Below are 113,683 nucleotides of genomic sequence, written 5' to 3' on the forward strand. Positions count from 1 at the left end.
CTCAAGCCGCTTCCGACACCGATTTCGCACGCTCCTCGAGCACGCCGATCGTCGAGACCAGATTGTCGCGCCGCGCTCGGAGGTTCAGTGCAAGCAGCGGATATGTCGGCTGAAGCACGTCGAACACGCCGGCTTTGGCTTCCTCCTCGAGAATGTCGGTATTCAACAGCCGGACGCGCCACCACAAATCGGCGATCAGCGCATCGAGCCGGAGTTCTCCGGCAGTACCAGAACGGGACATTTCTTGCATCGCTTGCCTCAACCTGAAACGGGCCTCCCTGCCGAGGCCCGGCTTTGGTCAAGACTGAGCAAATGGAGTGCCAGGATCGGCGGGTGCGATTTGGCTCGGGAATTGGCTCCGCGCGGTGCGGTCCTTCGGCTCTCAGCGGGAGCTGAACGTGCCAGGGGACCACCAGGTCTTGCCCCCTTCCAAGCTATTCCTAGGGAGGCTTCACCTGCTCAGCTTTCCTGCTCTTGGGCGGCGGGCGATGATGACAAACGCCGGAGGCATTCAGCTCACGCCGCCCGCCGTTTCCGTCGCGCCGGGGGAGCCTGCCACGAGAGGCCGGCGAGCGGCACGGGCTTGCTGAAGTGAAATCCCTGGCCGAGCGGGATGCCGAGTGACTGGAGCCGTTTAACCTGCTCGAAGGACTCGACCCCCTCGGCGACGATCGAGAGCTTCAACGTCTTCGCGAGTTGCACGATGGACTTCAGCACGGCGACGGTCTCGCAGCGATCGATCCTGTCGATGAACGATTTGTCGATCTTGACCTTGTCGAAAGGAAAGGCCGTCAAATAGGACAAAGACGAGTATCCGACACCGAAATCGTCAAGGGCAATGGAGACGCCGAGCGCCTTGAGGCGCTGCAGCGTCTTGAGGTTCTCCTCGGTGTCGGCGAGAAATACGCTCTCGGTGATCTCGAGTTCGAGCCGGGTTTGCGGAAGGCCGCTCTGCGCCAACGCAAACGTCACGGTGTCGACGAGATTGGTGCCGGCAAATTGCAGGGCAGAGAGATTGACGGCGACCTTAACGTCGGCCGGCATGCTCATCGCATCGCGACAGGCCCGGGCAAGCACCTGATTGCCGAGCTCGACGATCAAGCCCCCCGCCTCCGCAACCGCAATGAACTCAGCCGGAGGAATGTAGCCCCTGGTGCCGTGATGCCAGCGCGCCAGCGCTTCGACCGATTTTACCCGGCCGGTGCCGAGCTCGATCACGGGCTGATAGAATACCTCCATCTCCTCGCGCCAGATCGCTTCGCGCAGCTCGATCTCGAGCACGTTGCGCTGATCCGCTTCCGCCTTGAGCTCCGCTGAATAGAGGTGGAAGCAGCTTCGGCCGGCATTCTTCGACCTGTAGAGCGCAAGATCGGCGTTGCGGAGGATCTCATCGACCCGCGTGCCGTGCTCGGGCACGAGCGCAAGGCCAATGCTACAGCCGATCACGACGGGATGGCCATCGATGTGATAGGGCTCGGCAATGGCCTGGACCAGCCGCTCGGCCAGGCTTGCAGCGCCGTCGCGCATCGCGGCCACGATCACGGCAAACTCGTCGCCGCCAATTCGCGCCGCCGTATCGGCATCACGAATCTGCGCCTTGATCCGGTCGGCAACCTGCTTCAGCAACGCGTCGCCGCATTGATGGCCGAGCGCATCATTGACGGACTTGAACTTGTCGAGATCGAGCAGGAGGACGGCGAACGCAGGCTCCAGCCGGCGTGAGCTGGCTAGCGCCTCGTCGATGCGCTCCTTGAACAGGTTGCGGTTGGCAAGGCCGGTCAGGCTGTCGTAATGCGCCAGCCGCTCGATGCGGTCCGCCGACGCCTTTCGCTCGGTGATGTCCTCATGAGTAGCGACCCAGCCGCCACCCTCGCGCCGGCCGTAGGAGATGTAGACGACCCGTCCATCGGGAAACTGCACGGTGTTCGAGATCTGCTCCGACCGGGCGAGCCGGTTCTTCAAATCGACGAGATAGGCCTCGACGTCGAGCACGGCGGTCTGTTTTGCGAATATATCCCGGAAATGCATGCCGATCCGAATGTCTTCCGGCAGGAGGCCATAGAGTTCGAGCCATTGCGGGTTGAATGCGATCAGGCGGTCACGGCCATCGAACATGCTCAAGCCCTGGGGAAGGTTCCGGAGCGCATCCTCGAACTTGCTGGCAAAATCGCGCCGCTCGCGGTGAGCGCGATCCAGCGCCTGCTGCCGTCGCCAATGGAATGTCGTCGCGGCGAGGATAATGAACGTCAGCAGCAGCGCGCCGCCGAGATAGACCTTCTGCCTGAAGGCGGAGCGGGAATAAATCTCCTGCTCCGAAATGCCGACGGTGAAGATGAGCGGAAACGCGCGCGACCTGCGCGCCGTGATCAGCCGGTCGCTGCGGTTCGGCCGGTTCTCGTTCCAATATTGCACATAGAAGCCGTCACCGAGCTCGCCCTCGACGCGGCTGGGTGTGCGTTGTCCCAGCACGGAGCTCTGGTCCACGCCCCGGGCGGCGAGCACGACGTAATTCGCATTTCTGAGCACCAGCGTTCCTCCGACGCCGAGCTTTGCCGTGTCGTAGAACCTGCCGACCACGTCGACGCTGATCGAGCCGACGATCACCCCGGCCGGATTCCGCGCGAGGTCGAACAACTTTCTTGCCAGCTGGATCGTCCATTTGTTCGAGGCCCTTCCCAGCACCGGCTTGGCAACGTAGAGGCGATCGTCGGCTTGCGCCATGACATTGATGAAGTGTTCGCGATCGCCAAGATAAAGCGGCGGACCGGAATAGCCCGCGGTCGTGTCGATCATGTATCCGTCTGATCCGATCAGTGCGAACTGAACCACGTCGCCGGTCGCAATGCGGGCCGTGTCCGACCATGACTTCAAGCTGAAGGTGAGCGGATCCTGGGCGTAGAGCGCTCGCACCACCAGTAATGACTGATCGACGCGCTCGAAGATGCGTTCGGTGTTTTCCTCGAACAGTTCGGCGACGCTGTCGCCGTGCGACCGCGCCTGCTCGACCGCATCCATCCGCTCCGACGCGGTGATTGCGAAATAGCCGATCCAGACCAGGGGCAGAAAGAACAATGCGATCTGCAGCGGACCATTCCGCAGGATCGTTCTTCCGGCTTTGCGGACTGCCCCTGCGGGAATCACGACGCGCACCCCCGCTTCGGCCGCCAGGGCAGAACTGCGCTCGCCCGCAGTATTGGCATCGCCTTGTCTCCGCCTCGACTGCACAGGGACACCCGCGGCCGAAAGCGGCGCGCGGGTGCTGCTCTTAGCGCAAAGGTAGCTGAAACAGCCTTAAGTTTGTGTTTGGGCAAAGCTCAATTCTTCAGCTTAAAGCATCCGTATCATCACGGAGGTCGGCTGGCCTTGAGCAATCAGGTACACGGGCATGTCGAAAGCCGCACATTTTCAGCCGCCTTTGGACCTGCTTTTCAGATTGCCCGCGCAAGAACGATCGTGCCGGACAGGATGAGGACCCCGCCTGCCGCATAGCTCAATCTTCGGCCGAACGGCAGCAGCTTCTCGCCGGCGACATAGAGCGCGATGCCGATGATCCAGGCCAGGTTCATCACGCCGCCGACGAACAGCAATACCATCAGAAACCAGCAGCAGCCGACGCAGTAGCTGCCGTGGCGAAGTCCCATTCGCAATGCGCCGCGCGTGCCGGGCCGCCAATGTCGGCTGAGAAACAATAGCGGGCTCTCGCAGTACCGCAGGCACGCCTGTTTGAGAGGCGTGAACTGATAAAGCCCTGCTGCAATCAGAACGCCGCCGCCCAAAATCGCGCTGGTGCTTGCCATCGCCATCGACAGCAATCCGAAACGTTCGAACGCTCCTTGCACCAGGACCGCAGCGAGACTGAACCCCGCCCACGTCACGAGATAGCCGGCGAGAAAGATCCAGGTATCGATTGCGGCGCGGGAGGCGGTCTCCTGCTTGCGCTTGACGGTCGCATACAAGAGGACGGTGGGCACCGCGCTCGGCGCCATCATCGCGACCATCATCACCCACCACATCACGAACAGCAGCACGCCATAGAATGGCGTCCACGGCATCGGCGCCATGTCCGGCATGTCGGTCATCATCTCGGTGTCCATGCCGGCGCCCGCGGCGAGATAGGCCCAGGCGAGCGCCACCACTGCGGCAGTCCCGATCGCGACGACCAGCCGGTCGCGGTGGAGCAGGTGTTCCAGTATCGAGCGCCCCTGCATCGACTTGTCCATAGCGATGAGGAGCTGACACCGAGGTTTTGTGTCGGTGTCAGCGCCGCATCATGCGGCAACCCCCTCGGGCGTCTGCACGACATTGGCGAGCGAGCTATGCGTACCCCGGGTCTCGAACGGGATCGCCCCGGTCGAGCGGATGTTGGCGGATGCGACCTCGGCCGCCCGATGTTCGAACCCCTCGGGCATGACCACCTGGATGCGGTGCGGATCACCGGTGACCGGGTTCTTGATCGGCTCGACATCGGTCTCGAGCACGCCCCTGGCGACGAGTTTTGCGACGCGTCCTTCCTTGTCGAAGGAAAACTCGAACGGTGCAAACACCGGATCGTGAATCCTGGTAACGATCATGCTGACGATCTGGAAAAGCGTGCCTTCGGCCGAATGCTTGCCGGAAAAGATATCGAACAACGCCTGACGCTGCTCCGCCGTGGCGCGTTCGTCGATGATGGGCTGGATTGTCCCGTTGCCCTCATGAAGCGGCCCAGGGAAGTCGACCGTGATCGCAAAGCAGAGACCATCGAGCCTGGTCCCTTCGAAATGTCCCCTGGCGATCCGCATGGCGACCATTCCCTTGCAATAGCCTTGGGTCGGCCGTGCGTTGAAATCGCAGGGACAGCCAAACGCGCAGGTGCAGTTCTTCATCCATTCGCCTTCGAGACGCCAGTCCGATGCAGCCATGGCACATCTCCCAATGTGAGCGGGGACGCGGCAGCCATTGACGATTTGTTCAGCGTTCTTGTCGAGGCAACGCGAAAAGGCGCGAGCGGGATCGAGGTACGATCAGAAGGCCGGCATCGCAGAAAAAGTGTGGTGGCGAGCTGCCGTTTACCGTCCAACGATCATATCAGCGGCCGCCGGCCACGTATAGCGAACGAGGGTAGTGCCTCGGGAGCAGCCACATCTCGGGGATGTCCGACGTCAGGGGAATGGTGCCCAGGGGCGGATTGCGCTTTCCGACGTCATTGTCATTGAAATATCTAGCGAATTTCTAGCAGGCGGCGAGAATGTTTACCATGCCTGTAACACACCAAATGACTCTATTGCGGTTGCACCAGCGCCCCTGGAACCTAGCTGAGCGCACCGTGAAGGCTTTCGAGCGCAGCTACGTAAGCCTTGAGGTAAAGAGTTCTATGGAGGTCGCAGCTCGCATCTTCCACATGGAGCACGCGCTGGAAGGTTACTGACTAATAGTTCCTCAACGAAGGCTCTTCTCCGCTTCTGCAAGGAAAAGCACACTCGCTGACGCCATGTGCAGCAAGCTCATCCGGCGGCTCGGCAGTGGGGCCAGAGCCGGCACCGTGGCTGGCTGATCGACTACCTTCTCCTTTACCCAGCGGATTGATCTTGGTCGTTCTCGAGCAGCCGACCATTCTGAAGGAGGTCTCTCATAAACGGTGCCACGCCGTCTTGTTCATATTGCTTCATCGAAGCCTGACGTCGTTCTTCGGACAATTGGATGAGTTTCTGGCCAGCTTCAATTTTCTGGTCGTCCATGGGGCCAAAGAACACTTCACCCCATTTTTCCATTAACTTCTTTTCAACACCGGCGAATGAAAAGTCGTCGTGCCAGCCTCTTTGTAGAACTAGATACAACAACTTTGCGCAAGATTCAGGGAGGTCCTTACCTTTGAGAGCTTGCCCATAAAGCCACAGCGCCAAATCCGCAATCTGGATACCAGGGCTGTGTTTGTCCGAGCTGATTACGAAGTCACTCCCTGGGGCCATCTGCAGGCTATAGCTTTCACCTGCCCACTCGATCACGTCAGGCGATGCGTTCGAGAACATCTTATGCCAAGTTTGCAGCATTGAGCCAAATTCGCTCTGCTCATCATGGGTAATACGTTTGATTTTCTTTTTCCAAAGCTCCGAAAAATTCTGCAGACCTCTGAGCAAATTTGCAAAAGCGACAAGATTGGGAAAGTGCCCCTGCTTTGCAATCTTCTGCTCCGTTGCGAAATGAATGCTTTCCGGGTGCTGAATAATCCAATCAAGCCCAGCACCCAAGACTTCCCTAGATCGTTCGTCGGGCAAGACATGCAGTTGCGCCTTCAGCGCAGAACATATGGCCGGAAGCGCCTCTCGGGATTTGTCTTCGTTCGGCAGCAGGAGGCACTTCCAGAAATTCTTAGCTATCTCGTCATTGATTGTTGCCGCGAGCTTGAACGCAAGCATAATTTTCAGTGGCCGAATATTGTACACGTGCCAGGGAACGGCCGCATTCTCTCCGGAGTCAAATAGAACGTCGAACATCTTGGTCGCAAGCAAGTATCGCTTTTCCACGCGCGAGACAAAGAAGTGGACGTCGGCCGTATTCAGTAGGGAATGGAGATCGTCGGCGATCGATTCTAGTCGGCTCAATCCGAGTTCGTTGGCATGCAGGGCATCAACACCTAGCTTTTTGGCAATAGCGCTTACCTGGCCTCCCCATCGAAGGTCAAAATCTCCTTTGCTAACCAACGCGGCGGTGAAGAAATCAGGCTGGGCTTCGTCAAAAATATTCTTCCCCGTGTTTCCTGATTCATCAACATAAACATAAACGGGTATCTTTGAAGCGCCCATTTCATAAGCCTTTATTTGTCCAGCTAGAGCGCGGTGCACGTGAAAAAATAAACGCCCATACCGCATCCACCTTCTCTTTCCAAATCGCATCTGGATAAGGCTCTTCTGGCAAATCGTTGAGCGTGAACCGGATGGTGCTTTGAACAGCGGCTCGGGTCTGCTGCTTGACCTGCCAATCATCGATGGCGAGCTGATCCTGTAATTTCTCGAAGAGGTTCCGCGCCACCTTCTTCACCGCAGTTTCCTGTGCCTTAGTCAGCTTTGGTTCTGGCTTGGTCAGCAGATCGAAGATCGCAAGCTCATCTTCGGTAAGGTTCTCCCGCGCGGCCCGACGCTGTTCCTCATCCATCGCGGCAATAAGCGCCTTGAGCGCTTCAAAGAACGCCTCTACGTCCAGCGTACCAAGATTGTATTGCTCGACCAGCTTCTCTAGCTTCTCGACAAACTGCACGCGCAAAGGATTCTGCGCGGCCATCTTCCGGGCTGTTTCCTCGGCTTCCTCCCTTAGCGCCTCAGTTGCTGTGCGGGGCTGCTTGGCGAACAGTTTGGCGAGCTTTTCGAAGTCTATGGCCGAGAGATCAACCCGCCCGCCCGCGGCGTCGCCCTCGATGATTGGGGCTGTGATCGCCACGCCCTCAATCTTTTCATCCAGCAGCGCTTCGATCTTCGCTGCGACCGCCGAGATGTCCACCGGACCGATCTTGCCACGTACTGCCTCGGCGAGGACATGCAGCGCCGCCACCGGCTTCTGGTAAGGTGTCGCCCGTTCGTCCGGCAGCAGCGCCTTGTAAGCCCGCTCCGCCGCGCTCACCACGCGAAAGAAGCCACGCCTGCGGTCGTCCGGCGCGATGAGTATTTCCACAGCCTGCCCGATGAGCGCCAGCCGCTGAAGCTTTTCTGCCCTGTAGATGGCGTCTATGTCGACGACCACACCGGAACAGAACTCGCGGGCCGTCTTCAATGCTGCCTCCAACGCATCCACCAGGGCCTGCTTGTCCTTGATCGGCGAGTCGCCGCCGCTTCCCTCGGTGGCGTAAACAGCTAGCGCCTTTTGCAGGCTCTGGAACACGCCCACGTAGTCCACAATGACGCCTGCATTCTTACCCGGAGCACGGCGATTGGCCCGCGCGATAGTCTGCATAAGCGTGTGGTTCTTCATCGGCTTGTCGAGGTAAACCGTGCTGCACGTCGGCACATCAAAGCCGGTGATCCACATGGCACAGACGAATACTAACCGCAGCGGGTCGCTCGCGTCCTTAAACTTCGCCTCCAGGTCTTCTCTCTGCATCCGTTCGCGGTGTGGCAGGATGTCGAGATCTTTTCGTTTCAGATCATCGATCTCGTTCTGGCTTTGGCTAACGACAACCGCCATGTCCAGGGATCGCATCCAGTCTAGCCGCTCGGTGAGCGCCGGCTTCTCTAGATTGGATACCTTCATGAGCTGTGTCTCGCGGGCCTTAAGTTCGTCTGCCCATGCAAGCTTTACCTTATCGTACATCCGGACGGCCGTAGCCTTGTCAATAGCGACGAACATGCCCTTACCGAGATAGCCCCGCGCCGTGAAATGACGCACGAGGTCCTTAGCGATCTCGTCCAGACGGTCATTACGAGTAATAAGGTGATATTGCGTCGCAAAAGTTCGCTGGAGTTTTTTCTCCTGCTCTTCATCCAGCACCGCTTGCTCTAAAAGATCGTCGAGCTCATCCTTCAGCTCATCCGCCGCGAGCTGCAACTCCGGCTTTCGCGCCTCGTAATAGAGCGGAACGGTCGCGCCATCGGCAATGGACTGCGCGAAGTTGTAGACGGAGATGTAGTCGCCAAAGACTTCCTTTGTGCGCTGTTCCTGTCCGGCAATCAGCGGCGTGCCGGTGAAACCGATGAAGGCCGCATTGGGTAGCGCCCGGCGCATGTTTGCTGCAAGCTGATCGTACTGGCTGCGGTGCGCCTCGTCCGTGATGACGACAATGTCGTTACGGTCCGAAAGCACCGGCATCGGTTCCCGATCGGCCGTCGAGAACTTATGTATGAGGGTAAAGATATAGCGCTCCTGCCCGGAGAGAAGATCGCGCAGGTGCGTGCGGCTCTGCGCCTGACAGTCCTGCACATTCTTGGTTAGCGCCCCCGTGGTCGCGAAGTTCTCTGCGATTTGGTCGTCCAGCTCTTGACGGTCGGTGACAATTACGAAGGTCCAGTTGCCGCCGAACCGTCGCAGAACCTTCTCGGCAAACATCACCATGGAGAGGCTCTTGCCGCTTCCCTGCGTATGCCAGAACACGCCAAGCCGTCCTTGGTTTTCGCCAATTTCCTTCACGGCCTCGATGGCGCGATTGACGCCCAGCACCTGATGGTACTTGCCGACGACCTTGCGCAGCCCTCCTTTGGCGTCGTCGAACAGCAGAAAATTCTCGATCAAATCAAGGAAACGTGTCGGCTCGCAGGCGGCGCGGAGCATCGTCTCCAGCGCAACGCTTTCCGGGCCGCCTTCCTCCAAGCGCTTCCAAGGGGCGAAGGTGTCGAACGCCGCGTGGCTCGCCCCCATCAAGGCTTCAAGTCCATTCGAAAGAACAACGAAGCCGTTGAAATCGAACAGGCCGGGAATTGTGTCACGATAATCTCGCAGGTTGGCCTCGAAAGCTTCCTGCACCGGCTTAGTGATGTCCTTCCATTCGATCAGCAGCAGAGGAATGCCGTTAACGAAGCCGATGGCATCCGGTCTGCGCGAATAAAGTGGGCTCTCGATCCAGGCTTGCGAGGCCATGAGGAAATCGTTCGCGACGGGGTTCACCCAGTCGATGAAGAAGGCACGCTCATCCTTCACCGAACCATCTGCCTGCTTCACCTGCACCACGACGCCATCGCGTAGGAGCCGGTAGACCTCGCGGTTGGCGGCAATCGGCAGCATCGCCGAGCGATTCGTTGTGAACTCAGTTTCGGCCTGCCGCAATGCTTCATCGGGAAGCGCCGGATTCAGCTTGCGGAGTGCGGCGCGAAGCCTTGCCGGCAGCACCAGTTCGCGAAAGGACAAGCGGCCTGTAGGATTGTCAGGCCCCGGCTCCTCGTCCATTAGGTCGGCGCGACGCCAGCCCAGCTCCTCCAGGAGATCAAGTCCCGGCGTTTCGACCAGTTCATCCTCACTAGTGATGACGCTGGAAAGAGATTTGCTGGGGCCCGCTGGCGTCATCAAGCGACCGCTTCCAGTTCACGCTCAGCGCCGGGAATGGAAAGTCCACCGGAGATGAGGCGGGGAATGAGAAGGTCTCGTGAGGCCGTCAGGATAGCTTGCTGCTGTTCGATGACGAAAGCTGCTCTGAGCTGCGACATCGCCACTTCCTCGTATCGAACGACCAGATTAGATGGAGGACAAACGATAGGAATGTTGTGGAGATGGTTACGGTTCAGTGTGGGGACTGCGGCCCCACCACGACGAATGTGGAGATCTAGACGACGCAAAAGATGCAACGCATAAGCAGGCGAGGCTTTGCGAAATTCTTTGACGTACAAGGTTGTGTTTAAGGGCCAGAGGTCTTCGTGGACAATCATCACATTGCCAATTGTGCCAGACCTACCGGTCACGATTGCCGGTCCCCTGACTTTTGCTGCGGCATGTGTTCCATGTACGCCTGAAGCGGAAATAACTGGAAAGGGCCCGGGCGTTCTTTTTGACGTGGGCAAATCAAAACCACGCTGTAAAACGAGCATATCTTCTAGCGGACGATGCTGCCATCCCTCCGGCCGCCGCCCATCCGGCGTGTCTATCGTCGCGTGGCATTCGTGCCCGGGATACCGGAATTGGACGAACCATTCATCGAACAGCCGCCGGGCCATTTCCTCCAGCACGGCAATCCGCCGCCGATTCACCTCGATCAGATCGTCATAGGCTTCGAGAATTGATGCAATGCGTCTTTGAAGCGGAAGAACAGGGACCGCAATCTTTCGCTCGCGGATGATTGATCCGCTGAGGTTCCTCTGTGCGCCTCCATGGGCGATCTTGATCCACGCGTTGCGATAGTACCGTATTGCGTAGAACAGAAATTGTGCATCACAGATGTCTGGATTGACGATCATAGCGCAGCAAGCTTGGTTACAGCTCATTGGGGAACGGACCAACCCAAGACTTCCAATAGTCCTTCCGTCCCCGTACATGGCCATCAGAACCGTGTTCTTGGGCAGGACTTTTGCCGAAGAATTTTCGACGGCTTCCTCGGTAATCCATTCGCTAATGGCGGACGGATCAATCACACGGTCTTTGAGTTCGCCAGTTTTGACCCAAGGGATCGTTCCATCTCTATAGTAATCAGGATTGTCCCGACGCGGCGTCCCGCCACTTGTTACCCGGGTGCAGCATTGCGCGATTGTTAGTTCTGGCCAAGCGGGCACTTACACCTCCAGCAAATCAGCGATATTCTGCTCGACCCTCGCTTGCAGCTGAGCCGCTTCCGCATTGAGCCTTCCCAGTTCCTCCTGCAATGCTTCGAGTTTTTCCCTGAAATCACTATCGTCGTCCGCCTGCCCCGGCACGACGCCGACATAACGGCCCGGACTCAGACTCCAGTCCTGCGCCTCGATCTCCTCGCGGGAGGCAATCTTACAGAGGCCCGGCACATCGCGGTACTTACCCTTGGGAAACACTTCGGCCATGCGCGGCCCACTGCCCGCCTCGGTCTCAATCTCCTCACCGCGCCAAAGACGGGCGATGTTGCCAAGAAACTCGATATGGTCCGCGTCAAAGGTGCGATGCGCCCTATCGACTTGGCGAAAAACGTGACGGGCATCGATAAACAGGACCCGATCGCCGCGCGGGCCTTTCGCCTTAGCCTTATCGAGAAACCACAGGACTGCGGGTACGCCGACCGTGAGGAACATTTTAGGACCCACCGCGACGATACAATCCACCGCGCCCGTCCCGATCAACCTCGATCTGATCTCGCGCTCGCCTCCACTGGCTCCCTCTGCACCGCTAGCCATAACGAAACCAGCGCGGCCCTTCTCGTTCAGGGCGGCATAAAACAGGTTGATCCAGATGTAATTGGCGTTGTTGACATTGGGCAAGCCAAGTGGAAAACGGGCATCGACCTTGCCTGCATCGTTCACAAGCTTAGCGCGGTCTACCTCTGGCTGGTTGAATGGCGGATTGGCCATGACGAAATCGAACCGGCCGAGGAGCTTGTGCGGATCATCGTAATAGCTGTTGGCCTCGCGAATTTCGCCGGAGAGACCATGCACGGCGAGATTCATCCGGCAGAGCTTCAATGTGTCGGACATCTTCTCGACGCCGTAGATGCTGATCTCCTTCGACGGCTCCCTGTGATGGCGAGCAACAAACTCTGCCGAATGGGTAAACATGCCGCCGGAGCCACAGGCCGGATCGAAGATCGCGCCATGATAAGGCTCGAGGATGTCGACCATGAGCCTGACGATGGAAGCGGGCGTGAAGAACTCCCCGCCCTTCTGCATATAGCTGGAGGCGAACTGGCCCATAAAGTATTCAAAGATGAGACCGTAGGCATCGCCTTCGATCTTCAGCGGAGCCAAGAGCCGCAAGAGCTCCTGCAACACGTCATTCGGCAGGCCCGCATAGCCCTGCGGCAGGACGCCCGCGAGATCGGGATTGTTATCCGCGATGGCCTTCATGGCCGCGTTGAGTTCGGCCCCAAGGTCGGCCGCGCCCGGCAATTTTAAAAGTCGCGAGAAGCGAGCGTTCTCCGGCAGGAACACCGCGCCTCTTGCCTGATAGTCCTCAGGAGCTGGTTTCAGGCGCCCCTTGTATTGGGGAGCCAACGCGGCATGGACCTGTTCGAACTTTGCCTCCATCTGCCGCAATGCGATGAGCGCCAGCACGGGCTGGGCATATTGGTCCGGCCGCAGCGTACTGTTGGTCCACAATTGGTCTGCCGCTGAATAGAGGCGCCATGAAAAGTCTTGTAGGTCGGTAGCCACTGATCCCCCAAAGTCGTGCGAAGCAGACGCGGGAGAGTACCTAATTCGGAGGCGGCATGCCAAGGCGGATAACTCCGGGCAGGCCCGGCACCGGACGATATCTGCAAAGGGTTACAAAGTAAGGAGTGGGCTCGGGGCGCCGGCCTTCGGGTTTCCCTGGCCCTTAGCAGAAACGGCACGCGCTATGGGGCTTCATACGACGCTCCAGATTTGCCGCGGAGGAAGGTACCATCTGCAGCCGCGCGGCGTTACGATCTCGCTACCGTTGGGCTCTTGCGCAATGTCCGCCGATGTTACGGCGCCTCCATCGTGGATGTCCTCGATTTCCGATGCAAGGTCCTTCACTGGTCGGCGCAGTGACTTAAGGACGATCGGGAAGGTTAAACCCGAGGAGCAGCGAGTTACCTGAAATCTCACTTCTAGCCAGCCAAAGGCGACCCCGTCCACGTCCCATTCGGAGCCTGCGAGTAGGACCGGCGGCCCCGGAAGCAGTTGTGCAGAACGCCTTCATCTACTTGGGCGAAATCGCGACTCGTGATAGCGGTTTAGCCTTTTGAAAGGTGAGGCCCGTCCATTGCTCTCAAAAGTCCGCTTGATTCAGATTGGGGACGTCCATCTTCCCACCGCGGGGCGATCCGGTGGGGTCCTCGACGACAAGGACTCTCGCTTCCCGTCGGATTTAAAGAAGATCATCTCCAGTACCCCCATAAAGCAGGTCTTTCGCAAGATTTATGAACTCACGGAATCCGGCCAGATTGCTGGATTGGTTTTCATGGGAGATCTGACGGACTTCGGTAAGATTGACGGGTACATCGCATGCGCAAAATATATCGCGACGGCGCTCCAGATCGGTGCCAAGGGTCAAAATTCAAAAATGCCCGTCGGCATCATTCCGGGGAATCATGATATCGACCGCACCCTCGCCAAGGAAGCAAGCTTCATAGCAAAGTTTAAGCCTCTCGTGGCAGCCCTTGCAGCGGAAGGCCTGCCAGCGATTCCCGTGACCGACCCTACATGGCTGGACCTGGACACACCGGGAGCCTCGATCGGCCTGGTTCTGTTGAACAGTTGCTGGGGCTGCGGATCGAAAGAGTTCATCCCAGCTGAATTTCGAGACGACGTGCAGGAGGCTATCGAAAAAGCGCTACAACGCGGAGAGCACGAGAAGAAAATCGCTGCGTACTACGACAGACAATTCGATACACCCGCCTTTTCAAACGATACGATCGAAAAGCTACTCAATAGCACGCCCTCAGCGAGCGAGTGCTCCGTCTTGATAGTTGCGGCCCATCACAACCTACTGCCACAACGACAAACGAGATTGGCGCCCTACACTGAGTTAGTTAACTCTGGAGCCGTCCGCAGTGCGCTGCTGGAACTCGATAGGCCCGTCCTCTATCTTCACGGTCACATCCATCAAGACCCCATTGAATTGCTACAAGTCCCCGGCGGGGCCGTGGTGGCGTCAATTGCCGCTCCTGAAATAGTTGCAGGCTTCAACATTATTGAACTCGTATTCACGCGCACAATGATGCCGCTAACTTGCCGGGTCATTAAGTGGAGATTCGATCAAGGCGGATACTTAAGGCAGCTGAAGCCGATCACCATCCCGCTTATTGGGTCCAGGCGACGATCCCATAATGAGGCCTTGGCAAGTTTATACAGCCTCCTCCTCAAGCATGGCGAAATATACTGGACAGATCTCGTTACTCAGGCGGAGGCCATCTATTCATCCAACGTTGAAGAAGAACTTGAAGAGTCGCTAGAGTTGCTTCTTTCGGATGCGAAAATCGAAATTTCTAACTACGAGCTGCGGTCGACAAATTGGATAATAGGAGCTCGCGTATGACACGACTGCCGCTCAATCCATTCAGACCTACTCGTTGGGAGCACCAACAGGACGGCAAACAGCTGATCTGGTACACGAGGATTGCGAACAATCTAGCCGACGACAAGTCGATCTACGTAAGCGGTAGCCGTGGGAGTGGTAAGACGACGCTTTTGAAAAGCGTTTGCTGGGAGGACCTGGCAACTAACAGCTCCCTACGCATGCAGAGAAAGCTCGAAGACTTCAAGAGTATTGGTATTTACATCCGCTTTCCTGACCACCTGACCGTTGCGATGTCGTTCGTTGACTGGGCGAAGATTTATCCAGACGCGCCATCACCAGCACTCGAATTCCATCGGTTCTTTTCACTGCTTGTTGAACTCACATGCTGCGAGAGAGCTCTGCACGCCTGCCACGAACTTCGATCTCAAAGCCTCGCAACATTCTCGCCAGCGAAGGAGAGGGAGATCACGAGCAGCTTTATCGCAGAATTTCCGCGGCTAGCACATTTTGCGCACACAGAAGCTGCAACTTTTTTTGAGCTGGCGCGGCTCCTGCGCGACGTAGTGAGGGAGATGAATGCCTCATCCGTACGGGGGACAGTCTCTTCGATAAACGAGCGCCTCCCGCCGCGGGAGCCCGGAGAGATGCTGTCCCTACTAGTTACAAAGCTCTCGAACGCTGTGCGACTGGCCGGGGTAACGCCTTCGCGTCCTCCCGGCTTCAAATTCTGCCTCGATGATTGCGAAGTTTTGGGAACTGCGCAGCAGGTAAGCCTCAATACACTCGTACGCAATTCCAAATTTCCGGTCTCATGGGTCGTAAGCTACGTAGGATCGTTATTCGAAAACAGCCGCACCTACCTTGAGCAGCAACCCCTCACTGATGCGGACCGTCGCGTCATCTCGCTCGACTCAAGAAATGAAAGCGATTTCCGAGAGCTCTGCCAAGCGGTCGTGAGTCTGCGTCTGATGTTTTCGGTTTCGGAGCAGGCAAGGACATTTCGCTCCGTCAAGGAGGTCTCTGAATTTTTTCCTTTAGATGCTCGATTGGGAAGCCGCTCCGTCAACGACATCATGGAGCAGATGATTAAGCGATCAACGAGTCCGACCGCAGAGCGACTCGCGAGGAACGCGGCCATTGTTCAGCGGATACAAACCGGAAGGATAAACAATGCTGCCACGCCCCCCTTGTATCAGACGTACGTTCTGCTGCATTGGCAGGGCCAGGGAGAGGCCTTCAAGACGTCATTCAACAACGCGGACGAGGACGATTTAGAGCGCCGAGCTCACTCAAGCAACAGCCCGGCTGGTGAGGCTTGGCTTAGACGAAAGCAAAACGCTGCACTGCTTCATTTGGCGTCGACTCTTGGATTTAAGCGCTTGCCTCTCGCAGGTGCAAACGTGATCGTTTCGTTGTCGGACGGTTCTATCCGCGACTTCTTAGAGATATTGGGATTTATATACGAGGCTTATACCAAAAGGCACAAATTGGACGCGTATAGTCAAGAGAGCTTGGACAAATTTGCTCTGGCTCGAACGACCATTGCTAACGAAGTCCAGACAACCGGAATTTATAGAGCGAGCAGTGCCTATCATGCAGGGGTGAGCGCTCGGGGTGAAAGGGACTTTGATGTCGTTTTGCGTCTTATTGAAGGATTGGGGCGATATGCAACGATCTTGCAATCAGATCATCGCGACCCGAGCGTAATGGGCAGGTCTGAACGTGGCATCTTCCAAGTACGGTTCGAAGCCGCCCGGAGCGAGAGGGTAGACGCCGCGGCAAGACGCGAACGGTCTGTATTGAATGTTGTGAGACAAGCGGAAATCGCTGGATATCTCAGAATGGTCGATCCTCCTAATCACGATGTGCGGGGCGACCCGAGACAAGGTCAGTTGCTGCGCTTTCGTCTTCATCGGAGGCTGGCACCCTACTATGGCTTTTCTTACAGGGGACCATACGAGACCGTTGCGGTTTCAGCTTCAGAAATTTGGCAGCTTTGCGATCGGAGCAGTCCTGTTGAGCCCATCCTTTGGGCTGAATCGATGGCGGCTAATCCGAACATGCTCGATCAGAGGGAACTGTCTCTGGGATGGGATGGCGATCAGTGAACGAGCAAGCTCTTGCCAGCGCAAACGTACTATTGAGACAATCGTCTGCCGATTTGGGCTCATTCCGAGATCGCGAATACGACTTGGTATTATCTACACTGAGCTGGGAGCAGCGCGGTACCGCGGCCTTAGAAAGGCTCGGGAGAGAAATTGATGAACTCTGCTTGTTGAGATTCAACTCTTCGAAGAACCCGGCCGCAAACCAACGCAAAGATGAACAGCTAAAGCTGCTTTCACAGTTTTCAAAATGCTGCATCCCGGTGGAGCTCGACAGCTCGACCTCTTTCTCGGCGAACGTGCAGAAGATAGACGATCTCTTGCAGGCAAAGGTCGTGAGCAAGAAGCGACCGCTTCGGGTTCTATGTGACATCACTTGCATCCCGAAGTCTTATCTACTGCTACTTATCGGCCTGGGCTTTCGGAAAAATTACTTTGCACGCCTGGACTGCCTCTATGCGGAAGGACAATATCCGCTTGGCAAACAGCATGAAGCATCAGCTTCTCTCGCGAACACGACTGGCAGCATAACGTCTGAGGGAGTTTGGGAGTCTCTTCCGGTACCATTCTTCGAATCTGAGAGCACTATTCCGAACCATCGAGACGTTTTGGTGACACTCGGGGGTGAAGTAGGCTTGACCCTGCCATTCATTGAAAAATATGAACCGCGCCGGCTGGGGTTGGTCATGATTTCGGAGAGTGAGGTACAGACGCCCAGTAGGCTCCCAAAGAGCGAGCAGTATGCCTTGAGCGAACTCCAAGGCGAGCCAAACGTCGAACGTGTCAATTTATCGCTCACCGACGTAATCGGCACGGTCAGGTACTCGATAGATTTTTGCAAGCAATCGTCCGCCGACACAATCACGGCTCTCGCTATCGGCTCGAAGACTCACGCGCTTGCGTTAGGTATTGCTGCCCTGAGCCAGCCTAGAATGGAGATCATTTGCCGTATACCGACTCGTTACACCACCCTTGATGTTGAGGCAAATGGCCGGGTGGTTGGCTTCGAAATTGAAGATCGATTTGAACCAAACGCCTATCTGTCATAATTCTACGGGCCTCTTGGTTTGGCTTGAGCAGGCCTGCATCTAACGGCGCAGGGCGAGCAGCGCGGTTTTTGCGGGGATCGTTTGATCTTAACGCCTTGATGATACGGCGCATCAGGCTTGTGCCAGTCGCGCTACTCGCGGGTCAGGTCACTCACCAGGCTTCAATATGGGCGGCGTATTCAGCTGTCTTTCGTCTTCATAGCCGTCGAGCCTAGAAGCAGGCAGCGCCCGCAAGCTGCGTCGTCTTCTTGATAAAGCTTTCTTTCGTGAGGTATTTCGCCGCGAGTTCATGGTGCAGCACTCCCGCTGACCAGTCCGCCAGTGTCGTGGAGCGTACCCGAGCGGCGCGGCAGCGTCAGCGGGAGGAATGAAAAAGTGGCGCGAAAGGGGGTCGATGGGATCATACAAAGCCAACAGCACCGTTGCGCTCGCCTCCCGAAACATTCCGGCCCGTGCACCGGGAGGATTTGCCCGAAGGGTCCCGAACGCGAGCCGTGACCTCGTCGCGGCGGCTTCCCGTTTCTCCCCCGTACCCCCTCATCGATCAAGGTCTTCCCGGGCCGTTCACTGGGTACGCTATCCTTCCCCGTAGAGTCCTGTCCCAGTCAGGCTGAGTCGATTTGACTCAGGATGATAGCGTTGAGCTAGCGAAAAGATGCCCTAACGTTTGCGTCAACGGACGTTGTTGCAAATGTTGGAGGCCCGCAGTGTCGCCGCTTATTGATCGTTTCGTCGCCTACTATCGCGTATCAACAGCCAAGCAGGGCGCATCAGGACTTGGATTGGCCGCGCAGCGATCCGCCGTAGAGGCTTACCTCAAGCAAGGGCGGGTAATCGCTGAGTTCACGGAAGTCGAGAGTGGACGTCGAACCGATAGGCGGGCTCTAGAACAGGCGCTCGCCGCTGCCCGTATTCATCGCGTTCCGCTCGTTGTCGCGAAGGTAGACCGCCTTACAAGGTCTGTCGGATTCCTTTCTCGCCTGTTGGAATCTGGTGTTGAAGTGCGCTTCGCTGACTTACCTGCGATCGAAGGTCCCACAGGCCGTTTCATGCTCCAGCAAATGGCTGCCGTGGCTGAATTGGAAGCTGGCCTCATATCAACGCGAACCAAGGCCGCACTGATCGCTGCCAAGAAGCGAGGGGTACGCTTAGGTGGTCATCGTGGTACTTCGATATCCCAGTCTGCCCAGGCTGCCAGCAGGCTGGTCAGGAGCCGCCGGGCGACCCAACGAGCCAATGACTTGCTGCCTGTCATCGAAGAGCTACGACGTCAAGGCATCACGTCGGCGGAGGGGTTGGCGAGGGCGCTAACCGCAAGGGGTATCCCGACATCGAGAGGTAGGGCCAAATGGAGCGGCGTACAGGTAGGCCGCATGCTGCACCACCATCGACAGGACACATGCAAGCCTGACCTCAATGGTAGGGGCACCTAGGAGGGCGGTGGTCCGTGCGAACATGGCAGCTACACCGGCACAGAGACTGGGACACGACAGCGTCCGACGTAGACCACACCGAGCAAATCAAGCACACCAGCAAGCATCACTCATCGACGCAACACCGCCGCGTAACTCCCATACCCATGCGGGATTGAAAATTGGCGATGGACTACCAAGTGTAAATTTTGCCTCTGCTAGGAGAAGCTTAGAGTCACATGAGCGAAAACGACAACTGGTATCCAGAACGCCCGCCGCAGTTCGCTGACGCTGGAGATTTCGAAGCCGTAATATTTGGATCAGATCGGCCGCTAACAAACGGCGCCAAAGGCTACTCCTACGCGGCTTTCGCAATCCGACGAAAGGGAGATCACGAATACCACTATGGTGTTGCTTCAAGTCGGGGAGATAGCGAGGAGTATCGAGGCTACATAGCTGCCATCGTGGCCGTCACTGAAGCATTGCCCGCTAAATCGAGCGCCATCGTGACTACTCACAACAAAACTCTCGCGACGATTTTCAAGGAATGGCTGCCCGGATGGGAAGCAAACGGCTGGAAGAAGGCGGACAAGAAGCCACCTGCCGCCGTGGAAATTCTCCAGCGTTACTGGGCCGTCAAACGTGAGCGCCAGCTTAATCTAGCGTTTGAGCACGTTGCGAGAAACGACTGGAGATTTGGTGGCGTCTTCAATCGGCTCTCCGGTACGATCCAGAGGTTTGTGGAGAAGCAGTTCCCGGAACGGCCATGAGTAGGAGCAAGAAGTTCGAGAGAAGGGCCAAACAGCTTGCAGGCCTTGGCATCTCGCGATGCGCAATTCCGGGGTGCCGCCATCCCACCATGCTATCAGCCGGCACCGGGCTCGCGGTCTTCCATTGCCGTAAGCACGTCGAGCACAAAGCCCGGCACGGATCGCACTGGCATGGGACGTACAGCGCGGCCGAACTGAAGCCGTACCTTGCTGCCGCAACCTCGTATGTTCGGCTCCGAGCCGAATCCGATCGGTTCATCAAGGCGGCCCTCAATGCCGTCGCGCTGTTGCTAGAAGAAGCCGGGCCCACGGAGATCGCTACGAGGCTCAAGGGCATGTCGGCTACCAGACGGGCTCGCATCGCATTGGCGCGGCTTCGTGCCGCAGGCATCAAGCCTGAGCGCTTCGTCGCCATCGTGCTGGCCGTCACCGCGCTAATTGAGGAAGACCCCGGCTCACACCGGACGAAAGAGTTTCGCACGGTCCAGATCGCAAAGGCCCTGCATCGGCTAGCGAGCGGCACTCATAAGCGCTGGCCATTCGTGGACCATCAGGGCAGGCAGCGCCAAACCGAACTCCACGCCTTCCCCAGGTCGTCTGGGCCCGTACTGCGCCTGATTGGTCGGGCCGTCGAGCGCGAGCTGGAATGGGTGGTGGATAAGCACCTTTCCGCCGTCCTTGCCCTGAAGGTGAAGCGATACGGACGCCATCCCACGCTGCGGACAGCAGGCCTCGGATAATTTGCGGCGGCAGGCTCTCGCGCGTCATATCTGGTGGCCGGATAACGGTACGCACATGTTGGGGCATCAAGCCGGTCACTTTGAGCACAGATTCTTGGGGCCATGACACTGAGTAGTCAGCACATGCGGTTCGATCCGCAGTTGCGGGCGAGAACCCCGGAGCTGAGGGAAGCCATCGGCCGCTTCACACAGCACCTGATCGCCCAGGAAGATAAGATCGGCCTTCGCTCTCGGGCTCGCAAGGATGAAGACCGGCGCAAATTTACCATCGCTGTTGAGGCGATGGCGTGCAATCTACTCATGCAAAGTTTCCTTCGCGAGGAGACCGCGCTCGCCATTCCGCTCGACAACAACATGATGTGGGGTTCGAACCGCTACCGGAACCCGGTCTACGGCCAACACTTCCTTGGGCTGCTTGAACTGTTGGAGCGGCTGAAGCTCCTCAAACGAGTCGCGAAAGGCTATCGGTTCTCAAAAACGGCTAAAGCTCCGTCGCTGTTCAACGCGGTTGCTGACCTTGGGAAGCGCTTTCCGAAGGTCACACCGGCCTCGTTCCGTCGCGAGCAAGAGCCGGAAATTCTCATCCTCAAGGCGGGCAGAGATGAAGACGGCAACGCGGCCTTGATGAATTACTCCGACAGCCCGAAAACGAGGACGCTTCGCAGGCGAGTTCAACGTATCAATGATTGGCTCCTCGATGCCGACATTGAATTGGCTGGCACTCACGACTCAGCCCGGCTCGGCAAGGAGGGCGAGATTATCGCGTCCTACCGGCGAACAGTCCGCAGGACTTTCAATAACAAAAGCTGGCAACAGGGCGGCAGGCTTTCCGGCGGCTTCTGGATGACGATGCCCCGCAAGGATCGATTCCGGCAGATTCGCATGAATGGCAAGCCGGTGGCCGATGTCGATTACCAGCAACTCTTCCCGCGTCTCGCCTACGTCCGCGCCAGAGCGCCGCAACCTACCGGGGACCTTTACGATGTGATGGAAGACGGCACCGGACGCGATGGCTGGAAGCTGCTCCTTAATGCTCTGCTGTTCACGCGAGGCCCCTTGAAGCGTTGGCCGCGCGATTGCAGTCCATTGCTCCCCGAATTGAACCTCAAGCAAGCGCTGGCACTACTCGAACAAAAGCACGAGCCGATTGCCCATTTATTCGGAACCGGCATCGGTTTTGAACTTATGTTCCTCGAAAGCGAACTGCTGATTGCCGTGGTCACGCATCTCTTTCAGAGCGGCATCCCAGCGCTGCCCCTTCATGATGCCGTGCTTGTGGCGGAGCCGAACGCCGAAGCCGCCAAGGCTGCTATGAAGCATGCCTTTTGCGCTGGTTCGGGCCAGTCTCGCGCGTTCATAAAAATCGAGTTTGGCCCGGTAAAATAGGCCTTTTTTGCCTTACGTCTCTGCTAAAGGACTACGAGGGCGAAGAGCTAAGGGGAAGAGAACTTCGAGGATTGTCTTAGAGGTGCGGCTTGAGCTGATCCTCTAATGCGGCGATGCCAACCACACCTTCATCGCCCGAGCCTACCCTAGTGGGGAGACCTACAGAGGGGATGAGCACAGCAGACACCCACTTCCACCGCCCCTCCCCCTTGAAGATAGACCTTCATGGCCTCCATTCACGACGCGCTCATGAGGTGAGGGGACGATGCGAACCCGGCTATAGCCATCCCAGGGTCGTCCTGAGGGAGCACCTTGAGGAGATGAGGTAAGAGTACAGCAGCTACCCACCATCGGCCCCCGCCCTCGAAGGGTAACATCTAAGGCCTCCGTCGGAGGGTCTTTGGGGCAGCATGAGATGGTCCAGTACCGAGAAGGTCATCATCGGTCCTAGCGGCCCCCTCACCGGCTACGCCAAGGGTCCTTCGAGGAAGCCCCTAGGGAGAGGGAGGACACGGCCGATCCACAATCATAGAGGCCCTACTTCAGATAATGATCAGGGCCCCCAGCCCCCTCTTTGAGTAAGTGCTCAAAGTGATCAGGCAGGCACCGGACGGGATTCAGCCAATGCTCCCCCTGCACTATCGGTCAACGTGACTTCTTGGCTTCATCGAACAGGAAACGAATCGGCGTCTCCAATGCTTGAGCAACGTGCCATAGGCTAACAATGGTCGCGTTCCGATTTCCCTGCTCCAAGCCGCTGATATAGGCCCGGTCAACACCCACTAGATCGGCAAGCTCCGCCTGCGTAATTCCAGCCGCCCTCCGCAGCCTCTTTACGTTGCCACCTACCAAGCGCCGCACGTCCTCTGACATGCGCACATAGCGACAACTTGTTGCAATCTAATGCGACGCAATATATTGCACATCTGACAAAGGAGGCCAACGAATGCGCTATGTGTTCTTGCTCGTCTTCCTGCTGCAGATGACTCCCTCCAATGCTCAATCTCTGACAGTTGAGTATAGAGCCGCTCTCGAATATTGCGCTGGCCAGCATATGGCGGACCTTGATGATGGAATTTCATCGGCGCCAATCATTGCGCGAGCACTCCTAGGGGCTTGCAGGAGAGAGAATCAAAGGCTCTTCGAGCGAGCCATGACAGGGCAATCACGCGCCTACGTGACGGGATACGAAAATGCTGCGACTGAGCAGTTTATAACCTTTGTCTTGATGCACCGGGCGAGAAAGGGCCGATCCTGACACGCCGCCTGAGCCTCCCATTTATGAGTACGCGCCCTGGCGGCCATAGAGAGAAAGGCAGGTCGTGCGGCCACCCGATGTAGTTTAGACATCGAAGTTTGATCCAGTCCGGGCTTGATTTGATCTCAGCTGGCCCTTCATCCATGCATACTGAGGTCAGCATAGGAGGGGCGAGATGGACGAAGCAGCTTACACTTTGCAGATGCGAGACCTGGATTCGAAGGAGCAAGAGGCAACGCAGCTAGCAGTCCAGGCGGTGGAAAACGCCATTCGGATGAAACGAGAGCGGATATTGGCGTACATTAATTTCGAGATGGGACGCCAAAAGCGCAGCTTCTATAAGGAAGCCCAACAATGCCAGATGTTGAGCTTTCGAAGTGCAGGCAAGTATGTGCGGCGAGCTTTAGCAACGGACTTCTGGGCGAAGTGGGGCCTCTAAGCGCCCGAAAGCAAAGCCCGGCACCTCACTTCATAGCGCAGTTGCTTGGCCAGTGCGGTCGCGTGGTCGTCAAGAGCGCCCCACGTGCGCGTTTCTAAACCGACTGTTGCTTGGTCCGCGTGCGGTAACTCGCCGGTCAATCTCGCCAAAGGTAATTGGAACAGTAATGCGCGTCTGGGGATCAACTCGATAGCCCATGACTGTGTCGCGATAGGCCTTTGAGTTCAGAGCGTCCACGAATGACCTTGGCAGGTCTCCTATCGGAAACATGGCTTCAGGCACCCCGTTGCCGCCGAACAGAGACACGGCGATCGCCCCCCTCCTTCCGTCTGACATTGGCATGACTGCGACCGTATGCTGATACTTGTCGCGCACCGTAGCAGTCTTCCCGAGAGCCAGTCGCACTGAACGGTCCAGCTCCCCTGCGATAAAGCCGCGCGGCGAAGACTTAGGCCAGTTTGCGCGAGAGTTCATCACTATTTGTCGAAATATTGCCGCATCAGGTCCAAAGGTCCAATCACTTCCAAGAAGTTTATGACCGGCCGCTAGCGCGATCTTCAAGATGCCTCGCGTCCATGCTTCCTGATTGAAATACTCGACGGTCATCCGAAGGCTATCGACGAAGGTCTGTTCCGACGCGCTCATCATGGCATCCAGAGAATCGAGAAGGTTGCCGTCCTGGCCGTACGCAATCTGATTCCGCTTCTTCATTCCCGCCAGCATTCCTTGGAGGATTGCCTCTACCTTCTCGCGCGAACCTGCAACGGAGACCGGCCCAACCTCACCATTTTCAGGACGTTGCACAGCCGTGTCCAAGACTATGTCCATGACTCCGTCTGCATTTATGGTGATCGTTCCCTTGACCCCGTCTGGACTCGTCCCTCGCCAAACGATCGGAGTAATATTTCCGCTTTGGCCCTCAAGCTGAAGCTGGTGGCGCTTGATGGCTATCGGCAGCGTGTTTGCGAACGCGGCATCGACTTCTGACCCTAGATCGTTATTTGCACCCTTTGACACATCAGGCGTAACCAGCCCATTTGAACCTCCAGCCGACCAAGGAACGATGTGCTCAATAGTAGCGGTATCGCTATCAGCCGGCTTATTCGCGTTAAGGGTTACCTCTCGATAGATGCACTTTGCCACGTTGCTTTGTCCTGCATTTCAAATGACTTCATATCGCGGATATTTGGCGAGCGCGGCCGCTTGATCTTCAAGCTCAACGCCGTGATAGCTATCCGCCACCGTGCGGCCCTCAAGCGCGTGACCTGAGATCACATCAAGCACGCGGCGTTCAATTCCGGCCCTTGTGCCGATTGGCTTGAAACGATGCCTCCAGCCGTGATTAGGTGCAACGCCCCTATCGGGGACTGCCTCACGAGCAAACTCGGCGAGCCGATTCTTGATTCCTTGCAGCGGCCCAAGCACGTCACCATCCTTTGCGGGTCGCAGGAAGAGGTGACCGTTAGGTGCGGACTTGACGAACTTCACGAAGCCCATCTCCACGAGATGAGGATGGAGAACCACGTCCCTGGCCTCGTTAGTTTTCACGGTGCCAGCTTCAGGCGTGACTGCTAGATACCAGATGTCACCATGGCGCTTGAGATCAACCTTCCTCAGTTGCGCCATTTCACCGACGCGTGCACCCGAGTAGGCCATTAGCCAGGGCACCCAGCGCTTAGCAGCGAACGTTTCCGGCATCTCTCCTCCGCGCTTCACATGCAGGCTGGAAATGAGGATCGCCTTTGCCTCTGCCTCTGTGAACGCCTTGCTGCGCAGCTTGCGAGGTTTCGAGGCTTTGAGCGTGACGCCCTCAGCGGGGTTGCTGTGCATCTTTCCATTCGACACAGCCCATCCGAACACAGCCTTGAGCCCGGAGAGGTCACTATCTTTCACGGTCTTCGCTGCAATGGGTGTTCCCGTACGAGGATTGATGGTCGCTAGACGATGATCCTTGAAGCCGATCACGTCATCCTTTGTCACGCGGCTGCAATCGTCATGACCCAGATACGCCACGAACGACGCCATCGAATTACTATAGCTCTCTTGAGTGCTGGGTTTGAGATTGCGAGCTTTCGCTTCCACCCACCATCCTTCGACCAACGAGGTCAACGAGCCGCCCTTCGCGGGTCGTCGTTCTGTAGCGCCGTTCGGCGCAACCCATGCAGGAAAGCGCTCTGCCTTCGCATCGGGTGTGTAGTCGCCTTGAGCATTCCGCAGTCGAACCTCAAACGCATCACGCAGCGCCAGCCAGAAGGCTCGCAGCAGAAGACCACGAGAGGCCGCATCAACACGGCGAATACCCTCAGACAACAGCAGGCGGTCAACGAGCCGTCCTAGGCGAATCTCCAGGGCGGCAATATCAGGCGATTGGTCAGGTGGAGGAAGGTGGTCGAGACTTAGCGCGTGGCGATCGGCTCGCGGTTTGTTCATCTCGTGCTTGCCAATGGTCTCCAGTCGAACGATACGCGCAAGGGCCGCCTCGAAGAGCGCAGCATCATCCTCAGGGTCGTGAGGCACCGGATGCATTTTGCCGTTCGGCCCCTGCTCGACGGCATGCGTGCGCTCTCTCCCCTCGCCACTGGCCCATGCCCGGTAGAGGCGTCCAGCCAGGGCGGTTGCTTGGGCGTTAGTGAGAGAGGTCGGACTATCGTCCCGGAAGGCGCGGAGAATGCGTTCCAGGTACTGGTCAGCCGCCGCGATCCTTGCTTTGACCTCGGCCGGCTCATCGGTTCGGAGGGAAAACCGGATGGCCTGAGCACGGGGCGAAATCGTCACCGCATGCGTCTCGTCACCGAGCGGAAAATACAGTGTGCGACCAACGAGCCGCTCCCGCACGTCCACCGGAATCCGTCGCACATAGAGCTGGAACCGCGAGCCATCGCGCTTCATTGGACGCACCACCCGATACAGCATGTTGCTCACCGTTGTTACACAGTCCGGCAAGCGCAAGTCACTGTAAGGGCTTAACTTATTGAAGGATAAGGAACCTTCAAGAGGATGGTGCCCAGGGGCGGAATCGAACCACCGACACTGCGATTTTCAGTCGCATGCTCTACCAACTGAGCTACCTGGGCGTGCTCCAAGAGAGGGGCCAAAGCCCATCGAGCGGGCGGTTTATAGTGGGCTAGGGGCGGCCTGTCCACCCGGCTTCGCCAAGAGGCTTCGCCGGGCGCGGCCCGGCTGTGCACAAGCTGCCGCGGCTGGCGCGCGGCGGCTCGCGTGATCCGCTAAACATTTGATATTGTTATTTATTCCATGTCATCTAAATCGTCGTCGCGGCCGGGGATGACGTAGGAGCCTTTCAGCCAGCGGTTCAGGTCGACGTCGCGACAGCGCGACGAGCAGAACGGACGGGTGGCCTCGGACTGCGGCTTGCCGCAGATCGGGCAGGTTTTGAGCGGGCTGGCAGGCTTTTTGATGGGGGCGTCCATGATGTCGGCGGCTTGCACGGAGTGAAGGGGTTCAAGAGCCTGTCGGCAAACGGGTTCCTCGTACCGGCGGCGCGTGCGCCCCGTCAGGCCATTCTACCGTGCATGGGGTTGTTTTCGCGATTTTGTTGAGCCGCGGCTTGCCGGCTCACACCGCGGTGGCGTTGAGCCAGCCGAAGCGGATCGGAAAGCCCTCGCCGCCGAGCAGCGTGGTGGTCTCGTAGAGCGGCAGGCCGACGACGTTGGTGTAGGACCCCACCATCTTCACCACGAAGGAGCCGGCGATGCCCTGCACGGCGTAGCCGCCGGCTTTGCCGCGCCATTCGCCGGACCCGATATAGGCCTGGATGTCATCTTCCGAGAGGCGCTTGAACCGGACGCGGGTCTCGACCAGCCGCTGGCGGAACGCCTCGCGCGGCGTCACCAGGGTGATCGCGGTGTAGACGCGGTGGTTGCGGCCCGACAGCAGCCGCAGGCACTGCGCCGCCTCGTCCACCAGATTCGCCTTGGGCAGGATGCGGCGGCCGACCGCGACCACGGTGTCGGCGGAGAGGATGAAGGCGCCACGCAGCTCGTCGTCGAGTTGCACCGATTTCAGCGCTGCGTCCGCCTTGGCCCTTGCGAGGCGATTGGCACAGGCGCGCGGCAGCTCGCCCCGCTTCGGCGTCTCGTCGACGTCGGCCGGCCGGAGCGCGTCCGGCTCGATGCCGGCCTGGTTGAGCAGCGACAGGCGCCGCGGCGAACCGGAGGCAAGTACGAATTTGGGGCGGCCAAGCATCAGGTGATTGGGGGGATGAGCAGGGGGTGAATTGCGCGCGGAACCTATCGGAAGGGGGCTGATTTCACAACCCGGGAACCCCAGCTTTGGTGATTCGAGGGGATGCCGAGATGCGTGTGCCCCCAGTCTGTGACGCCGGTGTTACGCCTTCTCCGCCTCTCTCCCCACGAGGGGCGAGGGGAAAGAGGCGTCCGCGGCACGAGATCAACCTGACGCCGCGCCCACCTTGGCAAAACGCCGGCGGATGCGCATCAACAGCTGGTCGCAGACGTCGCGATAGGCTGCCAGCTTCTGGTCGCGGCTGCCCTCGATGGTGGTCGGATCCTGCGTCGGCCAATATTCGACGTCGGCCGCCAGCGTCCGCGTCAGCTCCAGCGCCTTGTGGTGCGCCTCGGGCGAGAGCGTGATGATGAGGTCGAAATTCAGCCCCTCCCAATCCTCCAGCTCCTCGAAGGTCTGCGGCTTGTGGGCGGAGATGTCCTGGCCGAGCTCGGCCATCACGGACACCGCGAACGGATCGAGCTCGCCGCGCCTGGCGCCGGCCGATTTCACGTAGAGGCCCTGCGGAAACATGTGTTGCAACAGGCTCTCGGCCATCGGCGAGCGCACGCTGTTCATCGCGCAGGCGAACAGCACCGATTGCGGATCGCGTGCGCGTGAGGGCGCAGCCATCCGTGATCAGCCTTTCCAATGAAGGACGGTGATGAGCGTGAACAGCCGGCGCGAGGTCTCGAAGTCGACCCGCACCTTGCCCTTCAGCCGCTCCTGCAGCGTGCGCGATCCCTCGTCATGGATGCCGCGCCGGCCCATGTCGATGGCCTCGATCTTGTCGGGGGTCGCGGTGCGGATCGCCTGGTAGTAGCTGTCGCAGATCATGAAATAGTCCTTCACGATCCGCCGGAACGGCGTCAGCGACAACAGATGCGCGACGACGGGCGTGCCGTCCTCGCGGCGGATGTCGAACATCAGGCGGTTGCCGGTGATGCCGATATGCAGCGTGAACGGGCCCTTCCCGTCGGCGCCATCGGGCGCGAACAGGTTCTGCTCGATCAGATCGTAGATCGCGATCGCGCGCTCATGCTCGATATCAGGCCCGGAACGGCCAATCGATTCTTCGTCGAGCGTGACGCCGACGATGCGATTGGTCGAGTCGTCCTGTTCGGGCAGCTCTGTCATGACAGATTGAGGCGCAATCCAATCGAACGCGAATGGGCGTCCAGCCCCTCCGCTTGTCCGAGCGTCATCGCGGCAGGACCGAGCGCACGCAGCTGATCCGGGCCGCATTTCAGGATCGAGGTGCGCTTCATGAAGTCGTGCACCGACAGCCCTGAGGAGAATCGCGCCGAGCGCGCCGTAGGCAGCACATGATTGGAGCCGCCGACATAGTCGCCGATCGCCTCCGGCGTATGGGGCCCGAGGAACACCGCGCCGGCATTGCGGATCTTCGCAGCGAGCGCATCGGGATCAGCCGTCATGATCTCGAGATGCTCCGCGGCGATCGCGTCCGCGAGCGAAATGCTATCGCCTAAGTTCTTCACCATGATGATGGCGCCGAAATCGGCCCAGGACGCGCTGGCGATTGCGGCGCGCGGCAGCGTCTTCAACTGCGCCTCGACCGCCTTTTCGACGTCGGCGGCAAGGCGGGCCGAGTCGGTGATCAGGATCGACTGCGCGCTGGCATCGTGCTCGGCCTGCGCCAGGAGATCGGCGGCGATCCAGTCGGCATTGCCAGTGTCGTCGGCAATCACCAGCACCTCGGACGGGCCGGCGATCATGTCGATGCCGACCTTGCCGAACACCAGCCGCTTGGCGGCGGCGACATAGGCATTGCCGGGGCCGACGATCTTGGCGACCGGCGCGATCGTCGCGGTGCCGTGCGCCAGCGCCGCCACGGCCTGCGCGCCGCCGACGCGGTAGATCTCGGTGACGCCGCCGAGCGAGGCCGCCGCCAGCACCAGCGGATTGAGCTTGCCGTCCGGCGAGGGCACCACCATCACCAGGCGCGAGACGCCGGCGACCTTTGCAGGCACCGCGTTCATCAGCACCGAGGACGGATAGGCCGCAGTGCCGCCTGGCACGTAGAGGCCGGCGGATTCGATCGCAGTGTAGCGCCAGCCGAGCTCGACTCCGAGCGGGTCGGTGAAGCGCTCGTCCTGCGGCAACTGCCGGCGGTGATAGATCTCGATGCGGTCCCGCGCGAGCTTGAGCGCATCCAGCGTCGCGACATCGCAGGCCTTGTTCGCGGCCTCGATTTCGGCGGCCGAAATGCGCAAGGAGGCCGCATCCAGCGTCAACCGGTCGAACTTTGCGGTGGCCTCGAGCAGCGCGGCATCGCCCCGCTTGGCGACGTCGTCGACGATGGCGCGCGCGGCGGCTTCGACGTCGGCCGAGACCTCGCGTTTGGCGGCGAGGAAGGCCGCGAATCGCTGGTCAAAATCGGCGCTGCTGCGGTCGAGGCGAACGGGCATGTCTGGCTTGGCTTCTGGCTGGTCTTTGGGGCGGATTGGCGCACCAGGTCCCCTGCTCAATGGCGCGGCGAGGAAGCGGCGTCAACCCTCGCAAGCCGCCGTTCTGGCGCAGGCCTGAGCCGGTGCGGCTGGTATACAGGTGACCTCATCCCTCCCCTTCGATCTCCAACCCCGTTCCCAATGCGTCGGCCCCGAGGTCGGTCAGCTCACATTCCAGGCATTCGACGTCGAGCCGGATGGCCCCGCCCTCGGCGAACAAGAGCAGGGCGCTGCCGCCGGGCTCCTCGTCGCGCCCGTCCCGGGGATGAAATTCGATACCGACGAGGTCCAGGACCTTGTCGGGAGCCGCGAGCTCGATGTTGCGCGACTTGCAGGCGAGCACGCGGTCGAAGCGGAGCGCGGCGACCAGCCGGCGCGGCTCGGCCTCGCCCTCCAGCGTCTGCTCCCAGTCCAGCCGGCTCATCCCGACCACAAGCCGCTTCTCGCTTTGTCGCCAGATGATGTCGGAGGCCTGGACACGGGCGTCCTGGACATGGGTCGAGATCACGGCGAGATCGTCGGCGTCGAGTGCGATCAGTTTGAGCTGGGGCGACATCGCCGACGCTTCTCCTTCGGAATGGACAGGGCTCAACGCGCACAGGCCCAGAAATTTCCGCTCAAACTAACGGGCCGGCAGGCTAGAGGCTATTGATATCCTCCATCTCCAGCACCTTCCGCGGATACCCCTCCCGGGCGACGCGGATCATGGCGCGGCCGATCTGCTCGGTCGAAGTAACGAGCCGCGGCGAGAGCCGGCGCAGCACGGACCAAAGCGGCCCGGTTGCGGAATAGACCGCCTGCACCCAGACGGTCTTGGAACGGGCGCCGTGCAGCGGCTGGATCGCGCCGGGCCGGAACATGTAGGCGGCCCTGAACGGCAGCTTGAGCAGATCGTTCTCGGTCTTGCCCTTGATCCGCGCCCACATCCGCGAACCCTGCTCGGTGGAATCGGTGCTGGCGCCGGTGACGTAGGTGAAGACCATCTGCGGATTGAGGCGCGCCAGCGTCGTCGCAGCCGCGAGCGTGAGGTCATAGGTGAGGTGGCGGTAGCGCTGCTCGCTCATGCCGATGGAGGAGACGCCGAGGCAGAAAAAGCAGGCATCGAAGCCGGTGAGCTGGGCCTCGATCGTTGAATAGTCCAGAAAATTGTCGTGGATGATCTCGGTGAGCTTGGCGTTGCGCACCCCCGTCGGGCTGCGGCCGACCACGAGCACACGGGCGATGCCGGCGTCGACCAGGCATTCGCGCAAAACGCCCTGCCCGACCATGCCGGTGGCGCCGAAGATGATGACTTGCATCGGGATGTTCCTGGCGGGCTCGCGGCTCACGCCGCGGCCGCGATCTCGTCGAAGGATACACCGGTCAGCGTCGCCGAGACATCCCACAGCATGGCAGCGGTGGCGAAATCCTTCGCGTGTGGCATGATCTTCGCCGCCGCGGGCGCCCCCTTCATTTCGTAGAATCCGTTCGGGCCGTAATAGCTGCCTGGCTCGGCCGCGGGGGAAGTCGCGGCGAGCAGCGTTGGCAGTGCGCCCTCCGCCGCGGACTGGCTGAACAGCGGCTGGAGCAGCCGGCCGATCCGCGACTGGAACGTGTTGGCGCCCGGCCCGTTCGCAATGAGGTCGGTGCGCGCAAAGCCGGGATGCGCGGCAATGCTGCTCACACCCCAGCCGGCCGCGTCGCTGCGACGCTGCAATTCGAGCGAAAACATCAGCATCGCCAGCTTGGACTGGCAATAGGCGCGCCACGGACGATAGGAATGCTTGCCTTGCAGATCGTCGAAATTGATCGTGCCGGAGCGGTGCGCAAGGCTCGAGAGATTGACGACACGCGGCGCCTTCGCGCGGCGAAGCGGCGGCAACAGGTGGGCCGTCAGTGCGTAGTGGCCTAGATAATTGGTGCCGAATTGCATCTCGAAACCGTCCTCGGTCTGCTGGCGTTTCGGCAGCGCCATCACGCCGGCATTGTTGACGAGAAGATCGAGCTGCTCGTTGCCGGCGGCGAAGCGCCTGGCGAAATCGGCGACGGAGGACAGGCCGGCGAGATCGAGAGGCTCGTAGGCGATCAGCGCATTGGGAAACCGCTCGCAGATGCCTTCGATGGCCCGCAGGCCCTTTGCGTCATTGCGTCCGGTGAGTATGACAATGGCACCGGCGCCCGCCAGCGCCATCGCCGTCTCGTACCCGAGGCCACCCGTCGCCCCCGTCACGACGGCCGTCTTGCCGGCGAGAGAGGGGATGTCTGCCGTGGTCCAGTCGGTCATGCCATGTCTCCGTTCGGGGCTGGAATGAGGCCCGCGGCCAATCTAAATGTGCACTGAGTGCAACTTTGCAAGAGGTGAAACGATTTGAAGGCTTCGAAGGTTGCCCGGAAATTGCCCGCGGACGGAAAATCCCCTGTTGTCACCGGCTTGCGCCAGCGCAAGCAGCAGGAGACCCGCGCGCGGCTGACCCGGGCGGCGATGACGCTGTTCCTGGAGCGCGGCTTCGAGGCCACGACCATCGACGACATCGCGGCGGCGGCGGAGGTGTCGCGGCGCAGCTTCTTCCACTATTTCGCGTCCAAGGAGGACGTGGTGGCGGCCTGGCAGGAAAATGCCGCCAGCGCGCTGGTCGCCGAGGTCGTCGCGCGGCCCGCGGACGAATCCATGCTGACGGCGGCGGAGAATGCGATCGCGTCGGCGGTCAAGCGGCTCGATCCGGCGGAAGCCGCGGCCATGTCGCGGCTCAAGCGCGACAATCCCGCGCTGCAGGCGCGCGACCAGCTCAAATACGAGAAGCTCGAGCGCGCGCTGGCCGAGGGCCTCGCCCAGCGCGCACGAACCAAATCCGACCGGTTGCAGGCGCGGCTCGTCGCCATGATCGCCACCGGCGCGATGCGCGTCGGCGGCGAGAGCTGGATCGGCGAAGGCGCGCGTGAGAAGCCGGAGGCGTTCGTCAAGCGCACCTTCGATGCGATCAGGGCGATCTTGAAGTGAGGCGCCTCACTCCCTGAAGAACGCCAGCAGGTCCGCGTTGATGGTTTCGGCGTGCGTGGTCGGCATGCCGTGCGGGAAACCCTTGTAGGTTTTCAGGATGCCCTTCTTCAGAAGCTTGGCCGAGAGCGGCGCGGAATCGGCGTAGGGCACGATCTGGTCGTCGTCGCCGTGCATGACCAGAACCGGCACGTTGATCTTCTTCAGATCCTCGGTGAAGTCGGTCTGCGAGAACGCGACGATGCCGTCGTAATGGGCCTTGGCGCCGCCCATCATGCCCTGGCGCCACCAGTTCTGGATCACCGCTTCCGACGGCTTTGCGCCGGGACGGTTGTAGCCGTAGAACGGGCCGGCAGGGAGGTCGCGATAGAATTGCGTGCGGCTGGCCGCGAGCTGCTTCTGGAGATCGTCGAACACGCTCTTCGGCAGGCCGCCGGGATTGGCCGCGGTCTGCAGCATCAGCGGCGGCACCGCGGACAGGATCGCGGCCTTCGCCACCCGGCTGTCGCCGTGGCGCGCGATGTAGTGCACGACTTCGCCGCCGCCGGTGGAATGGCCGACATGGATGGCATTCTTGAGGTCGAGATGCGCGGTCACGGCCGCGAGGTCGTCGGCATAATGATCCATGTCGTGGCCGTCGGAAACCTGCGACGAGCGGCCATGGCCGCGGCGGTCATGGGCGATGACGCGATAGCCGTTGTTGACGAAGAAAATCATCTGCGCGTCCCAGTCGTCGGCCGACAACGGCCAACCATGGCTGAACACGATCGGCTGGCCACTGCCCCAATCCTTGTAGAAGATCTCGACGCCGTCCTTGGTGGTGATGGTGGGCATGGGGGGACTCCTTAAGTGGAACGTCATTCCGGGGCACGCGAAGCGTGAACCCGGAATCTCGAGATTCCGGGTTCGATGCTTCGCATCGCCCCGGAATGACGAGGGGGAGACCGATCAGGCAAACGCCATCGGCTTGAAGCGGCGCCAGGCGCCGATGGTGAGCACGACGAAGAACACCAGCACGATGCCCTGCACCGCCGCGAACACGGGACCCGACGGCGGCGCCGGCGCCACGGCCGGCGCGAGCGCGGCAAGCGCCGGGACCTTGAGGAACGACTGGATCACCAGCACGAAGACGTTGAAATACAGCGAGATCATCGCGGTCACGACGTAGACCGGACGCCAGACGCCGGTGAGCTTCATACCGTACAGCGCGAAGCAGGCGATGGCGAGCAGCACCAGCGAGATGATGCCGATGATGTGCGAGGGCAGCAGCTTCTCGAACGGAAAAAGGAAGCCGGTGGCGCTGGTCAGGATCGTGAAAGCCAAGAAGATCGCGGTAAGGCCCGGCATCGACTTCGACCCGAGCAGGCCGAACATCACGACGAGGCCGGCGGCGATGGCGATCAGGCTGATGACGACATGGACCATCGTGAAGGCGGACAGGCTCAAGCCAAGGACCATGACATCTCTCCTACGCATCGAGGTCACGAGAGTAGTATTACGGTCCTCATGGGATTGCCACCTGCGTTGTCGTCACATGCATGTGCGAAGCCATGCGTCATCGTGCGAATCGACAAACGCATGGCTTATTTTTTTGCACCGCTGTCACAAACGACGGCAGATTTTCGACGAAAGTCGAATCGAGCCTCACACTTCCTTGGTGTCGAAGATCAAGAGGTCGGCGCCGCCGCTGGCGAATTTCGGCACGTCGGCGCCGGTGGCCTTGCCTTCCGGACTGCCGAAGGCCGCCTGGATGTCGCCCACGCTGTCGAAGGTGAGAATGGCAACGAGATGGATTCCGGAAGGACCTGCAGGAGATGCGACCGGCCCCTTGCTGACGGCGTATTTTTTCAGGCCGGGAAGTTTTTTGGCGAGCGGAATGTGGGTCTCGGCGTAGTACTTGTCGAAGGCGGCAGCATCCTTGGGTGTCTTGTAGAGCACGACGACTTCAGCCATTTAGTCCTCCCTTTTAAACTGTTCTGTTAGATCCTCATGGTGAGGAGCGTGCGAAGCACGCGTCTCGAACCATGCAGGCTCGGATGCAGCCGGGCCTGCATCCTTCGAGACGCGCTGCGCGCTCCTCAGGATGAGGGAAGATAGTCACGCATGACGCGGCGCAATGGCAAGTCCCATTCGTCTTGCCATCTGCTTGTCTTCTGCTCGGCTAAAGCGCCGGTTTTGCGGCGTCGCCGAGATAGCCGTGCAGGGAGGCCACGACCTGGGCACCCTCGCCGATCGCGCCGCCGACGCGCTTGACCGAACCGGAGCGGACGTCGCCGACGGCATAGACGCCGGGCACGGAGGTCTCCAGCGGCGCCACCAGCCTGCCCTGGTTCTGCTCGGACTGCGCGCCCGTCACGACGAAGCCGCCGCGATCGAGCGTCACGCCGCAGCCGTCGAGCCAGGCGGTGGCGGGATCGGCGCCGACGAACAGAAAGAGATTGCGGATGTCGGCAGAATCCTCGTCGTCGGACAGCCGGCTCTTCCAGCGGATGCGCCGCAGCAGCGCGGCCTCGTCGCCCTCGAGCGCTGATATCTCGGTGTTGAACATCAATTCGATGTTCGGGGTCGCTTCGATGCGCTCGATGAGATAGCGCGACATGCTGGCCCCCAGGCCGCCGCCGCGGATGATCATCAGCACTTTCTTGGCGTGCCCCGACAGGAACACGGCCGCCTGACCTGCCGAATTGCCGGCACCGACGAGGGCCACCTCCTCGCCGGCGCAGAGCCGCGCCTCGACCGGCGAGGCCCAGTACCAGACGCCGCGTCCCTCGAACTTGTCGAGGTTCGCGATCTCCGGCCGGCGATAGCGCGCACCGCTCGCAACCACGACCGCGCGCGAGCGCAGGGGATCGCAGCCGTCGAGCGCCACCGCGAATGCGCCGTCCTTGCGCGTGCAGTCGAGCGACTTCACCGTCACCGGAATCATGATGTCGGCGCCGAACTTCTGCGCCTGGGTGAACGCGCGCGCGGTCAGGGCCTGGCCCGAGATACCGGTCGGAAAGCCCAGATAATTTTCGATGCGCGCGCTGGCGCCGGCCTGGCCGCCGAAGGCGCGGATGTCGAGCACCGCGACGGACAGCCCTTCGGACGCCGCATACACGGCGGTGGCGAGCCCGGCCGGTCCGCAGCCGACGACCGCAACGTCGTAGATGCGGCCGTCCTTGGCACCACCAATCATGCCGATGGCGCGAGCAAGCTCGGTCTCGCTGGGGTTGCGCAGCACCGCGCCGCTCGCGGCGACGACCAGCGGCCAGTCTTCGGGTTTCGGCGAATAACGCGCGATCAATTCGCCCGCGTCGGGATCACGATCGGGATCGAGCAGATGATGCGGCTGACCGTTGCGGGTGAGAAAACCCTGCAACCGCACCACGCCGGCGGAGTTCGACGGACCGATCAGCACCGGACCGCCGATGCCGCCCTGAATCAGATTGACCCGGCGCAGGATCAGCGCGCGCATGATGCGCTCGCCAAGCTCGGCCTCGGCGACCAGCAGCGCGCGCAGCCGCTCCGGCGGCAACAGCAGCGTCTCGACATCGCCCTCGGCGCGGCCGTCGACCAGCGCCGGCTGTCCGGAGAGCTGGCTGAGCTCGGCCAGAAATTGCCCCGGCCCCTGGTCGATCACAGGGGTGACGTGACCGAGGCCATCGCGCTGGGTGATGGCGACATGGCCCTTCAGCACCACGAACATGCCGGGCCCGGGCTTGCCGGTCTCGAACAGGAACTCGCCGTCCGCGTAGCTGCGGGCCTCGCCGAAATGCCTGACACGCTCGATCTCGGCCGGCGTCAGCGTCGGAAAGGTCTGCTCGGGGCGGGTGAAGCGCGACATCAGCGCCTCGTCACCGGTTGGTTGCTGTCCGTTCTGCCCCATCGTCATTCTCGCTCATTCCAAATTCTTAGGTGCCGGCTTTGCCGGCGGCCCCCTCATTTAGGGAACCATCGTCATTCTGCGAGGGGTCGGTGCTTGCGGCGCGTTCGCGCGCCTGCAGCTTCCGCCGCTTCAGGTTTTCGCGCAGCGCCGATTTCAAGCGGTCGTCGCGGGACGTCCTCGCCTGGTTCGCGCTCTTGTCGGTCTCGTCGGCCATCACGGATCCATCACATCGGTCGGCGGCAGGATGCCACCGAATGGCGACAGCTCAAGGGGCCGGCGCGATCCATTCGTGCGAAACGCGAAATGGATCGAATCCGAGGCCTGGGGCAACTGGCCAGTTGGCGGGGGATATCGGAGCCCGAATCGCCGGAAAGTCGGTCGTTTCGCGCAAAAACGAGCAGTTTGGCCCTGATATCGGCCCGATTTTCTCGTTTTGACGGGCCTAGCAAGCTTGCACAGGAGGGGGGCTTGTGGCAGATATCGGCCCGCTTGGTAGCGCCCCTCGGGCGCCCGATTCTTCACCAGCACATGCTGCCGTAGCTCAGTGGTAGAGCACTCCATTGGTAATGGAGAGGTCGACAGTTCAATCCTGTCTGGCAGCACCATTTTTCCCCATTGAAGCGAGCTCTCCACTTGGCAGCCCCATTTGGCAGCGAGCCCGCAACACCCACGGATGCGATCGTGATCACACGTTCCCTGCCCTATGAAGGACTGCTCCACGAAATCGTCGAGCATAATGGCGTGCTTTATCTCGGCGGCATCGTCCCTGAAAATGCGGGGCTCGATATGGCGGGCCAGGCCGACGATGTGCTGCGCCAGTTGAAGACTCTGCTCGATGGGGCCGGCTCCGATCTCTCCTGCGTTCTGCAGGTGACGATCTTTATGGCTGATCTCGCCGACAAGGCGGCGTTCAATCAGGTGTGGAAGCGCAATTTCACCGCGGACCACCTGCCGGCACGTGCGGCCGTTGGCGTTGCGGATCTCGGCCCGGGCGTCAAGCTGGAGCTGACGGCGATCGCCGCCCGCCGCTGACTGGAGCGACACGGGCGAGGCGAGAGCGCTCGGTCATTCCAGTGTTCGCACATCAAGCAACGTTCTCGCGGCGCGAAGCGTCCGAGTTTTGCTGTATTCCTTGACCCTCTTCCTTGAAGAGGGCGCAGGGAAGACCGGGTGCCGGCTGGCACCCATGACCCGCTGCGCGAAGAATTTGCACACGCAAATGCGCAGGCGGAAAACAGGTGGGCCGGAAAACACCCGGCCTTCCCTGCGCGATGGGTTGACGGCCTATGCCTGCTCTCCCCGGAGCCGAGTTCCCTCTGGCCTCCGTCACCTCGCGAAAACCGACGCACCGCGTCCGGTCGGCCGATGCATCTTCGCGAAAGCTTGGCTGTAGCAACGACAGCCAGGACCACATGGTTTAGCCGTACGCGACCGCATCGTTCGTCTGCACGGAGAAGGACCTCACGAGGTTCACCCGCCCTGGTCCCGCCTTCCTGTGCCCGACGCAGCCGCGTCCACCGCACCCCAGCCCACGTTCGTTGCGACGTACGATCGCCCCTCTCCTCGGGCCGGGATGGCGGGGAATATGCCGCAAATCCGAATTTCGGTAAAGTGGAATATTTTTGCGAGGAGGGGTTGACGGGGTCTGGGGTGTTTTGCCCGTCGGGTCGCGATTGGGCCGCGCAGGTAAGGTTAATCCTTCCTTTCGATTGTCGGTAAAGTTTTATCTATTATCGTCTTGCCGTGGATGATGAACCGGGGGCTCCGATAGTGTTTGCGTGTTGCCTGATCGTGACTGGGATTGCGTTGCTTCTCTCCGGCATCGTTGCCTTCGGCTTTCATAGAAACTCGCTGCACGCGATGGCGTTGCTGTAGCCGGCGCCGTGGCTCAATGAGCGAAGGCGGAAGCGAAACCCATCAAGTCCTTTCGGAGGCGGTGATGAAACATGACGGGTTTCGCAAGGGCTCTACCCACCCTACGCACGATCAATTGTCGTTACCCGCAGCACGCCTCGCAAACCGATCATCTGCCCGACGCAGCCGTCGACACAGTTCGCGGTTGATGTTCTGCAGCACGATCACATAGGCCTGGATGTCGGCCTTGTAGCAAGCGTAGAGATTTTGGGCGGTCAGTTCGTACAGCACCGTCGGTGCCTCCGCGACAACCGTTGCCGAGCGATTTTGCATTTCGATCAGCGTCATCTCGCCGAAGAAGTCGCCGCGCTCCAGCACGGAAATCGGGATGACGCTGCCTGCATTCGTCCGTTTGCTCACCGCGAGCCGGCCGGATTTGACGATGAACAGCGAGCGGCCCGGCTCGCCCTCCGCCACGACGGTTGCGCCCGCGTCGAAGCGGCGCTCGACCAGCATCGACATCAGCAGGTCGAGACCTGGCTCCGGAAGGCCGCCGAAGAACGGCGTCGCGAGCAGGAACGCTTCCAGATCGGGGGCCGTGACAACCATTGCGCTAAGATACGCCCCACCGCTATCTGCGGCAAGCAGAGCGGCGTGTTCCGTCATTGCGAGTCTAGCGAAGCAATCCAGAATCGGTCCGCAGCGACAGTCTGGATTGCTTGGTCGCATCGGCGCAAAATTGCTTCGCAATTTTATCGCGAGCTCCTCGCAATGCCTCGCAAATCGCCGCTCACTGCCGCGCAGCGCTCTCCCCGCGCAGTTCCCTTCGCTTTCGCCACACCTGCAGGTCGATCATGGCTTTGATCGTCGCCGCGAGGATGGCCGCGCACAGCACGGCCTTTGAGATCGTCTCCATCGTTCCCTCGATCAGGAGGCAGTGGACCACGCTGCCCGCGACGATGACGATCGCGAGGGGAATATGAATGATGCGCCAGGTGCGCGGTCGCAGCTCCAACCGCCGGCGCAGGGACGCCAGCAGCGCAACGATGAAGATGGCCCACATCGCGGTCACGCCGAAGGGCGAGAATGGCGTCGGCGATGAGAAGGTCAGCGCGTCGATCATGTCGGGCGGACTGGTGATCCAGAGGCCGGCGACGTGGATCAGCACCGCGAAGGCCAGTGCGCCGCCGATCCAGTGATGGGCACGCCGTCCGCGATAGGCCGACAGTGGAGGCAGATACCCGCCGATCAGCAGCGGCTGAACCAGCACGAGACCGAGCGCGATGATTCCGGCGAAGCCGGCGAGGATGTAGACCGGACCGCGCCATGCGAGCTGCTCGCTTGTCGCAGCGGCAGCGATCGGCACGCCGATGGCCAGGGCGAGGGCAACCCAGATCAGGATCGCCCGGGCCGATCTCCACCCCGTCATTCGCTGGCCCGATCAGGCCGGCTGCAGGACGAAGTGCGCCTCGAGGCTGGTTTCCTTGGCGCTGCGCATCACCGGCCGCAGAAAGACGGTTTTGAATTCGCCGCTGTCATAGGCGAGGTGACCATGCGGCTGGCCGAAGATCGGAATGATCTGCGGCATCTCGAGCCGGAACTTGCCGTCCTTGTCGGTGAGCGTGGCGCCGTGGCTCTGCGGCTCGTGCTCCTGGCCTTCGGTCGTGTGCGCCCAGATCTGGATACGCTGCCCCGCGAGCGGAGCGCCGTCGCCGGCGCGGCGCACGGTGCCGCTCATCCAGAAACCACCCTTGCCGATCCGATCCACGATCGCCGCACCCTTGCGGTAGTTGTTGGCGCCGCCCGACATCGTTTCGGTCGGCGCGAGGCCTGCCGCACGGGCCGGCAGCAGGAGGCCGGATGCGCCGGCCGCCAGAACGGAGCCACCGGCGACGAGGAGATTGCGGCGATTGAATACGACCGTGGTCATGTCAGTTCCTCCGGGCGGTCGGCGCGATCGCGCGCCGTGCGATGATTTCTCGTGCCCCGGACGCGGTGCAGCACGCAGTGATGAGCTGCAGAGCCGGGCCTAGCCAGATCGGTTCCGGCTCTGCGGAGCAGCGTTTCACGCTGCACCGCGTCCGGGACACGCGACTACCGGGCAATGGCTGCGCAAAACATACAACACCAGGCCTGAAACGCCCAGTTGCGGCGAAGGGCGCAACGGGTCGCAATAACAGTGTTGTGAACGAGCGCGCGGCCGCTCGAACAGCTTCGCAGAATGGGTCAAGCGGAGCGAAACCCATCTGGCTCGTTCGACGGCGAAGGATGATGGGTTTCGCAAGTGCTCTACCCTTCCTGCCCACGGACACTACATGTGGTGGCACAGCTTCTTCCCACCGGTACCCTCCCCATGATCCCCTTCTCCGTGCTCGACCTCGCGCCGATCTGCCAGGGCAGCGACGCCGCGCAGGCGTTCCGCAATTCGCTCGATCTCGCCCGGCATGCGGAGGGCTGGGGCTTCAAGCGGTTCTGGCTCGCCGAGCATCACAACATGACGGGCATCGCCAGCGCGGCGACGTCGGTGGTGATCGGGCATATCGCGGGCGGCACCAGGACGATCCGCGTCGGCTCCGGCGGGGTCATGCTGCCGAACCATTCGCCGCTGGTCATCGCCGAGCAGTTCGGCACGCTGGAATCGCTCTATCCCGGGCGGATCGATCTCGGGCTCGGGCGGGCGCCGGGCACCGACCAGTTCACCGCGCGGGCGATGCGGCGCGACCTTGCCGCCGCGTCCGAGAATTTTCCGCATGACGTGCTGGAATTGCAGGCGCTGCTTGGCGATGTGCAGCCGAACCAGGCGATCCGTGCCGTGCCCGGCATGGGGACCAAGGTGCCGCTGTGGATTTTGGGATCGAGCACCTTTGGCGCGCAGCTTGCCGCGATGCTCGGGCTGCCGTTCGCGTTCGCCTCGCATTTCGCGCCACAGATGATGATGCCGGCGCTGCGCGAATATCGCGCACGCTTCGAGCCATCGGCGCAGCTCGACAAGCCCTATGCGATGGTCGGCGTCAACGTGTTCGCCGCCGAGAGCGACGCGGAGGCGCAGCGGATGTTCTCCTCGCTGCAGCAGCAGTTCATCAATTTGCGCCGCGGCACGCCCGGCCCGCTGCCGCCGCCGGTGGACGACATGGACGCGCTGTGGTCGCCGGGGGAGAAGGCCATGGTCGGCCAGTCGCTGTCCTGCTCCGCGGTCGGCTCGCCTGATGTGGTGGAAGCAAAGCTGAAGGCGCTGCTCGCCGAGACCGGCGCGGACGAATTGATCACCACGGGGCAGATCTACGACCACGCCGCACGGCTGCGCTCATTCGAGATCGCGGCGCAGGTGCGGGATCGGCTGGCGAAGCAGCCGGCGGTGTGAGCGCGATCGAGCGCCGACGGAGGTGCACTCCCTCCCCCGCTTGCGGGGGAGGGCTGGGGAGAGGGTTGTATCCGCAAGGGGACAACCCCGAGAGGACAGAGCCCTCACCCCGACCCTCTCCCGCAAGCGGGAGAGGGAGCGCACTGCGTTCGCAGTGAGCCTCGAACCCTCTAGTCCGGAAAGCCGAACAGCTTTGCCGGATTGTGGACGAGAATCTTCTCCAGCTCCGCCTGGTCGGGCGCGTAGCGGTACATCAGCTCGAGCAGGTCGGCATCGTTCGGCGGCTGCTTCACCGAGACCGGGTGCGGCCAGTCGCTGGCCCAGACGCAGCGGTCGACGGCCGCCTCGATATAGGCGCGCGCGATCGGGATCACGTCGTCATAGGGCGCGCCGGCCTTCGAGGTCTTCTCGCCGAGCGACAGCATCACCCAGAAATTACCCCGCTTGAGCAGCTCGAGCATCTTGCGCAGATTCGGATCGTTCCTGCCGGCCTCCGGATCAGGGCGCGCCATGTGATCGATCAGCACGGGCACGTCGAGGTTCTCGTATTTGGCGACGCTCGACATGATGCCGTCCTTCTCCGGCTGGATCTTGACGTACCAGCCGAGCTCGCGGATGCGCGCAATCGCTCGGGCGAAATCGGCATCCGACAGCACCGCGCCGAGCTCCTGGCGGAAGCTGAAGCGCGCGCCGCGAACGCCGGCGTCATGCAGCCTGGCGAGATAGGCGTCGTTCGCCTCCGCGAACACCAGCGCGTTGGCGCAGCCGCGATAGTTCGGACCCATCGCTTTGAGCCCGTCGAGCACGACGGCGTGGTCGGCACCGTAGGTCGTGGTCTGCACGATGATGCCGCGCTCGATGCCGAGCGTCTTGTGCACGCGCAGCGCAGCCTCCCAGGTCGCAGTCGGCATCCGATAGGCCGCACCGGGGCGCTCCGGATATTTGTCGATGGGCCCCAGCACATGAAACTGGCTGTCGACGGTCTTTGGCGGCGGGGCCTTGACCGGGCGGCGCGGATTGGGATCGAACGGCAAATAGGTCGGCATGCGATGCTCCTTCAGTCGATCACGGCGGTGAAGTCGCACTGCACCAGCGCGCCGCCGTCCATATTGTCCATCGGCAGCGCGTGACGTGCCGGGCGGGAATGCTCGTCCGGAAACATCTTGAGCCATTCGACATTGATGGGCCCGCGGTTGCCGCGGTCCTTCAGCCACACCGTCATCTTGATGATGTCGTCGGTGCTGCCGCCGGCGGCTTCCACGATCGCCTTCATATGCGCGAACATGTTGGCGCATTGGGCATCCAGGCTCTCGGGCATCGCGTTGGTCGCGGGATCGCGGCCGAGGATGACACCGGACATCACGAGATTGCCGATGCGGCAGGCGTTCGGAATCGGATTGACGTGCTTGAAGCCGCCGATGTGGATGCTCTTGCGCCGTGTCATGGTGCGCTTCCTTTTGCTTACTGCTTCAGACGAACTGGCACGACACCGAGCCGAACGGACCGTAATCGGCATGGAAGGTGTCGCCGCGGCGGATGTCGACAGGGCGCGTGAACGAGCCCGCCAGCACGACTTCGCCGGCCTTGAGATGCTCGTCATGCGGCGCGAGGCGGTTGGCGAGCCAGGCGATGCCGTTGGCGGGGTGATTGAGCACGCCGGCAGCAAGCCCGGTTTCCTCGACCTCGCCGTTGCGGAACAAGAGCGCGCCGATCCAGCGCAGATCCGCATCGATCGGGCGGAACGGCCGGCCGCCGAGCACCAGCGCCGCATTCGCCGCGTTGTCCGAGATCGTGTCCATGACCTTTCGCGTCTTGCCGGTCTCGGGATCGACGCGGTGCATGCGCGTTTCAAGAATCTCCAGCGCCGGCGTCACGTAGTCGGTGGCGTTGAGCACGTCGAAGATGGTGCAGTCGGGCCCGCGCAGCGGCGCCTTCAGCACGAAGGCGAGCTCGACCTCGATCCGCGGCGCGTGGAAGCGATCGAACGGAATCGGCGTGGCGTCGGCATAGAACATGTCGGCGAACAGCACGCCGTAATCCGGCTCGCTGATGCCGACCGCATTCTGCATCGCCTTCGAGGTCAGGCCGATCTTGTGGCCCTTGATGATGCGGCCGCGGCCGAGCTGCAGCTTGGTCCAGGCGCGCTGGACGGCGTAGGCATCCTCGATGGCGAAATCGGGATAGTCCTTCGTGAACATCGGGATCAGCGTCTTGGTGCGCTCGGCTTCATCCAGGCGCGCGGCGAGCCGTTCGATCGTGGCGGCATCGAGCATGGTCTACTGCTCCGCCGCGACGGTGTTGCGCAGCATGCCGATGCGGCTGGACTCGACCTCGACGACGTCGCCAACCTTCAGCCAGCGCGGCGGATCGAAGCGAACACCCGCCCCCGTCGGCGTGCCGGTCACGATCATGTCGCCGGGCTTCAGCGTCGCGAAGGTCGAGAGATAGGAGATCAGATAATCGAACGGGAACATCAGCCGCTCGGTGGTGTCCTGCTGCCGCACCTCGCCATTGACGCGCGTGGTGATGTCATGCGGGCCGCGCGGGTCGAGTTCGTCCGACGTGACGATCCACGGGCCGATGCTGCCGGAGCGGTCGAAATTCTTGCCTTGCGTGACGTTGAACTTGCCGTGCCGCAGCCAGTCGCGAATCGTGCCCTCGTTGCACAGCGTCATGCCGAAGATGTGCCCCCACGCCTTCTCGCGCGGGATATGACGACCGCCCTGCCCGATCACGATGACGAGCTCGCCTTCATAGTCGAGCTGATCCGAAACCTTGGGCTTCTCGAGCGGCTGGCCGGAGCCTGATATCGACGACATGCTGCGCACGAACAGGCTCGGATATTTGGGCAGGTCCGAATTGTCTTTATATTCCGCATTGCGCTCGGCGTAGTTGACGCCGATGCACCAGAGCTTTTCCGGCGCCAGCACCGGCGGCAGCAAGACGAGATCGTCGAGCGCATAGTCCGGCGTCGCGCCCGCGATCGCTTCCTGCGCATCGGACAGCGCGTTGGCCGCGATCAGCGCCTTCACGTCGGAGAAGTCGCGGCCGATCCGCCTGGTCAGATCGATCACGCCGTCAGCGACGGCCGCGCCGTAGCGCGGCTCTCCGTCCACGAGATAGCTCAGGAGTCGCATGGTCGTTCTCCAATTTGTGTCGGGCAGCGCGGCTGGCGGCGCGCTCAGTCTTTCGATTTGGGCGTCTGGAAGACGGTGTTCAGCGTCACGATCTCGCCGAGGCGGGCGTAACGGGGACCGCCGATGCGCGCGATCGGGTCGAGCGCCTTGGTCTCGACCTTGCCGTCGTTCACGAGGCCGTCGCGCAAATGGAACATCACGACCTCACCGACGATCAGCCGGCTCTTGGCCTCGCCGAACTCGAGACACTGCCGGAAGCGGCACTCCATCGCCGCCGGCGCGGCGGCAAGCCGCGGCACCTTGATGCGCTCGCTCGGAATCGTCTCCAGGCCGAGATGCTCGACCTCACTGATTTCAGGCGGATGCTCGACCGATGAGTCGTGCACCGCCGACATCAGCGGCGTATCGGCGATGTGGATGACGTATTCCTCGGTATCGAGGATGTTGTGCGCGGTGTCCTTGTAGTCGGCACCCTTGCGGCCGACGCTGATGGCGAGCATCGGCGGCTTCTGCGAGACGAAGGTGAAGGCGCTGAACGGCGCGAGGTTGAGCACGCCCGTGGCTGACAGACTGGTCACCCAGGCGATCGGACGCGGCACCACGATGCCGGTCATCAGGCGGTAGATGCGCTCGGCGCCGAGCTCGGTGGGATCGATCCGCATCGATCAATCCGCCCTGATGTTGGCCTTGCGCACCACCGGAATCCACTTGGCGTCCTCGCGCTCTAGGTAGGCCTTGAACTCGTCCGGCGTCATCGGCGTGGCTTCGCCGCCGAGCTTTTCGAATTTGTCGACCACGGCAGGATCCTTCAGGATCGCGACCAGCGTCTCGTGCAGCTTGTCGATGACGGGCGCCGGCGTGCCCGCGGGCGCGAACAGGCCGGTGAAGGTCTGGCCGTCAAAGTCCTTGTAGCCGAGCTCGGCGAAGGTCGGCACGTCGGGCAGCGATTTCAGCCGGTGCGGGCTGGTGACGGCGAGCGCGCGGAACAGGCCGGCCTTGATGTGCTGGAGGCTGACCGTCAGCTGGTCGAACGCGAACTGCACCTGACCGCCGAGCAGATCGTTGATCGCCGGCGCATTGCCGCGATAATGCGCGGTGACCCATTGCAGCTCGAGGTTCGACTGCATCAGCTCGCTGAGCAGATGGTTGGTGGTGCCGGGGCCGGGCGAGGCCATGGTCAACTTGCCGGGCTCGCGTTTGGCGAGATCGAGGAATTCCTTCAGCGTCGTCGCCTGCACCGACGGATGCACCTCGAGCACCAGCGGGGTCATCGAGATGGTCGAGATCGGCATGAAGTCCTTTTTCCAATTATAGGCTTCGCGCTTGTTGATCTCGGTTGCGAACAGCACCGGGCCGTTGGCGCCGACGAACAGCGTGTAGCCGTCGGGCGCGGATTTCGCGAACGCCTCGCCCGCGATCATGCCGCCGGCGCCGGCCTTGTTATCGATGATGAAGGGCTGGCCGAGCTTTTCCTGAAGCTTGTCGGCGACGATGCGCGCGGCGCTGTCGACATTGCCGCCGGCCGGATAAGGCACGATCAGCTTGACGCTGCGGGCCGGCCATTGCTGGCCCGACGCGGGCCCTGCCAGCATCGCGGTGGCGGCAGCTATGGCAATCCAGATTAATCTCATGTTAACCTCCCGGCAGCGCTTCCAATTCCATGTCGCGTGCGGCGATGCGCGCGGCAGCTCGATCGGGGCGCAATCTCCAGATGCGCGCTTGTCCTGTCGAGTGAATTGTGGCGTTCTTGTCCATATTATGGACAAGACGCGAATCGCCCGCAACGCGATATCACCGCGGCAGGGCGCGCAGGCGATCCGGCGCGCCCTCGCCGTGCTACGCATTCTTGCCGCGGGTCGCGAGGACGGTGTGCCATTGGCCGAGGTGATCCGGGCGACCGGTCTCACCCGTCCGACCGTGCATCGCATCATCCATGTGCTGATCGAGGAAGGCATCGTCGAGCGACACGAGCGGACCGGCCGCTACGCGATCGGCAACCAGGTGCCGGAGCTGGCGCTGGCACGGCCGCGGCCGTCGCGGCTGCTGATCGCCGCCAATCCATCGCTGCAACGTGCTTCCACCGAAATCGGCGACACGATGTTCCTGACGGTGCGCACCGGCAACGACACGCTGTGCGTCGATCGCAGGATCGGAATCTATCCGATCCAGGTGCTGTCGATCGAGGTCGGCGCGCGCCGGCCGCTCGGCGTCTCCAGTGCCGGCGTCGCCATCCTCGCCGCGATGCCGGCGCCGGAGGCGCGAAAGATCGTCGCAGCGAACGAGAAGCGGTTCGAGGCTTACAAGACCGATGTGGCGACGGTCCTCGGCGAGGTCACCGCCGCGCGACGGCTCGGATACGGCCTGAGGGAAATCGGCCTCGTGCAGGGCACGAAATCGATCTCGACCTGGATCAAGACCCCGGATGGGCGACCGGCCGCCGCCATCACCGTTTCCGCCGTTCGAACGAGGCTCGGCCCCCGCCGCGAGCAGGAGGTCGCGGAGATCTTGTTACGGGAGGCGCGGAGTATCGAGCAGGCGATCGGTGGGTAATCACAACCAGCGCTCAGGCGGTGGTCCTTCGCCTCTCCCCGCTTGCGGGGAGAGGCCGGAATTCGAGCGAAGCTTGAATTCCGGGTGAGGGGGAGTCTCCGCGAATCCGATTGCCACCGAGATCGCGGATGGAGCCCCTCACCCCAACCCTCTCCCCGTAAGAACGGGGCGAGGGAGCGCACCGGCGATGCGGACAGAGCTCGCCTCAATCATGTCACCGCTGCGCGTCATCACACGGCGCTGTCAATGGGCTGACTTCGCGCGCATTTTTATGGCACAACGCCCCCTCCGCCGACCGACCAACGAGGCCCCCGCATGCCCGCGCCAAAACCGCCTGCCTTCGAGACCCTGAGCCTGCATGCGGGCCAGCATCCGGATCCCGTGACCGGAGCCCGCGCGGTCCCGATCTACCAGACCACGTCCTACGTGTTCCAGGATTCCGACCACGCCGCCGCACTGTTCAATCTGGAGCGTGCCGGCCACATCTATACGCGCATCTCCAATCCGACCACGGGCGTGCTGGAGGAGCGGCTGGCGGCGCTGGAGGGCGGCGTCGGCGCGATCTGCACTGCGAGCGGCATGGCCGCGCTGCATCTGGCGATCGCGACGCTGCTGAGCGCCGGCGATCACATCGTGGCGTCGAGCTCGCTCTATGGCGGCACCATCAACCTGCTGGCACACACGCTGCCGCGCTTCGGCATCACCACCACTTTCGTGAAACCGCGCGATCTCGATGCGTTCCGCGCGGCGATCAGGCCCAACACCAAGCTCGTGATCGGCGAGACCATCGGCAATCCCGGGCTGGAAGTGCTCGACCTTCCCAAGGTCGCTCAGATCGCCCATGACGCAAAAATTCCGCTGCTGATCGACAACACCTTTGCCACGCCCTATCTCAGCCGGCCCATCGAGCTCGGGGCCGACATCGTCATGCATTCGGCGACCAAATGGATCGGCGGCCACGGCATCGCGATCGGCGGCGCCATCGTCGACGGCGGCCGCTTCGACTGGCGCGCATCGGGCAAGTTCGGCGTGCTGACCGAGCCCTATGGCGGCTATCACGGCATCGTCTTCGACGAGCAGTTCGGCACCGCCGCCTTCATCATGCGTGCGCGCACCGAAGGCTTGCGCGATTTCGGAGCCTGCCTGTCGCCGACCAACGCGTTCCAGCTTCTGCAGGGCGTCGAGACGCTGGGCGTGCGCATGGACCGTCACATGCAGAACACGCACCTCGTGCTGGAGGCCCTGAAGTCCAACAAGGCCGTCGACTGGGTGCTGCATCCCTCGCTGGAGACGCACACGGACTATCAGCTAGCCAAGCAACTGCTGCCGCGCGGTGCCGGCTCGATCATCTCCTTCGGCATCAAGGGCGGGCGGCCCGCCGGGCGCAAGTTCATCGAAAGCCTGCGCATGATCAGCCATCTCGCCAATGTCGGCGACGCCAAGACGCTGGTGATCCACCCAGCCTCGACCACCCATCAGCAGATGGATGCCGAGCAACTCAAGGCCGCTGGTATCGGCGAGGAACTGGTGCGGCTCTCGGTCGGCATCGAGACCGCCGGCGACATCATCGACGATCTCGCGCAGGCGCTGCGCATCTCGCAGAAGGTCTGACACCATGAAGCTCTCCGTCAACGGCCTTGATGTGTTTGCCGCAACCGGCGGCCGCGAATTCGACAAGTCGCTGCCCGCGGTCGTCTTCATCCACGGCGCCGGCTTCGACCATTCGACCTGGGCGCTGCATACGCGCTGGTTCGCCCATCACGGTTTTTCCGTGCTGGCGTCGGACCTTCCCGGCCACGGCCGCTCTAGCGGGCCTTCGCTCGGCAGCATCGCCGAGATGGCCGACTGGACCGCGGCGCTGCTCGATGCGGCGGGAGCTGCGAAGGCGCATCTGATCGGCCATTCCATGGGATCGCTGATCTCGCTGGAGACGGCGGCCCGTCACCCCGACAAGGTTTCCGCGCTGAGCCTGATCGGCACCGCCGCGACCATGACGGTCGGCCCGGATTTGTTGAAGGCCGCCGAGGCCAACTCGCAGGACGCCAACGACATGGTCTCGATTTGGGGCCTCGGATTCAACGCCGAGCTCGGCGGCAGTCTCGCGCCGGGCCTGTGGATGCATGGCGGCGCGCAGGCGGTGCTGAAGTCTTGCGAGCCGGGCGTGCTGTTCAGGGATCTGTCGGCCTGCAATGCCTACGCGAATGCGCTGACCGCTGCCGCGAGTGTGAAGGTGCCGACGACATTGATTCTCGGCGAACGCGACATGATGACGCCGGCGAAGGCGGGCAAGACGCTTGCGGCCGCCATCCCGCATGCGAAGACCGTCGTTGTGCCGGGCGCCGGCCACATGATCATGGCCGAGCGCCCGGATGAATTGCTGGCGGCGCTGAGGGGCTGAGAGTTCGGCCGCAAGAACTTCCACGGCGTCATGGCCGGGCTTGTCCCGGCCATCCACGATCTTTCTTGCAACACAAAGAACGTGGATGCCCGGGACAAGCCCGGGCATGACGCCGTCGCGTTATCTCAGGACCCCGGCGTCCACTTCCAGACGATGTCGGAGACGTTGACCGGCTTCGGGATCAGGCCGAGCTTTGCAAAGCGGTCGGCGACGGCCTGCTGGGTCTTGATCACCTCGGCGTCGAGCGGCACCACGCTGTAAGTCGATCGATTGACGAAGCGGCGGACGGCCTCGATGTCGACACCGGTCGCCTCGGACTGCGCCTTCGCGACCTCCTCGTGATGTGAGTTCGCCCAGGCGCCTTCCGAGGCGAAGGTGGTGTTGAGCCGGGCGACCAGCGACGGATATTTCTCGACGAAATCCGTGTTGGCGATGTAGTAGGCGTTCGGCCTGTGCACGTCCTTGTCGAACGCGATCACCCGCGCGCCCTCCTTCAGTTCGGCGAGCGCCAGATACGGATCCCAGATCGACCAGGCGTCGACCGAGCCCTTGACGAAAGCCGCGGTCGCATCAGCCGGCGCGAGCGGCGCCGGCGTGATATCAGACCAGGACAGCCCGGCCTTGTCGAGCGATGCGACCAGCAGATTGTGCGCGCTCGATCCCTTGCCGAAGGCGACGCGCTTGCCCTTGAGGTCGGCGAGCGTCTTGATCGGTGAATCCTTCGGCACGATGATCGCCTGATTGTCGCCTTCGGACTTCACAGCCGCGACGTAGCGGATCCTGGCGCCGCCCGCTTGCGCGAAAATCGGCGGCGTATCGCCGACGAAGCCGAAATCGACGCTACCGACATTGATGGCCTCCAGCAGCGGCGGACCGAACTGGAAGTCGACCCATTTGACCTCGATGCCGAGCGGCCTGAAGGCGTTTTCGAGTGTCTGACGCTGGCGCACGGCCGGGAAGAAGCCACCCTTCTGCGTGCCGATCCGGATCTCCGCGGGCTTGTCCTCGGCGTGCGCGGACACATTGAATGCGGTCGCGACGAGCAGCGCTGCGGTCAGAAAATGGCGTCGTGCAATCATGTTGCGTTCCTTTGCGTTGGATTCAGTTGGCGAAGAACGGAGAATTCGCGCGCCGGCTCCGCTCGGAGAGCACCGCGCGGGCCGCGCGCTCGGCCTCTCGCGCCGAGCGGAACTGACGGCCTTCGAGACTGTCAAACAGGCGCTCGGAGGAGAAGAAGCGGAAGCCGCGGGCATCCCTCGTGACGATGCCGGCGGCACGGTCGTGGATCTCGATGATGTAGGCGTTGGACTGAGCCTGAGACATGACTGCTCGTTCGCCGGAATTCCGGCGCTCCTGACTTGCAAATTTGCGGTGTGGATGTTGCTAGGACGAGGTCAGCAACAACAACAGGCGCCCGTCGCCGCCGAGAAACAGCGCCGCGTCATGCACACATGCATGTCATTGGAATTGCGCTGGCGATCGGTTCTCATGGTGCGGCGTGGACTCGAGGAGCAGTTTCGATGCTGCAAATATCCAGCGATTGCCGCGATTGGTCAATGAAATGGCTATCCATATTTGCGGGCCGCGCGCGGGGGTGCTTCTCCCACAGGATGCGCTTGCAGCCGGATTCATCTTGCGCGGCAAGGATCGCCGCGGCGATATGCCGGGCTCTTGTAGGGTGGGCAAAGCGAAGCGTGCCCACGATCTGTCGCGATGTTGGACAGGAGGTGGGCACGGCGCAAGCGCGCCTTTGCCCACCCTACGATACTGAACTTGCGGAGAGAACCCCTCACCCCGCCCTCTCCCCGCAAGAGCGGGGCCAGGGAGACGAGAGAGCGCGGAACGTCACCACATCGTCGCGGCAGCCCGTTCCGGCCAGATGCGATCGTACTCCGCGCCGCCGACCTGGTTGTCGCTCATCTCGGCGAGGATCTGGCCCGGCGTCGGCAGCGTCTTCGGATCGATACGCTTGTCGGGATTCCAGAGCTCGGAGCGGACGATGGCGCGGGCGCACTGGAAGTAGATTTCGTCCACCTTCATCACCATGACGCTGCGCGGCGCCTTGCCTTCCACCTTGAACGAGGCCAGCAGCTCGGGATCGATGGATAGATGTGCGCGACCGTTGGCACGAACCGCATTGCCGGAGCCGGGGATCAGGAACATCAACGACACCCTGGGATCGCGCACGATGTTGCGCAAGGAGTCGACACGATTGTTGCCGCGGCGATCCGGCAGCATCAGCGTCTTGGGATCATGGATACGGACGAAGCCGGGCAAATCACCACGCGGCGAGCAGTCGATGCCCTCGGGGCCGATGGTGGCAAGCGCGGCGAACGGCGCCTTCTCGATGAAGACGCGGTAGAGCGGGGTGACGTGGTCGGCGACTTTCACGGTCGAGGCGTCGTTGGTGGCGCCGTAGATGGCCTCCAGCTGTTCGATCGTTTCAATCACCGACATTCCGTCCTCCTTGCTGTACTGGCTGATCGTGCCAGCCTTCGTTCCTGATCACGCGCACGAGCTGGCGGGCGTGATACTCGGCGCTACCGGCATTGAGGATGGTGACATCCGCCTGCGCCGACCTGTCGTCGACGCTGCGAGTGAGGCGCTCGGCGATATTGCCGTCGCTCTGTCGCGCGCGCGCGGCCAGCCGCGCGGCCAGCACATCCGGCGGCGCCGTGATCGCGACCACCACGACGTCGGCGTAGGTCTGGCGCAGCGCGCCGATCACCGTGCGCGAGACATTGGCGACGACCGTGCGGCCGGCGCGGATATCCTCGTTGATGGCGAGCGGCAGCGCATAGGAATGCCCGTGCGCGTCCCAATGCACGGCGAAATCGCCATGCTCGCACGCGCGGCGGAATTGGTCGAAGCCGAGCGCGACATTGTCTTCGTCGGCGGAGGATTCACGCGTCACGATTCGGCGCGGGAAGACAATGTCGTGATCGTCAACGCAGGCCGCCTGCGCGAGCCGCAGCAGCGTGTCCTTGCCGGCGCCGCTGGGACCGACCACGAGCACGAGCCGGCCGGGACCGATCGCGCCCGCGTCGTCCTGCGCCATGGCCGGGATCTCGCTCATGCGACGCGGCTTCCTTCGCGCCAGACGCTGCGGACGACGGGAACACTGCCGGCAACATGCACGCGAATGAGGTCGGCGCGCTTGCCGATCGCGACCTCGCCGCGGTCGGTGAGGCCCACCGCTTCCGCGGGCGCCTTCGTCACGGTGCGGATCGCCGCGGGAAGGCCGATGGCGGGCACATGCTCGGGCAATTGCAGCGCGCCCATCAGGAGGCTCGACGGAATGTAGTCCGACGACAGGATATCGAGCAGGCCCTCGCGGGCGAGATCGACCGCGGCGATGTTGCCGGAATGCGAACCGCCGCGCACGACGTTCGGCGCGCCCATCAGGATGTCGATGCCGGCCTCGTGCAAGCCGCGCGCGGCCTCGAGCGTGGTCGGGAATTCCGCCACCGACACGCGGTCGCGCACGGCATCCGCGACGTTCTCCTCGGTGGTATCGTCGTGGCTCGCGAGCGGGATCTGGTACTGATGCGCCAGCGACACGATCTCGCGCATATTGGTGGCGGCATAGAGCTTTTGATATTCGAAGCGCTTTGCGAACAGTTCGTCGAGCTCGGCATCGGTCTTGCCGCCGCCCTTGCCGCGGTAATAGTCGCGCAGCTTGACCTCGTCGCGGAACTGACGCTGACCGGGGGTGTGGTCCATCAGCGACATCAGCTTGACGTCGGGACGGTCGATCAGCTCCCTGGCCTCCTCGACCACGCTCGGCATCGGGATTTCGCAGCGCAGATGCAGGAAGTGGTCGGCGCGCAGCAGGCTGGCGTCGCGCGCGGTCGTGATCGCGGCGGCGAGCACGCCGGCGCGGCCATCGACCTCCTCGGCGCCGTCCTCGCGCCAGACCCGGAGCGAATCGAACACGGTGGTGATGCCCGACGTCGCGAGTTGGCCGTCGTAGGAGATGACGGCGGCAACCGGATTCCAGAACACCTTTGGCCGCGGCACGTAATGGGCTTCGAGATGGTCGGTGTGGAGCTCGATCAGCCCCGGCATGATCAAATCGCCGCCGGCATCCTCGGCGCCCGCAGGCGCAGTCCCATCGCCGATCTCGGCAATGCGCCCGTCGGCAAGAGCGAGCCAGCCCTGCTCGATCACCCGGTCGGCCAGCACGATCCTGGCGTTGGCGATCACAATGTCCTTCGGCTTGGCGTTCATTTCCATGTCCCTCAGGCCGCGGCGGCGAAGCTGGTGACGTCAACGATGCGGTCGGCAATCAGATGACGGATTTCGTCGTCATGGACAATGGCGACCATGGCGACGCCCTGGCGTTTCTTCTCGACGACCAGCTCGACCACGACGGCGCGGTTGGCGGCATCGAGCGAGGCGGTCGGCTCGTCCAGCAGCAGGATCGGCAGGTCCGAGATGAAGCCGCGCGCGATGTTGACGCGCTGCTGCTCGCCCCCGGAGAAGGTCGCGGGCGGAAGCTGCCAGAGGCGCTCGGGGATGTTGAGGCGGTGCAGCAGCTCGCCGGCGCGGGCCTGCGCCTCAGTGCGGGCCATGCCGTTGACGATCAGCGGCTCGGCGACGACGTCGATGGTGGCCACGCGCGGCACCGCGCGCAGGAACTGGCTGACATAGCCGATGGTGGAGCGGCGGACGTTGAGGATCTGCCGCGGCTCGGCGCTGGCCAGATCAATCACCGCGCCTCGGTGGCGGATGCCGATGCGGCCGCTATCGCAGCGGTAATTGCCGAAGATCATTTTCAGGATCGAGGACTTGCCGGCGCCTGATGGCCCGGAGAGCACGACGCAATCGCCGGGATTGACCTGGAAGGTCACGCCGCTGACGACCGGCAATTCGATGCCGCCCTGCAGGTGCATGGTGAAGGTCTTGTTGGCGTTGGCAACGTCGATCATGGCGGTCATCGGAAATCTCATGGCGGCAGAATCGAGGAGACGAGGAGTTGCGTATAGGGCTCGCGGGGATCGTCGAGCACCTGATCGGTGAGACCGGTCTCGATGACGCGGCCGCCCTTCATCACCATCACGCGGTGCGACAAGAGCCGCGCGACCGCGAGGTCATGGGTGACGATGATGACGGCGAGATGCAGCTCGGCGACGAGGCTGCGCAGGAGGTCGAGCAGGCGCGCCTGCACGGACACGTCGAGGCCGCCGGTCGGCTCGTCCATGAACACCAGCCGCGGCTCGGTGACGAGGTTGCGCGCGATCTGGAGGCGCTGGCGCATGCCGCCGGAATAGGTGCGCGGCGCATCGTCGATGCGCGCGGTGTCGATCTCGACGCGGGTGAGCCAGTCGGAGGCAGTCTCGCGGATGCGGCCATAGTGATTCCACCCCACCGCCATCAGCCGCTCGCCGACATTGGCGCCGGCCGAGACCGCTATGCGCAAGCCCTGGGCGGGATCCTGATGCACAAAACCCCAGTCGGTGCGGTACAGGAAGCGCCGCTCGGCTTCGCCGAGCGAGGCGAGATCGCGGGCGACACCGTCGCGCATCCGATAGGACACATGGCCGCCGCTGGCCGCAAGCTGGCCCGACAGCAGTTGCAGCAGCGTCGACTTGCCCGAACCTGATTCGCCGACGATCGCCAGCACCTCGCCGGGATAGAGCGAGAAGGAGACGTCGCGGCAGGCGGCGATGCGGCCGAAGGATTTGCTGAGGGAGGTCGCGACCAGCAGCGGCTGGTCGTTTTCGAGCGCGGCCTGATCAACCATTGGTGCCTCCTTGCGCCTTCTCCTTGTACGGCGCGGCACTGAGGCTGCCGTGATGGCCGGCGGCCTGGCGGCCCTCGCAATAGTCGGTGTCCGAGCACACGAACATCCGTCCGCCCTTGTCGTCGGTGACGATCTCGTCGAGATAGGAATTCTCCGCGCCGCACAGCGCGCAGGGCGCGTTGAAGCGGTAGGGCTCGAACGGGTGATCCTCGAAATCGAGCGACACCACCTGCGTATAAGGCGGGATCGCATAGATGCGCTTCTCGCGGCCGGCGCCGAACAATTGCAACGCCGGGCAGTTGTCCATCTTGGGATTGTCGAATTTCGGCGTCGGCGACGGATCCATCACGTAGCGCGCGTTGACCTTGACCGGATAGGCGTAGGCGGTGGCGATGTGGCCGAAGCGGGCGATGTCCTCATAGAGCTTCACATGCATCAGGCCGTATTCGGCCAGCGCATGCATGCGCCGCGTCTCGGTCTCGCGCGGCTCGAGGAAGCGCAACGGCTCCGGGATCGGCACCTGATAGACCAGCACCTGGTCTGCGTGCAGCGTCGCCTCGGGGATGCGGTGGCGGGTCTGGATCACGGTCGCCTCATCCGTCGCCGTGGTCGTGGCAACGCCCGCGGTCTTGGCGAAGAATTTTCGGATCGAGATCGCGTTGGTGGTGTCGTCGGAGCCTTGATCGATCACCTTCAGCACGTCGGCGGGACCGAGGATCGCAGCGGTGACCTGCACGCCGCCGGTGCCCCAGCCATAGGGCATCGGCATCTCGCGGCTGGCGAACGGCACCTGATAGCCGGGAATGGCGATCGCCTTCAGGATCGCGCGGCGGATCATCCGCTTGGTCTGCTCGTCGAGATAGGCGAAATTGTAGGCGGGCGCGTTCATTCCGCGGCTTCCTTCATGGCGTCAGGCGCCTGGGCGTCAGTGAATTCCTTGCGCAGCTTGCGGAGCAGGCCGAGCTCGGACTGGAAGTCGACATAATGCGGCAGCTTCAGATGCTCGACGAAGCCGGTGGCCTGGACGTTGTCCGAATGCGACATCACGAATTCTTCATCTTGCGCGGGGGCGAGTGCCTCCTCGCCGAGCTCGCGGGCGCGTAGCGCGCGATCGACCAGCGCCATCGACATGGTCTTGCGCTCGCTCTGGCCGAAGGCGAGGCCATAGCCGCGGGTGAAGCACGGCGCTTCGGTCGCGGAGCCCTTGAACTGGTTGACCATCTGGCACTCCGTGAGCTCGATCGAGCCGAGCGGCACGGCGAAGCCGACGTCCTCCGCCAGGAATTCCACCTCGACCTCGCCGAAGCGGATCTCGCCGGCGAAAGGATGGTTGCGGCCATAGCCGCGCTGGGTGGAATAGCCCATCGCCAACAGGAAACCTTCGTCGCCGCGCGCGAGGTTTTGCAGGCGCAGATCGCGGTCCGCCGGAAAATTCAGCGGCTCGCGGGTGAGATCGCCGACGCTGGCGCCGTCTTCGGCCTGCGGCGAGGATTCGATCAGCCCGTCGCGGCCGAGAATGTCGGTCACGCGCGGGGTCGGCGCAGTGGACGCTTCCGCCGTTGCCGGAACCTCCGGCACAAAGCCTTGCGCGAGCGCGGGATCGAGCAGGCGGTGGGTGTAGTCGAAGGTCGGCCCGAGGATCTGGCCGCCCGGAATGTCCTTGAAGGTCGAGGACACCCGCCGCTGCACCCGCATCGCGCCGGTGTCGACCGGCTCGCTGGCGCCGAAACGCGGCATCGTGGCGCGGAAGGCGCGAACCAGGAAGATCGCCTCGATCAGGTCGCCGCGCGCCTGCTTGATCGCGAGCGCCGCGAGCTCGCGATCATAGAGCGAGCCTTCGCTCATGACACGGTCGACGGCCAGCCCAAGCTGCTCCGAGATCTGGTCGAGCGTGAGCTCCGGAACGCCTCGGTCGCCGCGCCGCTTATCTGCGAGCAAGCGATGGGCGTTCTCGATGGCGCGTTCGCCGCCTTTGACTGCGACATACATGCTTCTAGCTTCCCTTGCTCACGATGCGCGTGGTGCGGGGGATCGCGGCCACGGCGTCATCGGCGACCAGCACCACATCGATGCCGCGCGGAAACAGTGCTTCGTTGACGCGCAGGCGCTCGAACAGATCGAACGGCTTGACCGACGCCTGGAGCATCGCGGCGCCGTCGATGCCGGGACCGCGCAGCTCGAAGCTGCGTCCTGCGTCGAGGCTGTCGACCTGGAGGATCAATGTGGTGGACCGATCCGGATATTCGCTGGTGCCGAGCGCGAAGCGTTCGAGCGGCGGCAGCGCACCGCCGTCACTGATCAGCGCAAAGCTCGCGATGGAGGAATCCTGCACCACCGGCGCGCCGGTGTGGAACTTCAGCCATTTCACCACGTCCGGGCTCTCCGCCATCCGCGCGTCGAGCCAGAGCGGCGTGTCGTGGTCGAACAGCGTCAGCGCGATCGCGGCGGTGCCGCGCATCATCGTTTCCGGCTTGCCAGCCATCGGCACGACGCGCTGGACCGAGCCCGGCCGCGCCATCGCGTCCATCACCGAGCGAAAGGTCGATTGCGCCGACAGCACCTTGTCGGCGAAGCCCGGGGGCAGTTCCGCAATCGTGGTCATGATCTCACCCCTCACCGCGCACCATGGTGTAGAAATCAACCTTCGTCGCGGCGGTCTCGGCCGCCGCCTGCTTCCGGCGAATCATAAGCTGCTCACGCAACGGCGCGATTACGTCCCTCTCCACCGACGCGCCAAAATCGCGCGACTGCGCCAGCGCGTCACACAGTGCGATCAGCCGCGCTTTCTCGCCGTCGCGCCCGAGCGTGTAGCCGAACCCGACCTCGCCGCTCGCCAGCCGGACCGCGGCGCGCGACACCGTGGCTTCGCCGAGATTGAAGGGCGCGCCGTCGCCGCCGACCCGGCCACGCAGCATGACGAGGCCGTTTTCGGGCGCACGCAAATCCTGATGGGCCGGGACAGCCAAGTTGCGGAGGCGGGCGGCGATCTCGCCCGCCTCCGCGTGCGCCAGCACGGCCATGGCGGCCTGACGCTGGGCTTGCTGGTTGTTGTGCTGGGTCACCTGATCCACCGAACCTCTGACAGAACTTGCCGCATCGAAGTTGTCTATGATAATAGACAACTTCATACGGGAGCGCCATGACTGTTTCGTGACAAAGCTGTGATTTCTGGAGTAGGTTGCCGCAACATGAGCATGCAGAACACCGCCTCCTCGGGCGTCGCGCTATGGCGCCTCGTTGCCGACGGCATCGAGCGCGGCATCGCCGATGGCCGCTTCGCGGCCGGCGACAAATTGCCGGGCGAGATGGAAATCGCCGAAACCTATCGGGTGAACCGCCACACCGTGCGGCGCGCGCTGGCAGCCCTTGCCGAGCGCGGCCTCGTGCGCGCCGAGCGCGGCAGCGGAACCTATGTCGAGGCACAGAAGCTCGCTTATCCCCTGCGCTCACGCACCCGCTTCTCCGAGATCGTCGGCGCCGGCGGCCGCGAGCCGCGCGGGCAGCTGATCGAGGCGACCGACGATGTCGCGACCCGTGAACTGGCGCGCGAGCTCGGCTTGAAGGCCGGCGCGCCGCTGGTGCGGATCGAGGCGATCCGCCTTGCCGATCGCACGCCGATCTGCGTCTCCACCACCTGGCTGTCGGCGGAATTATTTCCGGGTGCCGGCGCCGTGTTCGCAGCGACGCGCTCGATGACGAAGCTGCTGGAACATTACGGCGTCCGCGACTATCGCCGCGGCGCGACCCGGATCACCGCCGGCATCGTCGACGCCACCGACGCGGCGCGGCTCGATCTGGCGCTGGGACGGCCGATCCTGGTGGTCGATGCGACCGACCACGATCTCGACGGTAAGCCGCTGATGACCAAGCATTCGCGCTTCGCGGCGGAGCGGGTGGAGTTTCTGGTGGAGTCGTAGGGTGGGTTAGCCTTGGGCTGCGCGAAGCGCAGTCCGAAGGCGTAACCCACCTCTTCTGTCTCCGCGGAGATAAACAGTGGTGGGTTACGCCTTCGGCTAACCCACCCTACAGCACCTTTGATCAGGCGACAGCCCGCCGCCCGATAATCGCAAAGCGCAGCTTGCCCGAGATGAAATCGATCGCGGCGACCGCGACCAGGATCATCAGGATCAGAAACGACACCTTCTGCCATTCCAGCACGCGGATCTGCTCGGCGAGCTGGAGGCCGATGCCGCCGGCGCCGACGATGCCGATGATGGTGGCCGAGCGGGTGTTGGATTCGATGAAATAGAGCACCTGCCCGGCGATCACGGGCAGGACCTGCGGCAACAGGCCGAAGCGGATCTCGTGCAGCGGGCTGCCGCCGGAGGCGCGGATGCCCTCGACCTGCTTCTGGTCGGCGGCCTCGATCGCCTCCGAGAACAGCTTTCCGAAGGCGCCGAAATCCGACACCGCAATGGCAAGCACGCCGGCGAACGGGCCAAGCCCGACGACGTTGATCCACACCAGCGCCCAGATCAGCGTGTCGACGCCGCGGATCGAATCCAGCACGCGGCGCACGGGAAAGCGCAGGAGCTTCGACGGCACCACGTTGCGCGCGGCCAGAAGGCTGACGGGGAGTGCGAAGACGGCGGCGAGCGTGGTGCCGAGCAGTGCAATCGACAGCGTCTCGCCGAGTGCCTTCAGGTAGACCGGCAGCGACGAGCCGGGATCGGGCGGGATCATCATCAGGCTGATCCAGCCGAGCTGGCTGAGACCTGCGAAGAATCGCGACGGCGAGAAATCGAGATCGACCAGGCCGTAAATGAGGATCGCGAACGCCGCGACGATCATCGCCGGCGTGGCAAGCCGCGCCGAGGCCGGACGGTCGAACACATCGGGATAGCGCGCGCGAAGCTCTCGCGTGTCGACCGCTTGCCGCCTCGTCACGTCCGCGCCTCCTTGCCGAACAGGCGGCCGCGCAGCCAACCGGTGCTGATGTCGATGATGAACACGGTGACGATGATGGTGAGCAGGATCGCGCTGACGTCCGAATAGTAGAATTTGCGGATGGCGACGACGAGCTCCTGGCCGATGCCGCCGGCGCCGACGAAGCCCATCACCGAGGCTTCGCGGACGTTGATCTCGAAGCGCAGCAGCGCGTAGCTCGCATAGCCCGCGGTCACCTGCGGCACGACGGCGAACCGCATGCAGGACAGCCAGCTCGCGCCGGTCGAGCGGATGCCTTCGACCGGCTTCATATCGGCGTTCTCGACGATTTCCGAGAACAGCTTTCCGAGCGCGCCGGTGGAGTGGATCGCGATCGCGAGCACGCCCGCCATCGGTCCGAGCCCGAAGGCGATGACGAAGATCAGCGCGAAGACGATGCCCGGAACGGTGCGGGCGAATTCGAGCAGGCGCCGGACGACGAAGCGCAGCCAGGGTGCGGGCGAGGTGTTTTCAGCCGCGAAGAAGTTCAGACAAAATGCCAAGGTCGCGCCGATCAGCGTGCCGACATAGGAGATCAGCAGCGTCTCGCCGAGCATCTTCAGCCATTTGCGCCAGCCCCAGAGCCACTCGCCGACATCGGTCCAGACGCGCTGGCCGTTGTCGAGCGTGAGGATGCGGTCGAAATAGCTGATGAAATTGCCGAAATAGGTGAACAGCGTGCGCAGATTCACTTCCGCGCCGACCGCGGCGAGAAGCAGCGCGGCGGCGAAGACCGCGATCCCCAACAGCAGGCGGAGCCGCCTGCGCCCGACCGCCTGGCGATAAGCGGCGTTGAGCACGGCAAGCTGCTGCTCGGGGAGGATCGAAACCGCTGTTGTCATCGGCCTGAGCCAAGTTCCGTCAAAGAAAGAGCCGGGTCCAAGGACCCGGCTCCAGTTACATCGCCCTGAGATCAGGACGCCTTCTTCTTACGCAGCGCATCGACGAACTTGATCAGCTCGATCGTGCCATCCCAATCCTTGGTGGTGGCGGGATGAAAGCCCTTCTTCTGGCCGTCGGAGAGGCGGTCGAACGCGGCCTTGTCCTTGGCCGGCGCGTCGAAGAACGCCTTGGCGATAGCGGCCTTGGCGTCTTCCGGCAGGTCGGAATTGTAGGCATAGGGGCCGTTGATGATCGGCGCCGACTTATGGATGATTCGGAAGTCGTCCTTCTTCATCGCCGAGCCGTCGGCATTCTTCAGCATGCCCTTGGTCAGCATCTGCGCCAGCGTGGAATCGTCGTCGCTGGTCCACTGGTTGGCGGCAACGTCGACGGTGCCCTGCGACAGCGCCAGCATCGCGTTCTCGTGACTGCCGGTGAAGACGACCTTGCCGAAATAGCCGTCGGCATCGGGGATGCCCATCTTGTCCAGCTCGAAGCGCGGCACATTGTTGCCGGAGGTCGAGTTCGGATCGACGAGGCCGAGGTTCTTGCCCTTGAGCTGGTCGACGCTCTTGTAGGCGCTGCTCGCCTTGACGAAGAACACCGAATAATAACCGGTCGAGCCGTCGGCGTTGATGTCGTTGGCGAAGGCGTCGGACTTGACGCCGGTCAGGCGGGCGCGGGCGAACGAGGCCGAGCCATAGCTGGCGATATGGATGTTGCCAGCGCGCTGGCCCTCGATGACGGCAGCGTAGTCGTTGGCGATGCGGAGCGTGACCTTCACGCCCAGTTCCTTGGAGAGATAGCTCACGAAAGGCGCCCAGCGCTCGGTGACGCCGGAGGCGTTCTCGGCCGGGACGACCGCAAAGGTCAGCTCGGGATATTTGGCTTTCCAGTCTTCGGCGGAAGCCGACGAGGCGAAGGCGAGCGCCGCGGCGCCGGCAAGAACGAGTCTACGAGTGATCATGATACCCTCTTCATCGGTTGGGGTCGGTTGACGCAAAACTTGCAACTCAAACAGGCGCGACGCGGCTCAGGCGGCGGCCGCCGTTCCAAGTGCCGGGACGCCCGCGGGCGCCGGGTCAGGCATGGTGCCCATGACGTCGGCGGCTTCGAGATCGTAAAGCTCGCGCGCGACGTGGTCGGTCAGTGCGGCCGGCGCGCCGTCGAACACCACCCGGCCCTGCGCCATGCCGATCAGGCGGTCGCAATAGCTGCGCGCCAGATCGAGCGAATGCAGATTGCAGATCACGGTGATGCCGAAATGCTTGTTGATGCGCAGCAGCGCATCCATCACGATCTTGGTGTTGCGCGGATCGAGCGATGCGATCGGCTCGTCGGCGAGGATGATGTCGGGCTGCTGCACGAGCGCACGTGCGATCGCGACGCGCTGCTGCTGGCCGCCGGAGAGCTGGTCGGCGCGCTGGGCCGCGAGCGATGCGATGTCGAACTGTTCGAGCGCGGACATCGCCAGCGCCTTGTCCTGCTCGGGCCACACTTGCGACAGCGAGCGCCAGGCCGGCATCGTCGCAAGCCTTCCCATCAGGACGTTGGTGAGGACGTCGAGCCGGCCGACCAGGTTGAACTGCTGGAAGATCATGGCCGAGCGCGCCCGCCACTGCCGCAGTTCCTTGCCGCGCAGCGCGGTGACGTCGATGCCGTCGAACAGGATGCGGCCCTGCGTCGGCGTCGCGAGACGATTGATGGTTCGCAGCAGCGTCGACTTGCCGGCGCCGGACCGTCCGATCACACCGACGAAGCCGCCGGGGGAGACTTGAAACGAAGCGTCGTCCACCGCGGCTTTCGCGCCGAAGCGACACGTCAGACCTTCCACCACCAGCATGCAGGACTCCAGATTAGCTGGAGCCAACCGCTAACGCCCGCGCTTGACACTTGTGTGACACGGGCGTTGCAGTGCGGCGATCCTACACACCTCATCCCCTGTCATCGCCGCGTCATGACATCGTCATCAAGCCGCTCGAAGAGGAACGCCCGCCCTCGCGCTCCGGATGCAACATGGCCGCCAAAACTCTTTCGGTCCAGCCGACCATCGATCCCTCGGCCAAACTGCATGAGACCAGGCTCGGCGCCTATACCGAGGTCGGCGCGCGCACCATCCTGCATGAAGTGGCGATGGGCGATTACTCCTATGTCGTGAACGATTCCCAGATCACCTACACCACCATCGGAAAGTTCTGCTCGATCGCGGCCATGACGCGCATCAATCCCGGCAATCATCCGATGCACCGCGCGACCCAGGCGCATTTCACCTATCGCTCGAGCGCCTACTTCGAAGGCGAGAGCGACGACGCCGAATTCTTCGACTGGCGGCGCCAGCATCACGTCCATATCGGCCACGACGTCTGGATCGGCCACGGCGCGATCGTGCTGCCGGGCCGCAACATCGGCACCGGCGCGGTGATCGCGGCCGGCGCCATCGTCACCAAGGACGTGCCGGCCTACGCCATCGTCGCCGGCAATCCGGCCCGGATCGTGCGGCGGCGTTTCTCCGAGGAGATCGCCGGAAGGCTCGCGCGGCTCGCCTGGTGGGACTGGGATCACGACAAGTTGCGTGAAGCCCTGCCCGATTTCCGCAAGCTCGGGATTGAAGATTTTCTTGCGACATACGAAGCAGGGGCGGCTCCCCTGACCAGATCCCTTACCAGCAAACGAAACGCGGTCGCGTGACAGACATTTTCCTTGAAGGCGGCCGGGCCCTGATCGGCGCCGAATTCGTCGAAACGTCATTGACGGTGTCCGGACCGGACATCGCGCAGGTCGATGCCTCACGGGGCCGGGCGCGGCTGACAATCGATTCGCGCAACCTGCTGGTGCTGCCCGGCATCGTCGATCTGCATGGCGATGCCTTCGAGCGGCAGATGATGCCGCGCGCCGGTGTCGACTTCCCGATCGACGTCGCGCTCGCCGACAGCGATCGCCAGGCGATCAGCAACGGCATCACCACCGTCTTTCACGCCACCACCTGCTCGTGGGAGCCGGGCCTGCGCAGCGCCGATAACGCGCGCGGCCTGATGGAGGCCATCGAGCGGCAGCGTCCGCAATTCGCCGCGGATACCCGCTTCCATCTGCGGCACGAGACCTACAATCTCGGCGCCGAGGCCGAGATCAGCGAGTGGCTCGACGAAGGCCGGGTCGACCTGTTCGCTTTCAACGACCACATGGACGGCACGGTCGCCGACATGGCCAAGCCGCGCAAGCGCAACCGCATGGTGGAGCGCACCGGGCTGTCAGCTGAGGAATTCGACCGGCTGGTCGAACGCGTGGTCTCGCGCGCCGACGAAGTGCCGGCTTCGGTTGCGCGGCTGGCCGCTGTGGCGCGCGCAGCCGACGTGCGGATGCTCTCGCACGACGATGCGACGCCGGCGATGCGCCAGGAGTTTCGCGAGCTCGGCGCTGACATCGCGGAGTTTCCGATCAACGAGGAGACGGCACGGGCGGCAGCAAGCCACGGCGATGCCATCGTCTACGGCGCGCCCAACGTCGTGCGCGGCGGCAGCCACACCGGCTGGACGAAGGCCTCCGACATGATCGCCAAGGGGCTCTGCTCGGTGCTGGCGTCGGACTATTATTATCCCGCGCAGCTGCTCGCCGCGTTCCGCCTCGCCGCCGATGGCGTGCTGCCGCTGACGGAAGCCTGGAATCTGGTCTCCGCCGGGCCGGCGCGTGCCACCGGCCTTGCCGATCGCGGCGTGCTCGCGGAAGGTCGCCGCGCCGACATTCTGCTGGTCGACGACAGCGTGAAGCTGCGGCCGCGGCTGATCGCGGTGATCGCAGGCGGAAAGCTCGTCCATCTCACCGATGCGACGCGGCTGCTCACTGCTGTGGCGACGCCGCGCGAGGCTGTCGTCGCGGCCTAAATTGGTTATGCTGAGGCGATGACAGGTTTTCCCCGCTACGCGATCTATTTTGCCGCCGGCAGTGACAGCGCGCTGTCCCGCTTCGGCGCCGAGTTGCTCGGCTACGATGCCTACACCGGCAACGAATTGCCGTTCCCGCGTGATGCGCTGCATGTCGCGCCGGACTGGCGCGACGTCAGCGCCGATCCACGCAAATACGGCTTTCACGCCACGCTGAAGGCGCCGATGGCGCTCGTATCAGACAGGACCGAAGCGGAACTGATGGCCGCCTGCGCCGCATTCGCCGGCAAATCGCGGCCGCTTGCCGTGATCCGGCCCGTGGTCGATGCCATCAGCGGCTTCATCGCCGTCATTCCGGCCGAGCCGGTCGAGGCGCTCCAGCAGCTCGCCGCCGATTGCGTCCGCGAATTCGACTCGTTTCGCGCCGCGCTGTCGGCGGGCGATCGGGCGCGGCGCAAACCCGAGAAACTCAGCGAGCGGCAGCGCGACTATCTCGACCGTTGGGGCTACCCTTACGTGATGGAAGAATTCCGCTTCCACATGACGCTGACGGGGCGGCTGGATGCCGAGCGCCGCGGACCGATCCTGGAGATGCTGAGGCCGCGGTTTGCGACGCTCGGTCTCGATACGCTGGCGATCGACCGCATCGCGCTATTTCGGCAGGATGATGCGGCGGCAAGATTCCACATCGTCGACGAGTGGCCTCTGGCGCGATAGACCTCAGCGCCAGCTCGCAAGATTCAAGGCGAGCGCCACCGCGCCAACCAGAACGAGGCTGGCCGCCCAGACTGCATCCAGATTGAACCAGCTTCGCGAGACGAACCTCAATCCAAGATGGCGGTAGACCAGCCACGCCAGACATCCGCCGGCGCCGACCATGGCGGCAACATGCACCAGGGACACCAGCACCGCCATCCCCAGACTTGTCTTCATCAGCGCGCCCGCCGCTTCATGGCCGGCATCGAATTCGAAGGCCTGGCAGAGCCCGAGATAGATCGGCACGAGCATCAAGGCGGCGCCGTGAGCGATGGCGACGGCAAATGACCAGAGCGCCAATTGCGTCGGCGGAATTCGTGCCAGCGCGCGGGGATGACGCCGCGCGATCAGCCGATAAACGCCGAAGCCGATGACGAGAAGGCTCGCGCCAATCTGGATCGAACGCTGCCACTCGGCCAGCACGAGCAGGAACGCGAATGGCAGCAGCACGAGAAATGTTGCCAGGAGATGCCCGGCCGACAGGGCCCACAACGCACGAAAGAGCGCGCGCGGGCTCTTGTCCATGAGCCCGGCCGAAACGGCAAGCGGCCATCCCATCCCCGGATTGACTCCGTGATAGAGGCCGCTCGCGACAAGGGCGAGCCACAGCCAGCCAAGCGCCGGGCTCGCGTGCCCACCATCTAGACCGACGGGTAGCAAAAGGAGTCCGTCGAACAATCGCCGCCCTCCAGCCTGATCTGGTGCGCACGATAGCCGTCCGGGAAGCTCACGAAATAGTCCTTGTCGAGCTCGAGGCCGCCGTTGCGACCGACATTGGCCATCACCTCCACGCCCGGAACCCCATCGGGATAGAACTGGTCGTCCCAGGTGGAATAGAGCGAATTGGTCCAGTACACGCGCCTGCCGTCGCGGCTGATCTCGACCATTTGCGGGCCGGCCGCAAAGGACTTGCCATTCGGATGCGCTGTACGGCGTGCGATGCCGCCGATGTGGACGGAGCCCGCAAGCTTCGGCTTTCTGGGATCGGTGACGTCGTACTGGCGCATTTCACCGGTGCCCCAGCACGACACATAGAGAAACCGGTCATCCATCGACAGGTCGATGTCGGTCACGAGCGGCGGCACGGCGCCAAATCCCTGCAGCAGCGGCGGGAGATTCTCCTTTGGCGCGGGTTCGGGCGGGATCGTTGCCGTCTTCTCGGCGTGGAATTTCCCGCCTTCGCGCCACCAGGTCCAGATCGATGCTTCGAGATTGGTGGTGTCGACCACGACGCCCACGAAGCCGTATTCGCGAACCGGATCGTGCGCAGGCCGCACCTCGAGCGCCATCTGATGATTGGCGCCAAGGTCGATGGTCTGCACGTTGCGCCGGGCGCGAAGATCCCAGAAGTGGAGACGATGGCCATATTTATTCGCCAGCAGATCCTCCGGGACGATCCCGTTCTCGAACTGCGGCGGCAAGGCCCATTCGCTCGTCACCATGTAATCGCGCGGCAGATTCCACCAGAAGTCATAATGCAGCGCCTGCGGACCGCGGTCGATCTCCCATCGTCCGAGGACCTCGAACGTCTCGCAATCCATGATGAAGACGCCTGGTGGCCCGTTGGTGCCGTCCTTACCGCCACCACCCAGCGTGCTCACGTAAATGCCGTCCGGCCCGCAATGGATGGTGTGCGGCCGCGAATAGCCGGTCTTCTTGAAGATTTCCTCGGGCTCGATGATCTTGTGGATCTTGGCTTTGGTCGGATCTGGCTTGGTATCGATGATGTAGATCCGCGACGAACGGATTCCGGGGATGATGAGATAGCGCCGCTCGATGAAGGCATGTCCGGCGAGCGGCGACAGAGCGGAGGAGCAGGCATTCCAGCCGAAGTGGTGAAACTCATCACCCTTGTTGGGCATCGTCACGGTGTGGACGATCTGGCTGTAGGTCGGCGATCCCGGCTTGACGTCGATGACCGCGAGAGCATCCGGCTTCGAGAAATCCGGACTGAGCAGCAACGTGTAGGCGAAGTTCTCCGCAGGTGCTTCCATCGCAAGCCTGGGCGATGCGTGAAATGTGGGATCCGGCCTCATCGTCATGGCACTGCCTCCCTGTTCTGTCGGTTCGCGCCAACCTGGCTCGGGATAACGGCATTATGAAGAGGTGTTACACGATGTCTCGAGATGCTCCGCGGGGCCTGGTTGGCGAACGTACCCTACTTCATCGCCGGGCTGCGGGAAACGGCCGAACCGCGCTAATTCGACGCCTTCAGCCAACTGGGGAAGCTGGCGAGTGAGGCTGGAGAGCGGGCCTCACACTCGATGTCGTCCCCGCGAACGCGGGGACCCATAATCCCAGGGAGTGGTTATCAAGCGAGCTGCCCGCTCCGAGTCTTCGCCAAACTTCTCTCTGTGGCTATGGGTCCCGGATCTACGCGCGCTTGAGGCGCGCTTGTCCGGGACGACACTGAGTGTTTGGTACCGCTACTTCCCCCACCGCAGCGCCAGCGCGTCGCGCTCCTTGGCGAGTTCCAGCAGGCCCGCGCGCGTGGCCGGATGCAGCGGCTGCAAGGGATGGCGCACCGCGTCCGACTTGATCACGCCGCCGGCCTGCATCATCGCCTTGCAGGCGATCAGGCCGCATTGGCGGTTCTCGTAATTGATCAGCGGCAGCCAGCGCTCGTAGGCGGCCTTCGCTTCCTCGCGCTTCCCGGCGAAATAGGGATCGACGATCTGGCGAATGCCGTCGGGATAGCCGCCGCCGGTCATCGCGCCGGTGGCGCCGGCGTCGAGATCGGCGAGCAGCGTGATCGCCTCCTCGCCGTCCCAGGGGCCCTCGATGTCCTTGCCGCCCGCCTCGATCAGGCTGCGGAGCTTTGAGGCCGCGCCCGGCACCTCGATCTTGAAATAGCGGATGTTGGCGAAGTCGCGCGCCAGCCGCGCCAGCAGCTCGACCGACAGCGGCGTGCCCGCGACCGGCGCATCCTGGATCATGATCGGAATGGTGATGGCGCCGGAGAGCACCTTGAAGAATTCGACGATGCCCTTCTCAGGGACGCGGAAGGTCGCGCCATGATAGGGCGGCATCACCATCACCATCGCGGCGCCGGCGGCTTCGGCCTGCTGGCTGCGCGCGGCGCAGACGGCCGAGCTGAAATGCGTGGTGGTGACGATCACGGGAACCCGGCCCGCGACATGCTCCAGCACGGCATGCATCACGGTTTCCCGCTCGGCATCGGTGAGCACGAACTGCTCGGAGAAATTGGCGAGGATGCAGAGGCCGTTCGAGCCGGCATCGATCATGAAATCGATGCAGCGGCGCTGGCCCTCGAGGTCGAGCTCGCCGCGCTCATCGAAGATGGTGGGCGCGACCGGGAACACGCCGCGATAGGGGCGCTGGGCCTTGTGTGGGGTGACCGGCATCGAACTCTCCATCCCTGATCTGTCTTACGTCTGGCGCCGCATAGGTGACGCGGCGGCACAGATGTAGCCGCCGGAGGGACCTGCGGCAATGCCGAACGCGCGACGTCAGATGGAGAAACTGAAGCGAAACTACGCGGTCTTGACCGCGCCCAAAAAGCCCTCGACCGCGACGCGGAGGCGGTCGGCGTCGGCCGACATCTTCTTGACGGATTCCGACAAGACCGTGCCGGCGTTGCCGGTCTCCTGATTGAGCCTGGCGACGCTGCCGATGGTGTCGGTGACTTCCCGCGTGCCCTGCGCGGCCTGCTGGAAGTTGCGCGAGATCTCTGTGGTGGCCGCGCGCTGCTGCTCGACGGCGGCGGCAATCGCCGTCATCTTCTCGTCGATGCCGCTGATGGCGCCGCCGATGGCGCGGATCGCGGTCACGGCCTGGCCGGTGGCGCCCTGGATCTCCTCGACCTGACGCGAGATCTCTTCCGTCGCCGTCGCCGTCTGTGCGGCGAGGTTCTTGACCTCGCCCGCGACCACGGCGAAGCCCCGGCCCGCTTCGCCGGCGCGCGCGGCTTCGATGGTGGCGTTCAAGGCCAGAAGGTTGGTCTGGCCGGCGATGGCGTTGATCATCTTCACGACCTCGCCGATACGGCTCGCGGTCTGGTCGAGGATCTCGACCGTCGCGTTGGTCTGCTCGGCCTGCGACACGGCTTCGCGAGCCTCTCGCGCACTCGACTGCACCTGCGCGGAGATCTCGCCGACGGATGCGGAGAGCTCCTCGGTCGCCGCCGCGATGGTCTCCAGATTGTTGGTGGCCTGCTCGGCGGCGGAGGAGACCGCGGCGGTCTGGCTGCTCGATTCCGACACCAGCGAGCGCACGCCGGTTGCGGTGGCATCGAGCTCCCGCGTCGAGGCCACAACGCTGTGGATCACCGCCTGCACGGTGTCGTCGAAACTGCGGCAGGCCTCGTCGACGGTACCGGAGCGGGCCAGTTGCAAGGCCTGCTGCGATTCGCGCTCCCGGCCCAGGCGCTCTGCGGTCGCCGCGCTCTCGCGCAGGCTTTCGAGCGCCGCGGCCATGGTGCCGAATTCGTCGGGATGCCGGGATTGCGGCACCGGCGTCGCGTAGTCGCGCGCGCTGATGCGGGCGATGGCGTCGAGAATGGCGCGCACCGGGCGCATCAGGCGATTGCGTACCACGAACACACCGGTCAGGGTCACGGCAAGCGCGAGCAGAAACGCGAGCGATTGGACGATGAGGTTGGTGAGGGCTTTCGCCTGAACCATCTCGGCACGTGCGATCGACTGGTCGAGGGCCTTGTTGGCGACTGCGACGATGGGCGCGAAGGGCGACTGGCACAGCGCGTTCCATTCCGCGGGGGGCATCGCCGGCTTGCCGCTGCCGTCGAAATTCCGGGTGAGATCGCCGATCTGCTTGAGCACTCCGTCGGTCTTGGCCCGCGCCTCCTTCGCCGCATTGACGAGGTCGGCCGTCACGTCGGGCGCAGCCAGCAGCTCCTCCATCCCGGTCCAGCCGGCGGTAACGATGCCGTTCCAGCTCGCCACGGTCTGCTTCTGGGTCTCGTCGAGCGGCTTGCTGGCATTGACGTTCGGGCGCAGCGTCGAGCACTGGATGCCGTAACGGTCGCGCACCTGCCAGGCAAGGCGGCGGGCCTGGATCATGCGTGCGATGAAGGGGTCGTTCATCCAGGCGCGGTTCGACACCGCGGTGGACGCCAGGTTGGCGGTATCGATCACCTTGGTGACGGCATCGTACCAGGGTGCGGTGCGTTCCATCTTGCGTTCGGCACGCGGCAGCTTGGCCTCGTCGTAGAACAGCTGGAATTTCGGGGCGGCCTCGCTCCAGCGCTGCTTCAGCGTGCTTGCGAGCTCGTCGCGGCGGGCAAAGTCGACGGTCGAGAGCGCCGCGACGATGGAATCATGGCCGGCCTGCTCGGCCTTCTCGGCAGCAACGAGCTTGGCGCGCGGATCGTCCTCGCCAAGCAGCGCGCTCTGAGCATCGCCGCGATTGTTACGCAGCGCGAGCACGCCGTGGAAGATCGCCTTGTCGGCATTCGCGAGACGTTCCGTTTCGAGACTCTCGCTGTAGCGGCCAAAGGCCCCCGCCATCTGGAACGCCGTCGAAGCCAGCGCGCCGACGGCCAGCAGGGCCATCAGCGTCAGGAGAAGCGAGCTTACCGATTTCTTAAACATTGCCATGGGTCGGGGGCCTACTCTTCACGAGCGGCCACCTTGCATCGCGACATGCCAAGGTTTGGTTAAGACTTTAATCAAACACCCGCGGTTGTGCGCGGCCGCGCCTCCTGGCGGGCCGCATCCCCTCACGCGACCTTGGTGAAATCCGGCGGACGGCGCTCGGCAAAGGCCGTAAACGCCTCGCGCGCCTCGGCGGTGCGCAGGCGCTGCGCGAACTGCTCGCCTTCGGCCTGCATCTGCGCGACCAGCGCCTCGCCGTTGCGCATCAGCTTCTTTGTGGCGGTGAGCGCGCCGACCGGCTGGCGGGCAAGACGCTGCGCCAGCGCGAGCGCCTCGGCATCGAGCTTGTCGAGCGGCACCACCCGGTTGGCGAGGCCCCATTCCAGCGCGGCCTTCGCCGGCACGGTCTCGCCCAGCGCGAACATCTCGTAGGCACGGGCATGGCCGATACGCGCCGGCATCAGCAGGCTCGATGCGGCCTCCGGCACCAATGCGAGGCTGACGAAGGGCGTCGACAACTGCGCGTTGTCGGCGAGCACGACGAGATCGCAATGCAACAGCATCGTGGTGCCGACGCCGACGGCGCGGCCCTGCACGGCGGCGACCAGCGGCCGGGTGCAGCGGGCCAGCGACTGGATGAAGCGCACGACGTTACGGCTGCCTTCGGACTTGCCGGCTGCGACCGCGGCGAATTCGCCGACGTCGTTGCCGGCGGTGAACATGTCGCCCTCGCCGCGGATCAGGATCACGCGGGCCGACGGATCGAACTCGGCGGATTCGATGGCATCGGCGAGCGTGCCGTACATCGCATCGGTCAGCGCGTTCTTCTTGTCGGGGCGCGCCAGCGTGAGGGTGAGAATTCCGCCATTGTTCTCGATCCGGACGTGCTCGGTCATTGCTCTACTCCCTGGATTCGTCTGAAGGTCTTGTTTCTGAAGGTCTTGGAAACTTGTCCTGAATGCTGGTCAGCCAGCGCGCGACGATGTCGATCTCCGCAGCCGTGAATCCGTCCGTCAGCGCGGCGTTGACCTCTGCCGCGCCGTCTTTCGCCTGCGCCAACGCGGTCCGCCCCTTCGGCGTCAGCCAGATGCGCCAGGCACGCCCGTCCTCGCGATCGGCCCGCCGCTCGATCAATCTCGCCGCCTCCGTGCGGTCGACGAGGCCGGAAATGCCGGCCGGCCCCATGTCGAGCGCGGCGCCCGCCTCGCCCATCAGGACGCCGTCCTGCTTGCCGAGGATGAACAACAGCCCCGCCTGCGCCGGCGTCACCTCATTCTCCGGCCGCGCCGCCATCCAGCGCTGCAAGCGGCGTTGCGCGACGCTCAGCAGGTAGATCAGTCGATGATGCCGCCCGTCGGCCGATTTATTTCGCATGCGAAATAGATAGCCGGACGCAAGCTTGTTGTCAAACGGGCCACCTCGTTACGGCGCGCAGGTGAAGCTCGCCGCCTCCGTCACCGCACCCGACTTGTAGTGCGGCCAGGCCGGCCAGCGGCACAGGGGCAGCGCGCGCAATGTTGCGAATGAGGGCGCCTCGACCTTCTGCTCGGCAACTTCGAGGTCGCCGGGCGCCTTGCCCTTCTCGACCCAGTCGACCAGCACGCTCAACATGTCGACGTTCGCCGGTGCGCCGGAGCCGACATGGTCGACGCCGGGTGCGGTGTAGAGCCGCGCGAACTCCGCGGTCTCGCCCTTGCCGAGCTTGCGCTCGACGCTCTCGAAATAGCGGATGCCGGCATAGGGGCTCTGCGCGTAGTCGGCCATGTGCTCGAGCACGATCAGACGGCCGCCGCGGGCGCGGAAGCGGCTGAGATCGGGATCGGTCGAGTCCATCAGGCTCGAGACCTCGAGCAGCCGCGCCTTGTGCTCCTCCACCTTATAGGTGGTGACGTCGAGCTTGGGATCGCGCGCAAAGACATATTGAATGCCGCCGGCGCCGTAGATCCAGGCGATGCCGTTGTTGGGCGCAGGCGGCTGCGCCGGCGGCGCGGTGCCGAGCCACCATGCCACCCAACCGCCGGTCGGACCTATCGCCGGCGTGTCCTCGCCCGACACGCCCCAGCCGGGATAGTCGTCGAGACCGTTGGCGAGCGCGAACGGGAATTTGTAGGTCCCGTGCAAGGTATCGATCGCCTTGATCTGCGCATCGGTCAGGCACTGATCGCCGCTCTTTCCGGCCTCACAGCGCAGCGTCTCGACCTTGAATGCCGCCTTGCAGGCGACGGGGTCCTGCACCAACGCATCGTCGGAGCCGTCGGCCTTGTCACAGGCCGCCCGCACGGCCTCGCCGACGAGCTTGACCTGCGCCGGATTGATCCAGCCCGCCCCCATCGTGACGAGACCCGAGCGCGTGCCGGCGTGCTGCAGGCCGACCCAGTTGATCACGGGCACGCGTGCGAAGATGCCGTCGAAATCGTCGGGGTAGCGCTGCGCCATGGTCAGGCCTTCGCGGCCGCCCTCGGACGAACCCATGAAATACATCTTGTCCGGCTTCTTGCCGTAGGCGCGCTCCATCAGCCCAACGGCCGCATCGCGCACCTTCTTGTAGGCGCGGTGAGCAAAATTCACGAAGGCTTCGTCATTCAGTGCAAAGACCTGCGGCGGCTCGCCTTGCCTGGTCTCGTGGCCCGAATCGGTGCCATAGGTGACGAAGCCGCGCGCCAGCGGCGACGGCTTGTCGAAGGGATAGGCCGGCGGCAGCGCAAGGCCGGTGATCAGCACACCGTTGAAACCACCGCCGCCATATTGCAGCGAGCGGCCGTTCCATTCGACGGGAAGGTTGACCTGGAATCTGATCGGCGGCGCTTTGGGATCGACAGGGTCGATATGGCCGAGCACCTTGCAGAACGCTGGATTGGCCGGCGTGATGCGCCCGGAGGGCGTGGGTCCGCGTTCGGCAACGGCGATCGGCGAGGGCGCCTGGAAGGTTGCGGAATCGATCTTCACGGCATCGGCCCCGTCGGCGAGACCCTTGCAGACCACATCGGCGTCTTCTGCCAGCGTTGCCGCCGACGCCGTGCCCGTCCCCAGTGTCGCCATCGAACCTACAAGCAACGCACACAGCTTCGCTTTCTTTCGCGTCATCGTTTCCACCCGGCTTTCTCGATTTGTTGCGTCGACGGCTGGCCGCATTCAATGCAACCTTCGTCCTCCCGTCAATCGCTCACGCCGAGCCGCTCATCAGAATGATCCGAGCGCGCTCCCCAAGGCGATCACGGCCACCAGCGCCAATAGCGACGTCACGATGCCCACCATCACAATGTCGAGATAGCTGTCGCGATGGGTCAGGCCGCAGATCGCGAGCAGGCTGACCACCGCACCGTTGTGCGGCAGGATGTCCAGCGTCCCCGAACCGATCACCGCGACGCGATGCATCAGCGCAAGGTCGATGCCGCTGCGCGCGGCGATCTCGACATAGGTCTGGCCGAGCGCGTCGAGCGCGATCGTCAAGCCGCCGGATGCCGAGCCGGTCAGCGCGGCCAGAATATTGGTCGCAACCGCGAGCGAAACCAACGGGCCACCTTCGATCGCAAGCACCCAGTCTCGCACCGTTTCGAAAGCCGGCAGCGCCGCGATGACCGCGCCGAATCCGACGAGGCTGGCGACGCTGAGCGCCGGCAGAACCGATGCATTGGCACCGGCGTCCATGGTCTGCCGCAGAGAGGGAAGCCGGGCCCAATTGAGAAGGATGGTCGTGACGATGGCAGCGCCCAGGGCGGTGCTGACCGACCACACACCAGCGACCGCCGCCAACGATGTACCGCCGAAGCGCTGCTCGCTCAGATACGAAACATCGAGCCGCGGCAACACCAGCAGCGACATCACGAGATTGACAGCCACGACGACGGCCAGCGGCAGGATGGCACTCACCACCGGAGCCGACAGTTCACCGCGCCGTCCATGCCGGATCTCGGCCGGATCGAACTCTCGCGCGGTGGTCGCGTATTCGCGGACCAGTTCGTCGTCGACGGCACGTTCGGCCGCACCCTCCATGTCCTCGCCATAGCCTTCCCCCGCACGGCGGGCCGCGGCTTCAGCGCGGCGCAGCCACCACAATCCCGCGCCAGCCATGATCAGGGAGGCGATGATGCCGAGTCCGGGTGCGGCAAACGGCGTCGTTCCGAAGAACGGCATCGGGATAGCGTTCTGGATCGATGGCGTGCCCGGCAAGGCCGACATCGTGAAGGTCGATGTGCCCAGCACGATCGCGGCCGGAATCAATCGCCGCGGAATCGCGGCGGCACGAAACAGCGAGCGGGCCATGGGGACGATCACGAAGAACGCGACGAACAGGCTGACGCCGCCATAGGTGACCATCGCACCGGCGAGCACGACCGCCAGGATCACGCGGCGCTCGCCAAGACGTCTCGCCATGAAGGTGGCAACCGACGCGACCGCCCCGCTGTCGTCCATCAGTTTCCCGAATACGGCGCCGAGCAGGAAGATCGGGAAGAACTGCGCCAGGAATGCTGCGGCATTCACCATGAAGATCTGCGTCAGGTTCGCAAGCAGCGGCTCGCCGCCGAACAGCGCCGCGACGAGCGCGGCGAACGGCGCCAGCAGAAGAACGCTCCAGCCGCGAAAGGCGAATAGGACGAGAAGGCCAAGCCCGACGAGAATGCCGAGAAGCCCCACCTCTCAGCACTCCGACAGCAGGATGTCGAGATCGGCGGTCGAGCGCCGACCGATATCCGGGCCGTGCTCGTCGAGGAACGTTTCGGCCGCCTGACGTCCTTCGCCGTGCAGCATCGAGACGAACTCCCATTCGGCGTTGAGCTTGGACGAGGCGCCGAACTTCGCCAGCATGTCGCTCTTGACGCGGTGGGTCCGCATCTTCGCCCAGCGCGCGCCCTCGCCGCTTCCCGGGTCGGCCGCCTGACGCAGCAACGCGATCATACGCAACTCCTTCATCAGCGGCGAGTTGAACGAAATCTCGTTCAGCCGATTGAGTATCTCCGCAGCCGTCCGCGGCTCTTCCGGCTTTTCAGTCGGATTGATCTGCACCAGGATGGTGTCGTGCGCGTCGCTTTCGCGAATGAGCGGTGTGATGGTCGGGTTGCCGGCATAGCCGCCATCCCAATACGGTTCGCCGTCGATCTCGATCGCGCGGAACATGGTTGGCAGGCAGGCCGACGCGAGCAACACGTCAACCGTGATCTCCGCGTTGCGGAAGATGCGTCCTCGCCCAGTGCGCACCCGCGTCGCAGTGATGAACAGCTTGATCGGCGAGCGCGCGAGGCGCTCGAAATCGATGCTCTCAGCAGCACCGCATGCAGCGGATTGTAGCCGGTCGGATTGAGGTCGTAGGGGGAGAGCACCCGCGACATCAGGTCGGTCAGGATGTAGGCCGGCGACGTATCGAGCGTCCAGCGCCCCATCAGCCGGTCGAGCGGCGAGCGCTGGAGCGGGCTGAAGGCCGCCGCCTTCGAAACGCGGCGCCAGTATCGTTCGAGCGCGTCACGCGCACCCTCGGCCCCACCGGCCGTCCACCCATCCGCCAGCACCGCTGCGTTCATCGCGCCTGCGGACGTCCCGGAGATCGCGGCGATCGTAAGCCGCTTCTCTTCCAGCAGGCGATCGAGCACGCCCCAGGTGAAGGCGCCATGCGAACCGCCGCCTTGAAGCGCGAGATCAATCAGTACGCTGTCCGGTTCCATCGCGGCACTCACGCAACTGAAGCTCAATTCGACGCGACTTGTCACGTGGGCGTCGAAGTCGATGGCGTAGTTTAGAGAGCCTTGGCGGAGAAATGCAACCGGAACGTGGGCCCCGCGCCGTCTAAAGCGCGATGCGATGAGGATGAATCGTCATCGCGCTTTAGGTCGTTGTTTAAGCATGATCTTTTCGGAAAACCGCTGCGCACTTTTCCGGATCATGCTTTAGTGCTCGAACACCAGCCGCGCGCCGACCGTGCCGTCGAGGGCGCGGATCTGCTGGAGCAGCGCCGCGGAATCCTGCCCCGCCAGATCGGCATCGAGCACGACGTAACCGAGATCGCCGGCGGTCTCCAAATATTGCGCGGCGATGTTGATGTCGCGCTGGAGGAAGACCTCGTTGAGCCGGCGCAGCATGCCGGGCACGTTGCGATGGACATGACTGAAGCGCGCGCCGGAGGGACGCAGATGCAGCTGCACTTCCGGAAAGTTCACCGCGCCCATGGTCGAGCCCGTGATGAAATAGTCGACCAGCTTGCGCGCGACTTCGCCGCCGATGCGCTCCTGCGCCTCTTCGGTCGAACCGCCGATATGCGGGGTGAGGATGACGTTCTCGAGGCCCTGTATGGGGCTTTTGAAGCGATCAGAATTCGACGACGGCTCGACCGGAAACACGTCGACGGCCGCGCCGGCGAGATGACCGTCGCGCAAAGAGCGAGCGAGCGCGTCGAGATCGACCACGGTGCCGCGGCTGTTGTTGATGAGGAACGAGCCGGGTTTCATCGCCCGTAGCTCCTTCTCGCCGATCATGCCCGCGGTTTCCGGCGTCTCCGGCACGTGCAGGCTGACGACGTCGCTCTGCGCCAGCAGCTCCTCCAGCCTCTCGACCGGCTCGGTGTTGCCGTGGCGGAGCTTGTCGGTGCGGTCGAAATAGATCACGCGCATGCCGATGGCTTCGGCCAGCGTCGAGAGCTGCGAGCCGATATTGCCGTAGCCGACGATGCCGAGCGTGCGGCCGCGCACCTCGCGGCTGCCGGTCGCCGATTTATCCCAGCCGCCGTCATGCGCCGACACCGAGCGCGGAAAGATCCGCCGCAGCAGCATCACGATCTCGCCGATCACGAGCTCGGCGACGCTGCGCGTGTTGGAGAACGGCGCGTTGAAGACGGGAATGCCGCGCTTGCGCGCCGCCGCAAGATCGACCTGGTTGGTGCCGACGCTGAAGCAGCCGACGGCGAGAAGCTGGTCGGCGGCCGCGAGCACGTCATCGGTGATCTGGGTGCGCGAGCGGATGCCGAGCAGCGACACGCCCTTGAGCGCACGCCGCAGATCGTCACCGTCCAGCGCCTTGGTCAGCCGCTCGACATTGGTGAAGCCCGCGCCCTTGAAAAGGTCGACAGCGCTGTCGTTGACGCCTTCGAGCAGCAGGGCCTTGGCACTCCGCTCAGGGCTTTGGCCTGGGGCTGGCATGGTGTCTCCATAGATGATGAGCTTGGTCGCAGCTCATAGACCGCGGACGATGCGCGGCACAATAGGGGTCGGATACGGGGAGAAAATGGCGGGGAGGTAGATGTTTACAGCGCCGGGCCGCGGCGGCCGTCCTGTCATCCTGAGGTGCGAGACGGGCGGTGCCAAGCACCGCACGGGGAGCTTCGAAGGATGAACGGCCCCCGATGCAGTTGGGCGGAGAGCGCCGGGCCGTCGCCCTTCGAGGCTCGCCGAAGAGGCGAGCGCCTCAGGGTGACGGATAACACCGTCAAATCACATAAAACCCGTGCGTGCCGTCGCGGCGGAGTTGCTCGACCAGCCCATATTCCCAATCGAGATAGGCCTGCATCGCGGCTTGCGCGACGTCGGTGCCTTCATAGGGCCGGCGGTAACGGTGGGCCGGATCGGGCTTGGGCAGCACGCGCGGCGGACCGATCTCGAGCGCGCCATCATAGCCTCCTTCCAGCACATAAACCTCCCAACCCATCTGGGCGAGCCATGATGCGGTCATATCGGCGCGGACACCCTTGTCGTCGGTCAGGAGAATGCGCGCGCCACGCACGGGCGCGGCCATGTCGGTCTCCTGGACCAGCTGGCCGCCGGGATAATGGCGGAAGCCCGCGAGGTGACCCGCCGCATATTCCTCGGCATCGCGCACGTCGAAACGATAGAGGGTGCGGTCCGTTTGCGCGACGAGTGCAGCCATCTCGCTTGCGCCGATATGGCGAACACCGGCGCGATAGGCGACGTCGCGCGCATTGGCCGGGCCGCTCTCGAACGAGCCGAGCGCGCCGCGCCTGTCGGCGCCGTGATCGAGCGTGTGCCGCGCCAGCGTCCAGCCGATGGTGCCGTTGCGCAGCGCCCGCACCTTATTGGGCACGCCGGCATTGATCAGCGACTGGGTGCCGATGATCGAGCGGGTACGGCCGGCGCAATTGACGATGATGGTGGTTTCAGGATCGGGCGCGGCCTGCCCCGCCCGCAGCACCAGCTCCGCGCCGGGCACGCTGACCGAGCCCGGAATGTTCATCGTCGCATATTCGTCGAAGCGGCGGACGTCGAGGATGGCGATGTTGGCCTTGTCCGCGATGAGTTTTGCCACCTCGTCGGCGCTGAACGACGGCGTGTGCCGTCGCGCCTCGACCAGTTCGCCGAACGCTTTCGAATAGGAATTGACGTCCTCGAAAACCTCATAGCCCGCTGCACGCCAGGCGTTCAGCCCGCCGTCGAGCGCGCTGATATGGGTATATCCGAGCGCGAGGAGGCGTTCGGCGCCGGCCGCGACCAGCCCCTCGCCGTCATCGTAAAGCACGATCGCCACGTCCTTGCGCGGCAGCCGCACCTCGGCCTCGATCGCGATCCGATCCACGGCCATGTTGGCCGCGAACAGGGGATGCCCCGTCGCAAAGCCTGCCTCGTATCTGAGATCGAGCAGCGCGATTTCTTCGCGCAGCAGCAGTGCGCGGCGGATATCGGCGGGGGTGACGGTCGGAAGCTTCATGGCGCGGACCTTGAGAAGAGGGCCATGAGCTTTTGACCGATTAGAAGCGCGTTGGCTAGCCTCGTCGGCTCACTCGCCGGGAACGAGTCGCCCGAGCGGCTGCTGTGCCGGACGGCGCAGCTTGCGGCGCGACAGATAGAGCAGGATGCCGGTGACCGCGAATAACGGCATCGACATCGCGGCAATCATGAATGCGAGCTTGCCCGGCCAGCCCAGGATCTCGCCGCGATGGATGTCGTAGATGGCCGCGATGCTCTTTTCGCCGAACGTCTTGTCAGCAAAGCGCTCCGCTGAGACCAACTGCCCGGTGACGGCGTCGATGCGGAATTCGTCGCGCGTGGTTTCCAGCAACGAGGCTTTCCCCCACGACCGGATGCGCAACGTCGTACCCTGCGCAGGCAGCGTCAGCAAGGCCCTGGAGAATCGGTCGCCCTCCTCACGCTGGAACGTCATCCAGGCCTGATCGAATCCGATTGGCGGCGCCGGTTCGGAGTTGGCCGCACGCGGCAGCTTTGCGGGCATTTTCGCTGCCGTGACGTGCGGACGTGCGAGCAGCCAGGTCACGCCGTCCTTGTACCATTCGAATGAGAAATACAGGCCGGTGAGCGTCATCGTCAGATAGACCGGAAGGACCCAGGTGCCGATCACGGTATGCAACGACCGGTGCAGAGCGCGGCCACCGAGCCCAAGATTCGGTTTCAGCCACATTTTCGGACTGCCTGCACGACGCGGCCAGCGCAGCACGAGGCCCGACACCAGCATGAGGATCAGGCCGAGCGCGACCGTGCCGGTGATCGGACGTCCCCAGCCCTTGCCGTCGCCGGGAATGAGCAGCCAACGATGCAGCCGGCGCACGGTCGCGAAAAATGCTTCGCCGCGCGGCGAGCCCAGCACGCGGGCGTCATAGGGATCGACATAGAGCGAGGTCGGCCGGTCGCCCCGATCGTCACGGGCAAAGCGGACATGAACCGCCGCAGATGGATCGCTCGACAGTGTGACGGCGGCGACCTTGCCGAGGTCCTGCGAGGCCTTCAGCCGGGCAACCAGCGCATCAGGCATCAGCGCCGGCGCCTGACGCGGCGCGACCTGCATGATGCCGGCATTGAGATGATCGACGATCTCGTCCTCGAAACTCATGGTCGCGCCGGTCAGCGCGATCAGGGACACCAGCAGCGCAAGGACCAGGCCCGCGATGGAATGGACCTGAAACAGGACCGCCTTGATGGTGTGTCCGAGCCGCGCGGCCATGGCTAGAACTTCACCGTGGCCGACAGCGATACGCGCCGCGCATCGCCGATGGCGACGTTCAGGGCGTTACCGGTGGTGGATGTGTAGTAGACCTTGTCGAACAGGTTCTTGACGTTGAACTGATAGGTCACCGGCAGATTATCGACCTTCGTGTCGTAAGTCGCAAAGATGTCTGCGACGGTATAGGCCGGCATGAAGAACGTGTTGGCGGCGTCGCCCGGCCGGTCACCGACATAGCGCGCGCCGCCGCCCAGCCGCAGACGTCCGGCGAGCGCGTCCCCGAAATCATAGACGAGATAGAGTGAGGCCGTGTTCATCGCGACATTCAGCAACTTTGCGTTGCCGACGACGGGATCATTGATCAGGCGCGCATCGGTATAGCCGTAACTTCCAATCATGCTCCAATGGTCGGTCAGCTTGCCGGTCACGTCCAATTCGACGCCGCGCGACCGGGCCGCTCCGGAGGTGCGCGCCGCCGACTTGCCGTTGCCGATGTCATCGAGCACCAGCACGTTCTTCTTTTCGATGTCGTAGACCGCCAGGGTGCCCGACAGCCGCTTGTTGACATCGAACTTCAGCCCGGTCTCCCACTGCGTTCCCTCTTCGGGCGCAATGGTGGAGTCGACGACGAAGCCGGTGGTGAAAGCCGCGATGGTCGAGGTCGGCTTCAGCGACTGCGTATAGCTCACGTAATAGGAGAGCTGGTCGTTCAGCTTGACGATGACGCCGCCGAGCGGCAGCACCTTGTCGCCTGCGAGATTGGTGTTCGTGACGAAGACTGGCCGGCCCTTTCCTGCGAGCTGCTCGTATTCCATCCAGCGCACGCCGCCAACCACGGACAGCCAGTTGGTCAGATGGAAGGTGTCCTGAGCAAAGAAGCCGCGGGTGCCGAGCTTGTCGGTCTGCTCGCTGTCGGTTGCCGAAACGGTCGTGCCCGGCACGACCAGTCCGTAGACCGGGTTGTAGAAATTGAAGCTTGGCGTCGCCTGGCGGATCAGATCGTGGCGATCGATCGTGCGATAGAGCGCCTCGCCTCCGAACAGGATCTCGTTGCGGAAGCCGCCGACCCAGACGTCGCCCTGCAGATACGAGGTGCCGTAACTGGCATTGCTCAGCGAGTTACGGGTGCCATCGTTGCTGCGGGTCTCGACGCCGGTCGCGGCGTTGACGCCTGTGATGCGGAGCTGATTGGCGCTGAAGGTCTCGGTGTTGTAGCTGTAGGCCGCGGTGACCTTCCAATTGTCGTCGAGCTTCTGCTCGACCGAAGCCTGCACCAGGTCGGAGGTGCCCCACATATTGTTGAAGGGCTCGTCGAGACGGCGCGTCGCCGGGATTGCCAGCGGCGCCCCCTTGACGAAGGACGTGCCGCGGTCGAACGGAGTGATGAACTCACGGTGCTCATAGGTGAGCTGAACCGTCGTGGTGTCGCCGTACCAGGCCAGCGACGGGTTCACCAGCATTTCCCTGTGGCGGCCGAAATTACGCCAATAGTCCTCGCTGACGCCGTAACCGACGAAGCGATAGGCGAGACCGCCGTCGCCGATCGGGCCGGTGATGTCGAGCGTGCCGTCGGCGCCGCTGCGGTTGTTCGCGTAGGTCGACCCGAGCAGCGTGACCGAGCCGTGCTGGTACAGCTCCGGACGCTTGCTGATGGTGTTGACGATGCCGCCGGGGTCCATGATGCCGTAGAGCAGCGAGGCCGGTCCCTTCAGCACCTCGACGCTTTCGACGGCGGCATTGAGGCTGCGGCCCTGCACCAGCGGCATGCCGTTGCGCATGATCGAGCCGTCGCGATTGTCGCCGAAGCCACGGCGGATCACGGCATCCTGGGTTCCGGCAAGCGTGTTGGTCTGGGTGATGCCGCTGATATTGATCAGCGCGTCGTCGATGTTGCGCGGCAGTTGGTCCTTCAACACCTGCTCGGGCACGACGTTGACGGACTGAGAGGTGTCGAGTGGCGAGGCGCCGCTGCGCAGCGTCGTCGCGCTCGGCATCGCGCGGTAGCCGAGCTTTGCGGCCTGCTGCGCGGCGGCTTCCGCAGCCGCGCGCTCCGAGAGCGTCGGTGCGGCGGCCGCAGGGTTACGATTGCGCTGGCGCGCGGCGGTCTGCGCGCGGCGCGACGGCTGGTCCGATGCGCGCACCAGCTTCGGCCGCTGCGCCGGCGCCTCCACCGTCACCGGCGGCAGGGCCGATTGCGCCTGCGCGGTCGTCGTGTTGGAGGGGCATTCGGCGAGCAGCACGGCCGCTCCGATGAGAAGACCCGCACGGCTCTTGCCGGCATGAGTTCGATGGCTGCAGATGCGCTGGCCATCCAGATAAGCACGCACGTTCGATTCACTTCCCGGTCAGACGCAGCCTTGAAGCTGGCGCGTCTAACAGCCGCAGCGATTGAAGAGAACCGCAGGCAGAGTTGAATCGCTCTAGTGTTGAATCGTTCTAAGGACGGAGCGGCATCGAACGGCAATCTTCGATTGCCGCCGTGCCGGCCGCGACACGCAGCGCGCGAACTGGCGGCGGCGTATCACGATTTTGTGCGGTCTCAGGCGATAGCAGGAGCCGTCAACTCGTCGAGCTTCCGCTTGAATGCGGAGCCGTCGGACGAGGCGCGGAGCGGCGGGCGCACGCGCTGCCAGGCCGCATCGCCGGTCTGTGCCGCCAGGATCGCTTTCAGCGTCGCGGTGAACGAGGGCGTCTTCAGCACGATTTCGATCGCAGCCTGCATGCGCGCTTCGACATCCTTGCCCTCGACCATGCCCTTGACCAGCTCGGGCACGACGTTGGCCATGCCGCAGATGGTGCCGGCGCCGCCAGCGGCGATCGCGCGGGTGATATCGGCTTCATTGCCGACGGTGATGGCGAGCTCGGGAGCCGCCGCACGGAATGCCTGGAACTGCTTGAAGTCACCGCTGGAGTCCTTCAGGCCGGCAATCACCTTGCCGTAACGCTTGCGCAGGCTCGCGGCGACGGCGGTGGGGATAGCAACGCCCGACATCTGCGGGATGTGATAGAGATAAGCACGCAGCCGATCGTCGGCGACGCCGTCGATGATCGCGGCAAAGGCATCCTCGATGCCTTCAGGCGCGACGCTGCGGTCGAAGTAAGGCGGCAGCACCAGCACGTGGCGCAGGCCGAGGCCGAGCGCCGCGCGCGAGAGTGCGATACTGTCGGTGATGGCGGGAAAGCCACCACCGATGCCGATGCGTTCCGGCGCAACACCGGCCTTGAGCACGGCTTCGATGGTCGCAACGCGCTCGGTGACATTGAACGAGGTGCCTTCGCCGGTGGTGCCGAACAGCACGACGCCGTCGACACCCTTGCCGAACAGCTGCTTGGCGTGAGCCGCAAGCTTGGCGGCGTCCACGCTGCCGTCGGCCGCCAGCGGCGTCGCCGATGCCACCCAGAACCCGCGAATTGCCTCTGTCATCACACCGCCCTCTCAGCTGCGATCTCGGATCAAGCCTCTGATCTCCCAATGGTCTCCAAGGGGCTTCCGAGCTTGTTTTTGCTTTACTTTCTGTCTTGTACCTTACATACAAGAAAGACGCAAATATTTTCCCCCGTCACGGCGCGCATGGGCGCAGCCAGATTTAGGGAGGTCTCGCATGAACATGGTGACCCCGGTGAAGCGGCCCGACCAATTGCTCGGCGCACTTCGCGACAAGCTTGGCGCAGCCGGCGTCCTGATCGGCACCGACGTGCCGGCGCGCAACTGCAACGACTGGAGCGCGAGCCTGCCGCAGACGCCGCTTGCGGTGATCCGTCCCGTCGATGCGCAAGGCGTGGCCGATGCGATTGCGACCTGCCGGCAGGCGCAGCTGCCGTTCGTGCCGCAGGGCGGGCTGACCGGGCTGTGCCGCGGCGCCTCGCCCGAAGCCGGCTGGGTCGCGATCTCGCTCGAGCGCATGAGCGGCATCGAGGAGATCGACCGCGCTTCCGCCACGATGACGGTGAAGGCGGGCACGCCGCTGGAGACGATCCAGAAGGCGGCGGACGAAGCCGGCTTCTTCTTTCCGCTCGACCTCGGCTCGCGCGGCTCCTGCGCCATCGGCGGCAATCTCTCGACCAATGCCGGCGGCAACCGCGTGATCCGCTACGGCATGACGCGCGAGCTTGTGCTCGGTCTCGAAGTCGTGCTGCCCGACGGCACCATCATCACTGGCCTCAACAAGCTGATGAAGAACAATGCCGGCTACGATCTGAAGCATCTGTTCATCGGCTCGGAAGGCACGCTCGGCATCATCACCCGCGTTGTGCTGCGGCTGTTCCCGAAGCCGCGCTCGACCATGGCCGCGCTCTGCGCGCTGACGGACTATGCGGCGGTGATCGCGCTGCTCGATGCGGCGCGCAGCGGGCTCGGGCCGCTGCTGTCGGCGTTCGAGGTGATGTGGCCGGACTATTGGGACGTGATCACGACTCGCGCCGGCGTGAAGCCGCCGATCGCCGCAGGTCACGGCCTCTACGTGCTGGTCGAGGCGCAAGGCACCGACGAGAGCCTGGACGCGCCGCGCTTCCAGGCCTGGCTCGAAGAGCTGATGGAGCGCGGGCTGCTGGCCGATGCCGCGGTGGCGCAATCGCTGGCGCAGACGCAGAGCTTCTGGCGCGTGCGCGACATCTGCGCCGAATTCGGCCAGGTGCTGGGCCCGCACATCTCCTACGACATCGGCCTTGCGGTGGCGCGAATGGACGAGTTCGTCACGCGCTGCAAGGCGGCGCTCGCTTCCGGCATCGAGGGATGTGAGAGCGTCTATTACGGCCATATCGGCGACGGCAATCTGCACCTGGTCTCCTGGGTCACCGGCCTCTCCGTCGAGCAGCAGCCGAAGGAAGAGATGGACACGATCATCTACGGTCTCGTTCGCGAGATGGGCGGCAGCATCTCGGCCGAGCACGGCATCGGCACGCTGAAGAAGAAATGGCTGGGCCATGCCAGGAGCGAGGCCGAGATCGCGCTGATGCGGACGCTGAAAGCGGCGCTCGATCCCGATCATCTGCTCAATCCCGGCAAGGTGGTCTGAGAAACGCAAATGCGCTCGCTCAAGCTCGATACGCCGAAATCGCTGTCGCAGCGGGTGATGCAGCGGCTGCGGCAGGCAATTATCGACGGCGAGTTCGCGCTCGGCGCTGCCATCTCCGAGGAGATGGTGGCCAATTCCTTCGGCGTCAGCCGCACGCCGGTGCGCGAGGCGATGGGCCAGCTGCAGGCGCAGGGCCTCGTGGTGATCCGCCCGCAGGTCGGCAGCTTTGTCTTCACGCCGAGCGCGGACGACATCAACGCGCTCTGCACCTTCCGGATCGCACTCGAACCCAAGGCCGCCGAGCTCGCCTATCGTTGCGATCGCGACGGTGCAATCGCCGCAATGAGCGAGGCGATCGCGGCGATGGAGCCGGCGGTCGCGGCAAAGGACAACATCGCCTATGGCCGCGCCGATGCAGCATTTCACGAGGCGCTGTTCACTCATTGCGGCAATCGCTACCTCGCCGAATCCTATCAGCTGGTCTCCGGCCGCGTCGCGGCGCTCCGCACCAATCTGACCTCACCGATCGACGTGCGGACCCGCACGTCGTTCGACGAGCATCGCAGGCTGCTCGATTTGTTCGCGCGCAGCGAGTTCGCCGCCTTCGAAGAATTGATGACCACGCATATCACCAATTCGGGCGTGGTCTACGCCAGGGCGTTGAAGGTGGACTCGCTGAAGGTGGAATGAGCGCTTCTAGCGCCCTTCCCTCGGTCCCGGCCTGTCCAGAAAATCCAGCGCGGTATTGATCTGCTCGAGCTGGTGCTCGATCCTGTCGCGGTCCTCGACCGATGGCACCTTTTCGAGCTGCTCCACGAGCTTCTGCTTTCGCAACAGCAGGTTCTCTATGACTGTACTCACAGCTCCCCCATCGCCAGAGGCGAACATCGCGAGCGCGCGCGAGGCGGGCTCGCGGCAACCCTCCATCAGAATGTCCGCGAAGGCCGATGGTTCCTGCGGGTGAACCCGGACGCATGCGGATGGAACTAGCGGCGCAAACTGGCCCAGACGCCACCCAAAATCAGCAAACCGCCGAGAAGATGGATCAGCTGCGGCGGTTCGCCGAGGATGGCGAAAGACAATAGCGCGCTGGCGATCGGCCCAAGATAGAGCACGAGCGAGGTCCGCACCGAGCCGAACTTGCCGCCGAGCCAGGCAAAGCCGGCATAGGCGAGCAGGCCGGGAACGATCCCGGCGAAGACATAGGCCGACAGCGCCTTGGTGCTGAAGACCTCCCCCGGCGTCGCCCACATCTCCATGGCCGCGAGCGGCAGCGAGAACAGGGCGCCGGCGCCCGAGAACAGGCTGATGCGTGCCAGCAGCGACGCCTTTGGCGCGGCGCGCGATTGCAGCAGCGTGTAGCCGGACCAACCGAGCATCGCGATCACGACGAGGCCGTCGCCCGCTGCAGTCTGAAGTCCGATCAATGTCTGGGGATGGCCGCCGGAGATGATGAGCAGCGCGCCGGCGAGCGCCAGCGCCGTGCCGAGCCATTGCAAGGGGCCGACATGCTCCATGCCGCGCAGGGCCGAGATCAGCAGCACCGTGATCGGCGACAGCGCCATGATCAGCGCGATGTGGATCGCCGTCGTCGAGACGCCCGCGGCGTAGACCGGACCGCCGCACAGGAACATGCCCATGAAGCCGGCGGCGAGGATCGACCAGATGTTCCCGGCCAGCGGCACGCGGCCATCGAGAATCTCCTTGAGCGCGATCGGCGCGAGCCCGATTGCGACGATGCTCCAGCGGAAGAAGGCGAGCGCGAAGGGCGGGACGGAGCCGGCCAGTCCGCGCGCCAGAATCTGATTGGAGGCCTGCGCGGTCGCCACCAGGATGAAGCCGACCAGCGCAATCACGCCGAGCCAGACATTCGTGGACGGCGATACGCCGGTCACCGCATCATGACCGCCGTCAGAGGTTTCCTTGCCCGTTTCCTTGCCCATGGATCAATCGGATATCCGATGACGGCCGCGGTGAGAACCCCGACGACGGCTCACTGGCATGCATATGCGGCACGCGCAGCATTCCGGGAGGCGCGGCGATGCTCGCGAGCAGCACCGGCACGACAGGGGTGCGGCTGAGCGAGACCGAGAACACCGCCAGCAGCGCGCACAGCATGCAGAGCCTCATCCGCACCGTCCGGCGATCGGTGATCGGCAGAAAGAGGAAGAACAACATCGCCAGGATCAGCAGCGCATCGACCAGAAACATGGGGCTCTCCTTCAAGACTGGAGAGAGCATGACGCGACGGCACCGGTCGGTATGTGGAGGGCGTCACACCCCCATGGCTGACGCGGGTCACGCTGGGAGAGGACGAAGCGGCGCGCGCTCGTGACCCGTTAACGCGCCGGACTGCGGCCCGGGAACCTCGATCTTTCACGCGTCCGTCGGTTGTATTCAGGAGCGTGGAGTCCTATGCGTAGGCGCCATGGACACCCAGATGATCACCGCCGTAAAGCCGCTGATGGCCCGGGCGCAGCCGCGCAAGCCTGCACCGTTCCTCCCGATGAGCCGCGCCGAGATGGATGCGCTCGGCTGGGACGCCTGCGACATCGTGCTGGTGACCGGGGACGCCTATGTCGACCATCCGAGCTTCGGCATGGCCATCATCGGCCGGCTGCTGGAGGCGCAAGGCTTCCGGGTCGGCATCATCTCGCAGCCCGACTGGCATTCGGCCGAGCCGTTCAGGGCATTAGGCAAGCCAAAAGTGTTCTTCGGCGTCACCGGCGGCAACATGGATTCCATGGTGAACCGCTACACCGCGGACCGCCGCCTGCGCAGCGACGACGCCTATACGGCGGGCGGCGAAGGCGGCAAGCGGCCGGACCGCTGCACGGTCGTCTATGCGCAACGCTGCCGCGAGGCGTTCAAGGACGTGCCGATCGTGCTCGGCGGCATCGAGGCCTCGCTGCGCCGGATCGCGCATTACGATTACTGGTCGGACAAGGTGCGTCGCTCGGTGCTGGCCGACGCCAAAGCCGATCTCCTGCTGTACGGCAATGCCGAGCGGGCGGTGGTCGAGGTGGCGCAGCGGCTCGCGGCCGGCGAGGCGCCGCGCGCGCTCGACGACATCAGGGGCGTCGCGCTGTTCCGCAAGGTGCCCGAGGACTACACCGAGCTGCACGCCGACGATCTCGATTCCGCCGACGAGGGCGCGACGCGCCAGAAGGGTGCGACCGTGATCCGGCTGCCGGCGCTCGAGCAGGTCGAACAGGACAAGGAAGCCTATGCCCGCGCATCGCGCGTGCTGCACCGGGAGAGCAATCCCGGCAATGCGCGGCCGCTGGTGCAGCGTCACGGCGATCGCGACCTCTGGCTCAACCCGCCGCCGATCCCGCTGACCAGCGAAGAGATGGACGCGGTCTACGACCTCCCCTACGCGCGCGCGCCGCATCCGTCCTACGGCGAAGCAAAAATCCCCGCCTGGGACATGATCAAGTTCTCGGTGACGATCATGCGCGGCTGCTTTGGCGGCTGCACCTTCTGCTCCATCACCGAGCACGAAGGCCGCATCATCCAGAACCGCTCGGAAGGCTCGATCCTGCGCGAGATCGAAAAGATCCGCGACAAGACCCCGGGCTTCACCGGCGTGATCTCCGACATCGGCGGCCCCACCGCCAACATGTACCGGATGGCCTGCAAGGACCCGAAGGTCGAAGCGGCGTGCCGGCGGCCGTCCTGCGTCTTCCCCGAGATCTGCCCGAACCTCAACACCTCGCATGACGACCTGATCCGGCTCTATCGCAAGGTGCGCGAGACCAAGGGCATCAAGAAGGTGATGGTCGCATCCGGCGTGCGCTACGACCTTGCGGTCGAGAGCCCGGAATACATCAAGGAGCTCGTCACCCATCACGTCGGCGGCTACTTGAAGATCGCCCCCGAGCATACCGAGCGCGGTCCGCTCGACAAGATGATGAAGCCGGGCATCGGCGCCTACAACAAGTTCAAGCGGATGTTCGACGAAGCGGCCGAACGGGCCGGCAAGAAATATTACCTGATCCCCTATTTCATCGCGGCGCATCCGGGCACGACCGACGAGGACATGATGAACCTCGCGCTGTGGCTCAAGAAGAACCGCTATCGCGCCGATCAGGTGCAGACCTTCCTGCCCTCGCCGATGGCGACCGCGACCGCGATGTACCACACCGGCGTCAACCCGCTGCGCGGCGTCCGCCACGGCGGCAGCGACAAGGTCGAGGCGATCAAGGGCCTGCGCCAGCGCCGCCTGCACAAGGCGTTCCTGCGCTACCACGATCCCGACAATTGGCCGGTGCTGCGCGAGGCTTTGATCGAGATGGGCCGCCGCGACCTGATCGGCTCGCAGCCGCACCAGCTCGTCCCCGCGCACCAGCCGCCCGGCACCGGCAAGGCCGCCGGCACGCGGCGCCCGGTCCGGCCGGGCGAGAAGACGCAGCGCTTCACGACCAAGGGCCTGCGGGTGATGAAGTAGCGGGCGCCGCTTGCCTGCTACAGCGCGAGCACCACTGCCCCTGACACGGCATCAGTCACACCGCGTCCGTTGCCCTGGTCTTCGAGCACCGACCTGAAACTGTCGAGCGTCTTGATCATCGCCGATCGCGCCCCGGCCAGCGCGTCCTGACTGGCCCATGTGCCGATGAGGCAGAAGGTCTGCTCGCCGGTCTTGAGGATAACGCCGTGCTCCAGCCCCGGCCATTTCGCCTTGCCGTTCCGGTGCGCGTCGAGGAAGGCGGCTTCCTCACCCGGCTTCACCTTGAACCTGACCACATTATAGACGTGCATGATGCGCCTCCAAAAATGGACTGATGAAAAACGGCGCCGCGCGAGGGACGGGACGAAAAATCCTACGGTCGCCCGGGCCAGATGGTGCTCCTCGCGCGCAGGGGCGTCACCGTGACAAATCGGCATGGCGACCTCAATTGTTTGGGACTGCCAGAGCAAAAATGTCGAAAACAACCCCATGCACAGTAGACGGCATGAGCGGGATCAATGGCTTAGGAGACGTGCAAACGCTCGATGTGCGGAGCAAGGACAGGTTGCTCCGTCGGGCAAAACAGGGGCATGGCGGGATCATCGGGGAGCTACGTGCGTCGGCGTCAGCAGAGTCGCTTGACCTTTTCGTCATCACGTAACATATAAAGTTACATGAAACGAGATTCCCGACTCTCCGGCGTGCTGCACGTGCTGCTGCACATGGCGCAGCAGCCTGGGCCGTTCACGTCCGAGACCCTGGCCAAGGCCATGGACACCAACCCGGTGGTGATCCGCCGCATCATGGCGGGCCTGCGGGAGATCGGTTACGTGCGCTCCGAGAAGGGGCATGGCGGCGGCTGGACCATCGCCTGCGACCTGTCGAAGGTGACGCTGCGCGACGTCTACGCCGCGCTCGGCAATCCTCCGCTTCTGGCGATGGGCAACCGGACCGAGGCGCCCGGCTGCCTGGTCGAGCAGGCCGTCAATGCCGCGCTCGATCAGGCCTTTGACGATGCCGAGGCGCTGCTGCTGGCGCGGCTCGGCGAGGTGACGCTGGCGATGCTGGGCGAGGACCTGCGCAAGCGGATCGGGTCTCGAAAGATCCACGACATCAGCGCGCATCGCGCCTGAACGGCTCCATTCACGGGGACAACATCATGACCGACATTCAAGCCGCATTCTCTGATCCGCAATTCGTGGCGAGATACACCGAGGGGCCGCGGCGCTTCGTGCCGGGCTATGACGCCATGCAGTCCATGACGGCGATTCTGCTCGCCGAAAGCGTCCCCAGCGATGGGCAGGTGCTCGTCCTCGGCGCGGGTGGCGGCCTGGAGCTCAAAGCGTTTGCGCAAGCGCATCCCGGTTGGCGCTTCGACGGCGTCGATCCGTCCGCGGCGATGCTGGCGCTGGCCGGGCAAACCCTGGGATCGCTGGCACCACGTGCACGCCTTCATCAAGGCTATGTCGACGATGCGCCGGAGGGACCGTTCGACGGTGCCACCTGCCTGCTGACCCTGCACTTCGTCGATGTCGCCGAGCGGCGCCGCATCGCCTCGGAGGTCCGCCGCCGGCTCAAGCCGCGCGCACCGTTCGTGGTCGCGCATCTGAGCGCGCCCGACGGCGAGCAGGAGCGCCCGCTGTGGCTGTCGCGCTACTCCGCGTTCCTGGCTGCGTCCGGCGTCGAGCCCGAGCAGGCGGCAGCCGCGCGGAACGCCGTCACCAACCATCTGGAGATTCTCGCACCCGCACAGGATGAGGTGATCCTGCTCGAGGCCGGCTTAACCGATCCCACGCTGTTCTACACCGGCTTCGCCTTCCGCGGCTGGGTGGCCTACGCGTGAGGTCGCAATTCGTCGTTCGGCACCACGGGATGCTTCAACCGCGCTTGGCTCTCGATACGTAACCGGCGGTGACCTCATCTTTGTGGCTGGCGAACGCAGCCAGCACTTCGGTCTTCTCGCGCTTCGGGACCTTGGCGAAGTCAAGTGTCCGCCCGAGTTCAGCAGCGACCTCGTCGAATTCCGCCGGGGAGATCCGCAAGGCCCGGTGCGCCTCCTCAAGGCCAAGGGGCGTCGTCCCCGGCCTGGTGGCCTTGAACTGGAACGGCCCACCCGAAACGTCACAGACCCAAAGTGTTCGCATGAACTTGAGACCAGGCAAGCGTTTCAGATTTTTGGTGTGCCATTCCCTCAACTGCGGATTTTTTGACTTCTGACCGACGACGGCGTTCTTTACGACAGCGTCGCTGAAGTGATCCACGACCGCTGCAATGGCGAAGACGCCGCCAAGTCGTTCATACAGGCTTTGATCCGGAGTGGTTTGCTGGGCCTGCGCACGCGCTTGATTGGCTCCAGCCAAAGCGACGGGGGCGGCTGTCAGCGCCAGTCCTGCGACCACACTTCGTCTGCTGATGGAAGTCGAACGAGGCCTTGCCATGGGTACCTCCTTACATCGGTTTCCTGAGGCATTGCAGCCAACATCCCGCGCAACTGCCGCCGTGCGCGCGTTGCCGTCCGGAGGCGCTGCCGGTGATTGCGGCGCTCCCGTTGGATGGGTCGGAACGGAAATGGTTCCCGGAAATTTTGAGCTAGACGCAGACCCATGCGCACCAAACTGCGAAGAACTTGGTATGAGCAAATCTAGTCCGCCATGCCCCTGAGAGCTGACGTCGAGCCAAGCGTCGAACGCGGACGAAAAGGGCCATCACCGGAAGTCGCAGGTCTTCGCCTTTCACGTGAGTTCCTCGAGCAGGGCCTTCGCTTCCTTCAAATCGCGGGTATCGAAGCCTTCGGTGAACCAGTCGTAGATCGGCGCGAGCAGTTCGCGAGCCTCGTTTCGCTTGCCTCGATCGCGCCAGAGCCGCGCCATGCTCATAGCGACGCGCAGCTCGAACGATCTTCCCCGCTGCTTGCGGGCGAGTTCGAGAGCTTGAACAAGGATTGCTTCCGCTTCCATGGATGCTCCGAAAAGCAATCGGAGTTCGCCTTCAATTCTGAGCACGTCGGCCTGCCAGAGATATTCGCCTGTGTCGGCTATCAGCTCGGTGGCTTTTCTGATCGCGCTCAGGCTACCCTGCATATCTCCTGCGCGTGCTTGCAGGACCGCAAGGAGTGAATGGTAGTGCGGAGAATGAAACCGAACCTGTTGTTCGGCGGCATGTATTCCGTGTTTCATTAGAGCAATGCCGTCTTCCAGCCGCTCTGCACACCCGATTGCCCAACCGCTCAGTATTTGACCGCAACTAATGGCCCAGAGCGGCACGCGCGATCCAAGTTGTGCGTTCAGGTTTTCAACGTAGTTCTTGACGTCGGCCATCTTGCCGAGCAACACGGACAACTGTGCGCCAGCATAGATGCCAACGATGCCGCTCGTATTCGCGTGGTTTGCGTCAAGGGCATGTTTAATTGCCTTCTGGCGTGCTGCGACTGCCTGGTCGGGGTATCCCAAGGCCCATAGGCTCAGTGCCAGATAGGCAAGGCCTGACGAGTGCGGATCCGCGAGGTAAAGCACCGAAAGAGCTTGGTCCATTTCGATCCTGTCGATTGCAAGGATCTGTTCCAGCTGTGCTTTCGCGGCCTCGAACTCGCCCATTTCAAGCAGCGACGCGCCCATGGCGCGGTGCGCGATCAGTCGCGCCGCGCGGTCACCGGTGTGCGCGGCCAGCGATTGGCAGCGCTGCGAATACTCAAGTGCCTTCGGGATCCTGCCGCTCGCTATGCAATAGGCATACTGCCCGTAGAGGCTCGGCAAGAGGTGCTCCGTGTCGCCCAACTTTTCACACAAGGCGATCGCGCGATCGCGTGCAGCCCCCACGAGTGGGTTGCCATAGCCATGCTGAGCCGCCAAGGGCGTCCCCAAGGCGAGCTGGAATTCGAGTTCCTGCTGATCCTTCTGTGTCGAATGCGGCAGCATCATTAATATCTCCAGGCCCCGTCTGAGATGACGCACGGCCTCCTCGTCGGCGGAGCGCCCCGCCGCACGCCGCCCGGCCTTCAACCAATATGAAATCGCGATCTCTGCCTCTCCGGCCTCCGTGAAATGGTGCGCCAACAGCTCGGGTTCGATGCTGCCAAGCTCAGGAAAGAGCTGTTCGAGCGCTTTGCCAATCCGTGCATGCAGCTTGTGACGGGCTCCGCGCAGCAATGTGCTATAGGCCGCATCCTGCACTAAGGCGTGCTTAAAGCTGTATTCCGCGTCTGGTGGCATTCCGCGCCGGAAAATCAATTCGGCAGATACCAGCTGATGGAGCGCTTTATCCAGTTCAGCTGAGTTCCGCTGCGCTACGGCCTGTAATAGTTCGTAGGAGAACTCTCGACCGATGGCAGCACTCACCTGCGCCACCTCTTTCACGGGTGATCCGAGCCGATCAAGGCGCGCCATCAGCGAGGCGTGCAGAGTGGCCGGAATTGCAAGCGCCGTCGCTGAAACACGCGAGAGTGCGGTTTTGGCGCCGCGGTCATCTGCCTCCAGCACCGCCTTCGTCAGCTCCTCGAGAAATAGCGGCACCCCATCCGTGCGCGCGACAATCTCCGAAACGACATCACTCGTTAGGGTCCCTTCGCCGATGAGCTGCTGAACCAACGCAGCGCCCTCGCGCCGGTCGAGCCGGCTGAGGGACAGCATTGTGACGTGCGCCTGCCCGGCCCAGATGCGCTCGAACTCGGGACGGAATGTAATAACCAGCAACACCGGTAGATGCTGGACCCGCTCGACTACAAGGTCGAGCAGTTCGCGCGAGCTGGGATCGATCCAGTGCACGTCCTCAAAGAGCATCAACACCGGTCGTTGCAGCGCTAGACCATGGAGCTGCCGAAGTAGCGCCTCGAAAGTCTTTTCCTTTTTGCCCCTAGGCGTTAACTGGAAAGGCAGAAAACGGCCTTTGAACGGGATCGATAGCAGCTCAGCCAGCAAGGCCTGATCCTCTTGCGGAGGTGAGGCCGGCGCTAACAGCGCCGCCAATTTGTCAAGCTGCTCCTCCGGCGTATGTTCGCGCAAAAATCCGGCAGCGCGCTCCAGCTGTGTAACGATCGGATAGAACGCACTGTCGACGCGCTGCGGTGAGCAAAAGTACCTAAGGCTGGTGTGCAGCTCGATTTGAAGGCGCTCCTGAAGCGCCGCTATCAATCGCGACTTGCCGATACCTGGCTCACCAGCAAGCAGTACGACCTGACCTTCACCGCTCGCCGCCCGCCGCCATCGCCGTAGCAGCAAATCGAGTTCTTCTTGCCGTCCGACTAGCTCGGTCAGCCCACTTCCGTGGAACGCCTCGAAACGGCTTTCCACCGAACTCACTTGTAGCACTGCCCAGGCTCGCGTCGGCGCATCGATGCCCTTGAGATCGTGCAATCCGAGGTCCGCCAAATCGAACAGGTTCCCTAGCAGTCTCCGCGTGCTCTCAGCTATGACCACCGCGTTCGCTTTGGCGACGCTCTGAAGCCGTGCAGCAAGATTTGGGGTCTCGCCGACGATCGCCTGCTCCTGTGCCGATCCCGTGCCGATCAAGTCGCCGACGACGACCAGGCCCGTCGCGATACCGATGCGGGTTTGCAGCGGAACTGAAAACTCGAGCGCACCAACCGCGCCAATCGCTTCCAATCCTGCGCGAACGGCTCGCTCAGCGTCGTCCTCGTGAGCCTGCGGGTAGCCGAAATAGATCAGCACGCCGTCGCCCATATACTTCGCAACGAAGCCCCCGAAGCGGCGTACCGTATCGGCGATGCACGTTTGATACGCCGAAATGATCTCGCGCAGGTCCTCTGGGTCCATACGTGCGGAGAGCGACGTCGAACCGACTAGGTCCGAGAACATCACGGTGACTTGGCGGCGCTCGGCGGTGTCCTTAGTGGTTTTACAGGTTGCCGAAGAAGCGTCGGATAGGGGCGCCCGTGCGCCCGCTTCAGCACGCAAGGCGGCGATGGCGTCGAGCAGCTTGCGGCGATGCCCGACAATTCCGACACCAAGGTCCTTCAAGTCCTCCGCCGTCAGGTTCGGCAGGACCGTATCGTCGATCTCATTCTCGCGGAATGCCGCCTCATATTGTTCGAGGCCAAGCCTCCGTAGCCAACCTCCCAGGTCCATGACGGCGGCCCCAGTTCGCCTAGAGCTCCATCATTCCCCCGGCGAGGCAGCCTGTCTAGGGAAATGACCGGTTTGGGTCAAAACGCGAAGAACTCAGGTTGAGCAAATCTGGTCCGCTCTGGCTCAACGAGCGGACTACCGACCGCCGAGGCGCAACTTCGCCGATGGGCCACAACCGGAATTGCGATGATCGGCAGGTACTGGCGCAAAGCGGCCGCTAGGTTCAGCCTCTGCCACGCACAGACCTTAAAACGACGGGGATCAATGCAATGTACTGTATGCCATCGGCCGCGCCCCACCGCCCAAACAATCCGGCGCAGTTTGACACTGGTTATCATCGGCGCGCCCGGCTCGGACCGGCCGAATTGGAAAGCGGCATGTGTCGGACCTGTGGAATGACCTCACTGTGCAGTTCGACGTCTTTGCCGAAAAGTTCCGGGCCGACTCGTAAGAGACGCCAAGATATTCACGCCACGCGAAAAGGCTTCTTATGAGCCTCCTTCCGGACAGAGTCTCAGCTGGCTCGGCTGCTTGCCCCGCCGCAAACCGGAAAGGTGACGAGGTTCTCGCCGCCGGTCCATCCGAATTCGCGTAGCCATCGGCGAAACGACTTCAGGCGCGCCAGCCGACGGCGCCCCAGCCTTTCTCGGCGCGCGCACTCATAGGCGCTGCGACGGTCAGCTGCTGACTCGGCTTGTTTTTAATCAAGTTCAGCAGCGTCGCCGCCACGATCATCATCAGAACGCCAGCAACGCTGAGCGCGATCTGCATCGCGAGCCCTTCCGAGACATCGAGCAGCGCCAGGACGCTTGCGAGCGTAAGCAGAACGCCGAGGCAGTAGATCGGCAACGAGTTCTTACCACAGAGAATCGCACTGCACATCACCGGCGTCGTCAGCCATCGCGGATTGGGAGGCACGAACCGTACCGCCAAAACCGCAAGGGCTATAAAATGCAGCAGCCTGAGTGGGTCGAGATTTGATTTATCCACGGGATAAAACAGTTTCAGCAGCGCCTGCGGGACTATTCCGTCCAATAGTTGGATCCTCCAGCTCAATGCGATGATCAGGCTGAACACCAGATAGAGAGCGGCAGGTACAACTGCCGTGCGTGACGTCACCCATGGCCGCGCTCTCTCGCCTTCGACTATCCACCACGCGCCAAGGACAACAAGCAGCTGCCAGGCCAGGGGATTGAAGGCCCAGTGGCCGCTCGGCCACGCTGGTATCGTCCAACCGAGTACATGCACCAAGGCATAGAGCGCCAGCGCGGCGCCGAGCATCACGTTCGGCACTCGCAGCAGCAGCCAGAGCAGCGGCGCGAATAAGAGATGAAGAAGCACAAAGATGGGCAACACATCGGTATTTACCGGACAGTATTGCAGGATTGCCGCGTGCGCGAGCGCCGCGCCTGGCTGGTCCAAGAGAACGCGCGTATTGCTCTCGTCAGCAAGACGGTCCCCGCCTGCGAGGTAAACCAAGATCGCACAGGAGAGTGTGAGCATCAGAAATGCGGCATAAATGTCCCAGCTTCGCCGCAGCGTCCGCCTGATCAGGCCGGTCCAGCCCTCGCAGCGCCATACCTTGCCGTAGGCCAGTGCGCAGGTCACACCCGAGACGAACATGAACACTTCCGCGGCATCGCTGAAGCCGTAATTCCGCAGCGTCAGCCAACTGCCGATGTTGTTGGGAACGTGGTCGAGAAAGATGCACCAGAGCGCAATGCCGCGACAGGCATCAATTCGCAGATCGCGGCCGGAACCTTTCAGCTCCGGCAGCGCGCCTACCAATGGCTTCGGCGTAGCGGTTCGATCATGCATCTGGTTGCCTGTCCGGCGTGCGAGTAGTCTTCGAGAGGAACCATCAAGAGGGAAAGACGCCGAGCTCTCTACGGCTATGAAAAGCACGCAATAACCGCAAGAGCAAAATCGGCGCTGAAATCCGGTGCAAGCGTGACAAGAAACCCGCCAGCGGTAGCAGCGCCGACAATAGCAGCAGCAATTTGGGGCATCATCATCTGCAATCCCTCTGAACCTGTTGGGAATGCCAATGCCGAGAAAAACGTCCGACCACACGGCGCATCATAACAACGCCGCAGTCTAGATTGATTCGCGCCCAACCCAGCCACGACCGCAATTGCGATAACCATCGTAAGGTGGCGCTTGGCAGAAACTCTTGGCGGTAAGGCGGTTGGTAGTGGAGCATCGTTCATCCGGCACAGCCTTGTAAATCAGCCTGAGGTCTACATTGAGAGATCCCTTGGTCCTATGATCAAGGTATCGCACAGCTCGGCTTCCATCTGACGTCGCTCAGGTCACATCATAACATCATAGGCGTGTGACCATTGTGCACAGGCCAAGGGAGGCTGACTCGCGCGGACAACGATAAGTCCGCGCTCGCTTTTCTCGCTGTTGTATTGGGTGACAGAACGCCCTTCAGCTTCCTTGGGGTGCCTGACGGGACCGCTGGTCGGATCAGGAAGGGCGGTTCGGGAGCCATCCTCGGCCACCTTCGTGTCGCCAAAGATCGAAGGGGGGTGTATGATTTCTAAATTGGATCTCCGTGCAGGATGACGGAGAGCTTTTATGAAGGTCCTGATTGTCGACGATCACGCATTGATTCGCGAGGCCTTGCACTCAGTTCTGAAGCAGCTGAACCGAGAAGTAATCATTTTTGAAGCTTCGAACAGCCAGCAGGCAATGCGCCTCGTCGAGGAACATCCGGACATCAGCTTCATTCTGCTTGACATCAACTTGCCCGATCGAGATGGCTTTTCTGTTCTCCGCGAACTGCGTGAGCGCTATGCGACCATTGCTATCGTAATCCTCTCGTCATCGGATGATCAAGACACAGTCAAGCGCGCTTTCAAACTTGGCGCTCTGGGTTTCATTCCGAAAACTACCGAACGTGAGGTTATACTCAGCGCTATCAAGTTGGTGTTCTCCGGCGGAGTTTACATTCCCTCACAAATGCTGGAGGAAACGAGGAGTCCTCGGCTTACAGATAAGCCAGCGGCACGCGACTCTCTTAAGCGCATCGGGTTGACCGATCGGCAGATCGAGGTGCTTGCGCTCCTGATGAAAGGACGAAGCAACAAGGTCATTGCCAAGACACTCAATATGGCAGTACCGACAGTGAAGAACCACATCACGGTCGTCCTCAAGGCGCTCGGTGTAGCGAGTCGTACCGAGGCGATAATAAAGGTAGGAAAAATGGGCTGGGAGCCAAAATCTGAAACATAAGACTGCCCCGGCCTCTCCTATCCTCCATGATCCCTAAAGAGTTCGTGCAAAACAGCGCGGAGCCGCATTGGATCAACAGGCCTGTGCAGCAAGATGTATCCTGTCTCGTTAGCGTCCCGTAATGGTTCAGCTGCCGTATCGCCGCTGATCAGAATAGCTGGAATTGAGGAACCAAACGCCGCATTGATTTGTTCGATCGCGCAGATTCCAGTCTTTCCGCTCGCAAGATGATAGTTCGAGATTATAAGATCGGGGCGTTGTTTGCGCTGAGCAACTCGCACAAGTGCAGCATCTTCGGATTCGGCGCTAAGGACGGAGTATCCCCAATTGCTGAGCAATCCGCCCGTTCCCTCCGTCACCATTGGGGCGTCAGCAATAACAAGAATGAGCTTCCCTTCGGCCGAAAAAGCTCCGGTGTACGGGGAGTCAATGGGCGCGCTGGATGCGACACGTTCATCGACCATCGGAAGCTCGATCGCAAAGCGCGAACCTCGGCCCACACGCGAAGCTAAGTCGATTTGATGGTTGAGGAGACGGCTAAGCCTGTCAACAATGGCGAGGCCAAGCCCCAGGCCGCCGGACCGGCTCCGCTCTTGGGCGGGAACTTGAAAAAACTCGCCAAAGATGTTCTGCTTCTGATCCTCAGGGATACCGGGGCCGGTATCCCATACTTCGATACGCAAGGTTTCGCCGCGCCGACGGCATCCGACGATGATCCGGCCCCGCAACGTATAGCGGACGGCGTTGGACACCAGATTGAGCAGTATGCGCTCGAGCAGCATGGCGTCACTCCGCACCCAGGCGTTACTTCGCCTAATGCGTAGCTGGAGGCCTTTTTCCCGCGCTGCCTGATTAAACGTCATCTCAAGTTTTTGCAGCAGGTGCGCGATTGGGAGTTCGGTAATTTTCGGGGTAAGCATTCCAGCATCGAGCCTGGAGATATCCAGGAGCGAATTGAACATTTCATCCATTTCTTTGCGCGCTGCATCGACCCGTTCGATCGTCTTTGTCCTTTCCACCGAACTGAGCGGCGTGCGCAGTTGGGCAATGAACAAGCCCAGTGCATGTAATGGCTGCCGCAAATCATGGCTTGCCATGGCAAGAAAGCGTGATTTTGCGGCGTTGGCGAGTTCCAGTTCTTGCGTACGTTCTGCGACCCTGCGCTCGAGTTCAATCTGTGCGCGGCGCAGACCTTCCTCCGCTTTCTTGCGTACCTCCACGTCGGCGCTGAGCAACAAGCTAGGAACGGTAATACTGATCAAGAACATCAACACGAGGAGGAATGAAGAGTTGACATTTCCGTTCGTGAAGGGGCCGCCGCCCATGAGCGTCCCCCAAATCGTGGTGCCCGCAAGCACCAGCGCAACCGTTGCGGTGTCGCGCGGACCGCGCCGCAGTGCCGCCCATAACATTGGCAAGATCGCAAGGAAACCCAGTGGATCTCGGCCTGGCGTTTGCTCGATCAGGGGGCTGAAAGCAATGAGGCCAACTACGGCCGCAGTCGCGAGCACGCCGACTGTCTCCAAAAATTCATTGCGGCTGATAGCATAGTGGGGGCCTGCCGCCCAAAGCACAATAACGGGGACAATCACTAGCGCGCCGGTCGCATCTCCGAGCCACCATGTGATCCAGGCGTCAGCGAGATTCTTCGGTTCGATGTACCCGACGGTTGCCAGGCTGGTTAGTCCGATGCTTGCGCTGAGCGGTGTCGCGATCACCACGCAAATCAGAGCAAACCTTGCGACAGAATTTGGCGTTGAGAATGTGTTACAGCCGCCCGACCATCGATTGATGAGGTAAGCGCCGACAACCGCTTCGAGAGAATTGCCGGTTGCAATAGCAATTGAGGTGGCAACCGAGCCGGCCGTCGTGGCATTGGCGACCATCGCCGCTGCAAAAATTGCGGGCCAAATCCGATAACCCCGCAGCAGCGCCGCCGCCAGCGCGACACCCGTCGGCGGCCAAATTGGCGTTGCGCTGGGATGAATGGAGGCGAGGGCAAGGCCACCTTTTGCGAGGGCGAAATAGATCGCTCCAATTGCGACAAGATCCCCGGCATAGCTAATGTTTCGGCAGGAACTTGCCTTCGGAATAATTCGTGGGTCGGACATCATCAACACTTGGACTGGGCAATACGGTCGTCCCCCGTGACGGACTTTTTGATCTCTTGATAAAGGTCAATGATCGCTACTCCGCCGCAGAAGCTTACGTGATTGGATGTGCCTCGCGAACAAGCGAGCCTTTGCGATCGGACGCGTGCCGGAACTTCGATGATTGATGGTGGACGGCACCAGCAGCACGGCGATACCGCAGAGCGCGCTTTAAGATGTCAGTCTGGGGCTGACTAATATGTTGAGGACCGCGCCAGCTCGGTTCTAAAAATTTCTGAAGTCCAACAAGAGATGGCCCACTCGAAAACAAAGCATGAGCCGGTGAATAGCAAATGCAATTCACGACTTTGTAAGCGGAACTACGGTTAGCACAACCAGCATTCCCTGCTTCTCAACGATACAAGCTCCGCGCTTCGGCACTACCGATCTTCGATCTTATCTAGCTACCGTTCATTCCCGCGCCGCTGTCTTTTGACGTAGCAATCGTGTCACTCCGCATGAAGCGTGGGCAAGAAAACCGGCTTGTGACTCCGGTTGCGACAGCGACGCGGCAACTATTGCGTCCGCTGCGACGACGAGAGCCGGGGAGACATTTGGCTGCAATTGTGCGTCTTATCGGAGTGGCAGCGCTTGCTGCAACCGAACAGCCGGAGTAGGGGCGACTTCGTGTGGCCTGTGCGATAGCCCCACTACCACGCGTGATGTGCCGGACGAACTGCAGCAGTCCTGGGGGCAGTCCTTGCCCCATCGACGGGGGGCAACCTGATTTGCTGAGCTTCAGGACAATCATTTCAAGATAGGTCATCAAACGGCGACCTGATCAATTCGGCAGCTTTCGGCGCAAAAGCGGACCAACTCAGCACAGGCAACTTCAGCAACGGGTCAAACTGCGAAGAACTCTGGCCGAGCAAATCCCGTCCGCTGTGCCAACATGAACTGACCTCAGCGCCCAGCGGCGTCACTTCGCTTTCAGGGTCAAAGCTACCATCGGACCACCATGGCCCATCGGTCCAGTCTGACTCGGGAAGCGGACCCCCGCGCGCTGGGCTGAAGTCAGCCACTGGCCACTTCCGGACGCCCGCATCGCAAAAGGAAACCCTATGCGGTCCTCAGCGGTGCGGCGAGCGCCAGCGCAGCCACGGCATCCGCTATTCCCGGCGAATCTGCATAGGTAACCATGTGACCGGCATCCTCGACCAGATGTAGCAAGGAGCGGGGCAACGCCTCGTGCAGGCGGCGCGACTGGTCGGCCTCGATGAGCCGGTCACCCTTTCCGTGCAGGATCCTAACGGGACACCGGATGCCCTGATACTGAAGCTGCAATTGCGCGGCAGCAGGAATAAGGAACGCGCTCTCCTCGGCGGCCGCCCTCAACTGCTTGGGCCGGAGAGCCAACGAGATCGGAAATTCATTCTTGAATTTCGGCGGAATGGCACGCGGCGCGAACAGCGTGCGCATCAGCTTCGGCGCAATAGCCCACGATATGATCGGCGAGATCGTGTAGCGCATCAGATCCCCGAGCAGCGGCAGTGCCGGACCTGACATGAGCCAAAAGTCCATCCGTGAGGTTGGAAAATAGTAGCCGGACACAAGCACGAGCCCACTCACGGCATAACCGCTTCGCAGCGCCAGCGCGATTGCCACCAGCGTTCCCCAGGAGTGGCCGAGCACCACGGGATTGCGCACTCCAAGCTGATCAAGAGCCTTCGCGAACAAGGAAGCTTGCGTCGTAGGCGTCCAGATGCGCGTGCGCGGACGGTCGCTGTAGCCAAACCCTGGCCGGTCGAAGCAAACGACGCGATGGTCGTGGGCCAGGCGGTCGACCAAACCGCTCAGGACGAGATCCTGAATCATGGTGCCGTTCCCGTGAAACAGGACCACGCAAGGCGCAGCGGCATCGCCCCGTTCGATATAGTGAAGGCGCACTCCGTCGCAATCGGTAAAGACGCCGATAGGCGGATTCTTTCGCTCCGCTGTCACCTGAAACGCGATGTTGCCGAGGATCAGAACGACAAGTCCCGCCAAAACGATCAGCAGAACGGCTTCTGTTGTGGACATCGTGTCAACCTACATTCCTGATCGCGGGTCCCTCGGATCGGCGGCACCGAGCCCGCTCTGGGTTGTTGTGAGCCGCGCTCCCCAGCCGAAAGCAAGCAACCGTGATCGGCGCGTGCGTGATTCGCGTTTGCGTCCATCCTTTGCCGCAGCGGGTACGGCTTGCAGTTATCGTCCCGGCAGAGCCGCGAGCTCTGGGGCCGGCTTGATGCGCCAGAACGGATATGCCGCCAATTCTTTCGAATGCTGCCCGAACATCTCGGCCCGTCTGCTTGTAAACTCGGTAATGACGGCGAAAAATTCAGTTGGTGACCCGATCGTCGCAAGTCTCAGGCCGAAATCAAAAGTGAACTGCACGTTGGCCTGGGCTATCTCAAGAAGCTTTGCTTGGTACGCCTGCATGTTTGCCGTGGCTAAAGCGAAGCCTTTCATTGGATCGCTGCCGATCATTCTCTGACTGAGGTCACCTGGCAAGGCATCCACCCGAGGCTCAATGACAGGAACCTCGTGTCCAGGATCATCATGAAGCTTAAGAGGCGGTTCAATTGAGGCTGCCGCAGCAGAGCGAAGAAATTCCTCTTTCGGGCTTCTAACAATGGCCTGCTTGTTCCGTTGGGCCCGCGCGGCCATTTTCGGATTGCGGGCGCGCTTTGACGCTGGTGCCGGTTTGCGTTTGCTCATCTGGCGCTCCAAGAACATGAGGGTGCGACCACAACGGTCATTTCTGAACGGACAACAGGCTTCGTGATGTGGCGTTCCAAACCCGCGCATTGTTGGAGACCCGCATGAACTGAGATCAATCGCACGTTCTGCGACTGGACGATGATTTCAGGTAGCAACTCCAACCAACAAACGTCTAGCTGGCGATCTTCCAGACCTATGTTCGACGGGCGTTGGCCTGAGAACAATTAGCTCTTCGCTCGTTGTGCTCTCCAAAGACCGCTTTAAGTTGCGGCAACTACGCAAGCAGTCATGCCTTGATCGCGAGACTTCCTCGAAGCGAACCTTCGGAGGTCAGCATCGGCCCTTGATAGACCGCATCGCTGGAGCAATTTGAATGCTCTGGTCACTAGCAGTTCGTGGTGAAGGCGAGAGGAAGGGCACGACGTCATCCGTGTGACTGACGGCCAGGGCATGGTGCGCGCGGCGAGTCGCCGACGTCTCATCACGGACCTCAAGCTAAACGGGGCATTGACGGATGGCAGATCGCCGAACGTTGCCGGGAGGATGATCCCAAACTCCGGTGATCTTTGAGACCGATTTCTCGCCCGTCGCGCCCCGCCCGGTACCCCCTGATGTTGCAGCAGCCCTATCGTCCGGAGGACGTTGTCGGTGCCGGTAGCTTCGGATCGGGCGGTGAAGCCAGATTACCCACCGAGCGAATGCTCGAGGAAGAAGCGCAGCATTTCCCTCGTCGCATCCGGCCCCTGCGGATCAGTGTAGGTCCCGGCGGGACTGCCGCCTGACCACGCGTGTCCAGCGCCATCGATGTTCCAGTGTTCGGAGATCGCCCGACCGGCCCCGTCGATCAGGACGGTGCGAGTATAGGCATGGCCGTGGGGTACGCGTCCGCGAAGTACCTTCGTCGTCGGCCTCGTTGCCCCGGTGGACTGCTCGATTATCTGATCGCCATTCTTTGGATGCACCGTGGTGTCGCGATCGCCATGGAAAACGATGGTCGGCACAGAAGTTTTGCCGTCCGCAATTGCCTTGGAGCCGCCTCCCTGCCGCATGGCGACGAACGCGGAGGGAAGATCGCTCGCGGCTCCGCACGCGAGGCCTGAATGAATACCGACCGCCGCGTACAGGTCGCTATACGTTGCGCCCATGATGGCGGCGGCGGCCCCGCCGGCCGACAGACCCGCGACATATACGCGCTTCGGATCGATCGCATGGTCGCGCATGATCTGGCGGGTAATGCCGGCGATCATCGAGGGCTCGCCCCCGCCGCGGCGCTGGTCGCCCGTGCGAAACCAGTTCCAGCACTTCGATGGGTTGGCTCCGTTCGGTTGCTCAGGATAGACCACGAAGCAATTCTGCTCTTCCGCCAGGAAGTTCATCCGGGTGCCGGCCGCGAAATCGTCGGGCGACTGGGTGCATCCATGAAGCATGACGATCAGCGGAAGCCGTCGTCCCTCACAGCGGCTTGGGATGAACAGCTTGTAGGTCCGGCTTCCCGCGGCGTTATTGAAGGTACCGGCGATAAACCGTGTGCCCTCGGGCACCATGTCCGACGGGGACAGAGGAGCGCGTGCGATCGGACTTCGCAGGCCGAGCCCGGAAAAATCCCGCATGCCGTCGAGCGGTGAGGAGCGCCTGCGTCGCTGATCAGAGCGGGCCGGCGAGATCTGCGGAGCTTCCCGCTCCTCGACGACGTCGGCCGTAGCGTCGATGGTAAGCGGATCGAGCCCCGGGAGCCGAGCCTGAGCGGCGTTGCGATGCTCTGGTTTTGGAGCGCTACCGCCGTGGAGCATGCGCTGCAGGAGCGCGGTGGCCTCGACCAGTTGGCCGGCACGCGTGAGGCGGGTTGCTTCGCGGATTATGACTTGATTCAGCATCGTTCACCTCGTTCTGTCGGCGAGAGCGGCCTTGACCGCGGGAGTGGCGTGAAGGGCCCCCAGCACCGAGACCGACGCGATTGTGGCGCGAGCCAACTCGGGAGTGACGTCCTGGGCGATGGTGGCTAAGCCCAAAACATTGATCTGCAGCATTTCGCCGGCGCGCCGCGCCGCTTCGAGATCCTCGCGAGTGTAGTTGCGCAGCCCGAGGTCCAGGTTCTTCCGGGCCGTGGATTGTCTGACGACCTCTACGTGGCGCTCGAGCTGGTTCCGGATTGCTGTCCGGATAAAATCGGTCCGGTTCGAATAGAACCCTTCCTGCACCATGAGATCGACATGACCGAGGTCGACATAGCCAAGGTTGATCGTGATCTTCTCGGTGTCGGGGGCCTTCGGTCGCAGCTCGCGCACATTATCGGCCATAGGTACATCCATTATTACCATCCCCCTGGATGGTCTATGGATGTTATATAGATGCTCCCGGGCGCCTTTCAAGGGCGTGGCGAAGGACCGCTTACGACGATGGTCTGCAGAAGCATCGCCGTTAACGCTGTCGGCAAATGATTCGCCCGAGGTCGGCAATCGCCGACAAGTTGCCTTATTGCAGCGGAGAATTTTCAGCGGCACTAACCCCGGGTTAGAGGCGCTTTATGCTGAAAATGGCGTTGTTGGGCCTCCTCATCCTGTTGAGTGCAGGGGTGCTGTCGGCAATGGAGCTGAGCGCTCCACCGCGTCGCGCCGTCGCGATCGCCCCGCCCCTTGCCGAGCAGAGCGCAACCGTCTCTGCGTCACCTGACACGTTGCCGAAGGCCGATCGCCTCGAGGTTGCCGCTGTGAGCAGCGCGATGCCGACACAAATTGCTCCGGTCGAGAACCCCGTTGCTCCGCAAGACATCCAAGTCGATTCGACCGCGCCGAAACCGATCGTCCGTCATCGGCGCGATGCGAAGACGATCGCGACCGCCGAACGTCCCAAGCCGAAGCCAAAGGCAATTGTTGCCAAGCGAGCTGCCAATGCTCAGCGTGCAAAGGCCGCCAGCGAGACCGAGCCCTGTCGACTGAAGGCGTTCGGTGGCCTACTCAAGGCATTGAATTTGACCGGTTGCGAAATCTGAGGCCGCTTCTGGGCACGACAGATCAAAGTCGAACGACCTGACGTCGTGGTGCGAACCCGGGCCTGCTTCCTCCCAGCACTTACGGCCACACGCCTCGCCGCCATTTTTCCCTCGGGCCAACGTCTCGCAAATTCTTCCGGTCATGCATACCTAGCCCTCATGAAGAAAATCGGCTTTCTCTCCTTCGGACACTGGACCCCCTCGTCGCAATCGCAGACCCGCTCGGCCGCAGACACGCTGCTGCAATCGATCGAGCTTGCGGTCGCGGCCGAGCAACTGGGCGCGGACGGCGCCTATTTCCGGGTGCATCATTTCGCGCGCCAGCTCGCCTCGCCCTTTCCGCTGCTCGCGGCGGTCGGCGCCAGGACGAGCAGGATCGAGATCGGCACGGCCGTGATCGACATGCGCTATGAGAACCCGCTCTACATGGTGGAGGACGCAGGCAGCGCCGATCTCATCGCCGGCGGCCGGCTGCAGCTCGGCATCAGCCGCGGCTCGCCCGAGCAGGCGATCGACGGCTGGCGCTACTTCGGCTATCGGCCCGCTGACGGCCAGAGCGATGCCGACATGGGCCGGCGCCACGCGGAAGTCTTTCTCGACCTGCTCCGTGGTGAAGGCTTTGCCGAGCCAAATCCGCAGCCGATGTTTCCCAACCCGCCGGGACTCTTGCGCATCGAGCCGCATGCGCAAGGCCTGCGCGAGCGGATCTGGTGGGGCGCCGGCTCCAACGCCACCGCGGTGTGGGCGGCGAAGCTCGGCATGAATCTGCAGAGCTCGACGCTGAAGAACGACGAGACCGGCGAAGCCTTTCACGTGCAGCAGGCCGCGCAGATTCGCGCCTATCGCGCGGCGTGGAAGGAGGCCGGCCACACCCGTGAGCCCCGCGTCTCCGTCAGCCGCAGCATCTTTGCGCTGATGGACGATCGCGATCGTGCCTATTTCGGCCGGGGCGGCGAAGGCGAGGACCAGATCGGCTTCATCGACCCGCAGACCCGGGCGATCTTCGGCCGGAGTTATGCCGCCGAGCCCGATGCCCTGATCGAGCAGCTGCGCCAGGACGAGGCGATCGCGGAGGCAGACACGCTGCTGTTGACGATCCCGAACCAGTTAGGGGTCGATTACTGCGCGCATGCGATCGAGGCGATCCTGAAGCACGTGGCACCGGCGCTGGGGTGGCGGTAAGGCGGGCGGCAGTCTAACCATCAGGACGATTCACAAGAACCGGGCCGATCAGACCGCGTCAAACTGGCGCCTCGTGACTTGGGAACGAGCTCGTTTCGGGCAGCTCTTTTCCAGATGAGTTCAGCCGCCGCTGAGGCTGTGGCTGATCCGTGTGACAACGCGGTCCCATTGCCGCTTTTCGGCCGCGGGATAATTGATCAGCACGCAGTGCACATAGCCGCGCGCAAAGTTGCAGCGGTCGTACCAGATCTTGTCGCGCTTGATGCTGGAGACGACGAAGAAATTCGGGGCGACACGCTTGTAGATGATGCCGGACGGCGGACTCTTCGTGGCCAGGAATGCAGCCGGCGAAAGACCCTGGCTGTTGGAAACGGCCTGTACGGTGAGATCGGCTCTGCCGTCGGAGGTGCGAAATTGCTGGCCGAAGCCGTCGGGCTTGGCCGCCAACTCCGTGAAGAGCGAAACGGGAATGTCCACCGATGTTCCGGACTCGGCGATGCGGTAGGCCGTCCAGCTCTCTGCCTGGGCGGCAGACAGCGTGGCAAGGAGCGCTGCGACAGCTGCGAATGTCGTCTTCATGTCCACCTCATCACTCGCGCGGCACCAGTTGCAGCTCCATCAAGGCGATCCTTTGCAGGTTGGCGACGTTGCGCTCGCCCGCGGCGGCCGTGCGCAGGATGGATTCGGCGAGCATGTTGACGTGCGAAGCTTGCACGGGCTCCGGCAGGCTCGCAACCGCGGCTTCCAGGGCGCCCGTCATGATCGCGATCACCTCGGGTGAAAATTCAGCGTTGGAGAAGTTCTTCATCGTGCGGAGCCGGCCGTTTGTGCTGCGACCCGCGAGACCAACGCCGGGAAAAAGTGGAAGTTCCTGCGTCAGAGCGTTCAGGTGCGCGCGCCTGACGCTGAGCTACGCCACGGACTGGTAGCCGGTGAGCTGCTCGACTGCCGCACCCTCGCGGGCGACGGCCTGCATTCTCACATGGCTGCCGATGACGAGGCCGGTGAGCGAGAGCATGAGCCCGAGCGCGAGTGGCGCGAACAAGGCCTCTTCCTGGAACAATCCGTTGAGCAGCACGACCATGACGCCGAAGCCGGCGAGACCCTGCGTCAGATAGCCCGATGAGGCGTAGAGGCGCCATGCCCTAAGCGCCATCGCGAAATAGAAGGCCAGCAGCACGAAGGCGCCAAAGCCCATCTGGTACAGGAGCACGCCGATCGCGCTCTCGACCGCGCCGTCGATCGTCCCGGCGGCCTGTGCGGCACTCCAGTCGATGGAAAAGTAGCTCTCCGACAAATTGCCACCAATGCCGAGGCCCCGGCCGAAAGGTTTCTGCACGAATCCGTCCAAACCACCCATCAGTCCAATGACGTGATAGTCGCCGATCTGCAGCCCGAGGCGGATCGCCAGAACCGCGAAGGCGGCCATGCCGAGGAAGCCGAGCAACAACGTCACCACGGCGCCGATCAGACGGGTCGCGATCCAGGCCGCGACCACGAAGATCACCACGATGAGTGCGCCCTTCACGCTGCAAAAGATCAGCAGCGGCAGTGCTGCGAGGGCCAGCAGCGGCCGTCCCACCGAGAACAGGAACAGGGCGAGAAAGCCGACGCCGTAAGCGAAGCTGATCGGGTGCATGTTCGGACCGTTGATGCGCAGCATCTTCGACAGGCCGACCCCTTCGAGCAAGGGCGTGTTCAGAAAATCGAAGCTGAAGCGGTCCTTGAGGTCGACGGGCACGTTGCCGGTGGCCCGCATCTGGGCTTCCCAGACACCCGAATGGGTCGCCTTGAGCTCGTCGAAACCCCAGAACGTATAGCTGTTGGTGATGGCCAGCCAGAGATCGCGGAAGACGAGTTCGACATACCCGCACAGCAGAAGGATGACCGCGAGCGTCACCAGGAACGGGGTGATGCGCACCTCATAGGTCGCGGCCGTCAGAAGCGAGAGCTGGAACAGGAACAGCGGCAGCACGATATTGCGCAGATAGACCGCAGCCGGCTGTCCGTCCTGGATGAAGCCGATCGCGAAATACAGCGACACCACGGCGAGGGTGACGACACCCCAGCGCATGATCTGGTTCACCTCAGCCGATTGATTCCTCTGGCCCAGCACGTAAAGGCCGAACGTCGCCAGCCACATCACGGAGCAAACGAGGAAATTGTAGCCCTTGATGAAGTCGAGATCGGACGGCAGCGGGACCAGCGGCGACAGGATCGAGACGAACAGGTTCTGGAAGAACAGGACGAAGATGGCGATGGCCGGCGCGTAGGTCGGGACCGCCAGCACGATGGCGATACCGATGAGGACCTCGACCACGATGGCCAGGGCCGGATAGGCCAAATGCAGGACCGGAGCAAAGCCGATCGCCGCCACGGCGATACAGAGTGTCGGAACCAGTTCGCGCCAGGCCGGCGGCGATGGCTCGGCCGGCACGGTCTGAACCTGGGTTAAGTCACCGGCCCCCATCAATCGTCCTTTGGCAGCGCGCGTCGAGCACGATAGCGGGGCGATGTGAAAGGATTCCTTAACGATAGCGAACCGGTGCGATGTCAGCGCCGGCCGGGCCGGGGCGCGCCGAGCAGCGCCCGCATCACGTCGGGATCGGGCCTGCCGGTGCTGCGATCGACGAGGCCAAAGCCCTGCGCCAGCTCCCAATGCGTCCAGCCCCAGCAATGCTCCCTGGCATAAGCGGTGACGTCCGCCAGCCAGCGCAACCGGCTTTGTCTCGGCGCGCCGGCTTTCAGCACGCCGAACTCGTTGACGATGATCGGTCGCTTGAATTGCTGCTGCCATGCGAGCGCCGGTGCGAGCCAGCGATCGGCCTGCGGCTTGTCCTTGGCGGCGGCGATTGCGACGTCGAGCATGCCGAGCGCCTGGGTCGCGCCCCTCGCCTGCAGATCCTGGCGCAGCGCCTGCACTTTGGGATCGCCGGCATTGATCGGATAAGGCAGATCGATGATGTCGTGCAGCGGATCCTTCGCATCCCAGTGGGCCTGATGGGTGAACACCATGGGATCATAGAAGTGGATGGCATAGACGATGTCGGGATCGTCCAGCGGACGAAACCGCGGCAGCGAATCCGCGCGCTGCCAGTTGACGGGGCCGACGACGAGGGTCGTGGCAGGAAGCAATTTGCGGACGAAGCCGGCGAGCGTCTCGACCTGCCTTTGCCATGTGTCGGCGTCGATATCGGGCTCGTTGAGCAGCTCGGCGAAGACGCGGTCGGCCGGATAGGAGCGAATGACCTCTGCAAGACCGCTCCAGGCGTCCTGCATCTCGCGCAGCGCCGCGTCCGGATCCTCCTTGTGCAGGCGATTGAAGCGCTCGCCGGGATGAAGATCGACTGACGTAACGTAGCCGAGTGCGGTGAGCTGCTTCAGCGCCTTGTCGAGCACACGCAGCGTCTCGTCGCGCTCGGCCTTTGCGGCGAAACGAGGCATCACGCGCTCTGCCGGCACCGGCAACCGGACGTGAGTCATTCCAGCGCGGCGCAATTGCTGCAGCAATTCGCGGCTTGGCACCTCACCGTTGATCCAGCCGTCGGCATTGAAGCCGCGCGACAGTGCAGCGAGCCTCTCCGGCGCAACCGTCTGCGGCACGGGCACGCAAGTGTCGGCGAAGGCCGGCGCTCCGAATGAGATCGACAGCAGCATCGCA

The 113,683-nt window shown here is 62.8% G+C and carries 104 protein-coding genes, 2 tRNA genes and 1 pseudogene (1 of these 107 only partly in view); 27 read left to right on the top strand and 80 right to left on the bottom strand.

Features of this window, described 5'->3' with window-relative positions; translation table 11 throughout:
* Window position 1: 1 nt before the first annotated feature.
* The 8 genes from XH81_RS16740 to XH81_RS16775 form a co-directional block, all read right to left on the bottom strand.
* Window positions 2-250, bottom strand: coding sequence for a hypothetical protein (locus XH81_RS16740; RefSeq protein ID WP_028140731.1), 249 nt, complete (start codon window positions 248-250; stop codon window positions 2-4).
* Window positions 251-516: 266 nt separating this feature from the next.
* The gene (locus XH81_RS16745) at window positions 517-3,072 is read right to left on the bottom strand and encodes a bifunctional diguanylate cyclase/phosphodiesterase (protein ID WP_097669120.1); all 2,556 of its coding nucleotides are present in this window, start codon (window positions 3,070-3,072) and stop codon (window positions 517-519) included.
* Window positions 3,073-3,428: 356 nt separating this feature from the next.
* Window positions 3,429-4,208, bottom strand: a complete 780-nt coding sequence (locus XH81_RS16750; RefSeq protein WP_244625870.1) for a DUF2182 domain-containing protein — start codon at window positions 4,206-4,208, stop codon at window positions 3,429-3,431.
* A gap of 60 nt (window positions 4,209-4,268) precedes the next feature.
* Complete coding sequence (locus tag XH81_RS16755; protein WP_038972182.1) at window positions 4,269-4,901, bottom strand: DUF1326 domain-containing protein; 633 nt, start codon at window positions 4,899-4,901, stop codon at window positions 4,269-4,271.
* Window positions 4,902-5,549: 648 nt separating this feature from the next.
* Entirely contained in the window at window positions 5,550-6,848 is a 1,299-nt protein-coding gene (locus tag XH81_RS16760) for a DUF3800 domain-containing protein (protein ID WP_271596281.1), read from the bottom strand.
* Window positions 6,784-9,963, bottom strand: coding sequence for a type I restriction endonuclease subunit R (locus tag XH81_RS16765; protein WP_271596312.1), 3,180 nt, complete (start codon window positions 9,961-9,963; stop codon window positions 6,784-6,786). The genes XH81_RS16760 and XH81_RS16765 overlap by 65 nt, the downstream gene beginning before the upstream one ends.
* Window positions 9,963-11,159 (bottom strand): restriction endonuclease subunit S, encoded by a 1,197-nt coding sequence (locus XH81_RS16770; RefSeq protein ID WP_271596282.1) that lies wholly within the window; start codon window positions 11,157-11,159, stop codon window positions 9,963-9,965. Before XH81_RS16770 ends, XH81_RS16765 begins: the two co-directional genes overlap by 1 nt.
* Window positions 11,160-12,719, bottom strand: coding sequence for a type I restriction-modification system subunit M (locus XH81_RS16775; RefSeq protein ID WP_271596283.1), 1,560 nt, complete (start codon window positions 12,717-12,719; stop codon window positions 11,160-11,162).
* 574 nt (window positions 12,720-13,293) lie between these two features.
* Here XH81_RS16775 and XH81_RS16780 point away from each other — a divergent pair.
* The 7 genes from XH81_RS16780 (at window position 13,294) to XH81_RS16810 (ending at window position 22,012) form a co-directional block, all read left to right on the top strand.
* Window positions 13,294-14,568, top strand: a complete 1,275-nt coding sequence (locus tag XH81_RS16780) for a metallophosphoesterase family protein (RefSeq protein ID WP_271596284.1) — start codon at window positions 13,294-13,296, stop codon at window positions 14,566-14,568.
* Window positions 14,565-16,658, top strand: a complete 2,094-nt coding sequence (locus XH81_RS16785) for an ORC-CDC6 family AAA ATPase (RefSeq protein ID WP_271596285.1) — start codon at window positions 14,565-14,567, stop codon at window positions 16,656-16,658. The genes XH81_RS16780 and XH81_RS16785 overlap by 4 nt, the downstream gene beginning before the upstream one ends.
* Window positions 16,655-17,704, top strand: a complete 1,050-nt coding sequence (locus XH81_RS16790; protein ID WP_271596286.1) for a hypothetical protein — start codon at window positions 16,655-16,657, stop codon at window positions 17,702-17,704. Before XH81_RS16785 ends, XH81_RS16790 begins: the two co-directional genes overlap by 4 nt.
* A 707-nt stretch (window positions 17,705-18,411) precedes the next feature.
* A complete protein-coding gene (locus XH81_RS16795) occupies window positions 18,412-19,137 on the top strand; it encodes a recombinase family protein (RefSeq protein WP_271596287.1) in 726 nt (241 codons plus the stop codon).
* Window positions 19,138-19,355: 218 nt separating this feature from the next.
* Entirely contained in the window at window positions 19,356-19,886 is a 531-nt protein-coding gene (locus tag XH81_RS16800) for a hypothetical protein (protein ID WP_271596288.1), read from the top strand.
* A complete protein-coding gene (locus XH81_RS16805) occupies window positions 19,883-20,626 on the top strand; it encodes a hypothetical protein (RefSeq protein ID WP_271596289.1) in 744 nt (247 codons plus the stop codon). Before XH81_RS16800 ends, XH81_RS16805 begins: the two co-directional genes overlap by 4 nt.
* Before the next feature lie 123 nt (window positions 20,627-20,749).
* Window positions 20,750-22,012, top strand: coding sequence for a hypothetical protein (locus tag XH81_RS16810; protein ID WP_271596290.1), 1,263 nt, complete (start codon window positions 20,750-20,752; stop codon window positions 22,010-22,012).
* Between the two features lie 645 nt (window positions 22,013-22,657).
* Here XH81_RS16810 and XH81_RS16815 read toward each other — a convergent pair.
* Window positions 22,658-22,885, bottom strand: a complete 228-nt coding sequence (locus XH81_RS16815; RefSeq protein WP_271596291.1) for a helix-turn-helix domain-containing protein — start codon at window positions 22,883-22,885, stop codon at window positions 22,658-22,660.
* 560 nt (window positions 22,886-23,445) lie between these two features.
* Here XH81_RS16815 and XH81_RS16820 point away from each other — a divergent pair.
* Complete coding sequence (locus XH81_RS16820; RefSeq protein WP_271596292.1) at window positions 23,446-23,709, top strand: hypothetical protein; 264 nt, start codon at window positions 23,446-23,448, stop codon at window positions 23,707-23,709.
* A gap of 69 nt (window positions 23,710-23,778) precedes the next feature.
* Here XH81_RS16820 and XH81_RS16825 read toward each other — a convergent pair whose 3' ends face one another.
* The 11 genes from XH81_RS16825 to XH81_RS16875 form a co-directional block, all read right to left on the bottom strand.
* A complete protein-coding gene (locus tag XH81_RS16825; protein WP_271596293.1) occupies window positions 23,779-24,852 on the bottom strand; it encodes a hypothetical protein in 1,074 nt (357 codons plus the stop codon).
* A gap of 18 nt (window positions 24,853-24,870) precedes the next feature.
* Complete coding sequence (locus XH81_RS16830; RefSeq protein WP_271596294.1) at window positions 24,871-26,622, bottom strand: recombinase XerD; 1,752 nt, start codon at window positions 26,620-26,622, stop codon at window positions 24,871-24,873.
* Window positions 26,623-26,707: 85 nt separating this feature from the next.
* Window positions 26,708-26,783 (bottom strand) — tRNA-Phe (locus XH81_RS16835).
* Between the two features lie 174 nt (window positions 26,784-26,957).
* Entirely contained in the window at window positions 26,958-27,140 is a 183-nt protein-coding gene (gene yacG / locus XH81_RS16840) for a DNA gyrase inhibitor YacG (RefSeq protein WP_095426891.1), read from the bottom strand.
* Between the two features lie 145 nt (window positions 27,141-27,285).
* Window positions 27,286-27,915, bottom strand: a complete 630-nt coding sequence (locus XH81_RS16845; protein ID WP_007597557.1) for a Maf-like protein — start codon at window positions 27,913-27,915, stop codon at window positions 27,286-27,288.
* 204 nt (window positions 27,916-28,119) lie between these two features.
* Window positions 28,120-28,587 (bottom strand): arsenate-mycothiol transferase ArsC, encoded by a 468-nt coding sequence (locus XH81_RS16850; RefSeq protein ID WP_028140735.1) that lies wholly within the window; start codon window positions 28,585-28,587, stop codon window positions 28,120-28,122.
* A 6-nt stretch (window positions 28,588-28,593) separates the two neighbouring features.
* Window positions 28,594-29,091, bottom strand: a complete 498-nt coding sequence (locus tag XH81_RS16855; RefSeq protein ID WP_028140736.1) for a UPF0262 family protein — start codon at window positions 29,089-29,091, stop codon at window positions 28,594-28,596.
* Complete coding sequence (hisD, locus tag XH81_RS16860) at window positions 29,088-30,383, bottom strand: histidinol dehydrogenase (protein ID WP_095426842.1); 1,296 nt, start codon at window positions 30,381-30,383, stop codon at window positions 29,088-29,090. The genes XH81_RS16855 and hisD overlap by 4 nt, the downstream gene beginning before the upstream one ends.
* Window positions 30,384-30,528: 145 nt before the next feature.
* Window positions 30,529-30,978: a DUF2948 family protein gene (locus XH81_RS16865; RefSeq protein WP_018321264.1), complete on the bottom strand. Its 450-nt coding sequence runs from the start codon at window positions 30,976-30,978 to the stop codon at window positions 30,529-30,531.
* 82 nt (window positions 30,979-31,060) lie between these two features.
* Complete coding sequence (locus tag XH81_RS16870; protein WP_028140738.1) at window positions 31,061-31,720, bottom strand: epimerase; 660 nt, start codon at window positions 31,718-31,720, stop codon at window positions 31,061-31,063.
* 26 nt (window positions 31,721-31,746) lie between these two features.
* Window positions 31,747-32,685 (bottom strand): SDR family oxidoreductase, encoded by a 939-nt coding sequence (locus XH81_RS16875; protein ID WP_095426840.1) that lies wholly within the window; start codon window positions 32,683-32,685, stop codon window positions 31,747-31,749.
* Window positions 32,686-32,769: 84 nt separating this feature from the next.
* Between XH81_RS16875 and XH81_RS16880 the strand changes: the two genes are divergently transcribed.
* Window positions 32,770-33,399, top strand: a complete 630-nt coding sequence (locus XH81_RS16880) for a TetR/AcrR family transcriptional regulator (protein WP_038972205.1) — start codon at window positions 32,770-32,772, stop codon at window positions 33,397-33,399.
* Between the two features lie 6 nt (window positions 33,400-33,405).
* Here the strand turns inward: XH81_RS16880 and XH81_RS16885 are convergent, their stop codons facing one another.
* The 5 genes from XH81_RS16885 to XH81_RS16905 form a co-directional block, all read right to left on the bottom strand.
* Window positions 33,406-34,230 (bottom strand): alpha/beta fold hydrolase, encoded by an 825-nt coding sequence (locus XH81_RS16885; RefSeq protein WP_097669118.1) that lies wholly within the window; start codon window positions 34,228-34,230, stop codon window positions 33,406-33,408.
* A 114-nt stretch (window positions 34,231-34,344) separates the two neighbouring features.
* Window positions 34,345-34,854: a hypothetical protein gene (locus XH81_RS16890; RefSeq protein WP_028140742.1), complete on the bottom strand. Its 510-nt coding sequence runs from the start codon at window positions 34,852-34,854 to the stop codon at window positions 34,345-34,347.
* Window positions 34,855-35,040: 186 nt separating this feature from the next.
* Window positions 35,041-35,349: an EthD family reductase gene (locus XH81_RS16895; protein ID WP_026202518.1), complete on the bottom strand. Its 309-nt coding sequence runs from the start codon at window positions 35,347-35,349 to the stop codon at window positions 35,041-35,043.
* Window positions 35,350-35,557: 208 nt separating this feature from the next.
* Complete coding sequence (locus XH81_RS16900) at window positions 35,558-37,264, bottom strand: FAD-dependent oxidoreductase (RefSeq protein ID WP_028140743.1); 1,707 nt, start codon at window positions 37,262-37,264, stop codon at window positions 35,558-35,560.
* Window positions 37,265-37,289: 25 nt separating this feature from the next.
* Window positions 37,290-37,478, bottom strand: a complete 189-nt coding sequence (locus XH81_RS16905) for a hypothetical protein (RefSeq protein WP_028140744.1) — start codon at window positions 37,476-37,478, stop codon at window positions 37,290-37,292.
* 316 nt (window positions 37,479-37,794) lie between these two features.
* On the opposite strand from XH81_RS16905, the gene XH81_RS16910 reads away from it, so the two are divergent.
* Together XH81_RS16910 and XH81_RS16915 are read left to right on the top strand one after the other, a co-directional pair.
* Window positions 37,795-37,869: transfer RNA gene (locus tag XH81_RS16910), tRNA-Thr, on the top strand.
* Between the two features lie 76 nt (window positions 37,870-37,945).
* Entirely contained in the window at window positions 37,946-38,296 is a 351-nt protein-coding gene (locus XH81_RS16915) for a RidA family protein (RefSeq protein ID WP_028140745.1), read from the top strand.
* Window positions 38,297-39,250: 954 nt separating this feature from the next.
* On the opposite strand, the gene XH81_RS16920 is transcribed toward XH81_RS16915, so the two are convergent.
* The 3 genes from XH81_RS16920 to XH81_RS16930 all read right to left on the bottom strand — a co-directional run bounded on the left by XH81_RS16920 (window position 39,251) and on the right by XH81_RS16930 (window position 41,048).
* Complete coding sequence (locus XH81_RS16920; protein ID WP_028140746.1) at window positions 39,251-39,727, bottom strand: cyclic nucleotide-binding domain-containing protein; 477 nt, start codon at window positions 39,725-39,727, stop codon at window positions 39,251-39,253.
* 181 nt (window positions 39,728-39,908) lie between these two features.
* Complete coding sequence (locus tag XH81_RS16925) at window positions 39,909-40,547, bottom strand: ferric reductase-like transmembrane domain-containing protein (protein ID WP_028140747.1); 639 nt, start codon at window positions 40,545-40,547, stop codon at window positions 39,909-39,911.
* Window positions 40,548-40,559: 12 nt separating this feature from the next.
* Window positions 40,560-41,048 carry a twin-arginine translocation pathway signal gene (locus XH81_RS16930; RefSeq protein WP_028140748.1) on the bottom strand — a complete coding sequence of 163 codons (489 nt, stop codon included), beginning with the start codon at window positions 41,046-41,048 and terminating at the stop codon, window positions 40,560-40,562.
* Between the two features lie 423 nt (window positions 41,049-41,471).
* Between XH81_RS16930 and XH81_RS16935 the strand changes: the two genes are divergently transcribed.
* A complete protein-coding gene (locus XH81_RS16935) occupies window positions 41,472-42,479 on the top strand; it encodes an LLM class flavin-dependent oxidoreductase (RefSeq protein WP_028140749.1) in 1,008 nt (335 codons plus the stop codon).
* 170 nt (window positions 42,480-42,649) lie between these two features.
* Here XH81_RS16935 and XH81_RS16940 read toward each other — a convergent pair whose 3' ends face one another.
* From XH81_RS16940 to XH81_RS16965, 6 genes are read right to left on the bottom strand one after another with little or no spacing between them, the layout of a single operon-like run.
* Window positions 42,650-43,525: an amidohydrolase family protein gene (locus XH81_RS16940; protein WP_028140750.1), complete on the bottom strand. Its 876-nt coding sequence runs from the start codon at window positions 43,523-43,525 to the stop codon at window positions 42,650-42,652.
* A gap of 11 nt (window positions 43,526-43,536) precedes the next feature.
* A complete protein-coding gene (locus tag XH81_RS16945) occupies window positions 43,537-43,923 on the bottom strand; it encodes a RidA family protein (RefSeq protein WP_028140751.1) in 387 nt (128 codons plus the stop codon).
* A 25-nt stretch (window positions 43,924-43,948) separates the two neighbouring features.
* Complete coding sequence (gene hpaH / locus XH81_RS16950) at window positions 43,949-44,752, bottom strand: 2-oxo-hept-4-ene-1,7-dioate hydratase (protein ID WP_028140752.1); 804 nt, start codon at window positions 44,750-44,752, stop codon at window positions 43,949-43,951.
* Between the two features lie 3 nt (window positions 44,753-44,755).
* The gene (locus XH81_RS16955) at window positions 44,756-45,616 is read right to left on the bottom strand and encodes a fumarylacetoacetate hydrolase family protein (RefSeq protein WP_028140753.1); all 861 of its coding nucleotides are present in this window, start codon (window positions 45,614-45,616) and stop codon (window positions 44,756-44,758) included.
* A 44-nt stretch (window positions 45,617-45,660) separates the two neighbouring features.
* Window positions 45,661-46,278 (bottom strand): flavin reductase family protein, encoded by a 618-nt coding sequence (locus tag XH81_RS16960; protein ID WP_028140754.1) that lies wholly within the window; start codon window positions 46,276-46,278, stop codon window positions 45,661-45,663.
* 3 nt (window positions 46,279-46,281) lie between these two features.
* Window positions 46,282-47,247 (bottom strand): Bug family tripartite tricarboxylate transporter substrate binding protein, encoded by a 966-nt coding sequence (locus tag XH81_RS16965; RefSeq protein ID WP_097669115.1) that lies wholly within the window; start codon window positions 47,245-47,247, stop codon window positions 46,282-46,284.
* Window positions 47,248-47,374: 127 nt separating this feature from the next.
* On the opposite strand from XH81_RS16965, the gene XH81_RS16970 reads away from it, so the two are divergent.
* The 3 genes from XH81_RS16970 (at window position 47,375) to XH81_RS16980 (ending at window position 50,564) form a co-directional block, all read left to right on the top strand.
* Window positions 47,375-48,166: an IclR family transcriptional regulator gene (locus XH81_RS16970; protein WP_028140756.1), complete on the top strand. Its 792-nt coding sequence runs from the start codon at window positions 47,375-47,377 to the stop codon at window positions 48,164-48,166.
* 315 nt (window positions 48,167-48,481) lie between these two features.
* Window positions 48,482-49,777 (top strand): O-acetylhomoserine aminocarboxypropyltransferase, encoded by a 1,296-nt coding sequence (locus XH81_RS16975; protein ID WP_028140757.1) that lies wholly within the window; start codon window positions 48,482-48,484, stop codon window positions 49,775-49,777.
* A gap of 4 nt (window positions 49,778-49,781) precedes the next feature.
* Window positions 49,782-50,564: an alpha/beta fold hydrolase gene (locus XH81_RS16980; RefSeq protein WP_028140758.1), complete on the top strand. Its 783-nt coding sequence runs from the start codon at window positions 49,782-49,784 to the stop codon at window positions 50,562-50,564.
* 125 nt (window positions 50,565-50,689) lie between these two features.
* Here the strand turns inward: XH81_RS16980 and XH81_RS16985 are convergent, their stop codons facing one another.
* From XH81_RS16985 to phnG, 11 genes are all read right to left on the bottom strand, one after another.
* Window positions 50,690-51,643, bottom strand: coding sequence for an aliphatic sulfonate ABC transporter substrate-binding protein (locus XH81_RS16985; protein ID WP_028140759.1), 954 nt, complete (start codon window positions 51,641-51,643; stop codon window positions 50,690-50,692).
* Window positions 51,644-51,665: 22 nt separating this feature from the next.
* The gene (locus XH81_RS16990) at window positions 51,666-51,887 is read right to left on the bottom strand and encodes a hypothetical protein (RefSeq protein ID WP_028140760.1); all 222 of its coding nucleotides are present in this window, start codon (window positions 51,885-51,887) and stop codon (window positions 51,666-51,668) included.
* A gap of 522 nt (window positions 51,888-52,409) precedes the next feature.
* Complete coding sequence (locus tag XH81_RS16995) at window positions 52,410-53,021, bottom strand: pyridoxamine 5'-phosphate oxidase family protein (protein WP_028140761.1); 612 nt, start codon at window positions 53,019-53,021, stop codon at window positions 52,410-52,412.
* Window positions 53,008-53,640, bottom strand: coding sequence for a phosphonate metabolism protein/1,5-bisphosphokinase (PRPP-forming) PhnN (gene phnN, locus XH81_RS17000; RefSeq protein ID WP_028140762.1), 633 nt, complete (start codon window positions 53,638-53,640; stop codon window positions 53,008-53,010). The genes XH81_RS16995 and phnN overlap by 14 nt, the downstream gene beginning before the upstream one ends.
* Window positions 53,637-54,794, bottom strand: a complete 1,158-nt coding sequence (locus XH81_RS17005; protein ID WP_028140763.1) for an alpha-D-ribose 1-methylphosphonate 5-triphosphate diphosphatase — start codon at window positions 54,792-54,794, stop codon at window positions 53,637-53,639. Before XH81_RS17005 ends, phnN begins: the two co-directional genes overlap by 4 nt.
* Window positions 54,795-54,805: 11 nt before the next feature.
* Window positions 54,806-55,504, bottom strand: coding sequence for a phosphonate C-P lyase system protein PhnL (phnL, locus tag XH81_RS17010; RefSeq protein WP_028140764.1), 699 nt, complete (start codon window positions 55,502-55,504; stop codon window positions 54,806-54,808).
* Window positions 55,505-55,512: 8 nt separating this feature from the next.
* Window positions 55,513-56,310, bottom strand: a complete 798-nt coding sequence (gene phnK / locus XH81_RS17015) for a phosphonate C-P lyase system protein PhnK (RefSeq protein ID WP_028140765.1) — start codon at window positions 56,308-56,310, stop codon at window positions 55,513-55,515.
* Window positions 56,303-57,199, bottom strand: a complete 897-nt coding sequence (locus XH81_RS17020; RefSeq protein ID WP_028140766.1) for an alpha-D-ribose 1-methylphosphonate 5-phosphate C-P-lyase PhnJ — start codon at window positions 57,197-57,199, stop codon at window positions 56,303-56,305. Before XH81_RS17020 ends, phnK begins: the two co-directional genes overlap by 8 nt.
* A complete protein-coding gene (locus XH81_RS17025; RefSeq protein WP_028140767.1) occupies window positions 57,196-58,299 on the bottom strand; it encodes a carbon-phosphorus lyase complex subunit PhnI in 1,104 nt (367 codons plus the stop codon). Before XH81_RS17025 ends, XH81_RS17020 begins: the two co-directional genes overlap by 4 nt.
* A 4-nt stretch (window positions 58,300-58,303) precedes the next feature.
* Complete coding sequence (gene phnH / locus XH81_RS17030) at window positions 58,304-58,912, bottom strand: phosphonate C-P lyase system protein PhnH (protein WP_271596295.1); 609 nt, start codon at window positions 58,910-58,912, stop codon at window positions 58,304-58,306.
* Window positions 58,913-58,916: 4 nt separating this feature from the next.
* Entirely contained in the window at window positions 58,917-59,381 is a 465-nt protein-coding gene (gene phnG, locus XH81_RS17035; RefSeq protein ID WP_028140769.1) for a phosphonate C-P lyase system protein PhnG, read from the bottom strand.
* Window positions 59,382-59,498: 117 nt separating this feature from the next.
* Between phnG and phnF the strand changes: the two genes are divergently transcribed.
* Window positions 59,499-60,227: a phosphonate metabolism transcriptional regulator PhnF gene (gene phnF, locus XH81_RS17040; protein WP_028140770.1), complete on the top strand. Its 729-nt coding sequence runs from the start codon at window positions 59,499-59,501 to the stop codon at window positions 60,225-60,227.
* 121 nt (window positions 60,228-60,348) lie between these two features.
* Here phnF and phnE (XH81_RS17045) read toward each other — a convergent pair whose 3' ends face one another.
* The 4 genes from phnE (XH81_RS17045) to phnC form a co-directional block, all read right to left on the bottom strand.
* Window positions 60,349-61,197 carry a phosphonate ABC transporter, permease protein PhnE gene (gene phnE / locus XH81_RS17045; RefSeq protein WP_028140771.1) on the bottom strand — a complete coding sequence of 283 codons (849 nt, stop codon included), beginning with the start codon at window positions 61,195-61,197 and terminating at the stop codon, window positions 60,349-60,351.
* Window positions 61,194-62,078: a phosphonate ABC transporter, permease protein PhnE gene (gene phnE / locus XH81_RS17050; protein WP_028140772.1), complete on the bottom strand. Its 885-nt coding sequence runs from the start codon at window positions 62,076-62,078 to the stop codon at window positions 61,194-61,196. Before phnE (XH81_RS17050) ends, phnE (XH81_RS17045) begins: the two co-directional genes overlap by 4 nt.
* 71 nt (window positions 62,079-62,149) lie before the next feature.
* The gene (gene phnD / locus XH81_RS17055; RefSeq protein WP_028140773.1) at window positions 62,150-63,085 is read right to left on the bottom strand and encodes a phosphonate ABC transporter substrate-binding protein; all 936 of its coding nucleotides are present in this window, start codon (window positions 63,083-63,085) and stop codon (window positions 62,150-62,152) included.
* A gap of 66 nt (window positions 63,086-63,151) precedes the next feature.
* Window positions 63,152-63,961, bottom strand: coding sequence for a phosphonate ABC transporter ATP-binding protein (gene phnC / locus XH81_RS17060; protein ID WP_028140774.1), 810 nt, complete (start codon window positions 63,959-63,961; stop codon window positions 63,152-63,154).
* A 173-nt stretch (window positions 63,962-64,134) separates the two neighbouring features.
* On the opposite strand from phnC, the gene XH81_RS17065 reads away from it, so the two are divergent.
* Genes XH81_RS17065 through XH81_RS17075 form a run of 3 tightly spaced genes read left to right on the top strand, consistent with a single transcriptional unit; the run spans window position 64,135 to window position 66,713 of the window.
* Window positions 64,135-64,806: a transferase hexapeptide repeat family protein gene (locus XH81_RS17065; protein WP_028140775.1), complete on the top strand. Its 672-nt coding sequence runs from the start codon at window positions 64,135-64,137 to the stop codon at window positions 64,804-64,806.
* Window positions 64,803-65,996 carry an alpha-D-ribose 1-methylphosphonate 5-triphosphate diphosphatase gene (locus tag XH81_RS17070; RefSeq protein ID WP_028140776.1) on the top strand — a complete coding sequence of 398 codons (1,194 nt, stop codon included), beginning with the start codon at window positions 64,803-64,805 and terminating at the stop codon, window positions 65,994-65,996. The genes XH81_RS17065 and XH81_RS17070 overlap by 4 nt, the downstream gene beginning before the upstream one ends.
* 18 nt (window positions 65,997-66,014) lie before the next feature.
* Entirely contained in the window at window positions 66,015-66,713 is a 699-nt protein-coding gene (locus tag XH81_RS17075) for a DUF1045 domain-containing protein (protein ID WP_038950654.1), read from the top strand.
* 3 nt (window positions 66,714-66,716) lie between these two features.
* Here the strand turns inward: XH81_RS17075 and XH81_RS17080 are convergent, their stop codons facing one another.
* The 14 genes and pseudogenes from XH81_RS17080 to XH81_RS17145 all read right to left on the bottom strand — a co-directional run bounded on the left by XH81_RS17080 (window position 66,717) and on the right by XH81_RS17145 (window position 85,640).
* Window positions 66,717-67,310, bottom strand: a complete 594-nt coding sequence (locus XH81_RS17080) for a hypothetical protein (protein WP_028140778.1) — start codon at window positions 67,308-67,310, stop codon at window positions 66,717-66,719.
* Between the two features lie 83 nt (window positions 67,311-67,393).
* The gene (locus tag XH81_RS17085) at window positions 67,394-68,794 is read right to left on the bottom strand and encodes a selenium-binding protein SBP56-related protein (protein ID WP_038950652.1); all 1,401 of its coding nucleotides are present in this window, start codon (window positions 68,792-68,794) and stop codon (window positions 67,394-67,396) included.
* A gap of 384 nt (window positions 68,795-69,178) precedes the next feature.
* The gene (locus XH81_RS17090) at window positions 69,179-70,117 is read right to left on the bottom strand and encodes a dihydrodipicolinate synthase family protein (RefSeq protein WP_028140780.1); all 939 of its coding nucleotides are present in this window, start codon (window positions 70,115-70,117) and stop codon (window positions 69,179-69,181) included.
* A gap of 129 nt (window positions 70,118-70,246) precedes the next feature.
* Window positions 70,247-72,328 carry a methyl-accepting chemotaxis protein gene (locus XH81_RS17095; RefSeq protein ID WP_271596296.1) on the bottom strand — a complete coding sequence of 694 codons (2,082 nt, stop codon included), beginning with the start codon at window positions 72,326-72,328 and terminating at the stop codon, window positions 70,247-70,249.
* A gap of 122 nt (window positions 72,329-72,450) precedes the next feature.
* On the bottom strand, window positions 72,451-73,221 hold the full coding sequence (locus XH81_RS17100) for an enoyl-CoA hydratase (protein WP_271596297.1): 771 nt from the start codon (window positions 73,219-73,221) through the stop codon (window positions 72,451-72,453).
* Between the two features lie 4 nt (window positions 73,222-73,225).
* Entirely contained in the window at window positions 73,226-73,699 is a 474-nt protein-coding gene (locus tag XH81_RS17105; RefSeq protein ID WP_049806710.1) for a MarR family winged helix-turn-helix transcriptional regulator, read from the bottom strand.
* Window positions 73,700-73,747: 48 nt separating this feature from the next.
* Window positions 73,748-75,409 carry a tannase/feruloyl esterase family alpha/beta hydrolase gene (locus XH81_RS17110; RefSeq protein ID WP_271596298.1) on the bottom strand — a complete coding sequence of 554 codons (1,662 nt, stop codon included), beginning with the start codon at window positions 75,407-75,409 and terminating at the stop codon, window positions 73,748-73,750.
* 96 nt (window positions 75,410-75,505) lie between these two features.
* A complete protein-coding gene (locus XH81_RS17115; RefSeq protein WP_028140785.1) occupies window positions 75,506-76,960 on the bottom strand; it encodes a GntP family permease in 1,455 nt (484 codons plus the stop codon).
* Window positions 76,961-76,963: 3 nt separating this feature from the next.
* Window positions 76,964-77,982: pseudogene (locus XH81_RS17120) on the bottom strand (patatin-like phospholipase family protein).
* A gap of 222 nt (window positions 77,983-78,204) precedes the next feature.
* On the bottom strand, window positions 78,205-79,449 hold the full coding sequence (serA, locus tag XH81_RS17125) for a phosphoglycerate dehydrogenase (protein WP_028140787.1): 1,245 nt from the start codon (window positions 79,447-79,449) through the stop codon (window positions 78,205-78,207).
* Between the two features lie 286 nt (window positions 79,450-79,735).
* Window positions 79,736-80,968, bottom strand: coding sequence for a rhodanese-like domain-containing protein (locus XH81_RS17130; protein WP_028140788.1), 1,233 nt, complete (start codon window positions 80,966-80,968; stop codon window positions 79,736-79,738).
* A 69-nt stretch (window positions 80,969-81,037) separates the two neighbouring features.
* Window positions 81,038-82,216, bottom strand: a complete 1,179-nt coding sequence (locus XH81_RS17135) for a PepSY-associated TM helix domain-containing protein (protein WP_028140789.1) — start codon at window positions 82,214-82,216, stop codon at window positions 81,038-81,040.
* Between the two features lie 2 nt (window positions 82,217-82,218).
* Entirely contained in the window at window positions 82,219-84,543 is a 2,325-nt protein-coding gene (locus XH81_RS17140) for a TonB-dependent siderophore receptor (RefSeq protein WP_028140790.1), read from the bottom strand.
* 212 nt (window positions 84,544-84,755) lie between these two features.
* The gene (locus tag XH81_RS17145; protein WP_028140791.1) at window positions 84,756-85,640 is read right to left on the bottom strand and encodes a dihydrodipicolinate synthase family protein; all 885 of its coding nucleotides are present in this window, start codon (window positions 85,638-85,640) and stop codon (window positions 84,756-84,758) included.
* A 178-nt stretch (window positions 85,641-85,818) separates the two neighbouring features.
* Between XH81_RS17145 and XH81_RS17150 the strand changes: the two genes are divergently transcribed.
* Window positions 85,819-87,231 (top strand): FAD-binding oxidoreductase, encoded by a 1,413-nt coding sequence (locus tag XH81_RS17150; RefSeq protein WP_028140792.1) that lies wholly within the window; start codon window positions 85,819-85,821, stop codon window positions 87,229-87,231.
* A 9-nt stretch (window positions 87,232-87,240) separates the two neighbouring features.
* Window positions 87,241-87,921 (top strand): GntR family transcriptional regulator, encoded by a 681-nt coding sequence (locus XH81_RS17155; protein ID WP_028140793.1) that lies wholly within the window; start codon window positions 87,241-87,243, stop codon window positions 87,919-87,921.
* 6 nt (window positions 87,922-87,927) lie between these two features.
* On the opposite strand, the gene XH81_RS17160 is transcribed toward XH81_RS17155, so the two are convergent.
* The 3 genes from XH81_RS17160 to XH81_RS17170 form a co-directional block, all read right to left on the bottom strand.
* Entirely contained in the window at window positions 87,928-88,092 is a 165-nt protein-coding gene (locus tag XH81_RS17160) for a hypothetical protein (protein ID WP_162832268.1), read from the bottom strand.
* A gap of 125 nt (window positions 88,093-88,217) precedes the next feature.
* Window positions 88,218-89,174 carry a DMT family transporter gene (locus XH81_RS17165; protein ID WP_212475057.1) on the bottom strand — a complete coding sequence of 319 codons (957 nt, stop codon included), beginning with the start codon at window positions 89,172-89,174 and terminating at the stop codon, window positions 88,218-88,220.
* Complete coding sequence (locus tag XH81_RS17170; protein WP_028140795.1) at window positions 89,143-89,442, bottom strand: hypothetical protein; 300 nt, start codon at window positions 89,440-89,442, stop codon at window positions 89,143-89,145. The genes XH81_RS17165 and XH81_RS17170 overlap by 32 nt, the downstream gene beginning before the upstream one ends.
* A 217-nt stretch (window positions 89,443-89,659) precedes the next feature.
* On the opposite strand from XH81_RS17170, the gene XH81_RS17175 reads away from it, so the two are divergent.
* Window positions 89,660-91,681, top strand: a complete 2,022-nt coding sequence (locus XH81_RS17175; RefSeq protein ID WP_038947375.1) for a YgiQ family radical SAM protein — start codon at window positions 89,660-89,662, stop codon at window positions 91,679-91,681.
* A 17-nt stretch (window positions 91,682-91,698) separates the two neighbouring features.
* Here XH81_RS17175 and XH81_RS17180 read toward each other — a convergent pair whose 3' ends face one another.
* Complete coding sequence (locus tag XH81_RS17180) at window positions 91,699-91,992, bottom strand: hypothetical protein (protein ID WP_038947374.1); 294 nt, start codon at window positions 91,990-91,992, stop codon at window positions 91,699-91,701.
* Between the two features lie 363 nt (window positions 91,993-92,355).
* On the opposite strand from XH81_RS17180, the gene XH81_RS17185 reads away from it, so the two are divergent.
* Both XH81_RS17185 and XH81_RS17190 read left to right on the top strand, forming a co-directional pair.
* A complete protein-coding gene (locus XH81_RS17185; RefSeq protein WP_038947373.1) occupies window positions 92,356-92,814 on the top strand; it encodes an Rrf2 family transcriptional regulator in 459 nt (152 codons plus the stop codon).
* Window positions 92,815-92,840: 26 nt separating this feature from the next.
* Window positions 92,841-93,524, top strand: coding sequence for a class I SAM-dependent methyltransferase (locus tag XH81_RS17190; RefSeq protein WP_271596299.1), 684 nt, complete (start codon window positions 92,841-92,843; stop codon window positions 93,522-93,524).
* Between the two features lie 34 nt (window positions 93,525-93,558).
* On the opposite strand, the gene XH81_RS17195 is transcribed toward XH81_RS17190, so the two are convergent.
* From XH81_RS17195 to XH81_RS17210, 4 genes are all read right to left on the bottom strand, one after another.
* Entirely contained in the window at window positions 93,559-94,119 is a 561-nt protein-coding gene (locus XH81_RS17195) for a group I truncated hemoglobin (RefSeq protein ID WP_038947372.1), read from the bottom strand.
* A 294-nt stretch (window positions 94,120-94,413) separates the two neighbouring features.
* Window positions 94,414-97,761, bottom strand: a complete 3,348-nt coding sequence (locus XH81_RS17200; protein WP_271596300.1) for an adenylate/guanylate cyclase domain-containing protein — start codon at window positions 97,759-97,761, stop codon at window positions 94,414-94,416.
* Window positions 97,762-98,373: 612 nt separating this feature from the next.
* Complete coding sequence (locus XH81_RS17205; protein ID WP_271596301.1) at window positions 98,374-99,579, bottom strand: OpgC domain-containing protein; 1,206 nt, start codon at window positions 99,577-99,579, stop codon at window positions 98,374-98,376.
* Window positions 99,580-99,653: 74 nt separating this feature from the next.
* Window positions 99,654-99,971 carry a hypothetical protein gene (locus XH81_RS17210; protein WP_271596302.1) on the bottom strand — a complete coding sequence of 106 codons (318 nt, stop codon included), beginning with the start codon at window positions 99,969-99,971 and terminating at the stop codon, window positions 99,654-99,656.
* A 373-nt stretch (window positions 99,972-100,344) separates the two neighbouring features.
* On the opposite strand from XH81_RS17210, the gene XH81_RS17215 reads away from it, so the two are divergent.
* Window positions 100,345-101,001: a response regulator gene (locus XH81_RS17215; RefSeq protein ID WP_271596303.1), complete on the top strand. Its 657-nt coding sequence runs from the start codon at window positions 100,345-100,347 to the stop codon at window positions 100,999-101,001.
* Window positions 101,002-101,018: 17 nt separating this feature from the next.
* Here XH81_RS17215 and XH81_RS17220 read toward each other — a convergent pair whose 3' ends face one another.
* The 5 genes from XH81_RS17220 to XH81_RS17240 form a co-directional block, all read right to left on the bottom strand.
* The gene (locus XH81_RS17220) at window positions 101,019-103,115 is read right to left on the bottom strand and encodes an MASE1 domain-containing protein (RefSeq protein ID WP_271596304.1); all 2,097 of its coding nucleotides are present in this window, start codon (window positions 103,113-103,115) and stop codon (window positions 101,019-101,021) included.
* A gap of 1,095 nt (window positions 103,116-104,210) precedes the next feature.
* A complete protein-coding gene (locus tag XH81_RS17225; protein WP_038947369.1) occupies window positions 104,211-105,170 on the bottom strand; it encodes an alpha/beta fold hydrolase in 960 nt (319 codons plus the stop codon).
* Window positions 105,171-105,335: 165 nt separating this feature from the next.
* Window positions 105,336-105,848 carry a phasin family protein gene (locus XH81_RS17230; RefSeq protein WP_161966286.1) on the bottom strand — a complete coding sequence of 171 codons (513 nt, stop codon included), beginning with the start codon at window positions 105,846-105,848 and terminating at the stop codon, window positions 105,336-105,338.
* A 686-nt stretch (window positions 105,849-106,534) separates the two neighbouring features.
* The gene (locus XH81_RS17235) at window positions 106,535-107,725 is read right to left on the bottom strand and encodes an extracellular catalytic domain type 1 short-chain-length polyhydroxyalkanoate depolymerase (protein ID WP_028140805.1); all 1,191 of its coding nucleotides are present in this window, start codon (window positions 107,723-107,725) and stop codon (window positions 106,535-106,537) included.
* A 3-nt stretch (window positions 107,726-107,728) separates the two neighbouring features.
* On the bottom strand, window positions 107,729-108,148 hold the full coding sequence (locus XH81_RS17240) for a CopG family transcriptional regulator (RefSeq protein WP_028140806.1): 420 nt from the start codon (window positions 108,146-108,148) through the stop codon (window positions 107,729-107,731).
* A gap of 227 nt (window positions 108,149-108,375) precedes the next feature.
* On the opposite strand from XH81_RS17240, the gene XH81_RS17245 reads away from it, so the two are divergent.
* Window positions 108,376-108,840: a hypothetical protein gene (locus XH81_RS17245; RefSeq protein ID WP_028140807.1), complete on the top strand. Its 465-nt coding sequence runs from the start codon at window positions 108,376-108,378 to the stop codon at window positions 108,838-108,840.
* A gap of 159 nt (window positions 108,841-108,999) precedes the next feature.
* Window positions 109,000-110,022 (top strand): LLM class flavin-dependent oxidoreductase, encoded by a 1,023-nt coding sequence (locus XH81_RS17250; protein WP_028140808.1) that lies wholly within the window; start codon window positions 109,000-109,002, stop codon window positions 110,020-110,022.
* Window positions 110,023-110,142: 120 nt separating this feature from the next.
* Here the strand turns inward: XH81_RS17250 and XH81_RS17255 are convergent, their stop codons facing one another.
* The 4 genes from XH81_RS17255 to XH81_RS17270 all read right to left on the bottom strand — a co-directional run.
* Window positions 110,143-110,601, bottom strand: coding sequence for a hypothetical protein (locus XH81_RS17255; RefSeq protein WP_028140809.1), 459 nt, complete (start codon window positions 110,599-110,601; stop codon window positions 110,143-110,145).
* A 10-nt stretch (window positions 110,602-110,611) separates the two neighbouring features.
* On the bottom strand, window positions 110,612-110,830 hold the full coding sequence (locus tag XH81_RS17260; protein WP_028140810.1) for a hypothetical protein: 219 nt from the start codon (window positions 110,828-110,830) through the stop codon (window positions 110,612-110,614).
* A gap of 102 nt (window positions 110,831-110,932) precedes the next feature.
* A complete protein-coding gene (locus XH81_RS17265; protein WP_028140811.1) occupies window positions 110,933-112,492 on the bottom strand; it encodes a hypothetical protein in 1,560 nt (519 codons plus the stop codon).
* Between the two features lie 83 nt (window positions 112,493-112,575).
* Window positions 112,576-113,683 carry the 3' portion of a glycoside hydrolase family 5 protein gene (locus XH81_RS17270; RefSeq protein ID WP_028140812.1) on the bottom strand. It continues 32 nt past the right edge of the window, so the window shows 1,108 of its 1,140 coding nt (coding positions 33-1,140); the start codon falls outside the window, past its right edge — the gene reads right to left on this strand; it ends in the stop codon at window positions 112,576-112,578.

The organism is Bradyrhizobium sp. CCBAU 25360, assembly GCF_028128695.1.
In the GTDB taxonomy this organism is placed as follows: Bacteria; Pseudomonadota; Alphaproteobacteria; order Rhizobiales; family Xanthobacteraceae; genus Bradyrhizobium; species Bradyrhizobium ottawaense.

Excerpts from the sequence above, each read along its gene's own strand:
- XH81_RS16920 (WP_028140746.1), bottom strand. The coding sequence starts at position 39,727 with ATGGTTGTCACGGCCCCCGATCTGGAAGCGTTCCTGCTCGCGACGCCG.
- XH81_RS17100 (WP_271596297.1), bottom strand. The coding sequence starts at position 73,221 with ATGACCGAGCACGTCCGGATCGAGAACAATGGCGGAATTCTCACCCTC.
- XH81_RS17180 (WP_038947374.1), bottom strand. The coding sequence starts at position 91,992 with ATGCACGTCTATAATGTGGTCAGGTTCAAGGTGAAGCCGGGTGAGGAA.
- XH81_RS17095 (WP_271596296.1), bottom strand. The coding sequence starts at position 72,328 with ATGGCAATGTTTAAGAAATCGGTAAGCTCGCTTCTCCTGACGCTGATG.
- XH81_RS16890 (WP_028140742.1), bottom strand. The coding sequence starts at position 34,854 with ATGGTCCTTGGCTTGAGCCTGTCCGCCTTCACGATGGTCCATGTCGTC.
- phnC (WP_028140774.1), bottom strand. The coding sequence starts at position 63,961 with ATGCTGGTGGTGGAAGGTCTGACGTGTCGCTTCGGCGCGAAAGCCGCG.
- XH81_RS17190 (WP_271596299.1), top strand. The coding sequence starts at position 92,841 with ATGACCGACATTCAAGCCGCATTCTCTGATCCGCAATTCGTGGCGAGA.
- XH81_RS16865 (WP_018321264.1), bottom strand. The coding sequence starts at position 30,978 with ATGTCGCCCCAGCTCAAACTGATCGCACTCGACGCCGACGATCTCGCC.
- XH81_RS16805 (WP_271596289.1), top strand. The coding sequence starts at position 19,883 with ATGAGTAGGAGCAAGAAGTTCGAGAGAAGGGCCAAACAGCTTGCAGGC.
- XH81_RS16935 (WP_028140749.1), top strand. The coding sequence starts at position 41,472 with ATGATCCCCTTCTCCGTGCTCGACCTCGCGCCGATCTGCCAGGGCAGC.
- XH81_RS17230 (WP_161966286.1), bottom strand. The coding sequence starts at position 105,848 with ATGAGCAAACGCAAACCGGCACCAGCGTCAAAGCGCGCCCGCAATCCG.
- XH81_RS16995 (WP_028140761.1), bottom strand. The coding sequence starts at position 53,021 with ATGTCGGTGATTGAAACGATCGAACAGCTGGAGGCCATCTACGGCGCC.
- XH81_RS16785 (WP_271596285.1), top strand. The coding sequence starts at position 14,565 with ATGACACGACTGCCGCTCAATCCATTCAGACCTACTCGTTGGGAGCAC.
- XH81_RS16830 (WP_271596294.1), bottom strand. The coding sequence starts at position 26,622 with ATGCTGTATCGGGTGGTGCGTCCAATGAAGCGCGATGGCTCGCGGTTC.
- XH81_RS17085 (WP_038950652.1), bottom strand. The coding sequence starts at position 68,794 with ATGACGATGAGGCCGGATCCCACATTTCACGCATCGCCCAGGCTTGCG.
- XH81_RS16975 (WP_028140757.1), top strand. The coding sequence starts at position 48,482 with ATGCCCGCGCCAAAACCGCCTGCCTTCGAGACCCTGAGCCTGCATGCG.
- XH81_RS16815 (WP_271596291.1), bottom strand. The coding sequence starts at position 22,885 with ATGTCAGAGGACGTGCGGCGCTTGGTAGGTGGCAACGTAAAGAGGCTG.
- phnH (WP_271596295.1), bottom strand. The coding sequence starts at position 58,912 with ATGACCACGATTGCGGAACTGCCCCCGGGCTTCGCCGACAAGGTGCTG.
- XH81_RS17170 (WP_028140795.1), bottom strand. The coding sequence starts at position 89,442 with ATGTTTCTGGTCGATGCGCTGCTGATCCTGGCGATGTTGTTCTTCCTC.
- XH81_RS17235 (WP_028140805.1), bottom strand. The coding sequence starts at position 107,725 with ATGCTGAATCAAGTCATAATCCGCGAAGCAACCCGCCTCACGCGTGCC.
- XH81_RS16850 (WP_028140735.1), bottom strand. The coding sequence starts at position 28,587 with ATGGCTGCGCCCTCACGCGCACGCGATCCGCAATCGGTGCTGTTCGCC.
- XH81_RS17225 (WP_038947369.1), bottom strand. The coding sequence starts at position 105,170 with ATGTCCACAACAGAAGCCGTTCTGCTGATCGTTTTGGCGGGACTTGTC.
- XH81_RS17155 (WP_028140793.1), top strand. The coding sequence starts at position 87,241 with ATGCGCTCGCTCAAGCTCGATACGCCGAAATCGCTGTCGCAGCGGGTG.
- XH81_RS17255 (WP_028140809.1), bottom strand. The coding sequence starts at position 110,601 with ATGAAGACGACATTCGCAGCTGTCGCAGCGCTCCTTGCCACGCTGTCT.
- XH81_RS16905 (WP_028140744.1), bottom strand. The coding sequence starts at position 37,478 with ATGGCCGACGAGACCGACAAGAGCGCGAACCAGGCGAGGACGTCCCGC.
- hpaH (WP_028140752.1), bottom strand. The coding sequence starts at position 44,752 with ATGCTCGATGCCGCCACGATCGAACGGCTCGCCGCGCGCCTGGATGAA.
- XH81_RS16960 (WP_028140754.1), bottom strand. The coding sequence starts at position 46,278 with ATGCGGATCGATCCCACCGAGCTCGGCGCCGAGCGCATCTACCGCCTG.
- XH81_RS17105 (WP_049806710.1), bottom strand. The coding sequence starts at position 73,699 with ATGCGAAATAAATCGGCCGACGGGCGGCATCATCGACTGATCTACCTG.
- XH81_RS16945 (WP_028140751.1), bottom strand. The coding sequence starts at position 43,923 with ATGACACGGCGCAAGAGCATCCACATCGGCGGCTTCAAGCACGTCAAT.
- yacG (WP_095426891.1), bottom strand. The coding sequence starts at position 27,140 with ATGGACGCCCCCATCAAAAAGCCTGCCAGCCCGCTCAAAACCTGCCCG.
- XH81_RS17130 (WP_028140788.1), bottom strand. The coding sequence starts at position 80,968 with ATGAAGCTTCCGACCGTCACCCCCGCCGATATCCGCCGCGCACTGCTG.
- XH81_RS16845 (WP_007597557.1), bottom strand. The coding sequence starts at position 27,915 with ATGCTTGGCCGCCCCAAATTCGTACTTGCCTCCGGTTCGCCGCGGCGC.
- XH81_RS17145 (WP_028140791.1), bottom strand. The coding sequence starts at position 85,640 with ATGACAGAGGCAATTCGCGGGTTCTGGGTGGCATCGGCGACGCCGCTG.
- XH81_RS16755 (WP_038972182.1), bottom strand. The coding sequence starts at position 4,901 with ATGGCTGCATCGGACTGGCGTCTCGAAGGCGAATGGATGAAGAACTGC.
- phnL (WP_028140764.1), bottom strand. The coding sequence starts at position 55,504 with ATGACCGCCATGATCGACGTTGCCAACGCCAACAAGACCTTCACCATG.
- XH81_RS17175 (WP_038947375.1), top strand. The coding sequence starts at position 89,660 with ATGGACACCCAGATGATCACCGCCGTAAAGCCGCTGATGGCCCGGGCG.
- XH81_RS16970 (WP_028140756.1), top strand. The coding sequence starts at position 47,375 with ATGGACAAGACGCGAATCGCCCGCAACGCGATATCACCGCGGCAGGGC.
- XH81_RS17210 (WP_271596302.1), bottom strand. The coding sequence starts at position 99,971 with ATGAACGATGCTCCACTACCAACCGCCTTACCGCCAAGAGTTTCTGCC.
- XH81_RS17150 (WP_028140792.1), top strand. The coding sequence starts at position 85,819 with ATGAACATGGTGACCCCGGTGAAGCGGCCCGACCAATTGCTCGGCGCA.
- XH81_RS17240 (WP_028140806.1), bottom strand. The coding sequence starts at position 108,148 with ATGGCCGATAATGTGCGCGAGCTGCGACCGAAGGCCCCCGACACCGAG.
- XH81_RS17075 (WP_038950654.1), top strand. The coding sequence starts at position 66,015 with ATGACAGGTTTTCCCCGCTACGCGATCTATTTTGCCGCCGGCAGTGAC.
- XH81_RS17165 (WP_212475057.1), bottom strand. The coding sequence starts at position 89,174 with ATGGGCAAGGAAACGGGCAAGGAAACCTCTGACGGCGGTCATGATGCG.
- XH81_RS16875 (WP_095426840.1), bottom strand. The coding sequence starts at position 32,685 with ATGACCGACTGGACCACGGCAGACATCCCCTCTCTCGCCGGCAAGACG.
- XH81_RS16740 (WP_028140731.1), bottom strand. The coding sequence starts at position 250 with ATGCAAGAAATGTCCCGTTCTGGTACTGCCGGAGAACTCCGGCTCGAT.
- XH81_RS16925 (WP_028140747.1), bottom strand. The coding sequence starts at position 40,547 with ATGACGGGGTGGAGATCGGCCCGGGCGATCCTGATCTGGGTTGCCCTC.
- XH81_RS16760 (WP_271596281.1), bottom strand. The coding sequence starts at position 6,848 with ATGCGGTATGGGCGTTTATTTTTTCACGTGCACCGCGCTCTAGCTGGA.
- XH81_RS17260 (WP_028140810.1), bottom strand. The coding sequence starts at position 110,830 with ATGAAGAACTTCTCCAACGCTGAATTTTCACCCGAGGTGATCGCGATC.
- XH81_RS16885 (WP_097669118.1), bottom strand. The coding sequence starts at position 34,230 with ATGCCCACCATCACCACCAAGGACGGCGTCGAGATCTTCTACAAGGAT.
- XH81_RS17090 (WP_028140780.1), bottom strand. The coding sequence starts at position 70,117 with ATGCCGGTCACCCCACACAAGGCCCAGCGCCCCTATCGCGGCGTGTTC.
- XH81_RS16980 (WP_028140758.1), top strand. The coding sequence starts at position 49,782 with ATGAAGCTCTCCGTCAACGGCCTTGATGTGTTTGCCGCAACCGGCGGC.
- XH81_RS16870 (WP_028140738.1), bottom strand. The coding sequence starts at position 31,720 with ATGCAAGTCATCATCTTCGGCGCCACCGGCATGGTCGGGCAGGGCGTT.
- XH81_RS16895 (WP_026202518.1), bottom strand. The coding sequence starts at position 35,349 with ATGGCTGAAGTCGTCGTGCTCTACAAGACACCCAAGGATGCTGCCGCC.
- XH81_RS16990 (WP_028140760.1), bottom strand. The coding sequence starts at position 51,887 with ATGTCTCAGGCTCAGTCCAACGCCTACATCATCGAGATCCACGACCGT.
- XH81_RS16965 (WP_097669115.1), bottom strand. The coding sequence starts at position 47,247 with ATGAGATTAATCTGGATTGCCATAGCTGCCGCCACCGCGATGCTGGCA.
- XH81_RS17185 (WP_038947373.1), top strand. The coding sequence starts at position 92,356 with ATGAAACGAGATTCCCGACTCTCCGGCGTGCTGCACGTGCTGCTGCAC.
- XH81_RS17215 (WP_271596303.1), top strand. The coding sequence starts at position 100,345 with ATGAAGGTCCTGATTGTCGACGATCACGCATTGATTCGCGAGGCCTTG.
- XH81_RS16955 (WP_028140753.1), bottom strand. The coding sequence starts at position 45,616 with ATGCGACTCCTGAGCTATCTCGTGGACGGAGAGCCGCGCTACGGCGCG.
- hisD (WP_095426842.1), bottom strand. The coding sequence starts at position 30,383 with ATGCCCGTTCGCCTCGACCGCAGCAGCGCCGATTTTGACCAGCGATTC.
- XH81_RS17195 (WP_038947372.1), bottom strand. The coding sequence starts at position 94,119 with ATGGCAAGGCCTCGTTCGACTTCCATCAGCAGACGAAGTGTGGTCGCA.
- XH81_RS17205 (WP_271596301.1), bottom strand. The coding sequence starts at position 99,579 with ATGCATGATCGAACCGCTACGCCGAAGCCATTGGTAGGCGCGCTGCCG.
- XH81_RS16940 (WP_028140750.1), bottom strand. The coding sequence starts at position 43,525 with ATGCCGACCTATTTGCCGTTCGATCCCAATCCGCGCCGCCCGGTCAAG.
- XH81_RS16750 (WP_244625870.1), bottom strand. The coding sequence starts at position 4,208 with ATGCAGGGGCGCTCGATACTGGAACACCTGCTCCACCGCGACCGGCTG.
- XH81_RS17110 (WP_271596298.1), bottom strand. The coding sequence starts at position 75,409 with ATGACGCGAAAGAAAGCGAAGCTGTGTGCGTTGCTTGTAGGTTCGATG.
- serA (WP_028140787.1), bottom strand. The coding sequence starts at position 79,449 with ATGCCAGCCCCAGGCCAAAGCCCTGAGCGGAGTGCCAAGGCCCTGCTG.
- XH81_RS16810 (WP_271596290.1), top strand. The coding sequence starts at position 20,750 with ATGCGGTTCGATCCGCAGTTGCGGGCGAGAACCCCGGAGCTGAGGGAA.
- phnE (WP_028140772.1), bottom strand. The coding sequence starts at position 62,078 with ATGACAACAGCGGTTTCGATCCTCCCCGAGCAGCAGCTTGCCGTGCTC.
- XH81_RS17020 (WP_028140766.1), bottom strand. The coding sequence starts at position 57,199 with ATGAACGCGCCCGCCTACAATTTCGCCTATCTCGACGAGCAGACCAAG.
- XH81_RS17065 (WP_028140775.1), top strand. The coding sequence starts at position 64,135 with ATGGCCGCCAAAACTCTTTCGGTCCAGCCGACCATCGATCCCTCGGCC.
- XH81_RS16985 (WP_028140759.1), bottom strand. The coding sequence starts at position 51,643 with ATGATTGCACGACGCCATTTTCTGACCGCAGCGCTGCTCGTCGCGACC.
- XH81_RS16900 (WP_028140743.1), bottom strand. The coding sequence starts at position 37,264 with ATGGGGCAGAACGGACAGCAACCAACCGGTGACGAGGCGCTGATGTCG.
- XH81_RS17200 (WP_271596300.1), bottom strand. The coding sequence starts at position 97,761 with ATGGACCTGGGAGGTTGGCTACGGAGGCTTGGCCTCGAACAATATGAG.
- XH81_RS17220 (WP_271596304.1), bottom strand. The coding sequence starts at position 103,115 with ATGATGTCCGACCCACGAATTATTCCGAAGGCAAGTTCCTGCCGAAAC.
- XH81_RS16800 (WP_271596288.1), top strand. The coding sequence starts at position 19,356 with ATGAGCGAAAACGACAACTGGTATCCAGAACGCCCGCCGCAGTTCGCT.
- XH81_RS16765 (WP_271596312.1), bottom strand. The coding sequence starts at position 9,963 with ATGACGCCAGCGGGCCCCAGCAAATCTCTTTCCAGCGTCATCACTAGT.
- XH81_RS17245 (WP_028140807.1), top strand. The coding sequence starts at position 108,376 with ATGCTGAAAATGGCGTTGTTGGGCCTCCTCATCCTGTTGAGTGCAGGG.
- phnN (WP_028140762.1), bottom strand. The coding sequence starts at position 53,640 with ATGAGCGAGATCCCGGCCATGGCGCAGGACGACGCGGGCGCGATCGGT.
- phnK (WP_028140765.1), bottom strand. The coding sequence starts at position 56,310 with ATGGTTGATCAGGCCGCGCTCGAAAACGACCAGCCGCTGCTGGTCGCG.
- XH81_RS17025 (WP_028140767.1), bottom strand. The coding sequence starts at position 58,299 with ATGTATGTCGCAGTCAAAGGCGGCGAACGCGCCATCGAGAACGCCCAT.
- XH81_RS16820 (WP_271596292.1), top strand. The coding sequence starts at position 23,446 with ATGGACGAAGCAGCTTACACTTTGCAGATGCGAGACCTGGATTCGAAG.
- phnD (WP_028140773.1), bottom strand. The coding sequence starts at position 63,085 with ATGATCACTCGTAGACTCGTTCTTGCCGGCGCCGCGGCGCTCGCCTTC.
- XH81_RS17080 (WP_028140778.1), bottom strand. The coding sequence starts at position 67,310 with ATGGGATGGCCGCTTGCCGTTTCGGCCGGGCTCATGGACAAGAGCCCG.
- phnF (WP_028140770.1), top strand. The coding sequence starts at position 59,499 with ATGAGCATGCAGAACACCGCCTCCTCGGGCGTCGCGCTATGGCGCCTC.
- XH81_RS17265 (WP_028140811.1), bottom strand. The coding sequence starts at position 112,492 with ATGGGGGCCGGTGACTTAACCCAGGTTCAGACCGTGCCGGCCGAGCCA.
- XH81_RS16930 (WP_028140748.1), bottom strand. The coding sequence starts at position 41,048 with ATGACCACGGTCGTATTCAATCGCCGCAATCTCCTCGTCGCCGGTGGC.
- XH81_RS17250 (WP_028140808.1), top strand. The coding sequence starts at position 109,000 with ATGAAGAAAATCGGCTTTCTCTCCTTCGGACACTGGACCCCCTCGTCG.
- XH81_RS17135 (WP_028140789.1), bottom strand. The coding sequence starts at position 82,216 with ATGGCCGCGCGGCTCGGACACACCATCAAGGCGGTCCTGTTTCAGGTC.
- XH81_RS16855 (WP_028140736.1), bottom strand. The coding sequence starts at position 29,091 with ATGACAGAGCTGCCCGAACAGGACGACTCGACCAATCGCATCGTCGGC.
- XH81_RS17005 (WP_028140763.1), bottom strand. The coding sequence starts at position 54,794 with ATGAACGCCAAGCCGAAGGACATTGTGATCGCCAACGCCAGGATCGTG.